This is a genomic window from Njordella calcicola, from assembly GCF_056494125.1.
Window position 1 is genome coordinate 1 of record NZ_CM151396.1, and the last position, 115,343, is coordinate 115,343.

Here is a 115,343-nt window from a genome sequence, read left to right on the forward strand (position 1 = left end):
GTGAACCCTGCAGACTTAGAACGAGTTAGTCGAATCGCGATCGAGTCGCCGCTGCTCACAAGCGGTAGCCGGGCGTTTGGATTTGGGTTCGAAAGATTGCTGCCTGACTATTATGCCGGCAGCGAAAACATCACGCTGGTCGACTTGTTCCGTAGCGAATTTCTCGATCAGCTTGTCGACTGCTCTCCGATTTTCCTGTATGGACCTCACGGTGTCGGTAAGTCCGCTCTGGCTTATTCTCTGCAAATGCGATGGGAGCAACGAAAGTCGCTGCACAAGGGAGTCCAGGTCACCGCCAGTGATTTTGCTCGGCAATTGATCGGAGCGATCTCGGCCGACGATATGCCCCACTTTCGTAATCGCATCCGGTCGGCATCCAGTTTACTGGTCGATGCACTGGAAGGCATTATCAATAAACAGACAGCGCAAGATGAATTGGTTCATGTTATCGATGAGCTACATGAGAACCGCTGCCCTGTCTTCGTAACATCAGTTGAGCTTCCGCAAGCGCTCCGCGGACTGCGCAAAGCTCTCGCGTCACGACTGACTGGCGGTGTAACGATGCAAGTGAAGCCACCTTCCAAGCATGCGATTCGTCACGCCATGACGGAACTCTTCAAAGGGCGTTTACGAAAAGGGTTGACTCGGACGACTCTCGATCGATTCTTGGAACGTCTACCGAACCACCACTCCATGCTCTCGGTTCGCGGAATACTGCTAGATTACCTCAATGCGTCAACTCAAAATGATCCTAAGCTCCAAACGTTGGAACTATTGCAAGTACAAGCGGACTTGAATCCGAACGATGCTAGCGTGGAGGACACTCAATTGTTAGAGAAGATCATCCAGCAACGTGACCCAGCAGCCAACTTAAAGCCTCAGCACATCACCAAAGCGATCGCGAAACACTCGGGCTGTAGCTTGGCAGATATTCGCGGCGCAACACGAAAGAGCCAGATTGTTCGCGCCAGATCCTTGGCGATGTATCTTTGTCGAAGCTTATCGCAAATGCCGCTAGAAAAGATCGGGGACTACTTTGGCGGCAGAGATCACACGACCGTCATGCACGCGGTTAAGAAGATGGAGTCGCAACTCAAGTCCGATCTGTTGCTTATTCGATTGCAGAATGATGCTCTACGCGAGTTGAGCCAAGCGACAAAATCTTAGCTCTGGATTGTTCGCTAGGGCCGGCGTTTAACGGTTGCTTCTGATGGGAAAACAGCCGTCCTGCTATCGTTGACGGATCCGCTGCGAAAAGTCAGGCGCTTGCTCAAAAAGATTCGCTTGGGTATTGATGCGATACTGCATACGTACCACTTCAAAGTTTTGTCCTGGGACATCTAACAATCCAAGCTCGTACGCTAAACGATCCGACCTCCCTGGCAAAATTAATCGCCAGTCACGCGGAGGAATTCGGTCAGGGAAGACGTTGTTTACATGCTGAACGAGATTCGTCGTGCAATTGTTGTTCAGCGTGTGGTAAAACTCTGGCTGCCGAGCGATCGCATTGACCCGTTCCATGATGTCGATAAACAATCGCTGAAAGTCTTCTGGCGTGCCCCGTCCCGGATACAAGAAGCAATCAACATTTCGAATTCTAGTTCGTAATGGAATCAGGTCGCGTTCGTCTCCAATAACGTACATCAGCTCAAATCTTCGGCGCATACCAGCCGTTGTGGAATAGGCTTCATTCTTCTCGAGTCGAGCTTCCACCGATACAACAAAATGCCGTCCATCACGCAGGCCAAAAGACAACATCGTGTGAGCAAGGAAATCGGTCTTTTGGAAGGGCACGACGATGAAGTCTACGGATTGGATGTCTGTTAACGCAAAGTGGATGTCGTAGTATCTAACGTCATAGTCGCTCTGGCTGCGATAACGACTATCACGGACTTTGGCAATTTGAATCTGCCAACCTTCGTTGTGGATCACAGGTAGCACCGCGTACTCTGGACGCCATATCTTCTGATGGGAAGCTGGCGGGGCGACTTGCTGACTTACAACCTTGGAGGCCGAGACCAATTGTGTCTTAGCGTTTTGAACCGTTGAGATGAGCCGAGTGGGGCGTGGTTCGCTTGCGGCCCCGGTTCCAGAAACGCCCGGTTCCATGTGAATGGCCGCCGTATCGACTTGCTGGCGCTCGCGAGCGCAACCAAAACTGGTAACCACTAGAATCAATATTGAGAGTCTTACGAATTGCACGTCGCAATCGCCAATCGAAGAGGTCTAGTGGATGCAATAACTTTCAATGCCGCTCGAAGGTGAACTGTCTGGATCTGAACTCAAATCCAAGCTAGAGTTCGTCGCGGAGTTTAGTGAGATCTGCGTTGCATCGCAATGCAGGTTTACTTCAGGACTTTGCTGCCATTTCAATGAAATGTCGAACTGCCCGACCGCTGACTGTTGATTTGGCCAGCAACTCCTCGGCAACCATTCGGACAGCTTGCGCGGTCGCGTGGTCGCTAAGCAAATGTTCGGTTTTGTCCAGCAGACGCTGCTGCAACCTTTCGAGTTGCCGCTGGTTGCCAGCACGATCCAACAGCAATCGACGGACTGCTCTTAAATCTTGGGCTGCCCCAAGCTCGCACAAATGGCCGGTAAAATGCGACTGAGCTACCATACCTGCCAGTAGAATTAGGACCTCATCCTCTAGCCAATCTTGTGTCGGCTTATGACGCCGCTTGGTCATCTCGCATAATCCTAACCGCCTACCCCCAGTTGCTAGCTGGCCTGGATGGATGGTCACTTTCTGGACGGTTCGCCCCAGCAACATGGCCATGACGGCATGGCCTGCTTCGTGGTACGCTGTCGACACGACTTCCGGATCGACTGCTGCTTTCACATCTCCAGGTGCGTTTTCGTTGGTGGGATGGTTGTCTTGCATAGACTCTTGGATACCTGCTGTTCAGCAAGTATCTTAACGTGGTAGTAGCAGGTTGGCTATCACGAACTGCGCCACTTCATCCCCCAGTTTCAAGCCTTCGGTGTTATCAAAGCTATAGTGGATTCCACCATAGATGCGGCTCATGCCTGCTTCAGCGGCTGCCTCTGCAAAACTAGCAAAGCTACGCACTAAAAGAGTTTGGCCGCTTTCGGAATCGTATGGGAAACTATGGCCTGGGTCAATCGTGCTGGTGAAGGCGAACTGATCTCCCAGCAAGCTTGTTAGGACAGTGCTTGCAGCAGCGCTAAAGGAGCTGTGTCCGCTGACATATGCTGGATGGTTGGGGGTAACCAGCAGTGGGCTCCAGTCGTCTATCTCCACGGTCTGCGGATTGCCATCGAATGCTGCTTGACGGATAGCATCGATTGGTCGCCAGAAGTCGTAAAGATACTTCGCATCCCAGGCAACAATCGACGAATCTGCCATCGCGATATTCAAAAGCGCAAAGACGCGAGCACTCTCAATCAACGACAAATCGGAAACCGCAACTGCCGTTTGTGCAATCCGATTCCAATGCCCTGGAGGTGTAGCGGTTCCGGAAGCATCTGCCCAAAATTTTGCAAGGTTGGTCTGGTCTTGCGTTCGCTGTGCGCTATTCGAGGCCCCAAGTCGCATGACTTCATCGACCGCCAACGCATAAGCTTCACTGGTCAAATTGGGCGGTGCCACTAACCGAAAGTCTTCAACGCTATCGATCGCGAAAGGCACCACGTAAGACCATTGGGGAAGTGCGGGAGGTAGAAAACCAGGACCCGTTGGTCGCCACTGACCGACCTCGCTACCCGGGACATAACTGGAGTTCTGCTGAGAACCGTCATTGAGCCGAGCTAGCAACATAGCTTGGCCAACCTCGCGACCGAAATCAAAACTCGCTTGCCACACCGCGTCATCAGCGACTTCTAACTTGCTTTCAAGCAAGGCCGCATCCAGTTTGCTTAATTCGGCAGGAGCACCATAAATCGCAGTCGCCACAGTATAAGCCGCCGCCGCCGCCGCGGCTTGTGGGTTCGCGTTGCTGAGCGAAACAGGCAACTGGGACAGATACCCGTCATACTGCTCACTGAAAGCATTCAGGGCATCGAACATTGCGGTATGAATCATCGCTAGATTTTTTGCGACTACGGGTGGCGGCGATGTGAGCACCAACGGCTGGCCCGAGTTCTCGATGCTGGATCTCCAGTCCCGCACGATTTCCAACACAGTGGCATTCCAGTTTACGACAACGTCACTCCGCGTAACTTGGCTAGTCCAAAGGTTGCTTCGACCTCGAGCATCAATGGTTGTGACGGTAAGCTGAGATTGCCCCAGGGGCAACGCTATACTGGCGAACTCATAGGCTCCAACTTCATCCGCAATGATTTCGAGAACTATCTCACCATTGCGACGCAAGACGACTTGGCTCAATGGCAATGTGGTTCCTTCGATGGTGACCTGCTCGCGACTGACTACACCATTTCCATCGAGGTCCTCACGCAGCGCAGCGGAAACGCTTAATGGATCTGCATATTGACGCAAAACAGTGAGTACTCGTTCCAGGTCAAGGTTGTCCACAAGGCCGTCGTTGTTGACGTCCACTTTGGTGCCTGCCTGAGGCGATTTGAAGTCCAACGCTCGGACGCCATCGCGATTCAAATCATTAATGACAGAAAGCACATCCAAATGGTCGACAATTCCCGATTGATCGACATCGCAGTCCAAGTCGGCGTTGTGCCAAAGGCCAGCTAGAAGATTACGCGATTCAAGTGATTCGAATTTAAGCATTCGAGACGGTCATGGATGAACGTGGCTTGTGTTTCGACGTGGAGCAACAAGTACAACTCTATAAGGTGAACAGATGATGGCGTGGAGATTAGAAAATTACGCCGCCTATCGCAACCTCAACCTGACGACACGACAAAGCCGTCTTTTCAAGCCAGATCTATGCCAGTTCTGCATGCCCTTGGGGCGTCAAAAACATACTGCATGACGCTCGGCCAAGCTCAACCGATGAAGTTCTCAGGCCACGTAGAAACGGAAGAAATTCGAACAACGGCGCAGTTTGCGGGCTGCGGCATAGAGATTGCGATGTAGGGATTGCATAAGAGCAAAACGGGTTGGTTATGAATCCAATTGATCCCACGTGACAGAACGATCCTAAGAGGCAAAAGATGAGTAAACTACTAAGAGGAGCTGCCGCTGGCTTTGGAGCTTGGAAATTGGGCGGAGGCTGTTTTTCCACCATTCTTATCTTCTTGTTGCTGTGGTGGCTACTTGGCAACTTTGGAATTTTCCAATGACGAATCGTTGTCGTAGAAACCACATCTGTTCCGTTTCATATCGTCAAATAGTGCGGTTGGTGCACATTCGCTGAAGTTGCACTTGTCGGCCATTCGATGAAATCTTTCAACAGACTTCTGTGCATCACACGAACGCGGCAAGGACGCACGCAATGATCGTTAAGGCCTTCATATTGCTCAACTTGATGCTTGCGTTCACGCTTAGTGCAGCGGCTCAGGAATTCAACCTTGAGGAACCCGCAAGGCTGGAGCCTGATGACTTTCCGTATCAGAGCATGCAGCCTGAAATGGCGCCTGCTGTTTCAACTATTCCTCGTCGCTCATTCAAGAACGGAACTCTGTCGATCTTCGATGAATTCACCGCCTTGATAGCGATGGATGGTTCCAAGCAACCGCAAGACTTTGGAGTCAATGCGAATGCTGGCCTCCAAGCTTCTGTGAACTGGGGGATTCCGCTGCTAGCTGATCGCGGTTTAGGCATGCAGATTGGCACGAACTACACAGCGACCACCAATGCCGTTCGTGTTTATGAGTTGTTGGGCGAGACCACGAAACGTGAGATGAGTTTTACAACCGTTGGGCTATTTCAACGATTGGATAATGGATTTGCTTGGGGAGGAGTTTATGATTTTCTGTACATGGATAGTTACGACCACTTCCATTTAGGCCAGTGGCGCGTCCGTAGCAGCTATCAGCTATCGGATACCGATGAGCTAGGTGCCACAGCGCATTTACGTTCTCGATCAGACTCAGGGGTATGGGGAGCAGCAACTCCCGTGACGCTGCGTTCGATCAATCAGGGCAGTCTCTATTGGCGTCGCTTCTGGAAAACAGGAGCGCAAACGACGGGCTGGTTCGGCGTAGCGGACCGTCATAGTGAAGACAATATCGTTACCGGACCAGCAACAGCCAAAGAGGACTCGTTTTTATTTGGTGCGGACGTTCTGATGCCACTGACCAGTTCGTTGGCGATCTATGGTGAAACCAACATGATCACCCCTTTTGATACAGGTACGGTGGATGCATTCTTGGGAGTGCAGTGGTATCCAGGCCGATGTGCTTCACAGGCAAGGCGTGGTAAGTTCAGTCCGCTCCTATCCACTGGCTCGCCGGTAAATTTCTCAACCGACCTAACGCAATAAACCGCGCATTCAGAGTAATCAGCAAGACCCTTACAGGCTGCTCAGTGAGCAAACGCAGTGTAGGCTAATTGCCCACTTGAAAATCAAGTTTGCTTTCGTTGTTCCATGTTGCTTGATGGGTGAATGGGTCGTAGGGTTTTTCCAGGTTTGCCCAAGTTGCTGCTTGTGCACATGTTAACGCTGCCGAACTGAATTGAGATTTGCAAGGTGGAAACTGCTTCTAGCGATCAAAGGCCCAATGAGTTATCGTTCGATGCTGGATGTACCGCCGTCCTAGGCAGTGCGCCGGAATTTGACGACAAGCTGTTGGCGACTCCTCGACTTGGCCAACTCTTGGGACGCTACCGAATCGAACAGTGGCTCGGTCGCGGCGGCATGGGAGATGTATATCGGGGTATCAACACGGACAATGACCAAGTAGTAGCCCTGAAGATTCTGCAAAATGGCGGGCAAGCATCGGTCCAAGCCATTGGCCGTTTCAGAAAAGAAGCTCGTATCCTGGCGAGCATTAGTAACGAGCACGTCACCCGTTTGTTTGAAGTAGGCGTATTCGAGCAGTTCCATTTTATCGCAATGGAATTTATTGATGGAGTAAATCTTAAAGACTGGATGAAGGGCCGTTTACCACTAGCTGAACGTGAATCGCTGGCGATCATCCGCGACGTTGCAGTGGCCTTGGTTGAAGCACACGATCAACGCATCATTCATCGCGATATCAAGCCAGAGAATGTCATGCTGGCTCATATCGCGCCAACGGCAGCGGATAGTGCAGCCGAAGCGAGGCCAGATCTTGGCTTTGTCGTCAAGTTAACAGACTTCGGTATCGCTCGGCAAATCGAGCAGTCACAGTCAATGGAAATGACTCGAGCCGGAACATTTCTGGGTACGCCGTCGTACATGTCGCCCGAGCAGTGTAAAGGGGGCGCAGAGATCGACGCTTCTACCGACGTTTACTCGTTAGGTGTCACGCTGTACGAGTTGCTGACAGGCTCGTTACCATTCATCGACACTGATTCGATGAAACTTGCGGCCATGCACTGCTTTGATGACGTGCCCGACATTCGCAAACGCAATAGCCAAATCAGCGAACCTACTGCACAGTTGGTTCATCGTATGTTGGCCAAAACCCCGAAGGAGAGATTTGGTCATGCACGCCAGCTTTTGGATGCCATCCACCGCATCTTAAATGGAAACGCCAGCGACTTCGATTCACATCCAATGCTACCGTCATCCTCGTCGGACGAACGGAAGGTTTGGCAGCGCGTATTGGAGTGGGAATTGACGAGCCGACCTAGCGAACTGTGGCCGCTTGTGACCAATACCGAGCGATTAAACCGTGCCGCGGGGCTTCCTTCCGTTTCTTATAGCTTAAAGAAAGATCCGATCAGAGGCGTGCGGCGCTTTGGTTCGTTCAAGTTAGCGGGCCTAAAGATTCAGTGGGAAGAACATCCCTTCGAATGGGTTGAAGGCTCGCGGATGGGAGTGCTCCGCGAGTTTACCAGCGGGCCGTTCGAATGGTTTATGAACACTGTGGAACTAGTTCCCTTGCCCAGTGGCGGAACTCGGCTCATTCATACCATTCGGATTCAACCCAAGGGGATGCTGGGACGCATTGTGGCTGCGATGGAAGCGGGCTGGAAAGCCAGCAAGGCTCTGGATCGAATATATCGCAGGATCGATAAATCAATTCAGGCCAAGCGAATCGATCAACAGACTGATGACGCGTTTGAGCCCAATGCATCGATCAGTCGCGCTCGGCGTGGACGTGTGGAGCAAAGAGCGGACGCCATGATCGCAATCGGAGCTAACTTCGATGCGACACAGCGACTCTCGATTTACCTTGCCGAAGCACCGGCCCAAGAAGTCTCAAAGATACGTCCTTTCGCGTTGGCCGATCAACTTGCGATCCCCCGCGATACGATGCTGGATACGTGCCTAGTCGCGGCCTATTGCGGTTTGCTGAAACTTACTTGGGAAATCCTGTGTCCAACATGTCGAGTCAGCGCGGCGTCAGTACTTAAGCTTTCCGATATCCAGCAACACACGCAGTGCGAGGCCTGCGATGCAGCGTTTCAATCGAATGTGGAGAACGCAATCGAATTGGTCTTTCAAGCTCACCCTGAAATACGCGATCTAGAAGATGGGAAGTATTGTATCGGCGGTCCCTGGCATGCGCCGCACGTGGTGACGCAGGTTCGTATTGCCCCTTCAGAACAGATGGAGATACCGATTACGTTGAGCCAGGGAGACTACTTTCTGCGTATCACCGGAGCTCCCAATCCAATGCCGCTGCGGGTGCGTCCCGAGGGTTTGCGAAGTCGCGTTCAGTTCGAAGTGAAAGATTCCGCTATGTCCGCAGAGTCTGGTGCGGTGCGTGAAGGATTGATTACTTTGTCGCTGCGAAACGAATTAGCCGTTCCCAAGACCATTCGAGTCGAACGCACTGTCGAGCGTCAGCAGGTCGTGACGGCAGCTAAGGTCACGCTTCTGGATCGATTTCGAAAATTGTTTCCAGAGCAATCATTCTCGGAAGATGTCCCCGTATTTAGCGAAGATGTTTCTTTCGTGGTGACCCAGGTCAACAACATCGATGTTGTCTACCAGAGGCTCGGCGACCAAGCGGCCTACGAACTTGTCCAAAGAACGCTTCGCGCCCAACAGGACACTATCTTGGCGCATGGTGGATCAATGGTAAAGTCGACGGACCAAGGTATGATCTGCACCTTTAAGGATTGTGTCGGTGCTACGCTGGCGGCACTTGCACTTCAGCGATCCAATAACAGTCCCGAGTTGAGCGAGCTTCGGATCGGCGTCTGTGTGCATCGCGGCAAAGTGCTGATTGCTCAGCAGAATGGAAAACTGGATTACTTCGGTAACTCCATTCGAATCGCGATGGGAATATCAAAGCAAGCAGAATCGTCGGTTTGCCTCACTGAGGCGATCTACGCGGATGTTGTTGTGCGCGAAGTTCTTAATGAGACCTGTTACCATGTCTCGGCGAATCGCATTATCATTTCTGACGCAGCCCTAAGCATCTACAGATTATCTCTGTAGTCTCCGGCGGCATACAGATTCCGCGGTTGCCTAAGTCTGCTTTTGGTGAACTGGCAAGCTACCAGAATGAAAAAGGGATCGAAGCCAAATGCATGACCTCGATCCCTTACAGCCGTTTTTGAGGAGACGGTACCGTAAAGCGTAATCAAGATCTTTTGCGACGTAAGTCGATATTTATTTTTTTGCGGCATGCCACAAATCGGCGAATTCTGGATTGGCACCTCCTGAGAATGCCCACAGTGCTAAGGCGCCCCTAAGTGCCAGTAAGATGAAGCGTAAAGGCGCTTCGATCCGCATTCGGCCAACTCATTGGACTGCGCTAGGGAAAGCGACCACATCGCGCTCGTTGCAGACGTCGGTCAAATGATTTTCGTGGACTTCCGACGGTCACGAAAATATTTCAGTTTCCTAAGCATTTGCGGGTACCATCGGAAATTTCTCGGGTTACACGGTGGTAGAAGTATGTGCCTCGTTACAGGAAGTAAATGCGTTGATCGTCCGAGTTTTACATAAAGAAAAACATGTTGCAGACCTTTTGATGGAGAGATACCCCAACACGCTCAAACTGATCAGCGTGGTACCTCAGGCCGAGTTGGAAGATCTCGATGCGGTCGTGTTTAAGGTCGTCGGTTCGATTACGAAACTCTATAACTCGTACGCTCCACGCCGGAAGAAGTTGGATGTCTGCGACGAGACCCGGGTCGAGATAACTTGGTAGATTCCTTCGGTGACCATCATCTTGGGGTATCCCAACTAGCCAAACGCTAGGACTCGCTAGATTTAAGCATGCGGAAAACCGCTGGTGCGATTGAAAACCATTGCTTTTAACTGGATTGTCAAGCAGTCTAGTCGATGTAACGATGGAGCGACCGCCCCAATTTGTTCCAGCATGAAATCTGACACTTGGCATGAACCGATTTGAAAAGCAACCAGTCGTGGCACTTTATGTCGCGATCGCCTTGTGCTTGTTTATTGTATTTGTCGCTGACGTGATAACTCCATTAGGCTATGCCGAGTGGGTTCTCTATATGTTGCCAGTGGCAATCACGATTTTCGCATGGCAACCCAGTCTGCCATTGTTGGTCGGAACCTGCGCCTCGCTGCTCTTGGTTTTAGGCTTTTTCGCCAGTCCACCCAAGATGGATGTGGAAGTTGTGTTGACCAATCGCTCTCTAGGCTTGGTGACCATTTGGCTCGTGAGTGGTTTATGCTTTCAATCGATTCGCATTAAGCTCAAGGTGAGCAAGCAAGAATGGCTGCAAACGGGGCAAGCTCGTGTAAACGAACGCATGGTCGGTGAATTGCGATTGGATCAACTTTGCGACGGCGTATTGCAAGTCTTGTCCAGCTACGTCAACGCACAAGCAGGCGCTATTTTCGTGGAGGACGGAGTGGACTATCGTCGCCTGGCTTCGTACGCTGTTCCCACCGCACAGTCTTGCCCCGAGAGAGTTCAAGTCGGGCAAGGTTTGCTCGGGCAGGCCATTAAAGAGTCGCGGACTTTTGCCGTTCACGCAGTCCCTCCTGGTTATCTTTCGGTAGGATCTGCGATAGGTTCTTCTTTGCCACGCAGCTTGTTGATCAGCCCCATCACGGTCGACGAGAAGGTGAATGGAGTCATTGAACTAGGATTTCTGCACGAAGCAACCGAGTCGGATGCGGAGTTGTTGCGATTAGTGGCACCCTCGATCGGGACTGCCATCAAATCTGCAAAGTATCGGGCTCGTTTGCAAGAACTCCTTGAAGAGACTCAGCGGCAAAGTGAAGAGTTGCAGTCGCAAGCGGAAGAACTTCGTGTCTCGAATGAAGAGCTCGAGGAGCAAAGCCGCGCGCTGCGAGAATCTCAGTTACGACTTGAACTTCAACAAACCGAGCTCGAGCAGACCAACGTTCAGCTTGAAGAGCAATCGCAAGTGCTGGAAGCACAGAAAGACGACCTGGCTCGTGCAAAAAACGTTCTGGAGGCGCATGCTGAGCAGTTAAAGCTGGCAAGCCAATACAAGTCCGAGTTTCTGGCAAACATGTCGCATGAGCTTCGCACCCCTCTGAACTCGTCGCTGATCCTTTCCAAGCTTCTCGCTGATAATCGTGAAGGCAATTTAACCGAAGAGCAAGTCAAGTTTGCATCGACCATTCACAGCTCTGGCAATGACTTGCTGACTTTAATCAACGATATTCTCGATCTTGCCAAAATTGAGTCTGGAAAGTTAGATATCCAGGTCGCCCGAGTTCAGATCAGCTCGTTATTGGAGAACCTGAAAGCAACCTTCGAACCTATCGCTCACAGCAAATCGCTTCAATTTCAAATCCAAGCTACTCCTGATTTGCCGACAGCCATACGAACAGACCATCAACGCCTGGAGCAGATTTTACGAAACCTGCTTTCCAATGCGATCAAGTTTACGTCGCAGGGCAGCGTCGCATTGAATCTTTCGGTGGATGCTGATGATCGGATCGTATTTGCTGTCAGCGATACTGGCATTGGCATTTCAGACTCGCAGCAAGAAGTCATCTTTGAGGCTTTTAGGCAAGCCGACGGGACCACCAATCGCAAGTATGGTGGAACTGGGCTAGGCTTATCGATCTCAAGACAATTAGCCGACCTATTGGGGGGTGATATATTTGTCGAGAGCCAAATTGGTGCAGGGAGTACATTTACCCTTCGCTTACCAGTGGATTTGGCCCCCCCCGCGGCTGTACAGCCGCAAGTCGTGGATGGGCAAGGACCAGTCAAGCTCCAAGGATTTACTCCAGCACCACGTCCACAATCAGTAGAGCATATGCACTTGACGACAGAACGCTGGCAGAAATCAATGTTACCACCTTCTGCACCCGGTCTGGTGGACGACGACCGCGACCATTTGGATGGCAGTTCACGCACCATATTGATCGTTGAAGATGACGAAACATTCGCCAGCATTTTGCGAGATCTTGGCCATGAAATTGGATTTCAATGCCTGATAGGTACCACTGCAGATGAAGGTCTGAATCTTGCGGCACGATATAAACCCGGAGCGATCGTCCTGGACGTTGGTCTGCCAGACCAATCCGGTTTGTCGGTGCTCGATCGATTGAAACGCGACGTGCGAACGCGACATATTCCGATTCATGTTATTTCAGCAAGCGACTATGCAGAAACCGCTTTGGCTTTAGGAGCTGTCGGGTATATGCTCAAGCCAGTCAAACGCGAACAATTGGTGGAAGCATTCGAAGGCCTGCAACAACGCTTAGCTCAACAAGTACGACGCGTGCTTATTGTCGAAGATGATGCGACGCAATTGGAAAGCATGCAGCATCTATTGGGCTCTTCTGGAGTCGAAACGATTGGTGCTCAATCGGCTGCCCAATGTTTGGAGGAGCTCAGTTCGCATACTTTCGATTGCATGGTATTGGATTTGAATCTACCTGACGCCTCCGGTTTTGCATTGTTGGAAAAACTCAGCCAAGAGGATCGATTTGCGTTTCCACCGGTAATTGTTTATACCGGTCGAGACCTATCTGCAAAGGAAGAAGAGCAACTGCGTCAGTACTCCAGTTCGATCATCATCAAGGGAGCCAAGTCGCCCGAACGATTGTTAGATGAAGTCACTCTTTTTCTCCATCAAGTTGTCTCGGACTTGCCTTCTGATAAGCAAGAGATGCTCAAACTGGCTCAGAGTCGAGATATGCTGCTGGAAGGTAAACGTGTATTAATCGTCGAGGATGATGTACGAAACGTTTTTGCGATTTCGAGCATTTTGGAACCATGTGGAATCCATGTCGAAATCGCGAGAAATGGGGTAGAAGCCCTGCAATCCCTTGAGAAATCTCAGGAGTCTGATGCAGCGAACGTAGATCTGGTGCTCATGGATTTAATGATGCCCGAAATGGACGGTCTAACCGCAATTCGAGAGATCCGCAAACGCCCGCAATGGAAGCGGTTGCCAATCATTGCGCTCACGGCAAAAGCGATGGCCAGTGACCAGCAGCAATGCATCGACGCGGGTGCAAATGATTATATGGCCAAGCCGCTCAATGTAGATAAACTCCTGTCACTTGTCCGCGTGTGGATGCCGCGGTAACATTCGGCAAAAAGCAACTCTATGACCAAGACGGATGACATTGAATTACGGTTGTTATTGGAAGCGATCTTTCATCAGTTCCATTACGACTTTCGCGGCTACGCAATGGCTTCCGTCAAGCGTAGATTGCTGCAGGCAAGAGAACACTTTCAATGTCGCAGTTATTCAGCTTTGCAGGACAAAGTCCTTCACGAGCCATCGGTTTTCCCCGAGTTGTTGTCCTACTTGACGGTTCAGGTCAGCGAGCTATTTCGAGATCCCTCATACTTTAAAGCGCTCCGCGAGTATGTGGTGCCCCATCTCAAGACCTATCCTTCCCTCAAAGTCTGGGTTGCCGGTTGCAGCACAGGAGAAGAAGTGTACTCTCTGGTGATCTTGTTCCGCGAAGAGGGCCTCGAAGAACGTACCATGTTTTATGCTACCGATATCAATGCCGAAGCCATCGCGAAAGCGGAAGCTGGTGTCTACGAATTAGAGCGGCTTGCTTTATTCACCGAGAACCACCGACTGTCGGGCAGTGCCGCTTCCCTATCAGATTATTATACGGCGGCTTATGGCCGAGCGATCTTTGACCGCTCGCTGCGACGTCGCATTGTATTTTCCGATCATAGCTTGGCGACCGATACCGTGTTTGCTGAGCTGCAATTGGTCTCCTGCCGCAATGTCCTCATTTACTTTGATCGGCCATTACAGGACCGCGCCATTGGTTTATTTAAAGATTCGTTATCACGGAAATCATTTTTAGGAATTGGGGCGAAAGAGTCGTTGCGATTCTCAAGGTATGCAGAGGAGTTTGAAGATTTTCTGCCCAAGCAACGTATCTACCAAAAACGAGGTGAGCGATGACGTTTGAGAACACCAGTAGCAAAGTATTCACTTGCCCTGAGACTCATTCTGTCGATGCGGTTGTCATCGGAGCCTCTGCTGGCGCGGTGGAAGCACTTTCCACGATCTTGCCGGCTGCAAACGTCGACTTTCCAATACCGATAATAACGGTTGTCCACATTCCGCCGCGCAACGACAACACTTTATGCGAGCTTTTGTCGCAGAAATGTTCCATCGCAGTCCATGAAGCGATAGACAAAGAAGTGCTACAATCAGGCACGGTATACATCGCTCCGCCCGATTATCACTTGCTGGTTGAATCCGACGGTCGGCTTTCATTGTCCAGCGAAGAAGAGGTTCAATTTTCAAGACCCTCGATCGACGTACTGTTTGAATCAGCCGCAGAGGCATTCGGCGAGCGACTGGTTGGAATTGTTTTAACCGGTGCCAACAGCGATGGGGCCGCTGGATTGCAAGCGATTAGCCGAGCGGGTGGGATATGCGTAGTTCAAAATCCAGCACAGGCCTACGCCGCGACGATGCCAGCTTCAGCCCTGGCCTTATGTCCCGACGCTATTACATTAGATTTACAGGGAATCGGCGGTTTTCTTCGCTCACTTCGATCGAACCGTGGAGTACAACCGTAGGACTGTTTGGAAAATGAGTTTCGTCATGCCGCTCCTACCACTTCTGCAATTCAATTACATGAACACAGCCAATTTTCCCACCCAAGCGCATGCCGTCTGAATCAGCTAAATTCTTGTTGGTCGATGACCTGCAGGAAAACATCTTGGCCCTGAAAGCCATCTTACAACAAGATGGTATTGAGCTATTTAGCGCTCACACCGGGCCAGATGCACTGGAATTGTTGCTTGCTCATGAATTCGCACTGGCCATTCTTGACGTGCAGATGCCGGGCATGGATGGATTTGAATTAGCAGAACTGATGCGGGGTACGGAACGCACACGGCATGTGCCTATCATCTTTGTGACGGCGGCCGACCACGACTCTCGTCGGCGTTTTCGCGGCTATGAATCAGGAGCAGTGGATTTCCTCTTTAAACCCGTCGAAGCTCCTGTCTTGCGTAGTAAAGCGGATGTCTTTCTGAACCTCTATCGACAAAAGCAACAAATCCAAGCGCAGCGTGACGCACTGCGATCCCGTGAACGTCAACTCCAAAGCCTGTCAGATAATTCACCCAATATTATCACCCGTTTCGACCGCTCATTGCGGCATGTGTTTGTAAGTGCGGCGATTGAGAAGTACACCGGATTGGCTCCCTCTACTTTTGTAGGCAAGTCGAATCGTGAGCTGGGCATGGATGAAGGGCTTTGCGATTATTGGGAAGATGCGATTTCAAGTGTCTTTGACCGCGGTCAGAGTACGACCATCGCATTCGATTATCCATCCCCCAGCGGCGTGCTGCGGTTTGAATCACAGTTAGTTGCCGAACGCCAATCCTCAGGCGAGATCGAACATGTTTTGGTTGTGACCCGTGATATTACCAAAGAGTGGAAGGCAACCAGCGAGCTAAGCCGAGCGAAAGAAGCTGCAGAGGCCGCTAATAAGGCCAAAGATTCTTTTTTGGCAATGATGAGTCATGAACTGCGCACGCCAATGACCGCAATCCTTGGTTACACCGATTTGGTTTTGCAAAAAGTGGTCCAGCCGGATCTTGTTCGTTATCTACAAACTGTCCGTCAGAATGGCGACTACTTGCTTGAGATCATCAACGACATCTTGGATCTCTCGAAGATTGAGGCAGCTAAGCTTGACATTGACCGCGAAAGTTTTTCCGCCATCAATCTTATCGAGGATGTGATTCGTATTATGGAAGTGCGCGCATCAGAGAAAGGTCTACAACTCCGACTCAGTTACGAAGGACCAATTCCCGAGTCGATCGAATCAGATCCAAAGCGATTAAAGCAAATACTCATTAACCTTGTAGGCAACGCAATAAAGTTCACCGATGTTGGGCATGTTCATCTAGCCGTGCAGTACAACCAGTTGAATGAATTGAAGTTTGAGGTGGTCGACACGGGAATTGGTATCTCCAAAGACCACATGCAACATCTATTCCAACCATTCACTCAAGGCGATGCTACGGTCAGTCGACGATTTGGTGGAACTGGCCTCGGATTGGCAATCAGCCTGCGTCTAGCAACCTTACTGGGTGGGACGATTGCTGCCAGCAGTGAGTTGGGAAATGGCAGCACGTTTAGCTTAACGATTCCGGCAGGCAACTGCACAGAACCGATTCGCGTAGAGCCAACGATACCTAATGATGAACAATCGGATTCGACAATGGCATCAAGCAAACGACTCCGATGCCACGTATTGGTTGTCGACGATCGACGCGATATACGCTTTCTAAGCCGACACTTACTCACCAATGCTGGTGCCACTGTTGCTGAGGCTGAGGATGGCCAACTCGCAATCGACCATGTGACGAAGTGTCTCGGCACGAACGCTTGTCCTGACCTGATCTTGCTGGATATGCAAATGCCTGTGCTGGACGGTTACTCAACTGCGGCCAAGCTGCGGACGATGGGCTATGATCGGCCCATCATTGCGTTAACCGGGAACGCGATGCAAGAAGATCGGCAAAAGTGTATGGCCAGCGGTTGCTCTGACTACTTGAGCAAGCCGATCGATGCGAAGAGGTTAGGCTTCGCTAAACAATAAGTGTCCGGATTAGGGTTGATTCCGATGATTAAAATTTGCGATGATTTCGGGTATGCCGGATGCACAAGTCATAACATGGATCGCACAGAAGTATACCGCAATTGAAGCGGATTTGGATGAACGCGCCCGTCGTCGATGGGCAGCCGCAGAAGCGCGATCCTTGGGTTGGGGAGGAATCTCTGCTGTTGCTGCGGCAACGGGGGTTTCGGAACGCACTATTCGTCGCGGCATTCTCGAACTCGATGATCCCAACGCAGCATCCTCCAACAGACAAAGACAACCGGGGGCCGGTCGTAAATCTCGGGAGGTTGAACAGCCGAAACTTAAAAAGGCTTTGGATCGACTCGTTTCATCCGGCACTCGCGGCGATCCGATGTCCCCTCTTCGGTGGACATGCAAAAGCACCAAGTCCCTTGCCGTTGAATTGCAGCGGCAAGGATTTCAGGTCAGCAGTGTGAAGGTAGGCCAACTGCTCAAGGCGGCTGGCTACAGCCTTCAGGCGAATCGTAAGACCATCGAAGGCAATCAACACCCAGATCGAAATGCGCAGTTTGAATTCATCTCAAAGCGAATAGTCCTACTTCAGAAGAAGCATCAGCCAACCATTTCGGTTGACACGAAAAAGAAAGAAGTCTTGGGAAACCTGAAAAACGCAGGGAAAACGTACCGACGCCGAAAAGATCCGATCAAAGTCGAGACGCACGACTTTCCCGATAAGGAATTGGGCAAGGCAGTCCCGTATGGCGTGTATGATATTGGGCGAAATGAAGCAGGCGTGACGATTGGTATTAGCAGCGATACAGCCGAGTTTGCCGTATCGGCAATCAGTAGATGGTGGAAACGGCTGGGTTCCAAAAGCTACCCGAAAGCCATGCGGGTACTAATCACAGCCGATAGTGGCGGGAGTAATAGCCCGCGCACACGACTTTGGCGAACCGAGTTACAAAAATTGGCCAATGCTACTGGGCTGATCATCGAAGTTTGCCACTATCCTCCCGGCACAAGCAAGTGGAACAAAATTGAACACAAACTGTTTTGCCACATAACCCGCAATTGGCAGGGAGTTCCTCTTGAAACTCTAGAGGTTGTTGTAAGCCTCATTGGCAACACACGTACGACCACCGGCCTAGAGGTGCATGCATGGATAGATGGAAAGACCTACGAGAAAGCTCGAAAGGTTACCGACGAGGAGCTCGCAGAAGTTATAATTCATCGGAATAAATTCCATGGAGAATGGAATTACGAAATACACCCGGCAAAATAAATAATTACGGACAGTAATTGTTTAGCAAGGCCTTAGTGGAACTTGTAAGCCAACTGACCAAGGACGCTTCTTCTTACTGCGATGTCGATCTCTGAGAATTCGCGCAGGCTGAAACTTGGCGGTACTCATGCTGCGAATAGGTTACTTCTTGACAAGGCCAGCAGTTCTACTGGTGAAGCACAAGCATATTAGACTTTCCACTGTTCAATAAACTTCCACAGTTTGAGCTTGCAAAAATGCTTTCTATCAGGCGGCTGAAGAAAGCTCTTCAAAAGATGTTTTATTACAGTCCGATTCACTCAATAAATGCCGTCGATTCGTGCTTCGCGTCGGCTATCACCCTCCTTTCCTGACGCTTCACTTCTACGCTTTGGCACAGATTTTGTTGAGGCATTATCTTCGATCTTAGCAGCAAGGCGGGTCAAGAAGTTTGCTTACTCGACCACTTGCATCCTCTCCGTTTTTTGAAGGAATGAACATATGCGTAAAGCGGCATTCATCGTTGCCATAGCATCCGGAATCTTTGCCAGTAGCTTTTTAGAAAACTCGGCTGACGCTGGCCACCGCCATCATAAACGCCGAGCCGCGAACAACGCTTGCTGCGGTTGCGGCGGTTATACAGCGAATACAGGTGTCTATAATCAGAACTACAACCGCAATTATGGTGCAGGCTACTACGGCAGCCCTGGTTATGGAAACACCGGCTATGGTTTCTCCAGCGGTGCTCGCGGCGGTCTCGGCTATCCAGGTGCCTACATGGGTCCCGGTGGCTTTGGACCTGGCGGATACGGCTATGGTCCTCGAAACAACGTCGGCGGTGCGGTCGGCATAGGCCTGGGCGGCTTCCGCTAATAGGACCTGCACCGACGACGTTAGAAAGTAAGAATATCTATCGTCAGATTCATCAAAATCTTCTGTAGCCAGGGGCTTGCAGTGTCACCATTGCAAGCTTGGCTGTGCATCGCGCACGCAATCTGACGGGGAAGCATATCTGCGCACTTGTCCATCTTGAGGCGGCCACCCGCTTGGTATTGACGATCAAGCGATCAAGCTTTGCGGCCGGCTCATAGGTAGGGCGAAGCAAGCCGAGCGACCCCATCTCTCAGCCGCAACCACATCGCACGTTGCTGCAGTTCGCTCAGACTGAATGGACGTGACCGCTCCATTTTTTCATGAGCAATCTCGCTTAACTGCAAGTTCAACTCATGGCCATAACATTCAACGTTAAACTCAAAATTTAATCTTAAGCTGCGCGCGTCCCAATTCGTAGAACCGATCAACGCCCACTCCCCGTCGACTTGGAACAGCTTTGTATGGTCGAAAGGGGGCGGAGTGGCGAAGACTTTGCAACCACGCTCAAGCAATTGAGGCAGTAATGCCAACGAAGCCCATTGCACTAAATGGATGTTGTTCACCTCTGGGATCAATATGCAGACGCTGACTCCTCGTAAAGCTGCGACATTCAAGGCCGATAAGATGGCTTCATCTGGTAAGAAATAGGGAGTGATGATCATGATCGACTTTTGAGCCATCCCGATCCCGCCAAGAATCGTCATCCTCAGTTTTTCGAAGTCTTCATCGGGGCCGTCGGCAATACCGCGGCACCAGGTATTCCCGGCCGGGACAGGCAATGGAAACCAATGATCGCCCGACAACACCTCGCTGGCCGCGAAACACCAGTCCATCGCAAAGACCTCCTGCAGATGGAGGGCAATGGGCCCTTCAAACTCAAAATGCAAATCTTGGACAGGATGCGGCGGGTTCCAATCCAAGCGGAAGTCCTGACGGATATTCATACCGCCGGTAAAGCCGACACGGCCATCGACTACCATCGATTTGCGGTGATTGCGAAGATTGCTGTAGAACGTCGATGACGGGCCTATGGTTGGTAAGAAGGCATGGCAATTGAGGCCCTCGCGGCGCATTAGGCTTATCGCGGATCGCCACGAGTACTTGGCCCCCACACCATCGATCAGCACTCTCACTTCTACGCCCCGAGCCTGGGCTCTTTTTAACGCATCGATAAACTCGCATCCAACTCGATCGGGAGCAAAGATGTAGGATTGGAGCGAGATGGAATACCGAGCTGCTTCGATGGCATTTAGCATTCTAGGAAATGCCACTTCACCGCCGATAAGTGGTACTACGTGGTTGCCAGGTAGCAGCGGTGCGCCGGTCAGTTCGCCAACCAGTTCATGCATTTGGCCAAAATGCGGAAACTGAAGTTTCGCGGCGTCGAGCAGTTCCTGCGATTGCTGCGGAACTCGCGGACGCATTCGACTGAGGACTTCCTCCAGTTCTTTCTGCAAGCGACTGCCCCGACGCAGCAACCGATTGACTCCGAATATCCAATAGAGCACTGAACCGGAAATAGGGGCCAGCCAAATCAAGGCCACCCAGCCAATTGCGGCTCGCGAGTCACGTTTGGTGAGGACGGCATGGGCGGAAACGCAAAGGGCTACTAGTCTTTCGATAGTTGCTAATGCAAGAGACCAGTATGTCATGCGGTCAGGGTCCATCATTATGTTCAAAGGCTACTTCGGACCATGGAAGGTGATCTGTTACCAACGGAACCAAGAAAATTTCGCGAAATGCAAAAAGTGCTTGGTCTGATAGGGATTTCTCGATTTTCCGATTAGAATATGTTGATTCGCCAGTTACATGCAATTGGGGGAACGGCAAATTAGCGATTCGTTGAGGCTCCCTGCCAAACCGATTAGTCTCAGAATCGTGTCCGTTCGAGAATTTGCGTCAGTTTAGACCATCCCGCAAGTTTACCTCATAGCAATCTGACGTTTCCCCGCCCACGTATTGCCTACCCACCTCCCCCCTCCAATGACATCTCTTATATCGTCTGAGCAATCTACCGCATTGCCTTGGCTGACTGTTCCCAGATTCGTCCTCGCGTTGCTCGTTGCGTTGTCGCTGAGTGCTGCTGGTTTTGTTTTGACAAAACGAGAGCAATCGTCGTTACCGACGGGGCTGCTCACATACGCAGTAAAGCCCTCCAAATTGCAGGTCAGCGTGACGGCTGATGGGACGCTGGAAAGCTCCGATAACATTGAAATCAAGTGTAATGTGAAAGGAGGTAGTACGGTGCTGTGGGTGATCGAAACTGGCACCCAAGTTAAGTCGGGAGATATTTTGGTCGAGTTGGATCGCTCGAACATCGAAGACAAAGTGCTGCAGCAAAAGATTGCTTACGAAGTCGCGGTGGCTTCCAAGCTGATCGCCGAAAGCAACGTTGCGGTGGCGCGCACGAGCATCGAAGAATACTTGGAAGGTACATTCAAAGAGCAGCGCGAGACGATCGAAAAAGAGATCTTTGACGCCGAACAAGCAGTTAAGTCGGCAGAACTATCGTACCAGTCAGCCACGCGACTAGCGGCCAAGGGGACCTTCAAAAGTATCCAACTGGATGGCGAGCAATTTTCGCTTGACTCAGCCAGAAAAAATCTACAACTAGCGAAAACAAAATTGCGAGCGCTGGAACTGTACACAAAGCAAAAGACCCTTCAAGAGCTCGAAAGTACGCTGAAAGCAAACGAAGCACAGTTGGCTGCCGATGAAGCTTCTTTGGAGCTTGAGACGCAAAGGCTAGAGCGTGTGAAGACTCAGCTCGATAATTGTACGATTCGATCGACGGGGCAAGGGCTTGTGATCTTTCCTTCAGCAGCGGCCTGGAAAGATACGCCAGATATTGAAGAAGGTGCGGTCGTTCGCGAACAACAAACGCTATTGATGATTCCTGACCTGAGCAAGATGCAAGTTAAAGTGGGAATTCATGAGTCCAAAGTGGAGCGATTGAAAGTCGGCATGCCAGCCAAAATTCAAGTGCAAGGTACTGTGTTGCAAGGGGAAGTCCAATCCATTGCAGAAGTGACCAAGCCAGCCGGCTGGTGGACCGGCAACATGGTCAAGTACGACACGATTATAAAGCTCAACCAATATCCAGGTTTGAAGCCTGGGATGAGCGCTATTGCCGAAATTGTGCTGGCAGAATATCGCGACGTACTTACCGTCCCTGTGGCGAGCATTGTCGAAGCAAATCGGCGATCTTATTGCTGGGTGCTTGAGAAAGACCGCGTCACACGCAGATTAGTTGAACCAGGCGACACGAACGAAGAGTTTACGATTATCAAAGCGGGAATCGTGGCAGGAGATTTGGTCGTCCTAAACCCCTTGGGGCAAATCGAAGAAGCTCAGCGCATGGTTGCTTCGAACTCAGTCGATTCAAATAAAGACGGCGAGTATGAAACAGAACCGGTGAAGAAGATAGAACTTGTCGATTCCGAAAGGCTAACTTCCAACAGAGATATGGATACCAAGTAATCGTGCAGGCGATCATCCAGACACTCAAGCTGGGCGTGAAGAGCCTCATGCTTCAAAAGATGCGATCCGCGCTGGCCGCGCTTGGGATCTTTATTGGTACGACAACCGTCATTTGGTTGGTCGCAATGGGCGAAGGCGTTAGCTACCAAGCTCAACAGCAAATTATGGAGTTGGGGGCAACGAACATTATACTTCGCAGCATTGAGCCTTCTTCCGAGGATTCCAATGAGCGAGTCAACGCATATGGACTATCAAGAGCCGATTTCCAACGCATTTTATCGAACGTACCAACGATTGAACGCGCCGTTCCTATCCGAGAATTGAAGCGGCAGTTGATGGTTGGTGGACGGAGTACCGATGCGATTTTGATCGGTTGCGCAAGCGAACACAAAGATCTTAATCGGCTTGAGATGCTGCGTGGGAGATGGTTTACGCAGCAGGATACAAACGAAAATGTCATCGTTTTGGCCGACGGTACGGCACGACGATTGTTTCCTTCGGAGAATCCAATTGGAAAGCAAGTGCGTGTCGAAAGCGACGTCTATACAGTCATCGGACAGACGCGCCAAAGAGATGCGTCGGCAGCCATCGGTGGCAGCTTGGATGCTCGCGAATACTCCATGGACGCCTACATTCCCCTAACCACGTTTCGAACCCGCGTGGGTGACTTGATTATGATTCGCACAGGAGAAGGCTTTAACTTCAAAGGTGAAATTGTCGAGCTGACGCAAATCACCTTGACCGTGCGTGACGTGGCAGATGTTGACGCAACAGCCTCGGTTGTTCGAACTCTACTAGAGAAATTTCACAAGAAAGAAGACTTCGCGATCATTGTTCCCAAAGAACTGTTACGACAGGCGGAGCGGACGAAAGCGATGTTCAATTCTCTGTTGGTCATTATTGCCGGCATCTCGTTGTTCGTCGGGGGAATTGGCATTATGAACATCATGCTGGCAACCGTCACGGAGCGAACTCGCGAAATAGGCATTCGTAGGGCATTAGGAGCCAAGCGGCGCGACATCATTGGTCAGTTTTTGGCGGAAACTTTGGTCCTCACCGGTGGTGGAGGATTGTTAGGTGTTGGCTGTGGCTTGTTATGCGGCCCCATCTTCTCTGTGTTTCGAAGTTCGGTTACTTATGCGTGGCCTGATCTATTGCCGCCCATCGTCCAGACACTCGAGCCACGAGTCGCACTTTGGTCCATCGGGTTATCGGTCTTCATTTCGATTGGTGTCGGGCTTTTATTCGGCTTATATCCTGCTCGACGCGCTGCCATGATGAACCCAATCGAGGCCCTTAGGCACGAATGATTGCAAGCGTAGCTGATAAAGATAGTCCAAGGAATAGAAGGGAGACGCCGTTCAACCGCGTTGGGCATCGCCCCGCGTTGGTTCTGTTTTGTGTTATGGAAGCGATTCGATGGGCACGCGGGTATACAGAGACGCGCTTATTGCCGGAACTGCGCAAAGCCAATCGGCAACGAACTGGCGTGTTTGCTAACGATAGCGACTTCAAGCAACCCTTTTCCGGCGCGAACATGGCTTTCCTTGTTACCGGCCTACCCACTGGGGTGAAGTAGAACGCGTATGTCTGTCGGCTGACGGTTAAACGAAGCTAATACTCGATCTTATCCGTTTTCGCAGCCCACATTTCGAACGCAGCCAGCGCTTCGTCTCGCAACAAGAGTTTCGTTGGAATGCTACGCTGGTTGATGGGTTTCGCAATCTCTTCATAGATAAAATGATCATCAAACCCAATAGCAGCGGCGTCTGCGTGGGTGCAGCCGTAAAAGACTTTGGCTGGCCGAGCCCAATAGATCGCGCCTAGGCACATGGGGCACGGTTCGCAAGACGTGTAGATGGTGCAGTCGGTTAACTGGAACGTGTTCAGCTTTTTGCAAGCGTTACGTATGGCGGTAATTTCTGCATGGCCGGTGGGATCGTTGCTGCTGGTGACGCAGTTCCAGCCTTCGCCAACGATTTGGCCGTCTTTTACCACTACAGCGCCGAACGGACCACCTTGATTGGCACCGACGCCGCGTTTGGCTAATTCAATAGCATGTCGCATGAATTCTTCATCAAGACTACTCAACATAGTTGCCATTCATGGTTAAAGATCACTTCACTGGGTGACAGGCCAGCTTGTTCTACTTCCGCATGCTAGCCAAAACAATTGCGCCTCTGCAACGTATGGTAAGAGGCCAGAGCGAGTAAGCCAACGGAAAACCACTTTGAAAATGCAGTTTTCGGCGCAAATTTGGATTGAGGATTTTGTCAATCGAGCAATTTTTCGACTCGCTTCGGAGTTGTGGAATTGCTACGTTAGAACCGTCCGCTGGGCCGCGACCAAAATCCCGTTCTCACCAACCTACCAAGGGTCACTATCTTGAAGTCGATTGAGAGTTTGCCGAAGGATTCGTCGTCGGGTCGTTCTTTTGTCCGGCGGTGGTTGCGTCGGCTTTCAATCCTGGGTCTGATGAGCTTGTGTTTGGCCGTTTCACTATTCTTGTATGCGCGAGGTCGAGTGACCGCCTTTACCTCCGACGCGCCGCGGGCTTTACCCAAGGTCTATGTGTCCCAGGATCGTATGGCTGCTTTAGAAAAGCGGCTTGGGAAAATCACAGGTCGAGTGGAAACGGGCGCTTCGGTTCAGAGCGAATTCCTGGTAACTCCAGAAGAGATCAATGCGTTGATCCACAAGGATACGAAACTGCGCGACAAGATCTTCATCAAGATCGTCGACGGTGCGTTGAAGGCGGATGTGAGTTTTCCTGCGGATGTTCTGCCCGGTGGAGCAGGGCGTTATTTCAACGCGGAAGTGACTCTGAGCGCGGCGGTGGCCAGTGGTCGACTGCAATTGTTTGTGACCGATGCGATTGTGGATGGTCAAGCGGTTCCTGAAATGTGGATGAAGCTGGTGCGTGATCGAAATTTTGCCACGCCGCTCTACAACGATTCGGAAATCTCTCAAATTCTCGCTAACGTAGACGGAGTTGCAGTAGAAGGCGAGGGCGTCCGTTTCCAATTGCGAGGTAGCGCCAACGATAAACAGATCGCCCTGCAAGCGCGGCGGGCCGATCCCCGACTGCAAATCCACTAGCGGCTTGTACCACGGGAGACCAAGTCCGGTTATGATGAGAGGCATTGGCTGGGCGTTTGACCGTGCCAACTTGTCCTGGATTCTGTTGGAGTTTTTCCGATGTCCGCTGCGCTCAATATGTTTGCCCCCAAGATTTCGCTACGATCGGCTGAACAGTTTTGTAGCCGTTTTGCGACCGCATTGAAAGCTGGTATCGACCCACTGAAGCTTCTGGATTCCGAAGCCAGGATGGCCTCGCGGCGACATCAAGAGGCTGCCGCAGCGGTGCGCGAGCGTTTGATTGCAGGCGACACGTTGGCCGAAGCGATGCAGTATCGTTCCGACTACTTCCCACGCTTGCTAACTCAAATGGTAGAAGCCGGCGAGCAAGCGGGCGGATTGGATCGTACGTTCGCTTATATGAGCCGCTATTACCGCGACCTGCGCGAGACTCGCGGCAGCTTCATCAAGCAGATTACTTGGCCAGCGATTCAGTGCTTGATTGCGGTCATGGTGATCAGTCTCATGATCTGGTTGATGGGGATACTGTTTCCTGACAACAGTACTTGGGATCCGTTAGGCTTCGGATTAAAGGGCGTCTCTGGTGTTTTGACTTTTTGGGGATACTTGGCGATTGTTGCTTTGGTGATTGGCGTTGTGGTGCGAGCGGTTTGGAAGAACTGGTTTGGACTTCATAAAGTATTGATGCCGATCGCCGTCAACATACCAATCATCGGTCCAGTCTTGAAGTATCTTGCTTTATCGCGGTTGACGACCGTGCTTTCTTTGCTGCTCAATGCTGGGGTCGATGCGGTCCGCGCGGTCCAGATGGCATTCACTAGTACGGGCAATGATTACTATATCAGTCATTCGTCCTTGGCGATTGATCATGTTAAGAAGAATCAATCGTTAGCGGAAAGTTTTGCGGCGTCGCGGGTTATGCCACGTGACTTTATCGACGCATTGGATGTGGGCGAGTTGAGTGGCAGCGAGACCGAGTCGCTTGACGCGCTGGCTCGTGAGTACGATCAGCGAGCGAAATCTGCGCTGACGGCATTAAGCGTTGCGGCATCGGTAACGATCTGGGCATTCATTGCGGGCGTGATCATTTTCTTGATCATTCGCATGTTCATGTACTATGTGAACTACTTGCAGAACATTGCTAACGGAAATTTCTGAACTGCTCGTGGTGGATCTATTGGAAAGCTCGCCCGATGAGTTGCCAGACCAAGGTCGCCATACGTTCGTGCCCTGCTTGAGATAGGTGCACAATGTCCAGGCTGGCGTCTTTGCCGGCTAGCACCCAGAGAAAGGATCGCTTGGGAATCAAGGCGACGCCATGTTTGGCTGCGATCTGGCGCTGGATGCGACCATACTCATGTCCAAACGGTGGCAGCGGCAATTCAAACATGATCACTTGGCGATCGTCTTGAGCCAATCGTTCCAAAAGCAAGTCTAGATTCTTCTCAAAAGTTCGATGGGGTGTTTCGCCCAGGATATCGTTGCCTCCAATCTCAACGATTGCGATCGGAGCGTTGGTCGTTTGGTTTGCAAAGATCGCCACCGCGTTGGCGGTGATCGCACCCGCGCGAGACAAATCGGTTATCGCGACCTGATGCTGCCGAGCCAAGATGTTGGGCCAAGTCTCTGTGGTCTCTTGGCTGCCAATGCCAGCGGTAACCGAGTCGCCGATGATGATGACTTCTCGCGATGCCATTGGCTGGATTCTGGGTGGGAACTGATAAGGCAAATCGAGCAAGCCAGCGAGCGACCAGAGAGTTAATGCGCCATAAACCAGCCCGCCGGAAAATGCTTTCCGTCCCCATTCGAAAAGGATGGCGAAGGACAGCAAGCTGGCAACGCCGTAAATCCAGTAGGGAATCGGCGTGGCAGAAAAAGCTACAGCGATCAGGCCCACGGCAAAAGCGAACTTGCCCAAACGAAGCAAAATGGAGCTAGTTGTCAGTGCAGAACAAGCGGCCAGCATTAGCAAGAAAACGCCAGCGAAAAAAGCATGACCGGCTAGAACGTGATAGACGACCCAGTTCATAAACGATTTAAGCGAGCGATGAGAAGGCCACGGAACTGAGCATACAATTTTCGTGAGAAGTATCCATCATTCTAGTCAAACCGCAGGCCGACTGTTACGATCGACTTCAGAATTGCACTTTCGGGACAAGCCATCGCTAGGAAAACGACAGTTGTCCGCAATTTTTCACCGGTGGAATCCGCAAAATCGCTACAGTCGCTGATCGAAGGGAGGGTTTGTGCAGATCCGAAAAGCGATCATCATTGGCGAGAAACAAGTTTCGATTAAATTGATGCATAGAAGTTCAAGACAGTTTTCCTCTATGCTTATCGATTCCAATGCGAGTTCTTGTCACCGGTTCTAGTGGTCTCATCGGTTCTGCCGCTGTTCGTTACTACGACGCACAAGGCGTAGACGTTGTTGGGATCGATAATGATATGCGTAAGACCTTTTTCGGTCCGCAGGGCAGCACGCGCTGGAATCTCGAGCGATTGTTGGCCGATACCAAACATTTCACGCATCAAGAGATCGACATTCGCAATCGAACTCAAATCGACGATTTGTTTTCCAAGAGCAAGTTCGATCGCATTATTCACTGTGCTGCTCAGCCTTCGCACGATAAGGCTAAAGATATTCCGCTATTGGACTTTGACGTCAACGCGGGCGGGACGATGAACCTGCTGGAAGCAACGCGGCAATACAGCCCGGACGCAGTCTTTTGCCATATGAGTACTAACAAAGTGTACGGTGATGCACCTAACGAAGTACCGCTGGTCGAACTGGATACGCGGTGGGAATATGCCCGCATTGAGGATTATCATGGCATTGACGAGAACTGCCGCATTGATCAAACCACGCATTCACTGTTCGGAGCATCGAAGACGGCGGCCGACGTAATCGCTCAAGAGTATGGGCGATATTTTGGAATGAAAGTCGGCGTGTTCCGCGGCGGTTGTTTGACCGGTGCCAGCCACAGCGGTGTCGAGTTGCATGGCTTTTTATCGTACCTAGTACACGTGGCTGTTTACGAAAAGCCTTACACCATCTTTGGATATAAGGGCAAGCAAGTTCGCGACCAGATTGAGAACAACGATGTGATCGCTGCGTTCGAAGCTTTTGCAGCGAACCCACGTCCCGGTGAAGTTTATAACATTGGTGGCGGTCGAGCGAATTCTGCTTCGGTCCTTGAGTGCATTGACTTGATTGAGAAGCTAAGTCCCTATCGCGTGAATTACACATTGTCAGATCAAAATCGCGTTGGCGATCACATCTGTTACATCAGCGATCTACGCAAACTGCAATCGCACTTTCCAGAGTGGAAGATTTCAATGCCGCTGGAGGATATCTTGCAAGCGATGATCGATATGGAAGTCTGGAAGAAGAAGCAGAGCGCTACCCAAAGCGTGTCATAGCCAGATTGCTGAAAGCGGCCTGACATCAGCCGTCGGGATCTTCAAGTAAATTCTGCAACCGCTCGCGCAGTTCGGGCGAGAATCTAGCGAGCCATGTTGCGTCAATCAATCCAATGGAAATCATGTCGCGAATGTGAACACGATCCTTGTCTCGATAAGACGTTAGCTTCATGGTGATGAGCTTCTCAAGGGGCAGAGTGCGAGCCTCGTCCATCAATTCATACTGATCGATCGTGGGGACTGGTTCGGAATATTCTTCGCGGACCTTCTTGCCAGCGAACACGACGTGAACCGCATCGCGAGCTTTCGCCTCAGGGCCGTCTAGGAACATCGACACGCCTGCAGCACGTCGGAAAATGAAGCCGAGGTCTTTTAGAACGTCGATCGCACGGTCCAAATCGGACTCATTTAGAATAATATCGACATCCTGAGTGTTTCTGACGACCGACTCGTCGACTTGTGCCACCCAATGCTGCACGGCATTACCGCCAATCACTGCGTACGGTATGTCGGCCGCATTGAGAGCACGCGTGACGCGGCGCAAACGGTCCTTGACTTTTTCCACAGCTCTTTCAATCCTGTCCCAGAGTTCATCACCGGAATACTTCACTTTGATCATTTCGTAGCTCCTGTCGTCAATTGTACCATTCGTAGATTTACGAGGCGACACAACATTTGCTTCTTTCGGGTGTTAAAATTTAGTTCTGTCCATTCGGAAATTTCACCCTGGAGTAAATCATGAGAGTGTTAGTGGCTGGGTTTATTGTTCTGAGCTTGTTCGCAACTGTATCGGCTCAGGAGGCAAATGAAGGAAAAGCAGATGAAGTGGCTGCCGCTACTTCGACAACCGCGGATTCCTCGGGAAAGTGGGTTTGGACGCAGGATATGCGGGGCAATGAAGTTCAGTTTGAATTGGTCTTGGCAAAAAAAGGCAGCGTACTGACAGGAACTTTTCAATCGATATTCCCGAACCCGCCCGCTGAATTCCCGGCTGAAATGGCTAAGCCGATCGAGATTGAAGACGGCAAAATCGAAGGTGACAAGTTGACCTTCCAAGTCGTCCGGGATTTCAACGGAAACGAATTTGTAAGTCACTTTGAAGGCATGTTAAAAGGCGATCAAATCGTAGGCGTTCGCAAAGTGAACTTTGGCGGTCAAGATCGCGAGTCGGAATGGGTTGCCAAGCGCACAGGATTGGTCGCAAAAGACGTCGTGGGCGATTGGCTGCTTAAGATCGATACGCCAAACGGTGAAATCGAAGAGCGTCTAAGCATTGAGGAAAAGGACGGCCAACTGCAAGGTGTTTTTCACAGCAGTTTCTTCGGCGACAGCCCGCTGAAGAATGTCAAATTGGATGGCGATAAACTTTTATTTGGTGTCGAGTTTTCTAATAACGAATTCTCGATGGATATCGCTTACACAACCGTCCCTAAAGGCGATTCGATTACGGGCAAGGCTAGCTTCGAAGTCAATGGGCAAGATATGAACATTGATGTCCAGGGCAAGAAAGTCGAAGCCAAGTAAGGCTTGCCGCAGGTCAGCGAATCAACCGGACCGTGTGAACGGTCTGGTGTTCGGTTAGCGGCTTTCATAAAAGGTAAGTTTGACGCCCCCGCTGCCCATGCCGGGGTTGGAGCTTAGAAATCGCCCGGTATTCAGCCAAGCGTATTTGCCGTCAACTTTGGCCTCGAAGGTCGGTACCAATTTTCCAAAGGCACCTGCGTTTCGAACCAAGATCACTTCTCCATCTTCTGCTTGCCATAAATATCGGGCATCAATCACAGCGGGTGGAGATAGTTGTTGATAGTCCGCTCCTCCAAACAAGACCTTGCCATTAATCTTGCCGTGAAGCTCTCCGCCTGTGATAGGAATCGTATTTCGCATGCCGGACTTCGATCTTCCAACCATTTGGCTAGGCCCCAAAGTTACGTTTTCGGTGATCACCTCTTCACCGAAGACTTCATGGCTATCCGCGACGCGGTAGTCCCAGCTTTGGCTAGGGATATCATGCGGCTTTTCGATCTGTAACGAGGCGGTTGTTGCAAGCTCTTTGTCTGGTGACGGAGCTTGGTAAACTTTCAATCGAAGCACGCTTGCGGAATTATCGATCTCTCGGCGTCCAAGAAAGGTGCCATCGTGAAGCCAGATGTGCTCACTATCGTTGGGGGCTTCGAAGTGAAATACAACTCGTATGTCTTGGCTGGAGGGACCTACACCGGCGGTTCGCAAGAAGATGTTGTTCCCATCTTGAGTTCGAAGGTTCCATAATTGCTCTATTTCGACCACGCCGTTTGCAAGGTCAAGCTGCAAATCAAGCCCTCCGCGAATGACCGTTCCGCTGATCTTATTGCCAGTGAAATCTCCTGCATCCGTAACGATGACCTTGCGGTGGCCGAACTGTGTTTGACCGAGGTCATACATGTCAAGAGTTTTTATTTCGAACTGCATAACCAGCTCGCCAACCTCTGGCTGACGAATCCCTTCTGGCAAGCCACAGTTCCAGGAGGCGTGAGGGACAACAACCGTGGCGTGATTCGATGCTGTTTGTGGCTCTTGCGATCGCAAGGGCGAGTTAGCCGCAGCGCAGCCGATGAGAACATAGCTAGCCGCGAGCAGTCGGAATGATTTGAGTGATGGCATCGTGGTGTTTCTGAGAAACGAAAGTGTTCGATAGGAATAAGTTCGGAAAGTGATTTCGTGAGTCGCTACGCCAGTAATTGGGTCAGCGACGGTCGGTTATTTAAATCTTGAATTGCGAAGCCAGCAAGTCGCTTGTAATGGTCCGCAATATCCTGCAGCTCTTGCTGAGTGACGACTTCATCGAGCGTATGGAAACCGTTTGGAGCTCGGTCTTCAACCAACTGCATCACCGATTCAGGGCCGTTTTGGCGATTGGCCAGCACAATCTTTGCGGTCGCTGGCAACCGTATACTTTCATATTGCAGTAGGCCTTGTCGTAAATCATTTCGGTGTCGACTCAAGCAGCCAGTTAGCACTCTCGCGTCCAAAATCGCTTGCGAAGCGCCATTGGAACCAATGGGATACATCGGATGAGCCGCATCTCCCAAAAGAGTCATGGCTCCAAAGGTCCACCGGTCAAGCGGATCGCGATCGATCATAGGATAAGTCCATATCGCGCTAGCTGATCGGATCATGGCTGGAGCGTCCAGCCATTCGAATTGAAAGGACTCGAATGCAGGCAAGAAGTCATCTAAGTTGCCTTGGCGGTTCCAATCTTCGCGGACCGTTAACTCCGTTTCATCAAAGCGAAGTTCAGCAATGAAGTTGGTCAACTGTCGTCCCGTGAGTGGATCGATCGGTTGGATGGGATAGGCTACAAATTTGGTGGATTCATGCCCAGCCATAATCATGGTAGCTCCATCTAGCATCGGCTCGCACTCGGCAACGCCTCGCCACATCACGGCCCCATTCCATCGCGGCAGACCTTCGCTGGGGTAAAGTTTTTTTCTCGCTACCGAATGGATTCCATCGCATGCCACAAGCACGCTGCCATCGATCTCTGTGAACGTTGAAGGGTCTGAACGCGATTGGAAGCTGGCGCGAACTCCGTTGTCCAAATCATGAAAGTCGACCAACTGCATTCCCAAATGCAATCGATCACTACCGACGCGCTGGAGAAATGCATCCAACAAGATTTGTTGTAATGCGCCGCGGTGGAGCGAGATTTGCGGCCACTTGTATCCCGCAGCCAAGCCGCGAGGTTCGGACCAGATTCTCTCGCCGCGTTTGGTGAAGTAAGCGAGTTGGCGGCAAGCGACTCCGGCCACGTTCAGCTTGTCTTTCAACCCCAACTCGTCCAGCTCTCGAAAGGCATGCGGCAGCAAATTAATGCCGACTCCCAAGGGCAATATCTGTGGCACGGCTTCCAGTACTTGGACGGAAAATCCGGCCTCATGCAGGCTGAGCGCTGTCGTGAGTCCACCCATTCCTGCGCCAACAATCAACACATCGTCATTCATCGACAGCTCGCTAGTTTAGAACCATACTTATATTCACCCAAGAGATTTATGGAGCTGTACTTTCGTACGACTCTGCAGAAGCAGGTGGCCCCCCAATGTAGCGTGGGTAGTTTGGATAGGAGCACAACGGGAGACTGCGGCCAGCGCTGCTAACGATCAGCGTTTTGGCTGGAGCTTGACCTTGTTCTACCCAAGCTTCGATCAGTCCCCGTTTGTCGAATTGATTGGGAATCGTGGTTGGCTCAATCGCTTCACCCGCGCCGGTGGTATTGTGACTCTTGCCACTCAGCCCATGTCCTGCTTGGGGAATCACGAACAGTCGAGCGAACTGATCGACCTTGTCTTGCCCCATGGTATCGATAATCGATTGATAGTAGTCCAATTGCGCTCCTGGCGAAGCGAGGGTGTCATTGGTGCCGATCGTTACAATCATCTTGCCACCTCGCTGATAGAATGCGGACAGATCTGGATTGGTCGAATCGAGCCATTGGGAAATCTCAATGCGACGATCGTTCCATAGACCGCCTTCTTGATATTCCAAAGAGTTAGCGTTGAGATCTTTCATAAGAAAGCCGGTGACACCCAAAATGCCCAGATGCGAGAACAGCGGAGCATTATCAGGGGCTCCTTCTTGGCCACGGAATCGAGCGTCTGCAATCAGTCCCATTCCGGATGGGTCTGTGTTAGGAACCCACATGCCAAACGATTGAACGCCATGGGCAAGCGGCGTCGCGAACTTGTAGCGCGAATAAACGAACTTGAGAGTTTCAATCTGGCCATCGGTGAGTTTGGCGGATGTGGAGCTGTCGGCAGGATCAGGGTCGTTGCCATCGGGACCGCGCAAGGATTCCCATGGATTTCGATTGGGGTCCCCTTGAGACATATCGAACAAGGCTCTTGCAGCCATGTAGTTATTGATGATGCCATCTTCTAGTCCATCCAGCCCATCACATTGACGCAGGAACTCAGCACGAATCGCGTTTGTTTTGTTGCGCGTAACCCAATTGGCAAGCGATTTCTCTTGTATACGGATGAGGCACGGAGCTAACATGAGAGTAGAAAAGTTCACGATCGGAACATCCGCAGTAATACCGTCGTAATCGGCGGGATAACGCTGCGCCACTGTCAGTGCTTCTCGCCCGCCTTGTGAGCCTCCAAAGTAGTAGTTGTGTTTAGGTCGCTCGCCGTACACGCGTTCCATGATGACCATGGCAGCATCATGCGTCTTCTTCATTTGCATGTAAGCTAGGTTGAGTACCGCTTCCTCTTGCAATGCCCAGGCATTGGGATTGGCAGCAGGTCGACCGGCATTCCCTGCTCCTGGTGGTCCAAAACCGCCGGGGCGAGGTCCGCCAGGTCCGCGGGGACCGCCTAGTCCGCCGGGAAAACCAAAGCCCTGATGTCCAGAATCACTGCCGTAAGTGGCGTAACCATTGGCCAGTTCGCGTCCGACGAGGTTGGGAATCGTTCCGTTCATGCCTCCGCCGCCCAGTTGTGCACCGCGGCCCGCCCACCGGGCAGGCAGTGCAACTCGAAAGTTGATCGGTGGACTATCGGCATCTACGGGCAGGATCTCGCCATCTATTAAGGCATAGCCGCCATTGGCATCGTCCTGCCACTTTGGAGGCTTCAGGTTTACGGCTCCGACGGGCTCGCCGATCAGTTCAGTTGGTATCGAGGTGCCCACTTTTTCCACCGTTAGGCTGTCGGCGGTAAGCGCTGGGGGCGAGGTCGTTTGGGAGTCTTGCGCGGCAGCCAAGGTCGCTTGGCAAACCAAAACTGCTGCGATGCTCAGGCGTCCGATTGCTGTGCCAATAGGATTTCGATCAGGTCCCGAATGAAGAACATAGTTGATTTTCATAGGATAAATCTTGAAAAGTATGAGAGTTGCGAAAGACGAGAAAATCGCGTCGGATATTGTAGCAAGGAATATTACGAAGTTATTGCTGCTGGCAATACATTTCACGCAAGTTGGTGTTTAATGTGAGATTACCTTGTTTTGTGGCCTTGGGTCACTACTTCCTCTTCTCGTTCAATGGGACGCGCGATGGCAAAAACACATCTTATATTCTCTTTGTTCTTGATCTTGGTCGGCCAAACATTACGGGCTCAGGAGGTCGTGCCGGTTGACGATTGGAAACCAGCCTCAACCAATCAAGATGGGAAAGAATATCCGCAAGTAAACTCGGAAGGGCGAGTAAAGTTTCGGGTAGTTGCTCCAGAGGCTACCAGCGTCTCTTGCAGCTTTCGAGATAGCAGCGTGTTCGTGAAAGACGAGCAGGGCGTTTGGACAGGATTCACCCGCCCCCTAGACGAAGGGTTCCATTACTACACGCTTAAAATTGACGGCGCTGAAGTGCCCGATCCCAACAGCAAGTATTACTTTGGTGCGATGCGTTGGGGCAGCGGAGTCGAGGTCCCGGCCAAGGACAAAGACTTCTATGCTGTCAAGAATGTGCCACACGGGCAGCTTCGCGAAGTGCTCTTTTTCTCACCGAGCACGGACACGAATCGTCGAGCCTTCGTCTACACTCCACCTGGCTACGATGCCGATCAAGCGGTCCGTTATCCAGTATTGTACTTGCAGCACGGTTGGGGCGAAAACGAATACGGCTGGGGGGCTCAAGGCCACGCTGGCCTGATCATGGATAACCTGATCGCAGAAGGTAAAACGAAACCGTTTATCATTGTGATGACTTATGGCATGACGAACGACGTTCGGATGGGCGGCATGGCGAACTTTGATATTACACACTTCGAGAAAGTGCTGGTTGATGAGTTGATTCCTTACGTCGATTCCAACTTCCGAACTTTAGCCGATCAGCCCAACCGAGCGATGGCAGGGCTGTCTATGGGAAGCATGGAAACAAAGGCTATCACGTTGAAGCACCTTGATAAATTTTCGCACATCGGTCTCTTCAGTGGAGCCACGATTACCAAGGAAGATGTCGAAAAGACGGAAGGTTTCAAAGAGAAAGTCAAGCTGGTCTTCGTTAGCTATGGAAGCAAAGAAGTTGGTGGCGGAGGCTCGCCTCGCCGCGGCGGAGACCCTGGCGCAACGACGAAGGCCTTGCAAGACATTGGCGTCAATAGCCACTACTACTTGTCGCCGGAGACAGCACACGAGTGGCAAACATGGCGACGAAGCTTGCGCGAATTCGCCCCACTGTTGTTTGCTCCGGAAGACAAGCTGAGCGGTGTATGGAAAGTCGACTTCGATACCCGTTTAGGAATCCAGAATTACACCTTCACTTTCCATCGCCAGGGAGCTGATCTGAGCGGTAACGCGGAAGCAATCTTGGACGGGAATACTCGCCAAGTCGAATTGAAAGATCTCAAGCATGATGGGGACGAGATTTCGTTCTGGGAGTTATTGAGCATCGGAGATCGAGAGATTCGTATCGACTATACAGGCAAAATCGAAAACGATTCGATTGCCATCACACGCAAAGTTGGAGAAATTGCCAGCGAGGAGGCAGTCGCCAAGCGTGTTGAAGCGCCGAAAGCCGCGGCAAGCGAAAGCACACGCACGACGACTTCGAAAGCATCTACGGTGGCTCTATCCAAGCCCGCTCAGCCAGATCCTAACTTTCATATTTATCTTTGTTTTGGCCAGTCAAACATGGACAGCGGCGGTCGCATGAACGACGAGGACCGCAATGTTGATGAGCGAATCTTTGTCCTGGCCGATTTCGATAACTCGGATCGCGGTTGGGAGCGAAATCACTTTTACCATGCCGTGCCACCTTTGGCTGCACGTGGTCGGGGAATTTGTATGGTCGACGCGTTTGGTAAGTCGCTGGCCAAAGGACAGCCGTCCAATGTGCGAGTAGGTCTCGTGAAGGTTGCCGTTCCTGGTTGCAAGATTGAACTATTTCAGAAGGATGCGTATCAATCTTACATTGCTAACGAACGCGATTGGATGAAGAACATTGTGAAGGGATACGGCGACAATCCCTATCAATACTTGGTCGATATGGCGAAAGAAGCTCAAGCGTACGGAGTTGTTAAAGGCATCCTGTTGCACCAAGGCGAATCAAACGCTGGTGACAATCAGTGGCCCAGCAAAGTAAAGTCCGTGTACGACAATCTTATGGCCGATTTGAACTTGAACTCGCAAGAAGTTCCGTTGTTGGTCGGTGAGTTAGTCCACGCCGACCAGCAAGGGCAATGCGCGGCGTTCAACGAGATTATAGCTCAATTGCCCAAGACGATTCCCAACGCACATGTGATCTCGTCATCAGGTTGTCCCACCAACGACAAACTCCACTTCACTCCCGAAGGCTCGAGGGAATTCGGCAAGCGATATGGCGAAACAATGCTTTCGCTGCTTGCGAAGGATGCTTCCTCAACTAGGTAACGAAGTAGGCTTAGGCTAACTTCATCATCAAGCAGAATGCTGATACGTAGCTGTGGCCGGCTTAGTCGATGCAATTGTTTTTTCGGCGACCGATTCGCCGACTGCCTTAAAATGACACTTCACCGGAACTTGCTCATGAAACTCACCCTATCCGTGGCTGTATTTGCGTTGGCTTTGTTTGCTGCCCAGCTATCTTGGTCGCAACAAGCCAATGTCAATCTTGATTGGAATCCGCAATTCAATGCCGAGAATCTAACACCCTTTAGCGCGCCATTGAATTCGCCGCAAGTGCACGAGGATGGCACGGTGACTTTTCGCGTCAAAGCCCCTGAAGCCAAGAAGGTCGAACTCAACGGCGCTATCTTGGCTGCTTTCGGCAAGGATTGGGGGCAAACCATGCCATTTGAAAAAGGGGAAAACGGTGTCTGGAGTTTGACGATTGGCCCGGTACGACCTGACATGTACGCTTACATGATTCGCATCGACGGGGTGCAAGTGACCGATCCCTCCAATACCATTGCATCGTTTACAGGCATGCCGCCTTACTCACAACTGGTTGTCCACGGTCAAGAGCCCGCGTTCTACGATGCAAAGAACGTTCCGCATGGAGCTGTCACGCGACATCTTTATCATTCCGAGGTAACCCAAGGCGAACGCGATATCTACGTTTATACGCCTCCGGGATATGATCCCGCAAAGACATATCCAGTACTTTATCTGGTCGGCGGAAGCGGCGAGCTACCGCATAACTGGATTCACGATGGACGAGCGAACTTGATACTAGACAACCTGCTGGCTGAGGGTCGCGCGCAGCCGATGATCATCGCAATCCCCAATAACCAAGTAATCCATCGTAATCATCCGCAGCATTCGGAGTTAACGTTTGATTTGTTCGAAAAAGAGTTACGTCAGCATGTAATACCGCTAGTCGATGCGAACTACGCGACACAACCGAATCCTAGCGGTCGCGCGCTTGCGGGGCTTTCAATGGGAGGCAGACATACGATGATTGTCGGATTGAACTCGCTGGATCTATTTGCTTCGTTCGGTATTCTGAGCGCGGGTGACATGAAGGCCGAGGAAGTGCTTGCCAAATTTCTAAATACGCCGGATGTGAACGACAAAATTGACTATCTGTTTGTTGGCCAAGGTAAGCTCGAAGCGGAAGGTCGCTTCAATGCTCGAGTTCAAGGGCTGGTTGATGCGCTAAAAGCACACAATATCGAGCATGAGTATTACGTCGGCGGCCATACCGCTCACGACTGGAGCACTTGGCGCTACCTGCTGCACGATCGATTTTTGACCAACTTGTGGCGCAAGAAGTAATTGCTCGAAGGCAACTACCGTTTTAAACCTTGATTGGAACAGGCTGATTTTACTGAAGAAGGTTACGCAATGACTTTGATACGTTGGATAGGTTCAATCTGCCTTGCCATCAGCACTACCGGTGGAATGGGCGTTTTGGCGCAAGAAGTACCAAAGACCTTAACCGATCAATATGAAATCGGACCCGATTCCAAGCCCCAAGATTCGGTTCCGAAAGGCACGGTCTCCAAGGCGTCGATCACAAGTGCTATCTACGACGGACGAGTGTTTAACTACCAGATCTATGTTCCATCCCAATACGACGGAAGCATGGATGCTTGCGTCATGGTCTTTCAGGATGGAAATAATTGGGTTCGTGAACCGGGAGCGTGGCATCTTCCCGTCGTTTTCGACAACTTGATTGCCAAAGGTGAGATGCCGGTCACAATCGGAATTTTCATCGATTCAAGTTCGCAGCGCACGCGAGCCGACGAGTACGACACGCTATCTGATCGATACGCTCGATTTGTCATCGAAGAGGTATTGCCGGAAGTTCAGAAGACGTACAAACTCACCAGCGATCCGAATCGTCGCGCAATAGCTGGATTTTCCTCAGGTGCAATCTGCGCTTTTACCGTTGCTTGGGAACGTCCTGATCAGTTCCGAAAAGTGATCAGTTGTTTTGGGAGCTACACTTCGATTGGCTATCGTCCAGCCACGGACTCGACTCCGATGCGCATGGGTGGGGACATGTATCCGACGCTGATTCGCCGTAATCCGATCAAACCGATGAAGATCTTTTTTCAGGATGGCTCGAACGATTTGGATAATCAATTCGGGAACTGGTTCTTAGAAAACCAGCGAATGGTTTCCGCGATGCAGTGGGCCAACGCAAATGCAAGAAATCGTTCGCAAGCACAATACGAACTCAAATATGAGTGGGGCGACGGAGGCCACACGGCAAAACACGGCGGTGCAATTCTTCCCGATATGTTGCGTTGGCTATGGTCCGACGTGCTCGAAGATAAATAAGCTTCCTATAGTCGCGAAGCAGTTGCTGATCCGAGCCTCTGGGTTGTCCGTCGCAATTTGTTGCGGATGAGGACGGTGGTGCCGATTGTGCTATCTGGGTAAATCGTGATTGCGATATTTCGTCTTTAAATGTTGTACGCCACATGAACATGGATATATGTTTCTCTGCCCGTTGTTTTCAAATCGGTAGAACTCATTATGTCCACGACGTTAGATCCGCGAACCAATCAAAGCACATTTCACAGCGTGGGTTTTCCACGTTCCGTGAAACAAGGTGCCGTAGATAGCAACTCTAGCGTTTTCAAACTTGCTCCAGCGCCTGCTGTTTCGCACCAAACTCCGACTGCGCTGTCGAAGTCGCCTAAAGGGCGATTCTTCATCAGTTGCATTCTCCTAACGTTGATCTTTTCCATCGTGTGGATGGTCTGGACAGAGTTCTTGCAGTACAGCGCTTATGGAACGATTAGCGGTACCGTTGTTTCCGCTTCAACCTCGCATCCGTCGCGTGTCGCCGAGACCTGCGTCCAGGTGGGAGAGATTGTCGAAGCTGGGCAATTACTTGCAACGCTAGATATCCCGAGCTTGCGACTGGAACGCAGTCGCTGCCAACGCGAATTGGAAATTGCAGTGGCTGGTCTTCAAATGCGACGGGCCGAAGTGCAATCTCGCGTTCGCGAAATCGAATTGCAAGATCAATCGCGACGTCTAGATTACTACCGCCTGCTAGGCGAATTTCATATGAAGAAGGCGGAACTAATCAGCTTGGAAGCGACCTACCAATTGAACGCTCCGCTTAACCAGAAGAATGTTATTTCCGACATCGAACTGCTTGAATCGAAAACGAAATTTGAAGGGCTCAAGTCTCAACTCTATGATTTGGAGTTTGCCCTTGTAAAACTCAAGCCTGTCGATGTAGAAAAGGATTCAACGCTTCACGAAGCACTAGTCATAGCCGAGTCCGTTCATGTTGATTCGCTCAAGAGGCAACTCAGCGAGATGGACGAGATGTTGACCGATTCTGAGGTCCGAGCCTCAACTCGATCTCGTGTGCTGCGACAACATGCATATCGAGGCGAACATCTTCAACCTGGCGACTCGATCTTCGATTTGGTACCGATTGAATCGGTGGAAGTTCTGTTGTATGTGCCTCAAATCGCCTCTCGCGACTATCCGCTGGGGCAAAGAGTCATTGTGAGTATTCCAGCACTTCATACCACTTCGCATTTCCTCGTTACAGGCGTATCGCCTGAGATATCCGCGCCACCAAACACTCTTCAAAATCGCTATCGAGCCAATCGCGGTGTAGCCGGCGTGCGCCTGCTGCCTGCTAGCAAGCAGCAGCAGCGAGACCGAGATGAGCTGAGCCGTTGGATCGGAGCAGAAGTGAGTGCCCCAAGAATAACCTTGGTGCCATCTTTGTTCTCGATGGCCAGCGGAGGGAGTGAGTAATGCGACTACTTTACATAGACCCCGATTTACAAGCTGCACGAAAGTTGCACGGCGAGTTGCTGGACTATCGAGCAACCAACTGGAGTTTAACTCATTGTGCCGACATAACGACGGCAGTAGAGCAATTGGGTTACGACGCTTATCAAGTGATTCTTTACCGCACAGGCGAAAAGATCGATGATATCGTTCGTGAACTAGACAAACTAACCTCCGACTCTGCAAGTCCACCTATTGTGGGGCTTACCGAAGAATTAACTTCAAACGAACGCTTGAAACTGGTCGCATCAGGCTGCGAGGATTGCTTGGACCGGAGTTCCACCGACGGTGTCTCCGTCATGCGATCTCTGCGGATGGCTGAACTGCGTCGCGGCAGATTCAACAAGGACATTGATGCTAGTTCTGCAAGAGTGTCGCGTTTGTTCGAACTGTTTGAAACTCTTGATGTTGAGTTGAGCCAAGCTGCAGCGTCAACCACGGTTGCTCCATCGTCGCAGCTTCGATTGGGCATTCTATCCTTTGGCGATTCACTAACGCAGAAACTGCTGTCTGAAAATGGCGGAGTCCGATTAGAATGCGTTCAAGACGTGAAATCGTTTATCGAGCGGATCAGCTTGGATGAAGAGGTTCCCAACGCGGCGAACTGGGATGTGTTGATTGTTGAGTCATCGGTCTTTGAGACAATTTCTGATCGCGATCGGCTTAAGTTGGAAGCACAACTGCATAGCTGGCCATCGATTGTGCTCACGATTGAAAAGTCGGATTATGCGGCGCTGACGTATCTTCAACGCGGCTACACCGATTGCCTGATTGCCGAGCAGGTCGATCAAGATTCGCTCTGGCTCACAATTCGAAAAGCGGTCGCTCGTTATGTCCGCTGCATTCAACGCGTAATCAAATCACCTGTAAGTACGGAAGTCATAGATCGTCGCTCAAAAGTTCGCAGCGGCGCGGACCGAAGGCGGCATACACGTTTCTACTTTGAACAACCCGTTGTCGCTATTCCGATATTGCCCAATGGAGCGCCTGATTTGGCCGGTCGATGCGAGGCAAACTCAATTGACCTTAGCTTGAGCGGAATGGGGGTACGACTTCCAAACAATAACCAACTGCCGCAGCGAAATTGGATACTGGGCGTCGATCAGGGCCATACGGTAGCCTACATTCATGCATTCCTGCGTCGAGTGAAGTATAGCAACCAAGAATTGCACGCGGGGCTGGTCTTCCAAAGCGAAGCCGAGGATTTTCTAAGCCATCAAACGCTGACGCCTTCTTTGCAAACCGATACGATGCGCTTTGATACCAAGGTCAGCAACGAAGCGTTGGAGAAATGGGTCGCGTTGGGCGTGCTGTCAAAACAACTCTCGCGACGTGTACGGGTTTGCCCAGAATGCCATGCCTCATGTACTGTTGCCAAAGGCTGCAAAGAGTGTGGTTCGTTCAATATCGAGTACCACGATTTGATTCATCATTATGCTTGTGCGCATGTTAATTTCGAACATGAGTTCAAGACATGCCATGGCATTGAATGCCCCAAGTGTTTAGCGAAAGACATCGTGGCGGGAGCTGACTTCGAAGTCATCCGATCGCAATACGAATGCAAAGATTGTCAATATGTGGGTGATGCAACGGCGGACGTTGGGTGCTGTCTGAAATGCGATTTGCATTTCCCGATTCAATTAGCAGACGAAATCGAGGTGTATGGATATGATGCTGAGCGATTGGATGTACTGGCTCTCATCGATTCCTCCCGATGAGCTGCTCCTGCTGTTGGGTGTTGCCTTTGTTTCGGATGGGATTCGCTACTTCTTGCTGCCAATATTGATGTGGCTGTACGATGCTGCTCGCCACGCATTGGGGTTCGATCCGTGTTCTAGTGAAGCTAAATCTGGTCCCAGATATACGCCTTCGGTTTCGCTGATCATTGCGGGCTTGAACGAAGGAGACAGTCTAGAGAAAACGCTGAAGCTTGTTTGGGACAGTTATCCATTGCTCCAAGTCATTGTGGTCGACGATGGATCTTCGGACAACATGACAGAAGTGGCAAGAGCATTCGCGGATCAACACGACAACGTTTCGGTGATATCCAGAAGACGCGGCGGCAAGTCGTCTGCGATGAATGCGGGCCTAGTTCTAGCGACAGGTGAAGTCACAGTCATCCTGGATGCGGACTCGGAGCTTTCTAAAGATGCGATTTGGCGGATTGTTCAACCGCTGGCTGATCCGAAAGTCGGAGCGGTTTCAGGTAACGTCCGAGTCCGCAACGGGAGCTGCAATTTGCTGACGAGGCTTCAGTCTTACGAGTATCTTCGTTCGATATTCCTTGGGCGAATGGTAAGTTCACGTTTGGGGATCCTAGGTATAGTTTCCGGCGCATTTGGAGCCTTTCGAACTTCGATGCTGAAGAAGATGGGCGGTTGGGATGTCGGGCCAGGCGAAGATGAGGATTTGGTCTTACGCATCCGCAAGATGGGTTACCGCGTTGAGTTTGAACCTTATGCGGAATGTCTTACGGAGTCGCCAACATCGGTGAAGGTGCTGACCAAGCAGCGGCGGCGATGGGAATGGGCGGTCGTGACCTTTGAGTCTCGCAAGCACATTGACATGGCGCAACCTTGGAACAAGCACTTCCGCTGGAGTAACATGACGTTGTTCCTTGAGCGTTGGTTTTTCAATTTATTTCTACCGATCTGTTTCTGGGTTTATTTGGCATCGTGGATCTACTTGGTTGGGATTGAGCAAGCCTTTAAAGTTTCGGTGATGTTCTATCTACTGTACATCCTAGGTGACTTCCTGCTCTACTTGATCATACTGTACTACTCGCCGAATCGTCGTTCTGATGGTAGGTCGATACTGGTGCTTCCATTGATGCCTTTGTATCAACTGTATCAACGCGGCGTTACTACGATTGCGATTTTCGAAGAGATGTTCAGTCGTCGTTCGTATCGTGATGGATTCGTACCAGTGCATGTGCGGAATGCTACGTGGCATTGGTAGCAGCGTTGCGAGTTGCGTCGCGAAGCTGAGCTTGATGCCCAGTCTTCGTAAGGGGATGGGTGCGCGAGAGCAAACGTGACGCGCGAGCATGTCCGATCGGGGCTTGTTCCCGTCGGACACAGCTTTGGCGTTCTAGAAAAACCAAACACAACTTCTGCGAGCCTCCCTGAGCTCGCTCGTGGGTGAATGAGTTTTGAAGTTAACCCCTCCCGGGCGCCAAAACATCCCTTTCCTCGTGCTCGCCAACTGCGGCAGCGAGCACATGGAAAGGGCGACTCTTGGATTGTGTCGTTCTAACTGGCCAAACTTTCGGCTCGTATCAGGCAAGCTGACACGGGGCAGCAGCAATTATCGTCAATGTGTCGTAGGCGACGGACTATGGTTTTCGTACGACAGCAAAGCCCGCGGGGCTGGCACACGCCATTCGTGTTGGCCCTCCGAGCCAGAAGGGACCAACTGCACTCGCGCACCGTGGCCGAACCGGCCACGGCAGCAATTGTGCCAAGCCTTCGGCTCGAAGATGCAAATTGACAGCGTCGGTGATGTTTTTTCAAATTCGAACATCACTATTCCGACTCCCGCCGGACTCTCCGCCGCTCGCTGATGTTTCACTCACTCGTGTCTATCTCTTGCGCTGCTTGAACGTCTGCCCAGCTGAAAGCAAACCAACCCTGATACTAAGCTCACTCCGAATACGATAACTGTATAGCCATAGGGATACCAGCTTCCATTTAATTCATCAAAGATTACCTTGCGAGCTTCATCTAATTTTGTCGGATCGCTCAATAAATTCCGATCCTCAAGCCCGACTGCCAGACCGTAGCAGCGGAGCGAAAAAGCAGTGTCTGAAAAGCGTGAAAAATAAACTGTCGCGGCAGAGACAAGCACGCAAAAGGTAAACGGTAATAGAAATTTTCCCATAAGGACGTAGGACAGTGTGCGCTGTTTCTGGTGATTTGCGAGTAAAAGCAGCAAATATAGAAAGGGAGTGATTGTATCTAAGTAGAGCGTTTCTCAGTCATCAACTTTAGAAATCTCGACGACGGGATTGGATCTCGTTCAAAATCGATTTGAGTGGATCACTGGCACCGCTAGAACCGGTGGCCGGTTTAAGTTTGCTGGGCAAGGGGCGAACGCCGCCAGGGTTGCGTGCTCGCTGAGCGGTTTGCATCAAGTCGATCCTGGCTGCCTGAGGTAACTGGTTGCCGGGCGGCACTTGGAAGAAACCGATACTTTTGGGTTGGTAGTTGATGTCTTCAATCGGATTAGGGCTTGTTCCTGTCCGGTCAATCGCGATTGACTGCAAGAAAATCTCATAGACCGAAATGTCGTATAACGGTACTGGCGGAATCTGGTAAGTTCGTTGTTGCTGGTCCCATATTCCATCTGGTGAAGATAGTTCAAAAGTCTCCACTATCGTCGCGCCGGCATCGCGTTGTAGTTCAATCATGGCAGCACCTCGACCAGCGATCTCAATCTCTTGAGCCGCGGTGGGATTCTGGATCTCGGCGACCAAAGCGATGGCTCGATCTGGAGAGTTGTTGACAAGTGTGACTTGCGCAGGTGGCAATGGGGCGTTAGCGATTACTTGCTGCGTGGTGTTCCGATAGATCGGTGGCAGTGCGAGAGCTGGTGGACGATCAAACCACCATTGCTGAGTTGGCATGAAGGCGATTGGTTGTAGAGAAATCGAGTTGTCGTACAGCGTTGCGCAGTAGCCGGGATACTGCAAGCTTTCGAGCAAGAAGTTGGTTGGATAGCCAGGGAATCGCTGCAGTCTCCATAATTGAGCTAAGGATGAATTACCTGGAAGGCACTGCAACGGTTGCATAGCACCGATCGCTTGCAATGCGTAAAACTGATCGTCGATATACCAATCGATGCGTGCTAGTGAATTGTTTAGAGGAGTGATAACCCAGTGCCCTTGTGCTTGATTGTATAAGCTCCGATCAAGCCAACTGAATCCGGAGGCGGGGCCGCGCTGCATTCGAGGGTCAACCAGCAACGACTGTGAGGCATTGTGGTGGACGCCGATGTAGCACGGCATTGGTGGGCGTTGAGATGCGACCGGCGCTGGAGCGCGTGATGACTGGTTCCCAGGTCGCACAATATTCGGCTGGCCGTTAGGATTGCGAACGATCTGAGCTTCTAGCTCTGATAACAACATGGGGAACAGCCCGCAGGCAATTCCAAAGAATAGACGCATGAGTGGTTGAAAGGATCGCTGCATGATAAGTTTGATCGTTGAATAAACTGGACCGGTAGTCTGTCAAGGATTCCTTTGTTATTGTAAGAGTTGTCGAAACGAGAAGTGGATTGTTTTCACAAAAGGAACAATTTCGATGAATTTAGGAGCAGAACAACGGCTGTTGAATGCTTGGGGGGAACATCAAAAAGGTCGGCTCAGCGCAGCTTTCACTGAGTACCGCTCTGTCTTAGAAGCTCATCCCGAGAATGCAAACGGCTGGTGTTATTTGGGGATCGCGCTGCATGATCAGAAACAGTATGCCAAGGCAGTGCAAGCCTATCAACGCGCGATCGAGCTGAGGCCGGATTTTCCGATCGCTTGGAACAATATGGGCAACTCGTTGCGATATGTGTTGGAATTTGAGAAAGCGGAAGCAGCGTTTGCCAAGGCGCTTGAGCAGCAACCACGTTATGCGAATGCGTACAAGAATCGAGCTGCGATGCGTGCCACTCGAGGCGATGTGGAGTTGGCCTGCCAGGACTATGAGCAAGCTTTGGCGCTTCAGCCTAACGATGCCGAGCTGCATCGCAACGTTGGTGTCTTGAAGCTGATGTTGGGGCAATTCGACGAAGGCTGGTTAGAGTATCGCTGGCGTTGGCAATGTAAAGAAGCGTCCATTATCAACACGACCAAGCCAAAATGGGACGGCGGCTCGCTGGAAGGAAAGACGCTGTTCCTATACTTCGAACAAGGCTTGGGAGATACCGTCCAGTTTATTCGTTACGCTTCCGTCATCAAGGAACGCACAAAAGTGGCACGCGTGGTAGTTCAAGCTCAAGCGGCTCTTGCGCCACTGCTACGTAAAACGTCAGGCATCGATGGCTGGTACGACGAATTTGATCCGATCAGCGAGCCATTTGACATGCACTGCTCATTGATCGACTGTGCGGACTTACTTGAGACGGACTTGAGCAACATACCTGGGAAGGTGCCCTATGTCCAACCAGCAGCTTATCTGGTTGATTATTGGGCTAGCTACTTCAAAGCATTGCCCAGTGATCAATCGCGAATAGGCATTGCTTGGCAGGGGAATCGCGATCATCAAGCCGATCATTTTCGTTCCATGAAGTTATCGCAGTATAGGCCGTTTCTAGGGCTGCCCGGTGTTCAGTTTTTCAGCTTGCAGCAGGGGTATGGCAGTGAGCAGGTTGAAGCCGAGGGGGGGCAAAGTAAGATCCATGTATTCCCGTTAGGGACCGACCAATCGAGCGGAGCTTTCATGGATACCGCCGCCATTATAAGTCAGCTTGATTTGGTGATCACGACCGATACGTCCATCGCGCATCTGGCTGGCGCGTTGGGTAAGCCGACCTGGGTGCTACTGAGCAAGATGCCTGATTGGCGTTGGTTGCTGGATCGCACCGATTCGCCGTGGTATCCGACGATGCAGTTGTTTCGCCAAGAGGTGGCAGGCGATTGGTCCATTGTCGCAGAACGAGTGGCCCAAGCACTCGCAAATTTTCCATCGCGTAGCGTTGTTAGCTGAGCTTGCCGTTCAAGTTATCGCTGCGTTGGTGCGTTTGGTTGGATAGTGGCCACATGCGGGCTTTGTTCAGGACTGATTGCTAAAGCTAGCCAGCCTTCGCGCGAGACGATCTGCGAAACAGCTAGGCCTTGCAAGCGTTGGTCATCTGCGACTTGCGTCTTGATCAATGGCAGTCTTGCGTGAGCGGCGAAGATGCGTCCAAAGATCGCTCGCAGTGGCAGGCGGTCTCGCATGCCCAAACGGTCTCCGTCAACACTGATGGCACCGGTTCGCACCAAGTCAGCAGCCAACCCATTGGCTTCCAAGCCGTACGTTACGCGAATTATAAAATTGCTCAAGTCGATGCGGCCTGGCTCTCTCAGTTTGGAAATCCGCAAGGCCAGCAAGATTTGGTCGTCAGCAAACTCGACGCAGATCGGATTCTGTGCTTCGAACTGGAGGACCACATTTTCAGGTAGGTCTGGGCGGTTCTCAATTAAACCCAGATTTAACCGTTGAGCAAGGTAGCCCATCAGTTCCGGGACTTTCCATTCTTTGGATCCGAGTTTCAATTGGCTGAACGTATTGTTGATCGCGGACTGATGGATCTGCAAACTAAGCATCGAATCGCTAGGCGCTTGGGGACGTGGGGTGCAGGCGGCCAAGGAGTCAAACGAAGCGAGTCGGTAGCGAGCGATAAGTCGTTTGTCGGTGGTTTGTAAATCGACCACATCTGAATCGATGCCGATAAACTGCAGGGGCTGAACAATCTTTTGTTGCAGTTGGGATTGGGCTGTCTGCAGTTGTTTATTGAGTTGGCTATCGAATTCTTGGTTCGTTTCATGCTTCACAATGTTCTGCGAGATGCGACGAGCGATCGGGCGTTGTTCACGCAGTTGTTGGTCGACGAAAAAGTGGACCAAGTCGCTAACGATGGGCAAGCTGTCGAAATCTGTTTCGACACCGCGTACCTTATCGGTCGAAGTCACGCTGGCAGGCGAGGCGTTGCTAACTTGTAACTGTTCCGCTGTGATCGTGATATCACGACTGGACGCAACATTCATTTGAGTCGCACTGTGTACTACGGCTGGCCATTTCTGGCTGACTGTCTTGCTCGCGATGTCGGCATTTAGATTTAATTGTACTTGCCAGGCGTGAGCATTCGGGACCAATCCAACGCTTAGCCGCGACTGCACAACGCTGCCACCCGTAGTCTTTGCGCCCAAGATATTCTGATTGACCGGGCGCGCGGTGCTGGGTGACTCTGGAATGAAGCGGTTGATCAAATCCGCTGAGACGGCAAAACGGATATTCGCGTTCCGATAGTAGGTGCTTATCGCATCACCTAGTGCCAGTTGGCTTGCGTTGTCCGAGTAGCGTAGGGATTGAAGCGTCGATACGATGGTCGCTGAGCAGCGATGCAGTGGGTCATTTTCGAGCGTTTCGAAATCCGAAAGCAGCTTTCGATAATCAATCGGCTTGATTGCCAGCGGTTGGACATATTCGGCCAGAGAGCGTACGCCCTTGCTGTCCAGCACTGCACGTTGTTGCGTAGTCACGCCGCGCCAGTTGATGCGGTCCAAAAATTGACGCACAACCAAGATGTCGAAGTTATCAAAGTTATCGGAAGCCGCGATTTGCTCGAAATGCCGAACCAGCAAATACTCATTCCAGCCTTCGACGTCCCCTGTTCCGGCCAGTTCACTGCTGAGGCTCTGAAGACGTGTCGCAAGCTCGCTTCGCGAAAAATTCGGTGCAGTTGTTTGTTCTGAAATACTGTTGGCTTGCAAGCAACCATAGACGCCTTGCCAGAGTTGCGCACGCCGCTTGATGCTGTACGCAGTGCGAGCTGTAGCTTCGCAGAACTGCAGTTCGGTACCTTGGGCTGATAGGGCCAGCATCTGGTCTGCGATGGAGTTCAAAGTCGAAATTGCGTCGAGGGTTTCAGGCCGGCAGTCACCCAGATTGGTCAGCAGTCGCAAACGCTCGTCAGCTTGTTTGGACAACTGCGATACCGATTGGAAGTTGAGCGCACTGTTGGCGGAAGCCAAAGTGACGTCAGAGTTCTGAGGGCTGTGATGCACGAATCGCGCAGCCGATTGTTGCTGGTGAATGGCAAGGTCGTTGAGTTGTTGGAGCTGTTTCAGCAGTTTTTGCGAAGTCGGCCAGACCGATTCCAAATGAGTTCGGAATGTGGGGCCGGTCTTCAAAAGCTCCGATGCAGAGTTCGAAGATGCGACGTCGCTGGTGGCCGAGGTAGATCGAAAGCTTGAGTTTTGGTTCTGGAACCACGGGGTATTGGCGGTGCGGCTGCGAAGGCCCGCTAGCCATTCTTCTTCGGAAACGCTCGAGGAGGGGCTTGCAAGCGCAACGCGAGCAATGGGGGCAACCGTCGGCGTGAGCGATGCGGTTGCTGTCCGAGAGCGGTATTCAAGCCAAGTCGACTCTGGGGGCGTAATCTCCGCAGCATAAATCTCTGGGACGGGATTGGTACGCTCCTCACCGAACTGTCGGTCGGCTCCCGCTTTGGAGATAGTGTAAGTGCGTCCAGACCAAGAGTCTGCCGTGGAGGCCGAGTAGCTTGGCAGAGTCCTTAGCGTCCAAGCAAAACCGGATAAGATCAGGGCGATGAAAGCTACCCAGATCCATCCTTTTGCACGATTTTTCCCGCGTTGCATCCTGCGTTACCTTTGGCGGGCTCGAAAAATCCAAGCCGTGGTTTGTATCTTGAGTCAAGTACGAATCGTAGACGAGAGCGAGGGCGGAGCGCATCGCAACGGGGCGTGCTAGACAGCTAGCGTCGCGCCGGTAGAGACACACTCACCTCGTTGTATTCGACTAAAGCGGACCAGAGGCTGAACCAAGCGGACGAAAATGGTAATGCATCGACAATTTTGGGCCCGTCTACTTGGTTGAATCGCTATATCTTCGCTTAGTTGCCTAGGTTTCAGTTGGGCGGGCGTTGTGGGTTTGCCTGAGACAACCGTCTTCACGGAAATAGTTTCGGGCGAAAGAGGAAAAACTTGTGCAAAAGCCGTTTGATTGGCTAAACTCGAGTGTACAAAGATTGTAAGTGCCAATCCGAAAGTGGGCGGTCCCTCGGCGGCTAGGCAGAAATATTGAGGAAATCGACAGGCTTCTGAAGGGGCCGGCTCCCATTCGGCTAGGCTTTAGCAATGTCGATAAGCTATTACTGAGTGCTTCAGCATCCACTTTAAAGAGTCTACCATGAACTTTCGCATTGCCTGTACCTGCGGTAAACAACTGGATGTTAGTTCTGCCAATGCTGGAAAGAAGGGGCGGTGTCCCGCGTGCAAAGCGCAGTTTGTGATTCCGGTTCCGCCGGGTGCGGTTCTTCAGGTCAAGCCGTTGGCTCAAGTGTCGCAGTCAGGAAGTGTGCAAGCCAAACAGCCGGTTGCTCCACATGTTGCGCCTGTCGGTCGTAGGGGGCTGGATGCAGCGTGGACCGATGTTAGTTCCGCCGCTAACAGTTCGACGTATGTTACCCCGGTCAGTTACGCTGGGCGTAGTGGATCTTCAAACAAAACCGCGATTGTCGTTTCAATAGCGGTTGCTTGTTCGTTGCTGTTTATGGGGGTAGCGGGTGCGATTGTTTACAAGGTTGCTTCCGGATTGGTAGCAGAAATGGAAAAAGCTGTCGTCGAGAGCCATGTTGATCCAGCTTCCCCGCCCATGGAGACGGACGTTCTGATTGCAAGCGAAGCGAAGAATACGCGTAGCGCCGTGGATGAAATACTAGCTCAAGGTGCCGATGCCTCACAAAATGGCAGTGGCTACTCTAGCTATTATGGCGCTGGTTATAGCGATGAGGGAAGCTCGGGAGCTGCTACAGCAGCGATGTACGAAAATCAAACTTATGGCGAAGATTATTCGCGCGAAAACAGCATTGCCGATACCATCGATCCAATTTCGCAAGCCAAGCTGAATGCGCCTTATGGAGGTCAAGAGTATAGTGATAGCAACAATGCGGCGCCACTTACTCGCGACAACGCTGGTTACGACGGTGGCGTTCAGCAATCAACGCCTATTACCCCAGTGGGCGGTTATGGCGGCTACAATGGTGGATCTCAGAACGCCGCGCCAGTCACTGGCGGCTACGGTGGATATCGTGGTGGCGGCCAATAGCATCTGAGTTGAGGGTCTCTTTCAAGAAGTTGGATTGTGACATCACAAATCATGCTGCTGGAACGCAGTGGTGTTGGTGCGGAAGTCTGGGACATCCGCGCATTATCTAGCACGCTGGCCGCGGAATATGACGCAGCGGCTCTTCAGCGGACGCTGTTGCGCAGCGGCTCGCAACAAGTGGAACTGGGCGAATTGTTCGAAGTGATCGGTGATCCGAACGCGGAACAGGTAACCATTAAAACCGATCGTCTGCTGCTGACGGCACTTGGCTACGGTTTGCGAGCTCGTCAACTGACATTGGTTGGACGTGGCGGTGATCAGATTGGTCAATGCATGCGGGGCGGAAAGCTCACAGTAGAAGGCGACGTAGGGGACGGTGCTGGAGCAGGTATGCGGGGCGGTCGACTGATGATCTTAGGCCATGCTGGTGATTATTTGGGTGCGATTTCTGCTCAATCAGGTAGAGGAATGCAGGGGGGCGATATCTTTGTTGCTGGCAGTGTGGGGGATCACGTCGGCCAGCGGCTTCGTCGAGGCACCATTTACATCGCAGGTAATACCGGGGGGGGCGGAGCATCGCAGATGATTGCTGGAACGATCGTGGTCATGGGCACCATCGGCGAACATTGGGCGGACTGTATGAAACGCGGTTCGATCATCTTGGGACAGCCTGCTGGTAATCAGTGGGGCTCGTACTTGTCGGAAGCGTATGAGTTTGAGCTAAGTTTTTTACCGATCCTCTGGAAGTACGTGCGTGAGCAAGTCGAAGGCCGTATTTCAGCCGTTCCGGTGACACGATGGGCTAAGCGTCAGGTTGGCGACCTTGCGTGCCATGGAAAGGGCGAGGTTCTGACTTTATCTAGGGCCAGCTAACCTCGTGCAGTTGGAAAACCGGAAGGTTTAAGCGTCATATTGTCTCGCAAAGGAAATTGGATCGCGGGAAAAGCTTGTTTACTATTGCCAAGATTGGCCCTCCCTGTTCAAACTGGTGGTCTTCGGCATTGCGGAGCGCGACCCTGGAGTCGTCGTTGCGGCCGAAATCAAAAAGGGAATTGGTTTTCGCACGGAGCACCTCGGGAATGTCGCGGAGTTTAGTTTTGGAAGCACGACGTATCGTCGATGAGCATAAAATAGCGTTTGTCATCGAATTGATTTCCAAATCTCTCAAGAACGTTCGCCCTCAGCAGTTGTTGCTAGCGCGCCATTGTCGTATTCAAAACGATCCTTTGCTGCTGGAAACGGCAGACAGCATCAACTTGCACTTCGAGTATTGCAGCCAGGATCTGGCGATTACCAACGGGCGAGCTGACGTTGGCGAAGTAATTCTGGCGCTTCCAAAGAAGACGCTCTTTTCGCTTGGGACTGCGACTGCAGGAGCAATGGTGGCCAGTACCGCTGCAGGCATTCATACTCAGTGCGACTGTGACAACAAAGCGCCGTGTTTGCACGTTGTCGCGGCGCTGGAGGACTTGCGCAAGAAGTTGACGCTGCGATCGCATGTTGAGGCGGCTGAGTGGTTCAATCAGCGTAGCAGCGATGGCAGTGATTTAGGCCGCTCCTTGTATGAATCGCTGCAAAGCCATTGGTCGGACGTTTTGCAGACCGATGTGGAAGAAGACACTGAACTGCGTTTGCAGTGGCGTTTGTCGGGCTTTTTTCCCGACACCAAGGCTCGTTACAGCACCAAATCCTTGCCCAGTGTGAGTTGCTTTTTGCAAAGCGAGCGCAAACGAGGCGGCTGGACCAAGGGGCGTGAATTAAAATCCATTCTTGACTCCGCACCCGCGACGGCTTTCAAGCATCCGAATGACCGGGTGATCGCAATGTTGGTCGAGACATTGCAGCGAAGCTATGGCGAAGATTATGCTCGATTGTTGCGTGAAGTCCTATGGCTGCTGCCTGGCCATCCGGGCGTTGCAACGGAATCGATCGGCGAATGTGAACCGGCCAATGTGGTGATCGAAGATCTGACGTTGAGCATGGAAGAAGACGGCGAAATGTATCGACCTCGTTTCCGTATTGCAGATGTCGACCTCGATTATGCAAGTGATCGCATCACGCTATATGAATTAGGGCGTGGAAGACATTTAGTTGTGTTGCCAGACCGTTCGCGGCGAACGCTGATAGCCAGTGAAATTGACCCCGGTATTTATTCGTTGATGTCGTCGATGGCGATGACCCGCTCGCGGTTCGCGCGCTTTGATCATGAGACGGCGGAACGATTTTCAGACCTTGTTGCTGCGCAATCGAAGCAACGTGGTTTGAAGATGGAGTTGCCTCAATCGTTAGCGGGTCCTGAACGTTTGCTCGAGCCCAAGATCGAATTGCATTTGGTTCCGCGACAACCGGCTGGGCTGGTAGTGATGTTGAGGACCGCTTGTGAGGCTGTCGATGAAGCGCCGGTGCCAGGTATTGAGCCTGAGCGATTGCGGGTGGCCACTGCGGCTGGTCGTTTCCAGCTCCTGCGAAATCTGTCCGAAGAATCGCGATTGGCTGATGAATGGATTGAGATGTTGGGTTTGCAGGCGATGTTTTACGAGGGCCCGTATACTTGGATTGCTGACAGCGATGATGCTGCATTAGAGCTCTTAGCTCGCATCCAGGAGTTGGGCGAAGCGGCATTGCAAGTTTGTTGGCCCAAGTCACAGCAAATGCGTTTGGTCGGTGAACTTGTGCCCAAGAAGTTGCAGGTCAAGCTGAGTTCGCAGCGCGATTGGTTCGGGCTGGAAGGTATCGCGGAAGTCGAAGGCATCCAAGTCCCGCTGGCGGAGTTGTTGGCAGCTTTGCGTCAAGGGCGCAAATTTATTCCGCTGGGTAACAATCAATTTGCGGCCATTTCGGATCAGTTCCGACAACGCCTGCGAGCGATCGCGGACGTTTCGCAAAACGATATGGGGCCGATCAAGATTGGTCGGGCGGCGGTGCCTATTGTCTCTGAGGCTTTAGGTGACGATATCGATTTGGTGACCGACTTGCAGTGGGACGAAGCTCTGCGTCGCATGGCGGAAGCTCAATCCTTGAATCCAGAACTTCCGTCCGATCTCAACGCGACCTTGCGTGATTATCAAACGGCAGGCTTCCAGTGGCTGAGCCGATTGTCGCACTGGCAAATGGGTGGGGTGCTAGCGGACGATATGGGTTTAGGGAAAACCGTCCAAGCCCTTGGTGTGTTGTTGGATCGTGGCAAGGCTGGGCCTGCATTGATTGTTGCGCCGACGAGTGTAGGGGGTAACTGGGTGCGAGAAGCTGAGCGTTTTGCACCTCGACTGAAGCCTCATCTGTACCGTGAACATGATCGCCAGCAGTTGATTGAAAGTGCTGGGCCGGACGATCTGGTGATCGTCAGTTATCAATTGTTGCAAAGAGACGTGGAATACTTCGCATCGCGGAAGTGGCATACGTTGGTTTTGGATGAAGCGCAATTCATTAAGAACTACCAGACAAAAACGTCACAGGCGGTGCGACGCATTGAAACCGACTGGCAGGTGGCTTTGTCCGGTACGCCGCTGGAAAATCATCTGGGTGAGTTGTGGTCATTGATGCGGGTGATTTGTCCCGGTTTGTTGGGCTCGTGGGAACGCTTCCGAAAGCAGTTTGCAGAGCCGATCGAACGCGATCGTGACCGCGAACGGTTGGAAGGTTTGGGACGGTTGGTTCGACCATTCATTTTACGTCGTACCAAACGCGAAGTGTTGCAAGAGTTGCCACCAAGAACCGAGATCGTGCAGTACGCGGAGCTCAGCGAAAACGAACGCAAGAAGTACGATGCGGCGCGGATGGCGGCACTCAGCGATTTGACATCGACGGTGCAAGGCGACAATGATCAGCAGAAGCGAATGCGTGTCCTGGCTTGGCTTACCAAGTTGCGTCAGCTCGCCTGTCATCCACGGTTGGTCGATACGCGCTGGACAGGCACATCGGCCAAATTGGATATGTTGATGGAGATCGTCAGCGAGTTGCGAGAGGGAGAGCATCGCGCTTTGGTGTTCAGTCAATTCGTGCAGCATCTCACGCTCGTAAGGCAGGCGTTGGACAAAGCCAACATCACTTATCAGTATTTGGATGGTGCCACGCCAGCGGGCAAACGTCAGCAGGCGATTGATGCTTTTCAAGCAGGTGAAGGCGAGTTGTTCTTGATCTCGCTGAAGGCGGGTGGTACCGGTTTAAATTTGACTGCGGCCGACTATGTGATTCACATGGATCCATGGTGGAACCCTGCGGTGGAAGACCAGGCGACGGACCGTGCCCACCGCATTGGGCAAGAGCGGAGCGTAACGGTTTATCGGTTAGTGGCAAAGGATACGATTGAAGAGCAGATTTTGGCACTGCATGAAGAGAAACGCGAGTTAATCTCTGGCGTGCTTGATGGAGCGGATCGGGCAGGTAAGATGAGCAGTGAAGATTTGATCAACCTTATTCGAGTTGGTCTGCTGTCCTAACTGCTTTGCTCTGGGCCGGTTTGCCTGAATGAAACGTCCACATGTCGCTTATCTAGCCAGCCCGGTCACGATTCCGGGCGCCATTCACCGTCGTGATGATGCGTACGAACATGATTTGACGGTTGGTCATTTAGGCTTGGGCATGCACTACATTGGGCGCACGCTGGAGTCCGTTTCATGGGACGATCCAACGGTGGATTGGTCCCGATACGAAGCCGCCGTTGTTGGTACCACTTGGGATTATACGCGTCGGTTAGATGAATTTCTCGATACGTTGGCGGTGATCTCCACCCAGACCTTGTTGCTCAATTCGCTTGCCACGATCAGGTGGAATACCCGCAAGAGTTACCTACAAGATTTGCAGGCGGCGGGCTGTGAAACAATACCAACGTTGTGGTACGAAAGCGTTGAAGTGGATGCATGTCGGACTGCGTTTGGGCAATTCCATTGCGACACGATTGTGATCAAGCCTCAAGTCGGAGCAGGCGCGTGGCGACAATCGAAACTTCATTGCAATGACCACTGGCCCGATGCCGATCAGTTGCCGATTGGGCCTGCAATGGTGCAACCATTTCAATCCAGTATTACCACCGAAGGCGAGATGTCGTTTCTGTTTTTTGGAAACGATTTTTCGCACGCAGTTATCAAAAAGCCAGCGAAGAAGGATTACCGCATACAGTCGACTTATGGTGGTTACGATGTTCCACACAATCCAGATGCTTGCGATGTTTGGGCAGCACAACAGGTGTTAAACTTTGTGCCTGAACCGCTGTTGTACGCAAGAGTAGATATGGTGCGTGGCGATGATGGGCGTTTGCGATTGATTGAATTGGAAGCGATCGAACCTTACTTGTATCCACTATATGCACCGCACATGGGCCATCTCTTTGCGAAGGCGTATCTCAAACTTAGGACGTAGAGGCTGAATCGATCGTGGAAAACGTCCATCTTGTTTGTCCCATAGCATCTGCCATCGATCGTTTGGCGCAGCAGATTCGCGTTGTCGGATCGGAAAGCGTCGCGGTACTAGCGGCCGCAGGACGTGTGACCAGCGAAGACTTATTGGCGGATCGTGATAGTCCAGCGTGTGATGTTTCGGCCATGGACGGTTTCGCCTTTGCCATGAACGATTTTCGGCCAAGCCGCCGACTGCCTGTGGGGGGACAATCGGCTGCTGGTCAGCCAGCGGAGCCAATTCCAAGAGGGCAAGCAGTCAAGATTTTTACCGGTGCACCAGTGCCTTCGGGGGCAGATACAGTAATTGAGAAAGAGTTGGCTCAGGAAGACGCAGAAGGCGTTTCTTTTCAGATCGAGCCCAGCGGATTGCGAATCGGACGGAACGTTCGAAAACAAGCCGAAAATGTCCGTTGTGGTGCAACGGTATTAAAGAAGGGAACTTTGGTCACGCCTCACGCAATGGCGTCGCTGGCAAGCTTTGCTGCTGCTCAAGTCTCGGTGCGCAAGCACGTGCGGGTCAGCATTCTGAATACCGGCAATGAATTGATCCCACCAGGGCAAATGGTCCAGCCTTGGCAAATCCGCGATAGCAATGGTCCGTTTCTAGAGTCGTACCTTCAGCGATTGAATTATGTGAAATTGATTCGACGGCAATCGGTTTTTGATGACCGCCGACTTTTGCGGGATGCGATCCATCAATCGCTCAATGACAGTGACGTCGTGTTGATGACCGGTGGCGTTTCTGCGGGTGACTATGATTTTGTTCCCGCAGTGCTAAAAGATTTAGGCGTCGAAACAATCTTTCACCGGTTGCCGCAAAAGCCGGGCAAACCGGTCTTTGGCGGTGTTGGTCCCAATCAACAGTTGGTCTGTGGCTTGCCTGGCAACCCAGTAAGCGTGGCTGTTACCGCGCGACGTATTGCTTGGCCGCTATTGCAATATGCGGCAGGATTTGATCGTCGTTGTTTAGATGGTACGCCAGTCCAGGTTACCGTGGGGGGGGCGTTTCCCGGAAGCCCGCTAGTTTTATTTCAATTAGCCCAACGAGCAGATAGTGGTGAAATTTTAGTCGAATCGAATAAAGGGTCCGGAGATTTGGTCTCGTTGGGAGTGAGCGACGGCTTTATTGAGCAGAATCCTTTTGTCCCTATGCCATCCAATCGCAGATTATTCTATGCTTGGCACAACTAGCGATTCTCGAGTTCTGCTTCTACTGTTGAAGGGTTTCCATGGCATCCGATTTCAAGATCTTCTTCCGGCAGTTTCGCGAGAACTTTGAGTCGACTGGTGCCGTCGCTCCTAGCAGTCGTTTTCTTGGCAGAGCTTTGGCGAGGTTTGTGGGGCAAGAGAACCGGCCGTTGCGAATTTTGGAAGTTGGCCCAGGTACGGGAGCAGTAACCACTGAGATTCTCCAGCGATTAAGGCCGGATGATCGCTTGGAGTTAGTTGAGTTGAATGCGCAGTTCGTGGAGGTGTTGAAAGACAAGTTTCAATCACAAGCGAACTTTCAGCGGCATCAGGGGCAAGTAGAAGTGATTCAAGATCGCGTAGAAACGTTAGTCGATCGTGAGCCTTATGACTTAATCATCTCGGGACTTCCGTTAAATAATTTCGACCCGGTAGTCATTGAGTCGATTTTGTCAACGTTTGAAAAGCTGCTCAAGGCTGGCGGAACACTTAGTTTCTTCGAGTATATGTTCTTCCGCGGTTTACGCAGTATCAGGCCAGGACGGATGCAAGATGTTTCGGCAATCCTGACTCCATGGCTACAGCAGCATGAGTTCCGCCGCGACTGGATCTGGGCCAACATGCCCCCAGCATGGGCGCATCATGTTCGATTTGAATGATCGTATTGCTTAGCGTTGAAAGATTGGAAGATAGCCGAGGTCTAGTTGCAGCATAATCAAATTGCAGGCCGTGATGTAGACCGCGTTGATCTGCCCATCCCATGAGCCATCAGTGCGTTGCTCCTGTGCGATGCGGTCGTACAGTTTGCGACGGAACGGCAGCCACTGCTCGTCGCCTTCGCGATAGACAACTTGGCTGTAATACATATAGGTATAGTGCCAGTGTCCGAAGGCTTCTGCGTTGGAACTAATATCGTAGAGAGTTTTCTTGCAGTAGCTTTGCATCTCGGGCACGTGCTCGCTGTCGTAATCACCCGCATTGTAAAGCGCTGCCAGCGAAGCGGCGGTAATGGCCGGCCGCGATGTTCCCATTTGGTTACTGGAGTAGCTAATGCCGCCGTCGTCGTTTTGGCAGCGATACATATACTCCTTGGCCGAGCGAATGATCTCCGCTGGTACTGCTAGCCCCGCGTTGCGACATCCCCGCAAGCCTTGCACCTGAGTGATGGTGGTGCTGCCCTCGTCGTAGTCGCTTCCGTCCGCAGCGCTCACATAACCCCAACCGCCAGAAGATGTCTGCGCGTTGCCGCAAAACTGGATCGCTTTGTTTAAGGCAACCACCAATTCTTCGCGACGATCGGCATAACCTTCTTCACCTAGCACTTGCGATAAAAACAACATTGCGAAACCATGCCCGTAGGTGTAACGCACGTCGGAGGTGGGATCGCCGATCAATCCATTAGGGCGGCATTTGCTGAGCAGGAAGTCCGTCGTCCGCGAAATGTTCTTTGCGTAGGGGCCTTGTGTGGAAGTTGACCCCGAGCAGAGCATGGCTAAACCAGCCAATGCCGAAAGCGCGGTAGGGTAGGGCGGTGTATTCCACTGACCGCGAGTGGACTGGGTGCGGGCAAGGTACTCCAGTCCGCGTCGTGTCGTATTGTTCCACGCAGGATCTCGGTCGATCGATTGCTGCGCATATCCACAAGCGGCGGGTGGGCCGACGCTGTTCAGCCAAGCGGCGGTTCCTACGCAACCCAAGGAACTTCGCAGAAAGAGTCGTCGGTTTGGTCTGGTGTTTTGTGACATAACCATTATTAGACCGTTCTGGTCGAGTGGTGTGTAGTGGTTGGAATGCTTGGCGAAAAGGATCTTGAAAAAAGGTTTGTTTAAAAGCCAGATCGGAATAGCGCACATTCATTTTTCAGAATACGTTTCGGATAATCCGATAACGCAAGATACGTTCTTTTCGTTTCTATTGTCGTTAGTTTGTAGCGTTTTGGAAGTCTATGCCGGCTCAGACCCCAGTGAAAGACTCAGCCATGAAGAAAAACGCCAAGAAGCGTCGATGGAAGGTGAAGGTCGCTTCGCTCAGTCCGGACGTTCCTCTGACGTACGATTTGTATGATGATCTGGGGAAATTGCTGGTCCCGGCCGGTAAAAAAGTCTCTCAAGCAATCATCAACCATATGCTCGACCGTGGGCTCGCATGGTTGCTGATCGATTCCGATATCGATACAAGTGATCCGACCGTAGAGCGACAGACGCGACCGTACAATCCAAGTACGGTGGCTCTGCTAAATCGTTCATTTGAGGAATGTGAGCAGGCCTTCGAACAGAATCTTGTCAATCTCATGGCCGGCGGAATTGTCGATGTAGCATCGATCGAAGTCTTGTTGGACGTCTTTTCTGCCGAAGCAGAAAGGGACATCGCCCCAGTGCTTTCTACGATTTTTGAGGGCGGTAAGAAGCACCTAGATCTGCGGAAGCAAATCGTCCAGCGAGCAGTAAGGACCGCCGGGTTAGTCGTATCCCTGGGAGTGGCGATGCAACTGTCGCCTCTGGATTTACGCTCGCTGGGGTTCGCCGGCTTGCTCAGCGATGTAGCGTTGATGCAGCCTGAGCCCTTGATGGATATCGCATCGGCCGGGGGTCGGTTGAGCGCGGCGAGAAATTACTTGCAGCATCCAATTCGCAGTAGTGAGATGACTATTGGGCTGAAACGCGTCCCGCCCCTGGCGCGACTTCTGATCACGCAAGTTCACGAGCAACTCGACGGCGAAGGTTTTCCGCTCGGGATATCGTCAGGACGTATCCATCCTTTGGCCAGGCTATTGAGTGTCGTGGATGCGTACGTTTCGATGACAGAGCCGCTTGGCAGTCAGTTGGGCATCATACCGTCGGATGCGATGGCATGTTTGATCTTTCATGCCCGCGAAGGCCGCTTCTGCTATAGAGCAGTGCAGACATTGTTGCATTCAGCTTCGATGTATCCTGTTAGTTCGCATGTCTTGTTGGATAATGATATGAGGGCTAAAGTCGTGCGTGCTTGTCCGGGCGAACCAACCAAGCCAGCGATCATTCTAGATGGCGAGAAGGATGACATTGTCGATCTTCGATGCTGTCCGGTCCGGGTGGCTATGCCGGTCCAAGATAATCGCGATGCGAACATTGGACGACTCAAACTATCTAAGCTTAGCGAGCCTGTCTGGAACATGACCAGTCTCGACCATGTGGTGCTGTAGGCCGTCGGCCATCAGCCAGTGCAGCGCTGGCTGCGAATCCTTGCCGAAGCCCTTGGTGACAAATGTTAAGAGATGTTTAAGAATTGCAGTTGCGAGAACTGTGGCAAACCTTTCGGTCTGTTGTCGCAATCAACACTGGGCGAGAAGTAAGGCCTTCAAGCAAGCATTATATGCCTGCGCCACGATCGCTATAATCGCGAATTGTTAAGAAACGTTTAGTGTTAATGATTTCTTCATAATCGCCGACGCCAAGAGCCGTTTCTGTTGTTTGCAATGCCCATTACTCTACTGCCCAAATAAGCCGTTGGGATGTCGCGGACTTGCAAGTTCCATTGCAATGCAGCGCAAGTTGCGAACCTATGACGGTACGTCGGAAACAGATTTCGGTTTACGATCGATTCCGCCATTTTGGTGTCAATGAGTCGATTGCAAGTGGTAGGTTCTAATTGGGAGATGTGACAAGTATGTCGCGGTACAAGTTTCAGGGTCAGCGTGGTTTCACGTTGGTCGAATTGTTAGTGGTGATCATTATCATCGGAATTCTTGCAGGATTGTTGTTGCCTGCGGTGCAAAACGCTCGTGAATCTGCACGACGCATGCAATGTTCCAGCAACATGCGCCAGATGGGAATTGGGATTCTGGGCTACGAAAGCTCGTACCGCGTACTGCCAGCGGCTGGTGAAGGGATTGAGCCTACTTTATTTGCGGCTTATCTCAATTCACCCAGTGCAGCGACGGACATTTTCACGCCTGCGGGTAAGTTTGTGAATGGTCGAGGGCAACTCGACCAATCGGTCAGTCCATTCATCTCGATTCTGCCATACATCGAGCAGAACGCAATTTACAACCAATATAACTTTGCTTACGAGTATATGGATCGCCGGGCTAGTCTGAATCCCGCGACCAATACATTCAACGAAGAGTTTGGTAATGTTGGAGCGGCTCGCACTCAGATTCCAATCTACAATTGCCCATCCAACCCCGTCAATAATATTGACGATCCACAAGGTTATGGACGCTTGGATTACTTCGCAACGTGCTATACCGATATCAGCCCAGGTCCGACCGTTCGTCCTACTTATGGACCTGCAGGGACGAGAGACAAGCGGTCGTCGATGGACGGTGCATTGAGCTTGTATGCCTCTGGTGTTGCATCCATCATTGACGGTACCTCGAATACAATTGCGTTTATCGAGGACGCTGGCAAGACCCACGTCACTCAAGGTTGGAATACTGCTTCGAAGCGTCGGAGCCCAACTTGTATCGCCGGCTTTGGCTTTGGTTGTGCGACGGGAGACGGTGGTTCGGCTTCGGATGTGACTTACTATACCGTGCATCGTTGGGCAGATTCAGACGCTGCTGGTTCGGGAGTATCCGGCCCTCCATACACTGGCGGTGCGAAGCCTAATGGTTATATCAATCAGAACAAGAACCCGTTGGGTGGTCCGAACACGGGCAGCACAACGGTCTTCAACGAAACCAATTGCCCCTGGTTCCGAAATAACTGCGGGCCTAACGACGAGCCATTTGCATTCCACGCTGGTGGTGTCAATCTGACGCTGGTCGATGGCAGCACGCACTTTTTATCGGAGTCCATTGATGGTGTGACTCTTCGATACATGGTCACTCGGGCAGAGCAACTGCAGCCCAAGAAGAGCCCGCTTCAATAATCGCGTTTTGCATAAAGCGGTGTCACACACAAGAGACGCTTGGCAAGTTTTCAACGACTGCCAAGCGTTTTTTATTGGTGTTGAAGCTGTGCACCAGTGCTCAAGTAAAGTGAGCATTTATCAAGCGCGGCATGGCCTCTCGTTGGAACCGTAGCGAGGTCAAAAGATGAGGTGCGGTAACAGCTCATAAAAAAAGGTCCGGGCAATGCACCGGACCTTTTGGATAGGGTTAGACGAATTCTTTAATCTAAATTAGGAATCTGCCAACGGTTTTTTCTTTTCGGTGATGACGGGCGATTGCGGAGCCTTCTCGGCATTCAATTCAATGTAGCTTTTCCATTCATCAGGCACGTTGTCTTCGTGAAAGATCGCTTCGACGGGGCACTCGGGCACGCAAGCTTCGCAGTCGATGCACTCTTCAGGATGAATATAAAGCATGTTCTCGCCTTCGTAGAAGCATTCTACTGGGCAAACCACAACACAATCGGTGTAACGGCAACCAACACAGGGCTGAGTAACTATGTGAGCCATGTAGTAAACCTTTCTAGACTCCAAAACCTGACAACTTCGCGGAACCAACTCTGGTTTCGTCGCGAAACGAAGCCTGGCTAAAAAAATTCGACGCGGAATCTACCGCGAAGCTCGGAAAACGCCAAAAACCGGCGAAAACGCCGCAATGCTTAGCAACTATCCACATGCTGGTATCGTAGGTAGCCTAGAATTGCGTGTCAAGTTGCTGGGAACTGCTTGCGATAGTGTTTTCGGCTACCTAAGATTGGTATGTTGCACTTTAACTCTACTTGGCTAGCAAATCGTGGTACTTCTAAATGTCGACCGAGAACTTCTGGAGCGTTGCCTTCAGAGGTCGCCTGAAGCCTGGGAAGCGATGGTTGATCGCTTTTCCGGACTGGTGGCGCACGTCGTCGACCAAACGGCGTTGAATCGTTCGCTGGCCTTGGACCATGCCTCCCGCGACGATTTGATTGCGGAGGTTTTCTTGGTCTTGGTCGAGAATAATTTCGCTGTTCTGCGACGATTTCGCGGAAACAGTTCCTTGGCGACCTATCTGGCCGTAGTGGCGCGTCGAATTGTCGTTCGTTCACTGCGAAAGAATCGCCTATTGAAGGGTCAAACCATTTCTACCACGACCAAAGATCCTGCAGTATTTGCGGCCGCTGTGTCAGATCCGACGCAGTTGGATAATCGCCAAGAGTTGGAAGCCGCCCTAGCTCTGCTGACCAGCGAAGAGGCGACCGCAGTGCGGATGTTTCATTTGGAAGGCAGGACCTACCGCGAGATTAGTTCCCAGATCGGGATGGCCGAAAATAGCATCGGCCCATTTCTGACTCGAGCTCGGGAGAAGCTGCGAAAGAAGGCCGAGTCGTAGTCAGATCCTATGGATTGCAATTGCTGAAAAGTACGATTCTTTATGCTCAGAAGGCGATACAAAGATGAAGGTCCTGGCAGCTTGTCTTGGTTTCGCGGTTGTAGCTTCTGCAGGTTTCGCCCAGGCCCAGCCCGGTTCACACATCCCTTCAAGCGCGCCGCTGAATATTGTCTTGCTGATCGCCGATGATCTTGGGTATGGCGAAATGTGGCGGCAAGATCAGTCCCGGATTGCTACTCCCCATCTCGATCGTTTGGCAATCAGCGGGACTCGTTACACCCAGGCTTATGTAACGGCACCAAACTGCAGCCCCTCTCGCGCTGGAGTATTCACCGGGATTACGCCAACGCGATTTGGGTATGAATTCAATCCCATTGGTGCTCGCAACGATGACCCTCACACAGGTTTGCCGCCACAGCAGGTGACGATTGCCGAATTCCTCAAGGGGTACGGTTATACGTCAGGTCTGATTGGAAAATGGCATTTGGGAGGGGCCGCGGACTTTCATCCCCTAAGGCACGGCTTTGATGAGTTCTACGGTTTCTTGCATGAAGGCCACTTCTATCAACGGTCACCTTGGCCGGAGCTTGTTTCAATGCTGCGCAGATCCAAGCTACCCGGATCCAACACGGGGCTATTTTGGGCAAATGAGTCTGTAGCCTACTCTACGCACACAGGCCGCGACGAACCGGCCTATGATGCGAATAACCCGATCTTGCGAAATAGTCAACCTATCAATGATGCCGATTATCTCACGGATTCCTTTGCGAAGGAGGCCGAGGAGTTCATTGAGCGTTATCAAGCGGGCTCCTTCTTTTTGACGGTGGCATTTAATGCTGTTCACAGTCCTTTGCAGGCCAAGAAATCAACCTTTGATGAAGCCGAAGATATTCCAGATTTGCAACGAAGAATCTTCGCTTCCATGCTGATCGATATGGACATAGCCGTCGGCAGAATCTTGTCCGCTTTGGAGCAACGAGGTTTGCGGGAGAATACCTTGGTGTTCTTTCTCAGCGACAATGGCGGACCTACTCGCGAGTTGACCTCTAGCAACTATCCATTGAAGGGAGAGAAGGGAAGTATGTATGAAGGTGGGCTGCGTGTCCCATTTGTTGCAAGCTGGCCTTCGAAATTACCAGCAGGCGAGGTAAGTGCGAAGGTTGTCAGTTCCTTGGATATTTTTGCGACGATTGCACAAGCTGTAGGTGGGAGTATTCCCGATGGTCTGGAAGGTCAGGATTTGCGTCAGTTGTCCACGGGCGATCAAACGTCAAAACATCGGGAGTTATTTTGGCGTCAAGGAACGCGAGCGGCGTTTCGATCGGGAGACTGGAAGATCGTTTGTAACCGCTTGGATGGAGAAAGGAATCGTGAGTGGGAGTTGTATGAGCTTGGGACCGACATGCAGGAGAGCCAAGACTTGTCGCAAAAAGAACCTGCGATCCTACAGGCTCTTGCGAATTCATGGGAACAATTCAATGCGCAAATGAGCGCGCCGCTGTTTGGGCCCTGAACATCCCAAGCCTATACCGCATCCACTTCTGGATGCACGTAGGGCTCGCGATACTTACGTCGCAGTAATTCGTTTGCCGCTTCGTCGTCTTTAATTTTACCTGCGGCTTGGTCCCAAGTCAGCGACCGTCCCAATTCCATCGACATGTTGGCCAGGATGCACGAAGCCGTGGAAATGTGTCCTTGCTCGATATCTGCCACTGGTCTGGAGCGATTCTGGATGGCTTGCAAGAAGTCTAGCATGTGTCCGCGGATGGCCGGTGCCACATGCTTTTCAAGATCTTTTTCGGTCTGGTCTTCTGGGTATTGCTCCAGTTCGAAAGTGACGTCTTTGTGAATGGGCGTGCCGCCATTGCGTGGGATAAAGTCATAGCTGTTAACGCTGAGCTTCAATGTTCCCTTTTCTCCATACAGAGTTGCACCCCAAGGGTATTTGGGATCAGGAGCGTCTCCCCAAGAGCGATGTTGCCAGATGACGTCCAGTTCAGGAAAAGCAAAGGTCGCCGATTGAGTGTCTGAAATGTTGGCAATGGATTCTTTGTCAACATAGATACCGCCGGTGCTGCTGACCGTAGACGGCCAACCGAGGTCGAGCATCCAGCGCACGGTATCCAGCATATGGATGCACATGTCACCGACGATACCATTACCGTACTCCATGAACGCTCGCCATGATCTTGGGTGCATCGTTTTGTTAAAGGGTCGCATGGGCGCAGGGCCGGTCCAGGCATCGAAATCTAGATAGTCTGGCGGCGTGGAGTTGGGTGGATTACCTTTGGCCCGCATGTGGTAGTAGCAGTAGATTTCGGCCATCGCGACCTTGCCCAATTTGCCTTCATCGACGATGTTCTTTTTGGCTTCGATCAGATGCGGCGTGCTGCGACGTTGGGTGCCAACTTGTACGACGCGGTCGTATTTTCGAGCGGCTGCCAGCATGGCTTGGCCTTCCACAATGTCGACCGAGATTGGCTTTTGAACGTACACATCGACGCCGCTCTTGACCGCTTCGATCATCGGTAAGGCGTGCCAGTGGTCCGGCGTCCCGATCAAAACGATATCGAGGTCTTTCTCGGCCAGCAGTTGCTTGTAGTCCGAGTAGAGACGCGGGCGTTTCTTCGAGGCTTGACGCTCGGCGACGAGATCTGCAGCGCCGGAAAGCATTTGCGAATCGACATCACACAGAGAGACGACTTCCACCGGAGCGACTTGGATCAAACGCAGTAAGTCGGCCTTCCCATACCAGCCTGTTCCGATCAAGCCAACACGTTTGGCAGGCTGGTCGGCTAGAGCTGCAATGGTCTCTTTGTACTGGGCTGCGACCATTGCCGCGGCTCCGGTCGTCGCCAAGCTGTTTCGTAAGAAGATTCGACGGTCCATAATTTCCTCTGTTGAGTGAATAATTCGAGTAGTGCGAGTCGGTTTTGCGGTCTGCGTAAAGTTTGCCTTTGACTGCAGGGTTGAATCATAGTAAAGATTATAGCGACTACCTGTGAAGATGTTGGCCTGCGCGATCGACGTTTTCCAGCAGCCGCTGATTCGAGCAACCTTTTTGGGGCCATTTGGTCGATGATAACCAGAGTGTAATTTCTCGTAATGGCTGTGCTCCTTTCGTAATCCGGTACCTAGCTCCCAAGGAAGTTTCCAAAGCATGTGCGGCATCGTCGGCTACGTTGGCAACAAAGATTCGGTTTCCTTTCTCGTCGATGGGCTTCGGCGACTTGAGTATCGCGGCTACGACAGTGCGGGCGTGGCAACATGGAACCCCAACTCCGGGCTGCAAGTGTGCCGTTCGGTTGGCCGTATTGATAAGCTAGCGGAAGTCGTCGTCAATAAGAAGCAGGCCGGTCATATCGGGATCGGCCATACACGTTGGGCTACGCACGGTCCCGCAACCACAGAGAATGCTCACCCGCATCTGGGAGGCCGAGGTGCGGTGGCGATTGTGCACAACGGAGTGATTGAAAATTATGATACGCTAAAGCAGATGTTGATTGCGAAAGGTTACGTCTTTCAGTCAGCCACGGACACCGAAGTCATCGCTCATTTGATTGCCGATGCGCTGCGAAGCTTGGATGCGGACAGTGAACAGGAGGATCGCAGCAACGCGGAAAAGCTAGCTGCTTCCGAAGGCTCCAATGCAAAATATGTCGAAGCGGTTCGCAGTGTGTTACCGATGCTGCGCGGGACCTATGGATTGGTGGTTCTGTTCCGCGACAAACCGGATTTATTGGTGGCCGCTCGCTGTGGGTCACCTTTGGTGTTGGGCGTAGGGCGTGGAGAGCAGTTTATTGCCAGTGATACTTCACCCCTGGTTGGGCACACCGATCGAATTATCTATTTGGCCGATCATCAGTTGGCTGTATTGACATCGGATTCCATTCAAGTTGTGCACCGCGATCAAGGTCGCGTGCGTCCCGATGTCCGTGTCTTGGAGAGCACCGATCAGAATGTAACCACCGATGGCTTTCCGCATTACATGTTGAAAGAGATCTATGAGCAGCCAAATGCGATTCGCAATGCGATGCGAGGCCGATTGGATCGTGAAAGTGCGACGGCGAAATTCGGCGGATTGAACTTGACGCCTATTCAATTGCGCAGTGTTGATCGCATCATTCTGACCGCTTGTGGTACCAGTTGGCATTCGGCGCTCGTTGGAGAGTATTTGATTGAGACCTTCGCGAGGTTGCCTGTAGAAGTCGAATATGCCAGCGAGTTGCGTTATCGCAATCCACCCATTGACCGCGATACGCTGATCTTTGGTATCACGCAAAGTGGCGAGACCGCTGACACGCTGGCCGCATTGAGGGAGATGAAACGCAAAGGCCATCATACGCTAGCGATTTGTAACGTGATCGGCAGTAGTATCGCGCAGGAAGCAGACGGCGGTATCTATCTGCATGCCGGGCCGGAGATTGGCGTAGCATCGACCAAGGCCTTTACCAGTCAATTAACCGTGCTGTCGATGCTCGCATTGTACTTCGGTCGTTTGCGGCACATCAGTTTCGAAGCTGGCCTGCGGATCATCGAACAGCTTGAAAACTTGCCGAATCTTGTCGAGGCTGCTTTGACCTGTGATGCTCAGGTTCGAAAGATCGCGGAGAAGTATAAAGATGCATCGACATTTCTATATCTTGGCCGTAACTACAATTTCCCGACCGCGTTGGAAGGGTCGCTTAAGCTGAAAGAAATCAGTTACATTCACGCTGAAGGTTATCCTTCTGCAGAGATGAAGCATGGCCCTATCGCTTTGGTCGATGAAAATACGCCTTGCGTGTTTCTGGTATCGCAGAGCCAAGTGTACGATAAAGTGATGAGCAACCTGCAGGAGGTGAAAGCACGCGGGGGACCTGTGATTGCGGTGGTAGATACCATCGACGAACAATTGGCGAAATTGGCCGATGATGTGATTGAAATCCCCAGTTGCGAGGATTTTCTTCAACCTATTGTCAGTAGTATTCCACTACAATTGTTGGCGTATCACATCGCGATCCTGCGGGGATGCGACGTCGACAAACCACGAAATCTGGCAAAAAGCGTAACTGTTGAATAATGAGTACGGACCCCAATCTATCGAAGCTTGATCTATCCTACAGCGCACGCAAAGCGCTGACGGTCCATATCGGCGAAGCGGCCGGGCAAGAGATTGCTGACTTGCTGGTGAAGATGGCTAATCAAATCGAGGAATTGAAACGTACCAAGGTCAGCGTCACACCAGTGATTCCGCAGCCCAAAGCCGAACGCTCTCCTTTAGCGGCACTGGATAATGAAGTATTCTGAACCGGCTCTGAATGTCCAGCCTCGCGAAGAACTGGTCGAACAAGCTTATCTGTTTGGGATCTTGATCGAGCGGCTCGGGAAAGACATCTCGCTGCAAGATCTCTTATTGCAAGTGAAGCATGAATTGCTCGCGACAACCAACCTTCCAAGGGCTATCGATTTCTTATTAGGTGAGTTGAAGCACACTGGCCAAATGGCGTTGGGTATGCAACGCATTCAGCATTACTTCACCAGCTTTCAATCGTTCGTGGTGGCTGAATCAGAGAAGGATCGCGGTCGATTCGACTTTGTGATGGCGCTGCGTATCTTGCATAAAGAGGCGGAGTATCGCGCAGCTAACCTTAGCCCGCAAGGTGCATTCTTCTACCAGTTCGAAAGCTTAAGCCGCAATCGGTTGCCTTATGACGCAGGTCTGAAGGCCATGGCAGATGACCCCATCTATACTCCGCAATGGAAAGAGTGGATTTTGATCGTTCGTCGACAGTTAGGCTTGGTTGATTTGGCGGATTTAATCTATGGACGCAGCGAAGATTTTGTCGCTTATCGTAAACGACGTTTAGGACCTGATGCACCCATGGATTTCGCGGTGCTCTTCGGTGAAAAAGAAGGCAAGATTGCTTTTGCGAATCGTCGCAAGGATATTCTGTATTTGTTTGCGGCCATGCAACGTCACTTAGGGTATCCGCCAGTGCCGCGTCCGGTGCTCAACGCGGGAGATAAAGATTCGATCCCTCAGATGCAACGGCGTATCGAACGGCTGGAATCTCGGATCAAGCTGCTGGAAGAAGAAAATCGGCAGGGGATCGATATCACTAAGTTCTACTCGGGCAAAGTCCCTGACGGTTTCGAAGGCTAGTTGGACAGCACCAGCTAGGCTCTGCGAGCGAAATCGCAGCGGTTGGACCCGTTCCATTCGCTGCTTGTTGGTCGCACTCATTCTTACGCTACAGGCTCGCTTGGCTTGTGCCCGCATAATCGTTGCAATCGGTCATGCCAGACCTTGAATTCAAAACCGGTAATTTTCGTCAGAATTCAGGCTCTTCGGGTGTCCCGAATCGCGTTCGATTTTGCGCAAGTAGATTAGCAGCCCGAGCGTCTGGAGTAGGAATATCACACCACACCACTCCAGTCGCTCGATGGCGCTGCACGGAAGTCACGTTTGGGTGCTTGTTGTTAGTTCCTGCGTGGTGAAGGCAAAAAGGAGTGCCGATTTACTAACCTCGACCGGGATCTGCGCAGCATGTTTTTCCATAAGACGAAGAATAACGAAATCAACGACCAAGCGAACTTGGATTTGCACCTGGAACAACTCGAGCAGCGTCAGATGCTCTCGGCCGTTGAAATATTTGCCGCCGGAGAAACGAACCAAGAGACTTTGCAACTGAAAATCGATGACGTTGTCGTGCAAACGTGGAACAATGTCGGTGGGGACGCACGCGCTGGAATCTTCCAAAAGTTGACCTATGCGACCGATAGTCAGATCGATGCGAGCCGCATCAAAATCGAATTTGTTAACGATCTTTATGAACCTGAAAATGGGATCGATAGGAACTTGCGGATCGACAAAATTGTCGTTGATGGAGTCACCTACCAAGCGGAAGATGCGACCGTCTTTTCCACAGGGACTTGGAAGCCTGAAGATGGTATCGCGCCCGGTTTTCGCCAAAGCGAATACTTGCATACCAATGGCTTCTTGCAGTTCGCCAAGCAAGGGGCAGAGCAGGCCGGTACGTTGATCGAAGTCGAATTCCGTGGCACCACTGGCGAAGAGGAATTCTATGTCGAGGTTGCCGGTGAAGAGATTGCTCGTTGGAAAGCTACCACGGAGTTTCAAGTCTATTCCATCCGCGCTGAACAGAACAACGTAACACCAGATCAAATTCGAATCGTGTTCGTAAATGACTTGTACGATCCGCAAAACGGCATCGACCGGAATTTGATCATTGACCGAATCATTGTCGACGGCAAAGTCATCGAGACCGAAAGTGACACGGTCTTTTCAACAGGCACTTGGAAAGCAGAAGATGGAATCCAACCAGGTTTCCGCAGCAGTGAGTATCTTCACACAAATGGCTATTTCCAGTTCGGGACGAAGGATACACCAGTCGCTGGCGGTTTGGCTAACGTGGTTGCACGCACGGCCTTTGGAACCCCAAATAGCATTACTCAGGTAAGCAATCCAGACGTGACTGCGTTTGTCCGTGTCACAACCCCAAGCTATCCTGGCGATGGGTCGGGAACGCAGTGGAACACTCCAGAGCCCTCGTCCAGTCCACAGACCCCTCCCAACGCGCCCATGAACATCGGCACCGCCGTGCAGCCGATCAAGATTACCGACAACATCTTTGGGCCTGATTCAGACATCAATCGTCCAAACTCTGGCGGGCTGAATGAATTTTCGCAGTTCTTCGCTCAGTTTGTCGCCCACGATATGGCACAAAGTTTGACCGGAGACGGTGTACCACTCTTCTATGATGGCCAGCAGATTCCAATGACTAGGACGCCATCGGTCATTCAAAATGGAGTTCGACAACCATTGTCCTCCGAGACCGTGACGCTAGATTTAGGCATGGTTTACGGACGTGATGCCATCGCGACCGAAGCGTTGCGCGAAATAGCGTTGGTGAACGGACAACGTATTGCCGGAGCCAAATTGATCGCTGGCGGTGCGGGAGACGTGTTGCCTACTTTTGCCGAAGTCCAGCAGCAGATTGGCGTTACGCCGCTAGCTTTTCCGGAAGAGATTTTGGCTAATCATGTCGCCACCGGGGACGAGCGAGCCAATCAGACCTTGTCTTTGCTAGTGCACCATACCATTTGGCATCGAAACCATAATTGGCATGTTGACCAGCTTCGAGGTCAGAATCCGCAGTGGAGCGAAGAGCAACTTTATCAAGCCGCCCGAGCGTTGAATGAAGCCGAATACCAAAATGTGATTTATAGCGAGTATCTGCCGAAGCTACTCGGGGAAGGTAAACTCGCGGAATACTCAGGCTTCAAAGCAGACGTCGATAACTCGATCATCAATGAGTGGACCACCGTCGCCTTTCGATTTGGTCATGATCAAGCGTCCGATGGACAGATCACGATCTCTGCCGATGGAGACGTGCACTTCTTCCCACTAACCGAGGCCTCGCGGCTTGGCAACCTCGGACAGAGCTTTCGAACCAACGATTCACTGGGAGATTGGACGCGAGGCCAGCTTGCTCAATTTAGCCAGGAAATCGATGGGCGAGTTGTCTCCACTTTACGAAACAATCTGTTTGCTGTGCCCAATCCCGGTGGCGGGGAGCAGTTCCTAAGGTTCAACTTGCCTTTGCTGGATATTCACCGCGGACGCGATCATGGGGTTAGCGACTACAATCAACTGCGAGCAGGGCTGGGCCTGTCGACCTACAGCAGTCTGGATGAATTCGCGGCTGCAAATGGGCTGGATCAAGAACGCTTAACCCAATTGAAGTCCGTATACTCGGACATCTCGCAAATGGATTCGATCGTCGGTGGGCTTCTAAAAGCGAAAGTACCTGGATCTCAGCTAGGTGAGACGTTCACGATCTTGAACGTGATGCAGTTTGAAGCAACTCGCGATGGCGATGAATTCTTCTACTTGAATCGTTTTAAAGATTCTCCGGAATTGATTCAGCAAATCAAGAGCACGTCGATGAGCGTTATATTGAACCGCATTGGCATCATTGATCATCAACAGGATAACGCGTTTCAAGGACAGCCACGCATCGATGGTACCAGTGGAAATGATACTCTCTATGGTACCGCTATGAACGACTTGATGTTCGGCAATGACGGAAACGACTGGATTGCAGGTGGCGAGGGCAATGACATCATCATCGGTGGCAATGGAAACGATTGGTTGTATGGTCAAGGCCAGAATGATGTTTTGGATGGTGGAGCTGGGAACGATTTCTTGTTTGGTGGCTGGGGTGACGACCGCTTGATTGGTGGCCCTGGCTACGATGTTATAACGGGTGGCCCTGGCAACGATACCTTTGTGTTCCGCAAGGGGTCCGATACCGACGTGATCACTGATTTCTCGCCTGGAGACAAGATCGATGTCAGCAGCTTCGCATTCAAGAGCTTTGCTGAATTTGAATCTTACGTTACCTACAAGTGGACCTCAGCGTACTTCACCGTTGGTAACGATGAGTTGATTGTGAAGTTCGTGCATAAGCTTAATCCATGGGATGTGATCATCTAAGGTGGATTAGGTTTGCAACGCGAGCATGCAAAGAATGATCGCAGTTGGCTAGGTTCGTATGACGCAGTGGGCTAACCACTTCGTCATGAGTGAAAGGCAGCTTAATCAAGCGCCGTATGGAGTTCGTTTTGGAAGCGTGACCAAAACCCTCGATCTCGCGTAAGAGTTTCTGGTTGCAAGGAAGCACCGAAGTAATCTAGGTAGTCGATCCATGTTTGAGCAAGTTCGGAGTAGGAGAAATCAGCCTTAGCCATCGGGTTGACCCATTCCGCGTCACCTGGATTGGTGGAGCGAACGAAGTTACCGTCTTGATCGAAATGCAGATTTGCCAGGGCAATGTGACTCACGGCTTGGAACGAGTAGTGCAGTCGATCTTCCTGTGGCACGCTGGCGAGTGTAGCGTTCCATGCGTCACGCACGTTGCGCGGGGTCTGACTGCTTGGGAAACGTAACATAGCTCCTTTACCAACGAAAGAAATGCCATCGTTATCGAGGTCCACGTGCGCAGGAGGTGGAATCAGCAGGTTCAAGGCACCTTCGTCGGAAATCTGGTTGATATCGATCGGGGCGGCCAATCTTTGAACGCGTTGGATCGTGCGTAAAGAATCTGCTGAAAGAGCATTCAAGTAGCTCTTAGGATTCGCATACGCGCCTTGGCGATAAGCATCTGAGAGGATTTGACGATAGCTTTCATGCAGATCGTTGGCCGAATGGCTACTGCCGTCCAGAGCTTGAGTTGTATGTACTTGGGTGTCCGAATAGGTTTGTTGTCCAAACAATCCGAACCAGCGGTCCCAGCTTTCCAGAGCAAACGTTTCTGTATCGGAGTCGACGGGTCTTGGTGCCGCCGCGGCATAGCCTTGCTTGCCCATTTCCGCAAGTACGGCAGAGAATGCATCCCGCACTTGCTCATTGGCTTGTGTGCGGGTTGCAAACGAGGCGGAGTCATGAGTGGTCGACCGAAGCGAGATTGCTTGCATGGGTGTACACGAAAAGGCGTCATGTATTTTCTTATCAACGATTTTTTGGATATATATCGGCGTATGCAAATCCCTGCATAACGGAAAGTCCGCAATCCTGCGAGGAGACTCGCATCGGAAAGGAAATGTATACGGCCAAGCCTTAACATAAGTGTCAACAAACCGTGGATTTTCACAGACGAAATCCTCGACATTGTTCGATGTCCTTGTGCCCAACATCACCTGATGCGAAGGGCGGGTTTTCATCAGATTGACATGCTGCGTTGGTCACCCAGAATAACGATATACTGCTATACACCTTGAGCGAAACCGACTGGAAATCCAATGATCGTGCGAAATGTTAATCAGGGTTGGCAGATCGTATTCCATGCTGCCCACGCACTTCTAGCCCAGGATCTAGCAGCGCAACTCGCTGTCGACGGTCTCCCCCTTTGGCAGCTGACCCAAGTTGCAATCGGAATTCATGACGACGGCAAAGTGCCCTTCTTGGAAGGCAAGCATGAGTACCTTACAGCAGCCAAAGCTCCATTGGATTTCACGCTGATGGAAATGAAGGACAAGGAGCGTGTGGTTGAAGCGCGCACCCAAATCTGGGAGGCAATGAAGAAGCACCGCTGGATTGGATTACTCGTCTCGTTTCATAACCATGTCTTATATCAGGACGAAGATGTAAGCGATCAGATGCGGCAACTGCTGGCTGAAGAAAGCCAACGACGCGCGCAGGTTCTACAGCAGCTTGATTGTACAGAAGAACAATTGCAGCGGTCTTACGACTGGATGCACTGGTGCGACCGATGTTCGCTGCTGCTCGCAGGCAACGACGTTCCCGCCATGCAGCGAAGAATTGAGATCATTACCAATTCCCAATCGCAACGATTCGATTTGTGCCAAGATCAACAAGGAATACTGCAGATCGATCCCTGGCCATTTCGGACTCAACACGTGGAATTCAAGATTGAAAAACGGCTGCTTACTCGGCTTGCTTTTCACGACGACGCGGATCTCGCAGCGGCTCTTCGCGACGCCCCTGTCGAAGACACTACTTTCATCTTCAAGGCGAGCAGCACTTCGCAAAATCTTCAGCAATCATAAAAATGGATGGGTGACAGAATGTCGCGTCCCGTTCAAGTCCTACTGCCTCGGCTGTTTTCAAAGTAGGCTCATTGTTGCTTACTTGTTCTGAGCTTCCATAGTGTGAAAGTTGATTCGCAAGCAACTGACGCAGTTTGTTGCACGGGCTGGTGCTTGAACAAAAAGAAAAAACCTTCATTACGCTATTTTACCTGTCCACAACTAGTAGAATCGTATCAAATCGTGGGCAGACGAAGGCATTCAAAATCACTCCAACCAGTGCTCGCACAATTTCAAATAAGTCTAATGAATCGAATATCCAAAAAACTTCGCTGTACGCTTATTGCACTCGTGACGAGCCCTTTGCTTCTCAATTGCGGATGCAATCAAGCCTCGCCGGTTAATCCAACCCCTGTCAGTCCATCCCCCGAAGAAACGGTGCCGCAGTTGGATCAGGTTACCGCTGGGCAAGCTAACGTGATTAGTGGGGAACTGGATTCCGTCGACTGGAATTCACTGGTGGATCAAGACATCACTGTCACGGGAGATTTGGTAGTAGTGGATACTTATGATTTGGCCCGGCGGGGTCAAATTAAGGTGGCTCGTCAGCGGCTTTACGTTCCTACTACTCAAGTCGACCTTAACGATGCAGACCCAAACGGGACAACGTTCGAAGGCGGCAGCAATGTTGCAAAAGTGGTTGCTGCACAAAAATGGAACGACAAAGCGACAATCACAATTGACGATGGATTGTCCGATCAAAACATTTTTCCTCCGACATTGTTTCCCGATCTTGGCACGACCCTGCCGACCGTCCGTGTTGGATCCGCTATCCACGGAGTTAACGGAAAAATAGTGGAAGAGAATGGCAAGCTGTTCCTTGTCCCGGGCAAACCTCTCCAGTGGACTCCCGCCCCCAGGCCGCCGCGACCTGATGTTGGCGCGGCAGACGTGACGGTTGCTAGCTTCAATGTGCTGAACTATTTCACTACCATTGATGATGGAAACAATAATGCTCGCGGAGCCGACTCTGAATCTGAGCTGCAGCGGCAAGAAGACAAGCTGGTTGCCGCCATCGTTGAGCTAGACGCCGATGTGATCGGTCTTATGGAGATTGAAAACAATTTAGATGCAGAAGAACGCTTACTAGCAGCACTTAATCAGAAAGTCGGCAAGGAAGTTTATGTAGGCTGTGGGCTTCCCGAAGGCTTCGACTCTGCGCCTGGTGGTCAAGATTCCATTCGCGTTGGAATTATCTATCGATCGGATCGCGTCACGACTTTGGGTCAGGTTGCGATGATACGCGACGATGCCTTCCTGATGGCTCGAACGCCAATTGTGCAAAGCTTCCAGTCCAACAACGCGGACAAACCATTTACCTTGATCGTAAACCACTTTAAATCCAAAGGCGGCTCAGATGATGCCGATGTTGCGAATAAGGACAAAGGGGACGGCCAAGGCGCCTTCAATGCTATTCGACGTTCTCAAGCACTAGCCATTTGCAATTACATTGATCAACAACAAAAGAATTTATCGGATTCGCGGATCCTCGTCATCGGTGACTTGAACGCCTACGCGCAGGAAGACCCAATCGATGCAATGCGAGCCAAAGGATTGGTCGATCTACAAGAGTTGGCAGGCGAACAAACCTCCGTTAACGGCGAGCCGTATTCATACGTTTACCGAGGGCAAAGCGGTAGCCTGGATCATGCGTTGGCGACGAAAGCGTTGGCTGCTGATGTCACTGGCGTTGCCGCTTGGCACATCAACGCCGACGAACCGCACTTCCTGGATTACAACCAGGAATATAACCCGCAACCGTTGTATCAAGCCAATCCGTTTCGCAGTTCGGACCACGATCCCGTTATCATTGGGATTAAAAACTAGAGCTTGGACAAATCCCAGGCCCTTTATTAGAAGGCCCTTTGTTATTAGCCCGCTGGGCCAGTACGATCGGTATCCTGCTCATGATGTGCGCAGGATTTTTTCGAGCTTTCGGCCTTTCGCTAGTTCGTCTACTAGTTTATCTAGATATCGAACTTTTTGGGTTAAAGGGTTTTCGATTTCTTCGACCCGAATGCCGCAAATGGTACCTGTGATTAAGTTCGCGTTGGGATGAAGCTGAGCTCCTTGAAAGAACTGTTCGAAAGTAGATGAGGCCTTGATGTGCTCAAGTAGTGATTCCTCGCTATGTCCAGTGAGCCACTGAATCACTTCATTGAGTTCCGACTGAGTGCGTCCTTTCCGCTCGATTTTTGCGAGGTAGAGTGGGTAGACTTTTGCAAACGACATTTTGGCAATGCGTTCATCCTGTTCAGGTATGCTTTTCATGGTTGCTGATAACTATCGAAAATCCAAGTGGAGGTTGCAGTGCGATCCTACTTGGTGAGCGTTTCAGTTTACTAGGAGTTTTGCTAATGTTTCGGCTAATGAAGTCAAAGCTTGGTCGTTGGGAAGCGTCAACTTGAGTTGCGGTCGGCCATCCGAATCACGCTCGACACAACGACTTAAGTTCTCAGAGATCTCCGCGACTTGCTGTTGAGGTGCTGCTTTGCCATTGTCCAGCAGTTGAGCGACTAAGTTTAATGCAGCTCCCAGTAACTCTCCACTGGCGGATGCTACTTTGTCTCGCTTCTCCGCAATCACTACAGTTTGTTCCTTTGTTTTTTGCAATGCTGATTCATCTACGATGGCCGTGGGTTTGTTGCCCAGCAGCTTTTCAAGCCGTCGCTTGAGCGCTTCCATGCCACTTTCCAGCATTACTTCCGTCAGGTCACAATCGACATCCAACGCGGCATCGGCAAGTTCTTGTTTACTAGCCAACGTGGAAAGCAATCGTTCTTCGATCGTGTTCTCGGTTACTAGCAAGAAGACCTGGACAGGATTCTTCTGCCCCATGCGATGGGCGCGGGCAATACGTTGTTCCAAGACGGCAGGATTCCAAGGCAGATCGACATTGATAACCGTATTGGCGCTCTGCAAATTCAATCCCGTCGCCCCCGCGTTACTCATGATGATGCAGCGACAACTCGGGTCATTCTGGAACCGCTCGACAATCTTTTGACGCTGCTTCTGAGGCACTTTGCCGTCCAGTCGCACAAAATCGAAGTTGTGCTTCTGCAAGATAGGCTCGATTAAGTTCAACATCGTGGTCCATTCACTGAACATGACCAGCTTTCTCCACGGCTCGTCGGCCATCTGCTCGATTAGTTCATCAAGTGTTTCAAGCTTGCTTGAGTAACTAGGTTCCTGTTTGTTGCACAGATAAGTGCTATCCGCAGCCATCCTCGCGGTTAAAAGATATTTCTGTAGCATCAGTAGATCCATCTCTGTCAGAAATTTCTTAGCGGCAATCTGCGCTGCAAGTGCTACGTTCGCTTCGGACATCGTATGCTGCTCGTCGGTTGGACGAATGCGAATGATCTCCGTTGTTCGTTCGGGCAACTGCAAGCGAACACTATCGCGAGTTCGCCTAAGCAATAGCGGCTTGAGTGTTTCTCGCAACTCGTCCAGCTTGCGATAGCCCTTAACCCGTCCGTCGCAATCGACCACACGATGTCGGTGAAAGAATCGATAAGCTGGACCGAGCGCTTGGCTGTTGACGAAGCTGACGACGGTGAAGAGTTCTTCCAGTCGGTTTTCCAGAGGTGTGCCTGACAGGACCAATGCAAATTGGCTCTTCAAGCTCTTGAATGTTCTCGAAGTTTTCGATTCCCAGTTCTTGATGCGTTGGCCTTCATCCAAAATGATGAGGTCCCAATGCGCGGCATCCACGAGTGCTTCATCGCGAATGACTTGTTCGTAATTTGCAATCGTAAAGAACGCATCGCTTTTGTATTGCATCGCTCGTTCGGCGGCGCTGCCAACGACGATTTGCGATGAGCGATTGGAGAATCGTTTGATCTCTAGATCCCATTGACGCTTCAGTGAAGCCGGACAAACGATCAATACGCGCTTGATATCCGCAATTCTTGCAAACAACTCAGACACCCCGATACCCTGAATGGTCTTGCCCAGGCCCATGTCATCGGCCAACACCGCACGACCAGCGCCAACGACAAACGCGATTCCATCCAATTGATAAGGGAGCAATTCGGCTTTCAATAACGAGGTGCGCAGCGGATGTTTTTTGGGATCTTTTCGGATCTCAGCGCTTTGCTCTTGCAAACGTTTTTGAAGCTCGCGTTGCTCGATAAACTCAGCGGCATCCGGATAGACATGAACGGAATGACCGGCGCGCTCTAGTTTTCGAACAATCTTCACCGCTTGATGTGTATCGGTGATGGTCTGGTCGATCAGTGGGCGACAAAGCTTGGCGACATCCGCTGGAAGCTCGGTCGGCAAATTCAATCGCAGGCCAATCGGATCGGCATAGTGAACACGCAATGAAAAATTGCGCCGCAGGTAGGGCGTTGAGAGTTGTTTCTTTGTAAAGCGTTTTGGCAGTTTGTCGACAACGGCCAGAATATGTTTACAAGTCCCAAGATGATTGATACGAAAGTCCGGGCAAGAGCAATAGGATTCTCCAGGTTGCAGACCTCGCAAAGATACGCGATAGGTCTTGCCCGACTCGAGGCTAGTCACGCTGTAATCAGACCAAGGTGTCGACGTAGAAGCTGGCTTGATGCGCATACGATCTTCTTTGGCTCGGATCTGACGTTCCGCTAGTGCTCGCAGCAGCAGTTCTTTTTCGGTTAAGTTCTCAATCGGTTCCTGGAGATCGGGCTCTTCGGACAAGCCCAACGCGAGCTTGTTTTCCAGCACGGCTCCCAAGACACTGGCGATGTGGATGCAGGTGGATTGGCAATGGGCGCAGTTGGTTTGCAGTCCTTGACTTCTTCCCGTTTTTTCGACGATGGTAACGACCGCCACACCATCGACGGCATCGCTTTCAGGTACTTTCGCGATCAACGTGTCGGTCAGAAGTTTCAATCGCGAATCAACTGTGAAGTCCAATCGCGAGGATTGCCGCAGCATCGCTTCGCCCTCAGTGCCCAGCAGGCGACAAGCGGCTTGATAGGTAAGCCTGCTTAAACGATCTCGCAGCGTCAATCGTTTCGTGACGCGGTTTGAGGATTTTTGGCCCGCTGGTTTTGCTTTATGGGATGTGGCCTTGGACTGTTTCGCGGACTGCGTGGGCATGTCGATTCCTTGCCTAGAAGCTGTAATAGGACGATCGGGCCGATTATACCGCAATCATTGCTTGGCAACGAGTGAGGCGAATATAGGGAGACATCAATGCATCCTGCCATGTTTACCAACAGGTGAGCAATCGACGTCCCCTTCGATTCGTTGGGAATTAGCGAGCGGATCTCCGGTCAGGAATGCATCATGGGGTCAGCAAAGCATCAGCCTCCATCGCTCCAAGGATTGACCAACGAAATACCTGTGTCTAGGAAATGCTTGAGGTTGCGAGTAACTAGAACGGCATGGCGGGCAGAGACTATCCCCGCTATCTGTACGTCGCGTATTTCGACAGGACGACCAAGGCTGTGTAGCACAGTTGCAATCTCGCCGGCTCGGTTAGCGGCCATGCGGTCAAAATCCAAGATACGATTCTCCAACTCCTCCACAATCATGGCTTCGAAAGCTTGTTGCAAGGATCGCTTCCGCTTGCCGTCGGGCAATGAATGAAGGCCGAAACTGATTTCAAAGATGCTGATGCTGCTGGTCCAAATAGAATCATTCGCCTGAGAGTTTAACCACTCGACCACGCGAGGATCTGGCTGAACCTTCATCAGTTCCGAGATTACGTTCGTATCGAGCACAAACATTATTCAAACTTCGTGGGCAAGACTTGGCGACCACGAAGTTCTTGAATTGGATCCTTCAAGCCAATTTTAGCAAAGCGTTTCGCGATCCTGGTCCCGATGTTGTTAGGCGTTGACGTATGCGACAGAGCGGCCTTCCGCAGCGTTTCGCGTACGAACTCTTCAAGGCTCTGACCCTGACTTTGAGCCATTTCTCGCAGCTTCAAATGAATGTCATCTTCCAGGTTTCGAACAATAAATTGGGCCATCGTCAGGTCTCCTTCTGATATCAAGATATCATTTCCATCTGCTGCGAGTCAAGCGTTTTTCGCTCGTCGGGAGCGAAAACGAAGTTTTTGCAAAGCATCGAAACCGAGTGATCGGGGAAAGACAAAGTTGACCCAAGGCTTCTTTAAGCCAGACCAATTTGAGCTAGGATACCCACCGCTAGGGGGGGGCGATCGCGACGTGTCTGGCTGTTTATTGGTCCAACGAATATAGGGAGACATCGAATAAAGCCCACCATATTTGCCGTCATAGCAAAATTCGTCGTCTCTTTTGATTCGTTGGAAGTTCAAGAGGCAATTCGCCGAAATGGATGCCAAGTAAGTCCGCTAACGGAACGAAGCTAGATCCTAAGGGTTAAACCGTCATGCAGAATTTAGCCTAAACTTTTCTGCTACTATTTCGGCTGTTCCATGCGTGCATGCCTCCAGCGGCAACTCATCCGGAACACCATTTCTTCAATCCTTTCTGACTTATGGCGGAGTTGAAACCAATGAGAATGAAATACCTGGCTCTGGTTTGCGTAGTCGCTCATCTTCATTTCACAAGCATTTCATTGGCGGATGACGCGGTGTCCGGACCAACCAATGAAACAATCACGCGGACTATCGAAGACGGTGGGACCGGACGCTACAAAGCGATCGTCGTCAGCGACAGCAGCTTGGCAACCCACGCCATTTATCGCCCAGCGGACTTGAGCAGCTTTGGCGATGCCGCCAAGCTGCCGATACTTGCTTGGGGCAATGGTGCCTGTGCGAACTCCTCTCAGGAGCATCAAAACTTTCTATCGGAGATCGCTTCGCGGGGTTATCTTGTGGTTGCCATTGGTCCACTGCAAGCAGAGTCTCAAGGGGGCCGTGGTGGACGAGGCGGCGGTACAAAGTCTTCTTTACTGACTGACGCAATTGATTGGGCTGTTGCACAAAACGCAAACGAGCAAAGCATTTACTTTGGCAAAATAGACACGTCCAAGATTGCTGTTGCAGGTATGTCGTGTGGCGGTTTACAAGCGCTAGAAGTGTCGTCAGATCCACGAGTATCAACGACCATGGTTTGTAACAGCGGCGTCATTGGCGGAGGTGGGCCAAGCCGACCTCGCGGCCCAGCAGCTCCCGCCGAAAATAACGCGAATGAACAAGCCGATGCACAAACAACCAGTGGAGAGAAGGATGATACGACAGCACCGCCTGCACCGCCTGCTCGTCGTCCAGGCGGGATGCCCGGTATGCCTGCTGTCACCAAAGAGTTGCTCACCAAGCTTCACGCGCCGATTCTGTACTTGCTAGGAGGAGAATCGGACATCGCTTATCAGAACGGCATGGACGATTTTCGACGGATTGAAAAGTTACCAGCGTTTGTGGCGAATATGGATGTCGGACATGGCGGCACGTACGGACGGCCTCATGGCGGCGAGTACGCAACGGTAGCAGCAGCTTGGCTGGACTGGCAACTGAAAGGCGATCAAGAAGCCGCCAAGATGTTCGTTGGAGAGGACTTTGCTTTGTCGAAAGCAGAGAACTGGAAAGTTGAAAAGAAGAACATTCCTTAGAGTTAATCTTTCGTCTGCTTCGGATCCGTTGATCCGTGTGGCCGTTATTTTGTCCAGCGAATTGAGGGAGACCACGAATAAAGCCGCAACAGGAACATTCGTCGGTCTCTTTTGATTCGTTGGAATTCTAGGTGCGGCTGATTAATCGATGCTGTTTGGAATTGTCCTGGCAGCAAGTCTCCGCAGTTGGTCTTGGGCACTCTTGAGTCTTCGAGTGTGGCTGTTGATTTGTCCAACGAATTTAAGGAGACCACGGATAAAGTCTTCTGTGTTTCCTGCGTCTAAAAGTTCGTCGTCTCCTTGAGTTCGCAAAAACTGGGAGAAAATCTGTGAAGCCACTTGCCTCTGTTTTTTTTTTTTTTGATAAAATCGCCTTGTAATGCGGCTCCTACATCCTCCTCTCTCGTGCGAGGGCCAAATGGTCTTTTTGCAGCCTGGTTTCGCTTTGCTCATGGCCTTTCTTTGGCTAGTGTTGTTTCCAGATGGTGTAGTCGGTCAGGAAGCAGTTGCTGATGCTCCCGTCTCGCGACGAACGATTAAAGGGCAAGTCGTGTTGCGAAGTACATCGGCCCGTTTCGCCAATAGCAGTGAGTTGTATTTGGGCGATCTGAAGGTGGGTGAGACTTGTAATGTGGAGTTGGCCATACTCAACGATACGGGTGCCGATCTGGTTTTTGAGCGCATTATGCCGTCGTGTGATTGCATGGACGTGAAGCTTCCGCAAGGTCTCGTGGCGAATGGGCAGACTGTTCACGGCGCGATTCTATTGCAAGTAAAAAGCGTTTTCTACGGTGTGGACTACAAGCAGTCATTCAAAATTCTTTCCCAGGGCGGTCAAGAATCTTTTGTTGTGGTTGGAGGGCGTTTGACGGGATTGGCGAGCTTCAAATCGCCATCTTTTCACCACAACGTGCCGGTGGGTGAGTCGGAGGCTAGCTTTCAGGTGCCGCTGTCGGTTAGCAGCGATATGAAGCTTTCTGACTTAAAGGTGACTGCCAGCAATGAATTGGAGGTCGGCGATTATGCATTCGAGCAGACCAAGCAAGGGCCGGTCGTGCGCTGCACAACGTATCTTGGCAAGCTGGATAGTGTTTCTGGGGAGTTGTTGTTGACGTCTAAGTCAAATCCGAATCTTCGGTCTGCGATTTTGGTGGTGGTGGCGAGGGAAACGCCCGTGAAATTAGTGCCAGAAGTAGTAGTTGTCACCCAGAAGAAGCCCGACTTGTGGGAGGGTAGTGTGCTGGTCAACTTTCGCGAGTATTTGAGGAAGGCGGATGAAGGTCAACGCGACATCGTGCCATCAGTTGTTTGCCATCAAGTTCCTGCGGGCGGCTATAAGGTCGTTTGCGAAGTGCAGGAATTAGCGCAGGGAATTTGCCGAGTGAATTTTTCAGCGGACTTCCGGCGTCCTCAGATTGGCGGCGATGTTGAGGTTAAGAATCTTGACGTTCAGCTTTCGGATCAATTGCAGTGGAAGATATGTTTGGGATCAGATTGTTTTGAGTTTACCAGGCGTTTAGGTTTTTAAGTTTTTAGGTCTCTGGAGGTTTGTCGCGATGAAGATTGTACTATCTCTAATGTTGGTGTGTTTGTCGTGTGTTGCATTCGGTCAGCAACATGTGCCGCCTGCGCCGGGAAATTGTTGGATTGTAAAGACGGACGCATGTACTAATTTCGCGCCAGCTACGTGCAGTACTAACCCGTCCGGGTATGGTCCCAATGCTGGGTACGATGGGATAAGCTGCTCGGAAAAATGGACAGGGGATCTTTGTGGTTGGGATGAAAACTTCACGTCATCTGCAACTCGGAGCGATCCTGTGCAGATTCCGCCGACTGGTCATGGCTTCGACGGTATTCATCAAAATACTACAAGCGTTAACTGTGGTACGTTCAGACTTTGTGAATGTTGGAGAGGACTTGGGCTCTACCCGCCAAGTAGTTGTTACATGCCTGACGATGCGCCTGTATTCACGTGGTCCTTTCCATCGCATGGGGTGCAGGGCTATGATTGCTATGGTCCGCAGTCGGGCTACGGAAATCCCTACGGCGGCTACTAATCCCACTTTGTCGGCGTTCGAAGTCCGAAGGAATGAGGAGCTTTCACATGTTAAAGCCGTTACTATCGTTATTTGTATTGTTATTATGTGTTTGTCCGTGCGGTGCACAGGCCGATCCGGAATTGATGAGCGCACTCGAAACATCGAAACTCAATGCGCTTGCCAACGAGCGATTTGAAGTGGTTGTCAGGTTAAATTGGCTTCGAATACCAACCGGAGCCAACCTGAATCGGACGCTGCCAGAAATGGTAAGGACAACGCGTATTTATGTTGACAAGAAAAGCAACGTCTGTGTGTACGCATCGTACAAAGAATTTTTAGGGCTTCCTGAAAACAGTAGGCCTTCTAGCGGCAGCGGGTTGGTTGATACGGCAAAGATTTGTATGTTTGAAGTTGGAAACAGTTGGGGCTTTGACGCGCTTACCAAATCGGAACTACGTCTGAAAGAGAGTGCCAATGTCGAAGGTTTTCTGATTAATCAAGGAGTGCCATTAGTCGAAGCGCTCGAATTTGTTGGAGACGTTAGTGTGCCCCGTCCGGAGCAACCACTTGAGCAACTTCTGGATTTCATAATCGAAACTCAGAAACTAGCTACTACTTCCAACTCACCGGATGGGCTATTGATTTCGCGGTTTGAAGCGGAGTCGTCACGTAATCATTCAGAAAGCTGGATCGATCGAAAGATCTCACATTCCATTCGTCGGAAAATCTATTCCACCGTCCAAGGGGTTCGCGAGATACACTCCGACGGCCACTATGACTATAAGGAAGTAAACGGAATTGTCGTTCCCACTAAAGCGCAATACACGATATTCAAATATCCATATACCGAAGGCCCCAACACTCCCAAGATCGAAACGGATATCGTAGTCACTGTCGAATTTGATTGGAGGCAAGTCAATCCAAAAGTACTATTGGTCCCTGAGGATAAGTATCTCAAAAAGGTAAGCGAGAGCTTGGCTACCCTGAAAAGTTTCTGTGAGGGGCGTGATAAAGATGAATAGTCGTCTTTTCTAGTCTGCGAACTGTGATGGTTTGAGAATTTGAGCATGGCACTGGAGCAGATTTCATTGGCCGACATGTAGTGCGGTGTCTGTCGATCGTGAAGCATCAGAAGAAGAACTCAATATAAGGCGTATCGAAGGTGTTCAGAGGGCTGCTCTCGTTACTCGTGCTGCAAATGTGTGTATGTCCATGTCATGCGCAGGCCGACCCGGAATTGCTAAGCATACTGGAAACGTCGAAACTCAATGCACTTGCCAACGAGCGCTTTGAAGTTGTCATGAAGCTTAGTTGGCTGCAAGTACCGACAGATACGAATATGATTCGGTCGATTCCCGAAGTAAACGGGGCGTTTCATATTTACGTTGACAAACGAAATAACGTCTGCGTGTACGGCAAGTACAAAGAATTTTTGGGTCTTCCTGAAAACAAAGAAGTCTCTAGTGGCAGCGGGTTGGTTGATACAGCAAAGATTTGTAAGTTTAGCGGTCGGACCAGTTGGGGCTTTGACTGTCTTACCAAATCGGAACTAAGTCTGAAAGAGAGTGCCGACGTCGAAGGTTTTCTTATCGAGCAGGGATTGCCGCTAGTGGAAGCGGTCGAGTTTGTTGGTGATCTGAGGGTGGGGCGGCCATCACAACCGCTTGATCAACTCTTGGATTTCACGATCGAAACTCAAAAACTAGCCACTACTTCCAACTCGCCAGACGGACTATTGGTTTCGCGATTTGAACCTGAGTCGAAACGTTACCATTCTGAAAGCTGGATCGATCGAAAGATATCGCATTCCATTCGTCGGAAAATCTATTCGAACAGCCAAGGACGCCGTGAGGAATATTCGGATAGCCAGTATCAGTACAAAGAAAAAAATGGAATCATAGTTCCAGTTAAAATACAGAACACGCTTTTCAAGTTTCCTCATCAACCCATGCCCAATGACGTGCGAATCGAGACCGATGTTTTCATCACTGTTGACCTTGATTGGAGACAAGTCAATCCGAAAGTACTATTGGTCCCCGATGACAAGTATCTCAAAAAGGTAAGCGAGAGCTTGGCTACCCTAAAGAACTTCTGCGAGGGGCGTAATAAGGATGAATGAAGGATGCCTTTTCGCTCGCATTGCATTGAACGGCTTGCTCCTGCTCCTTGGTTCTGCCTGCTTGATTTTTGGGGACGAACCATGTGCGATCACAAAGAAAGTTGTAGTCATTTCATCAGATCCTCAGAACGCGGAGGACTTGAAGTTGCTCTTGGAGAAGGAAAATTTCAGTGTAGTGAACACGGGGCTTTCCAACTTCCGCTACGATCCTACGCTAGCGACAGATCTTGTGGTTCTTGATATTTCTCCTGCAAACGTTTCGCAGATCGACGTTGAGGTACTACTAGGTATTCGCGATGAATGGCGCATTCCCACATTGCTGCTCGGAAGTGCGGGGCTTCGAGTCGCTCGCGATTGGGAAGTACTTGGAGGGATTGGTTGTACTTGTCTCAACAGCGCTCTAGTAGAATGGGATCAGAAACACCAAGTATTTGCGGGGTTGAAAGCGGGTACGATTCCTGATGCTGTTCGAGTGTTTGATCCCTCATTCCACAAAACACTTGCCGACTGCTTGCATATTTCGTCAGGCGACACACGACATGCAGTAAACGGTCAAGGGTGGTGTTCTTATGCAGCTTGCTATGACTATTATCCAGAAGTTGAAGTAATTAGCGGTGGCGCAAATCCAAAGACAAATCGCTCGGCGGCTATTTGGCGACAAGGGAATCTGATGCATTTTGGTTTTCAGGAACGCGTCAAAGAGCTGAACAGCTTTGGAAGAGACGTGCTTGTTGCAAGTGCTCACTATATTGTTCAATTTCGAGAAGATTTACCAATTGCCAAGACGCCGTCAGTATTTAATGGACCGATCTGCCACAGTCGCACAATAATGGCAGGACTTCTTTATGACTCAATCGAGGATTCTGCGACGCTGAAAGCCTTTCTTGACGAGGGAGATGTTCAAGTTTTGGAACAAATGCTGCAAAAAACTGAACGCCAGCAATGGATAGAAGAAAACTACAGGTATTTCCGACCATTGCCGGGTGGGCTGGTCACGGTGGACAAGCCGCTTCGAGAACTAAATCTCGAGTTTTCGAATATCGCTACAGTTAGAAGGTTGGTTGATATGCTTGGCGAGGATCACAGAAAGCGGAACCTGGCCTTTGAATTGCTTTCTCGTTATGTGCCTTGCGGCCCCACAGCATCATCTGAAGCACCGACATGGCGAGTCTGGTTACTGGAGAATGAGAAATATATATTTGCATCGGACAACGGGGACTATTGTTGGTATATGGATGATCTTGCAAAGAAAAGATCGGTGCCCACAGCATCGCTTCGCGGTTGGGACCGAAGGGACCAAGTGGTAATGATTCAAGAATGACATCGTTGAGGGTGTTACTGGATGAACTCTATTCAGAAGTCATCTCGAATTGGATTTTTCCTAACGGCCCAAAGTCGACTTGATAAGTCGATGGCTGCGCTACGTAGACTTGCCCCAAGGCGCCTGAAAGAATAACGCTGCCGGCAGGGATGGTGTAACCTCGCTCGACCGCTTGATTCAATAACGATTGCAAGTCTTCCCACAAATCTAGCTCGATGCTCGCAGCGCTCAAGTTGCCAACAGGCTGCCCGTCTCTTTGGACGGTAATGGTCAATTCCTGAGCGTTAAACTCCGCGGGCTTGATCGGATCGCCCATCAGAAAACGACTAGCGCCGATATTCAATGCGACGGTTTCCGCTAGCGTTGGCTCCTGTCCTAAACGTTGTGTATATCGCTTAGGCATCTCAATAACAGGCACCAAATGTTTCACTGCCGATTTCGCATGCTCTACTGTCGGGATCTCGTACGCGATATCGACGTCAATCACAAAGCCAACTTCGGTCTCTAAAATCGTCTCAGCGTCTGTATCGATGGCGATGCGCTGCGGTTGTTTGGTCGTCAGCTTGCCAGATTCAAACAATACGCCAACTAAGGGATGGGTGATGCCCAGTTCCAGTTGGTTTGACTTGTAAACCGCGCCGCCCTTGAAACCAACCAAGCGGTCGCTTTGCATTTGACGCTGGACCGCGCGGCGTTGAATGGCAAAGCAATCTTTCAACGAAGGCTTTTGCTGCATACTGGCCACCGTCGGAATCGAGGCATCGTTTTGTAAAGCTTGATGCAAAGCTCGTTCATAATCGCGGACCCAAGCTGCGTCGAGGTAGCCGTTCGCTTCTGACCAGTTCAAAAAGGCGGCTCGCCAGTTATCCAAAGTCTGTCCCGATCTTCGCGCGCCAAAACCATGGGCTCCGTTTTGATAAACGTGCAGTTCCGTCGATGCACCGGCCTTACGCAGTGCAACCGCCATCGCCAGGCTATTTAACGAATCGTCAGCGAAAGCATGCGCGACAAAAAACGGTGGGCTATTTCTGTTTAACTTGGAAGCAATCGCTGGCTTCACTTCACCGCTGCGGTTGACCAAACCACCCGCATAAACCAAGGCGGCAAACGTCGGTCGACAGGATGCTTCATCGTGTTGATCGATGGCTGCGTATTGACGATCGTCATCATGAGTGGCTAGCCAAGCGCAAATTTCCGCACCGGCTGAAAATCCAATGCAGCCGATGCAGTCAGCGTCCAGTTGCCACTCGGCAGCTCGCGAACGAATCAAGCTGAGCGATCGTTGCGCGTCTTGCAAGCCAATACTAGCGGGAGCTGGTACGCGGTATTTCAAGACAAACGCGGTGAAGCCTTGCTCGGTCAGCCACTGGGCAACTTCAAACCCTTCATGTTCAATCGCCAAGCGTTGCAATCCACCGCCCGGACAGACCAAGACGGCCGCTCCGTTGCGTTTCTCCGGCGGAGGCAGGAACACCGATAACGTTGGGACGCTGACATTGGTCAGTTGGTAGAAGGGGCGAGGTCGATTTTCCAGTATCTGTTCAGGCCCGGAAACTCGGATCGCGGTCGGCGGTTTATCTGGCCAAACATTTAACACCGAGTCAGGCTCGTTTGCCTGCATGGTTGTTTGGCTTCCGAGTAAGAGCATAAAGATAATGCTTATAACGCAAGCGAGATGCAACGGTTTGTGGGTGGGAGCAAAGTTGAGCATGAGGTCTCGATGATTCAGAAGATAATACTAAGCACACTCAGTGTGCCGTAACAAAGGTAGTAGGCACACTCGGTGTGCCGTAAAACCATTCCTGCGGACGGCACGGCGGAGCGTGCCTGCCACCTTGTCTATACGTTGTTCAAAGGTCCGGAGGAATCGCCAAAACGAGCCAGGTCTTTGACCCCCATCTTATCAGCAATCGACAGGTAAAGGTTGGTTATTGGCACCGAACCGTGATTCACAAATCGACCTGGCGTCAGCAGCCCACCGCCATTGCCGGCGCACAGTACCGGAAGGTCACGGTGCGTGTGGCGATTGCCGTCGGCATTCCCGCTGCCATAGACAATGATCGAATTGTGCAGCAGCGAATTGCCATCGACATCCTCGATCGAATCCAAACGCTGCAGCAGTTTGGCAAACTGTTTCGAATACCAATAGTCAATCTCTGCAACCTTTTCGATCCGGTCTTCTTTGTTTTGGTGATGCGTCAAATCGTGATGGCCTTCCGAGATACCGATGAAGTCAAACGATCGATTATCGCCATCATGGCCAAGGAGTAGGCTAGTCACTCGAGTTGAATCCGTTTGGAAAGCCAGGGCCATCAGCTCGCACATCAAATTGACATGCTCTTCGTGGGAAGTTGGGATACCAAGGGGCGTTTCAATTTGTGGTTCTTGAGGGTCACCAAAACGTTCAGCTTTCTCAATGCGTTTTTCAAGTTCCCGGACGCCGGTCAAATATTCATCCAGCTTCAATTGGTCAGAGCCCTGCAAACGTTTCTGCATCGCTCGAGCATCGTCCATGACAAAATCTAGCACGCTACGTTGTTCGATGCGGCGTTGCTTCAAGCTGGCAACTCTTTCACCGGGCTTGCCGGAACCAAAGAGTCGTTCGAAGACCAAGCGAGGGTTGTTCTCGGTGGCCATCGGTGTCGTTTCGGATTGCCACGAGATATTGTATTGATAAGCGCACGAATAACCTGAGTCGCAGTTGCTCGCTTGACGTTGCGGATCGGAGGCAAGTTCCAGCGAGGGGAAACGCGTCAAGTGCCCAATGTTCTGCGCAATCACTTGATCGATCGAAACTCCCGCGCGAATGTCGGTTGCACTTTTGTTCAAACGCACGCCGGTCAGGAAGGTACCATTGCCGCGAGCATGGTCACCACCGCCGTCGGGTCCGCCTTCAGCAGACACGTTGTCTAGGCCTTTTAAAATCTGAAACCTGTCACGCAGTTCCGCAAGTGGTTCCAGAGTTCGGCTGAGCCGATTTTCCGTCGCACTTTCATCGGGCCAAAAGTATTTTGGAATCGCGCCATTTGGGAAGAAAAGAAATGCGGTTCGCAGCGGAGCGCCTGTAGCCGTCGTGGCCAAACCGAATTCGCCGCTGGCGGCGTACGCGTAACCGGATCGCAGCGATTCAAACGCGGGCAGAGCTACACAAGCTCCGATGCCTCGCAAGAAACCTCGACGGGAAAATGGTTTGTGCATGGTCAGTTACCTTTACGTGGAAATCTTAAGGGGATTCTTTGCGGGAAATCAATTGGTCAAAGGCAGGTTTGGAACTCACGAAAAGTGAGATCGGTTCGCTCTGCTGTGTTGGTAATCGTTCACGGCTCGATTAGCCGCAGGGCGATAGCCCCGGTTTTTGTAGCCTCTCACCTGACAACCGCGGCTATCGCCCAGCGGCTCATTAACGCGTGTTTCTGTGGCTTTTATGATCGAGGTGTGAACGGCTAATTGCTTTGCGAACATCAAGGGTGGCTGGCGACGGAGTGGGGGTTCGTTTTTGGAGGCTGAGTCCGCTGGAACGCGTTGGAATTGATCACGCCGCTGATCAGCTTGGACGCTTGGCCACCGCTGCTTTCCAGCTCCGTCACGATATTATCGATGGTTTGTACGTCTTCATATTCTACGGCACGACCCAGCGCATAGGTTAACACCTTTTCGGTAATACAACGATAAAAATCGAGTCGGCGGCTGCTAGCAAGGATTTCTTTCAGTTCGCGAACGTCAGCAAAACTCTCTCCGGTCACTAGCGTACCCGCAGCATCGATGGTTTGCCCTAATTCCGCTTTGCGAAAACGCCCCATCGCGTTGAAATTCTCGAACGCGAGTCCCAGCGGGTCCATACGATTATGGCACGAGCTGCACACCGGATTCTCGCGGTGCATGGCCAACGATTCTCGCAAGCTGAGCTTTGGCGTCTCGCCTGGTCGGCCTTCCACACCTTCATCCAGCGCGGGCACATCGGGTGGCGGAGCTCCGGTGGGTGTCCCTAAGATATTTTCAAGAATGTAAAGTCCTCGCTTCACCGGCGACGTCCGATCGGGATTGGACGTGACGCTGAGGAAAGTTCCCGTAGTCAGTATCCCTCCACGCACGCTATCGGCGGGCAAGTCGACTTTGCGCATCTCTGCGCCGGTGACGCCGTCGATCTGATAGTGGGCGGCAAGTGTCTCGTTTAGGAAAGTGTATTTGCCATTGATCAGATCCAGTACGCTTTGATCGTTGCTTACGATATGTTGCAGCAGTAGTTCGGCTTCATACTTCATTGCGCGTCGGATATCGTCCGTCAAGTCGACGCGAGGAACGCTTCCAGACTGAGAGCGGAACTCGGCTTGGACAACTTCAAATTCTTTGTTCTCTTCCTCAGACCGCTGGTCCCCTTTGCGGAACAGCTCAAAGAAACGTTGGCGCAAGGTGTCGGATACAGGAGTCGATGTTTGTTCGCGTCGCAGAACGGCACGAGCGCTGATCGGAATGGTTTCGATCGCTCGAGCTTGCAACCATTGACCGACAAAGTTTTCGTAGAACGCTTTGGCTTTGGAATCGGACAGCATTCGGGAAACTTGCACATCCAGGTTGGCTCGCAGTTGCCCTTCATCGGCTAATCGAGTCAACTCCGCATCAGGCATCGATGACCAAAGGAAGTAGGACAATCGCGAGGCTAGTGAATGTTCATCGATGAAAGGAAACGGAGTTTGCTGAGCGTCCTTTTCAGCGAACTCTTCGCGGAAGAGAAACTTGGGTGAAGCGAGAATGGCCGTCATCGCACTAGCGACACTTTCTTCAAACGGCTTTCCGACCTCCTGCAATGAAGTAGACAATTCGACTAAACGATCCAGTGTGTCTGCGTCGACAGGGCGGCGGAATGCGCGGCTTGCAAAGCTTTGAAGCAGCTCTCGTGCATAGACCTGTCGCGCCGCTGCCGATTGCGGCACGTCTCTTGGAAAGAACTTGTCATAGTTGTCCGGTTTGACAAAGAACTCTGGAGCGCTGGGACCTTCCAAAGTGATGGTCGAGATTTGAAAGCGTAAGTTGCGAATTTGAGGCTCTTGCGAAAGTGGTTTGACGGTAATCACAAACTCGTGCTGGCCCGCTTCCCATGTTTGATTGAATCGGAAGTTGTACTTCTTCCCGCCTTGGCGAACGAGTTCTTGTTGCAGCAGCGTCTGCCCATCCACGGCGAAAGTCATTTCGCACTTGTTTAGATCAAATTGATTATCGACATAGGTCTCGAAGGCCCGCATGTCCAATTCCACGACGTATTGGCCAGGCAGTTCGACAGCGAACGTATGCCGCGCGACATTCGCTTGATAGTAGGAAAGTTCCAGCGGACCATATTCATCACGTAGACCGCCACCACGTGGGCTGGTGCGGTTGGCTCTGTTGCTGCCTCGGCGAGCGGGCGCTGCTTCGTTGTTGGTATTATCGGCGGCCTCTGCAGTCGCATCATTGCTCTCTTCAACGACTGGGTCTAGCTGAAAGCGTCCTCCAGGGATAGCTTGGCGACGAACGACCGCCGCTTGCGTGGGTACGGCTCGCCGCACGATGTCGTTGGCCGCGTCGACGTATTTCTCGAAGAGCAGCGGTGAGATCGACAACACATCGCCAATGTTATCAAAACCGTGCCCCGTATCGTCTGCTGGGAAATTGGTAGCAGTATCGTAATCAATGCCAATCAAATCGCGGATCGTGTTGCGATACTCGACCCTGTTCAGTCGACGGACAGTCACTTTTCCTGGTGATGGATTATTAGCATCGATCCCAAAGGCGTCGAACTTAATCCAATCGATCGTCGACGCGATCTCTTCGGCTGAAGGTTGAGCTTCGTCTCGTGGCGGCATCAAGTCTGCTTGCAACTGCTTTAATACTCGGTGCCACTGTTGGTTGCGCAGATGTCCATTGGGTTCTTGCAATAGTGCGTCGAACGAAAAACTACCTTCGGCAGAACCGTCGGCGTGACAAGCGAAACAGTTCTCCGCAAACATCGGCTTGATTTTCTCGCGAAACTTCTCGCCCAGTTCGATCGTTGGTTGTGGTTCGGAAGCGGCTACGGCAGGCGACTCGATTTCGTCGCAGTATGCGGTAGCAGCCAGCGCAATCGACGTTGCCGACAAAGCTACAAAAGAACGAAGGGATTGGGGCAAGTTGAAATAAGTCATGCTGTCTTTTATGGAAGGCAAATCAAAGCGTAGGTGGTTCGGTTCTATACGCCGCGTAGCGAACTATAGTTGGCTCACATGCAAGGCTAGTCAAGCAAATAAAGGCGTTGGGGCAGCAGGTTGATCGGCTCTACTGGGTTGTGGCTGGTCGATTTTGTGGTGACCGCCGCTGGTTGGCTCGCTGCATCCGCGTTTTTTGTTCAGCCAATTCTTTTTCGTATGTTTCGCGGCCGCTGGTATCCAAAATGAAATTGTCCGTGAGCCAATCGCCCAATCGATCCGGCCAAGTAGAGATGGTGGCTAATTTTGAACGATTGCCCATGTTAAAGCCGTGCCCTCCGCGGGCATAAATATGGACTTCCATCGGCACCCCTGCAGCGCGCAGCTTGGGCATCAAATCAAAAATGGTGCGTGCGGCTCCCATGTCGTCGTTGGCGACCATCATCCAAGTGGGCGGCGTGTTTTCCGGAAGCGTTTCGGGAATTCCTAACGGTCCAGGGTAAACATAGATTTGAAAGTTAGGCAGGCTGCTGGCTTGTGAAACTGGGTCGGTAGCCTCAGGCTGCGCGGCGTCCGGAGAGTAACTGACTAGGGAGACCACTTCGCCACCGGCAGAAAATCCCATGATGCCAATGCGGCCAGGATCCAGGGACCAGTCTTTTGCGTGACTGCGGACCAATTGGATCGCACGTTGGCCGTCTTGTTTTGCGTGCTGGTCGATTTGATAGGGCGATGCCTCCTCGCGTCCTAATCGATACTTCAAGACAAAGGCCGTAACCCCCAAGCGATTGAAGTACTCGGCAGCTTCGACGCCTTCTGCTTTGAATACCAATTCGCGGTGGCCGCCTCCAGGACAGATCACAACGGCTGCTCCATTGGCATTCTCAGGGAAATAGGCCGTGATGGACGGATTGTGGATGTTCTTGACCCAGTAGCTTTCCGCCCGCTCGAGTTCTTGTTTGCGGTCTTCAAAACCAGGCGCACCGTCTGCCCACAGCGGGATAGTTTTGCCATTGCGAGGTGCGGTTTCGTCCGCAAGAGTTGACTTTTCCGGTAGTGCCACAATGGCCGATGAACAAAGAAGTATCGTTGGGAGAAAACGCCACAATTTCATCGGGTGGGTCCTTGAGAGAGGTCGGCAGGTCAGAACCAATTCATAACCCCGTTTAGGCTAGTCGGTTTCGGGCATTTCGTCAAAGCTGCGGACCAACGAATCGCTTTTCCGACAAGAGAAGGTCACTTGTTCAGCAAGCCTTCGCGCGGAATCTGTAGCGGCAGGTGAACCCTTTGCCCGATTGAGGGTCTTTCTGATTATGAAATCGACGATCGCCAAATCGAAACCACGCACTTTTGTCGCAGCTCTGGTAGCTCCCGAAGATATCGGCCAAGGCGACTGGATCGCGCTGCTCAGCACCACCCAAGAGTATCCCGCTTGGCTGTATGATTCCTGCAGCGTGCCATACGACCAGGTGGTTCAAATTGTGCAGCGTGATTCCAGCGGAACACCACTTAAAGTCAAGGCAATCTGCTTGCCCTACTTGCTAACCGAACCGATCGAGGGCGGCAGCAAAGTGGTCGATGTGCGGTGCAACACTGTCGTACGTATGACCAAGAAGTATGCCAAAGCATTCAAGCGGTTGCTGAACAAGAAAAAACCAGAACCCCTGGGCTGCTTAAAGCTTTGATTTCTACTTGTTAGTGAGTAGAAGCGTTTGTGGCGGTTACGGTTTCGACCCAATGTTTCGCTTCGATATCGCACAAGTCCTTCAATTGATGTCGGCAAGATATTCCACAGGCCACGATCGTCTTACCGGACTGCTGAGCGGTTCGGGCGGCCGGAAACAAACGCTGCTCACCGATCTTCTTCGACAAATCATAATGCTCGTATCCAAACGAGCCCGCCATGCCACAGCATCCTGAATCGACTTCCGTGCAACGGGTGTCTGTGCTTGCCTGATACAACTGGTGAATCGCTTTGGTGCCAAACATCGCCTTTTGGTGGCAATGGCCATGCAGCAAAATATCCTTGAACTTACTCTCCAGCGCAACGCCTTGTTCTGCCAAGAACACGTCAATCATGCGTACACACTTCGAAACGCGACCTGCCATAGCGGTATCGTCGATCAAATCGGCAACATCATCTACCAAAGCCGACGCGCATGATGGTTCGAGGCACAAGATGGGGATGTTCTGGGCCGCGAATTGATCCAGCTTGCGAAAGGTTTCTGCCCCATACAGTTTCGCTTCACGGACCAAGCCTTTGGACAGCCGAGTTCGCTGGCAGCAGCCCGCTTTGGCCAGAATCACTGTAAAGCCCGCGTCTTCCAGCAACTGGATCGCGGCATATCCTATGTGAGGCTCGAAATAGTTCGCATAGGTATCGTCGAATAGCACGACTTGTCCTCGGTCCCGTCGGCCAGCAGCGATAGGATTGTCCTTTAACGTTTGCTCCAAAGTTGTCGCTGCGAATGGTGGCAACGGCCGACGACGATCGATGCCCGTAAGCTTCTCCAGCACCCGTCGTCCTCCGGGGATGATCGACGCGAAATTCACCATCTTGGCCGCTCGACCCGCTAATCGTTTCGCCGCGTCCGGCATTCGGCCGATAATCTTTGCACCCAACGGCGTCCCTTTCTGGTCGTGTCGCAACTGCAAAACTTCGCTTTTTAGTTTGGCCATATCGACCGCGTTAGGGCATTCGGTCTTGCAGGCTTTACAGGCCAAACACAGCGACATGCAATCGTCAACTTCATCAGATGCTAACGCCTCGATGGGGTCTTTGCCAAGTTGCCCCGACATTGCCAATCGCAACGCATTGGCGCGGCCCCTCGTAGAGTGATGTTCGTCACGAGTCGCCATATAGGAAGGGCACATAGTCCCAGAGCCCAGTTTGCGGCAAGCGCCCACGCCATTGCACTGTTCGACGGCCAACTGCAATCCGCCTTGGTCTGCATAATGGAACAATGCTTTGGATTCCGCTTGGGCTGCATTGAGTTGATAATGAGGCGTTTGGTACCGCAAGTTCTCGGTCATACGTTGCGTGTTGACGATCTTGCGAGGGTTCATCAAACCAACTGGATCAAACAAGTGCTTGATGTCACAAAACGCTTGATACAAGGGTTGGCCGAACATGTCCGGCAGGAATTGTCCTCGCAATTGACCATCGCCGTGCTCTCCCGACCAAGAACCGCCGTACTCCATGGTCCATTGGAACGCTTGAGTTGCAACGCGTTCCATCTTTTGGATATCGCTGGGGTCATGCACGTTGATGGCCGGGACAACATGCACCACGCCGACCGACGCGTGCGCGTAGATACTGGTTCGTGTGATGCCTTCGCTTAGGCATAGCTGCTCGACCTTCTCGATGTATTCCGCCAAGTAAGGGATGGGGATGCAGGCGTCTTCGATAAAGTCGCGGCCTTTGGTTGGGCCTTTGACGTTGGAGATCAATCCCAAGCCCAGCTTACGAGTCTCCCACACATCGCGAATGTCTTTGGGGTCGGAGAATACTGGCCAAGCGATCCCGAGCCCTTCGTTCTGCATCGCAGCAGCAAATGCATCGGCTCGCTCGGTCGCTTCCGCTGGACTAGCACCCATAAATTCCACCACCTGTAACGCTTGAGGATCACCCAATATGAAATGCGACATCTCACGCGTGGCTGGATTGATACGGGCTTCATCCATAAACGTGATGTCCAGCAGTTCAACTGTAGAAGGATCTGCTTCCAAGATTCGGGCCACAGCGCGCAGGGCACCAAGCAAGCTATCGAAATGGACCACACATAGCGCCGTCGATTGAGGGTTGGGTGTCAATCGAATCTTCGCATCCAACAAGATGCCAAGCGTACCTTCAGAACCAACAATAAGATTAGAGAGATTCCAAACGCGGTGACCTTGATTGTGCTCGCGACGCGGACCGATCGACCCTGTATAACCTGCACCGTCTACAAATTCGTCCAAATTGTATCCGGAGACACGGCGAAGCACTTTCGGATAACGTCGCAAAATTTCGTCGTGATTCGCTTGGATGATGGGTTCAAGCTGGCGGAGCAGTTCCGCTTCACGTTGCAAGCCAGCTTCTTGATGGGACTGTGCTTGCCAGAAGTCTGCCTGGCGAGGTTGGAAATTGCAGATTGTTCCATCGCTCAGCAGAACGCGACACTCCAGCACATGATCGATCGATTTTCCATAGACAATACTGCGAGTGCCACACGTGTTGTTGCCAACCATGCCGCCAATCGTTGCTCGAGAACCCGTCGCCGGATCCGGCGCAAAATGCAACTTATGCTTGGCAAGTTGTTGGTTCAGCACATCACGGACAGCCCCCGATTGAACGCGAGCCCATTTTTGGTCGACATTCAGTTCAAGGATTTGGTTATGGTACTTGGAGACATCGATGATCATTCCCGAACCATATGTTTGGCCCGACAGTGAAGTTCCACCCCCGCGCGCAGTTACAGGCAGTCGGTATTCTCGGGCAATTGCAACGGCCGCGACGATGTCAGCTTCATCACGCGGAACGATGACGCAGCGAGGCATGACTTGATACAACGAAGCATCGGTGGCATAAACTCCGCGTTTCACTGCATCAAAGAAGACATCTCCGCGAATGCTTTGGCGGCAGCGGCGCTCGAGGGCGTCGTTGGCGGAGGTCGAATTGAAGGTATGGGTGGGAAATGTAGGCGAGTTCACAACAGATTTCGAGTTAATGAATGGCATTTCTTTCAGTATGCTAGAAATTGTAACCTAGACAACGACATTTGGGATGTTGCAATGTCGCAGGCCGTTTGCCACACCTAACGAAAGCCTCCCCCAGATTCCTACTAACGAAGCTAGCTTTATGGCCAAGCAAATTGCTTATACGCATCAACTTGAATTTGGTCGCTGGTTAATGGCGTGTCAATTTGACGTGTTGTTGAATGCGGGCCTGCCAGACCATGGACCAGAAGCGGCCTTGCACGCCCTGGATATCGCAGAGCATCTCGAGGGCCTTTTGAGCGTATATAAGCCCGAAAGCGAATTCAGCCGCATTAATCGTTCCCCCGTTGCAACTCCCGTTCCAGTATCCGCCGCAACGGCTGAACTGATCGCGATCGGCGAGGAACTGCGGTTGCAAACCGACGGGGCTTTTAATCTAGCGGCCGCTTCATTGAGCGAACTATGGGGGTTCTCGCGCAGGCAAGGTCAAATGCCAGAACCGCATTTGGTCCAAGCTGCCGTCGAGGCACTTAAGAAGCAAGCGTTCCAACTCAGTGAAGCTCCAGTCACGGTCGTTCGGCAACGTGAGGATGTGCGGATCAATAGCGGTGGGATTGGCAAAGGATATGCGCTAGATCAAATGGCTGCGGTCTTGAAAAGTCGCGATGTGCATGACTTCTTGGTGCATGGGGGACACAGCAGTATTTTGGTATCTGGCAACCGCTTAGACATCGACTCGCAGGAAGGCTGGCGCATCGCCGTGCGTCACCCGGATCATCAACAATGCATTCTTGGCGAACTGCGATTACGCAACACAGGCTTAGGTACCAGCGGGCCAGCGAACCAGTTCTTTTACTTCAACGGTGTCCGCTATGGGCATATCATTGATCCACGTACCGGTTGGCCGGTATCAGGGATGCTTTCTATCACGGTCTTGCATCCCAGCGCAGCCAGAGCCGACGCGCTAGCCACCGCGCTGTTTGTCATGGGAGTGGAAAAAGCACGGAAGTACTGCGAACAGTTCAGCGATACGGGTTTCTTGGCGATCTTGCCAACCGCTAAGCAAGGTCAAGTTGAAATCGTTACTTGCAACATTCCAGCTAGCGTTTGGCTTCCACATAACTAGCTTGCCCAGTCATTCGAAAATGATGCGACCGGCTGCCGGTTTTGTGCTTGCCGCTGTCCCATGTGCTGTTGGGCAACGACGAGCTTTCACGGCGATGTAGGGGGGAATGAACGCGCAGCGATGGCCGAAACTGCCTGGCGATTGATGGATATCGGCATATTGTGGTTCGATGATGTCTTCAATGACAAACCCAGATCGACAGATGCCTCCTAGCAAGACTTGCAAGCTATGTGCATGCTCGATCGTACCTGCTTCACGAAAGCGAGTTTGCAAGTCGATCGGATTCTGGATCGAACTGCTAGTCGGTCGCTGGATGACGTAGCCTTGCGAATCAGGTTGCAACGAAGCCTGCAAGTTCGTCGGCTGTTTGTGAAAAGAGATATAAGTTCCATCAGGTTTGAGCACTCGAGCCGCTTCGGCAAAAGCGAATCGCGGTTCGCTCAAATAGGTTGTGCTGACAGGTTGCATAATCAAGTCAAACTCGGCGTCGGCCAGCATCGACATATTGCACATATCGCATTGGATGATACGAATAGAAAATCCATGCTGGTCCGCAAGTTGTCGGTCGTGCTTTAACATCGCTGGGCTTAGATCCACGACGGTCACGTTAGCGCCTAAGGCTGCGAATAAAGCGGAAAAGCGGCCTCCTCCGGCTGCTAAACACAAGACGTGTTGGTTTTTTGGATCACCCAGCCAGCCCACGGGATCGAGAATCTTGCGTGCATTGGCAAGTTCGTCGGCTGTAACAGGTTTGGTCAGAACATGAGCCACTGCAACCAGCCGATCCCACCCCTGGCGATTGTGCGTGGCAACTTTGTCGCTACTGGTGGTCATACTCTTCCGAAATGCGCTCGCCTTCTTTATTCAAGCCATACGTTTCCAGCTTGCGGTACAGTGTCGCTCGCGAGATGCCCAGCAGATCCGCAGCATCAGGAATCTTGCCATCGGCTCGCTTGAGGGCTTCAGGGATAAGCCGTCGTTCCCAATCTTCGATTCGCAGCGTGTCGAGCTGATCGGCCAGCGGTTCATGCAGGGCAAGATCATTCGTTCCAATCTCATCCCCCACAGCCAGAACGACTGCGGAATCCATCACGTTTCTCAACTGGCGAACGTTCCCCGGCCATCGATACTGCAGCAATTTTCTGCGAGCTGAATCTGACAGCCGAAGGGTAGGGCGGCCATGCTCATTGCGGAAGTGCTCAAAGAAGTATTCGATCAATTGCTCTATGTCGCTACCACGTTCACGCAGTGGGGGGATGTTCAATTCGAAGGTGCTCAGTCGATAGTAGAGGTCTTCGCGGAATCGCTTGTCACGCACAAAATCTCGTAGATCGCGATTGGTCGCAACCAACACGCGGACATTGGTGCGGACTTCTTTGACGCCCCCGACCGGCAAGAACGGGTGGCCTTCCAAAATGCGAAGCAGTTTTGCTTGACCACCTAAGTTTAATTCGCCGACTTCATCCAAGAACAAGGTTCCACCATCGGCTTGTTTAAAGAGGCCAGCGTGGTCCTTATCGGCACCGGTGAACGAGCCTCTTACGTGGCCAAACAGTTGGCTTTCCATTAACTCGGAAGGAATCGCCGCACAATTGACGCTGAGCATCGGAGCCGAAGCGCGGTTGCCAGCACGATGGACTGCACGAGCCACAAGCTCTTTACCAACACCGCTTTCACCGCGGATCAAAACGGTTCCGTTCGCTTTGGCAATGCGTAGGATACGTTCTTTTAAGCTCTTCATCGCGTTGCCATCGCCGATGAGTTCGTCGAAGTCCGCGTGCTTTTGCTTCAAGCGGTTGCTGGCGACATGCAGCGACTGCGTTCTGCGATTGCGCAAGATGGTTGCGCTGAGAATGTTGGCCGCTGAAATGGCAAAGTCAAAGTGGTGTGTTTGGAACTGCTCTGTTTCACGGTACAAGTGGATCGCGCCGTAGGGTTGCTTCTCTTCCAACATCGGAATACAGATCGCATCGGAAAACTTGCGCAAAGCGCCGTCATCGTTGCTTTTGCGCAACTCGTGCTTAGTCCAAATCGCAGTCGCTTGTTTCACAACTAAATCGGTCAGCCGCTGGCTCAATTTTAATCGTTGAGCACCATCGGCAGGATCAATGTAGAATGGCTTCAGATCGCCGACATCGTCGGTCGACAGGAAGCCAACGACGGTCGCTTTGGTAAAGCCACGCAGGATAGCCAAACCCTTGCCGATGGTGGCTTCCAGGTTGTCGGTCGACAAGCACATGTATGAGAGTTGATACAGTTCGTAAAGCTCTTCAAAGCGTTTGCGATCTTTCAAAGCGGCGAGTGCAGAACGCCCTGTTTTGACGCTCTCTTCTTGGTCGATCATCGAATGAGCGAGATTGATGGTCTCAATCGTCAGATCGTCGGCTTGCCGCGTTTCCTGTTGGTTGAATTGCATCTCCGTGTTGCCGATGCGAATCTTACAGCCGTCGTACAGGGTTGCGACATCGACTTTCGAACCGTTGACCAGTGTGCCGTTTCGAGAGCCAGCATCGGTTAAGATCCATTGGCCGTCTTGAAAAGCAATCGAGGCGTGAATCCGTGAGGACAAAGGGTCGCTAATGGCAACTTGGCAGCCTAACCCGCGACCAATCTTGATATCCGCAGCGGCATCAAGAACGTAGCGACGATCTAAATCAATTCCGTGGGTGACAATTAAGAAAGAGGGCATACGAGACTAACGGAGGTCAAAAGGCGTAACGAGAACACGCTCTAAGCTTAACTCATTTTGAGACAATCGCCCAGTTTAATGCCTGCGGTAATCCGTGTTTGCGGAAAGAAAAAAACGTCGCGAATTGGAGCTCGTTTGGGAAACTCCATCGCATTCGACTCATTAAGGCCTCCGGAATTCACCGCTCTGGGCGGAAGTTCACGGTGCAATTGCCGTCGCAAAATGACACGTTTGCACCAAGTCTCGCAATCGGCGATTGTTCCAGGCAAATCCGGTAGATGGTAAAACCGTTAGAAACTTCGACCAGATTTGGCTGATCCGAAACAGGCAACTTGAGTTTCCCATCGGTTCGAATTAGGTTTGTAGGGAAATCGTGTTTCAATACTGTTACAGGGACTTCGGCACATGGCGCTATTATGGGAAATCTTCTGGATCGCATTGATTGCGTTAAGCATCATCGCCACTCTAGTCATTGCGGTGCTTGAGAATTCGCGTAGAAAGTCCGCGTACAACAGTCGCACGGCCGTCGCCCAACCGCCACAGGATGAAGCTGCGGTGGCTTCGATGGATAATCTAGATGATTTCGGCAGCATGCCAGCCGAACCGGACTTCGATTTCCCGAAGTCCTAAGCCCGCTCGCTCCAAGCTAGTTGAATTCAAAGTCGGTGAGCTTGGAAGCATCTAATGTCAAAACTCCGAAGGCAAGTCGGAGTGCTTGGTGCTACTGCGGCGGCGATAGTGCTGGAGGACGGTTGCTCTGAATGACCGATGGTTGGTCCGGCTCGGTTGCGATTGGTTCATCGCCAGTAGAACCACTAGGTGCTGAAGCAGAAGTTGGTTCTTGTACCGTAGGCGCTGGCCCAGTCGGCTCTTGAGTTGCCGATAATGGGTTTGCTAGAGTCGTGGTCTTGGGGATTACAGGATTAGCGGGAGCGATGGGCTGACCATCCTTCACACCAATCGGTAGCGGAACGTGATCGTTTTCCAGAAGCGCCGGTTGATCCATCGCGGATTCCCATCGCGGAGCGTCCAATAGTAGTTGTTGGAAATAATCATTGTTGCGAACATCAGCTCGATTCGCATCGCGCACGGCTCGGAATCGCATGAAATCGAACAAGACAAAATCCTCGTTCAGCTCCGAATCGGTGGCCGAAAGATAGCGATTAACGGCCTTGATCAGATCGTCGGCGATGTTCTCCAACATCATTTCTGGGTACCGATGGAATACCGCACGCCAATTCAACCAAGCCTTCTCATACAGGTCGGTGGCAGCGCGTAAGTCGGCGGTGGCGATGTACTGGTCCGCTTTATAGACTTGGCTGCGGGCTGCAAGTGTCACCGGCGATTGTTCTGCCTGCGAGCGAAGTTCCCAGTAACGGTAGTTGCACATATCGCGATAAGCTTCGGTGTGCTGGATGGATTCTTCGATCGCGCGAATCGATGATACAAGGCTGATCACATTGCTGCGTTCTGCTTCAGGAACAAACCTCGCGATGTCGAATCGATTCGAGAAGAAACGCCCGAGGGTATACTTTTTGAATTGAAGCTGCTCAAGGGTTAGTTGAGTTTCCGGTGTATCCAAAACAAATTTCTCGTCGTCGGTCATGGAATCGCGAAGACTTGTCAGCAAGTCTTGCTTGGCTGTTACCGTTTGCTCGTCAAATTTTTCCACTAAGGTTGCTAGGTTTTGGTTCAATCGATCCAAAGATCGAAGTTGAACGGAGTCGCCCCAACTGGTCAGGATATCGCGATTGCCGAATTCACGCCAAGCTTCATTGGCGCGACTCCAGGCGAATCGCGAGCGGTCATCAAGGATGCCTTCGTCCTGAATCGCTTCGCTGTAGTACATCTGCGACCAAGGTGCTTCGGCATAGAAATGTACTTCGTTCTTGTTGATGATCGCACCGGAAGCAACCAAATCGTACGCTTTCAAATACCACAGTCGACCGGTCAGCCAGTTGTCAGGCTTACGGTCTGCTCCTAGCGCTTCGCTGCGTAGATTCGAGAGGCCTTCGGAGATCAACTGCTCGTGGAATTCGTTGTCTTCACGATAAAGTTGCCGGAACTGGGTCTTCTCGTCCGACCTTCCAAGCTTGTGGTTGGTGTACCAGCCCAGGTGCCACTGCAAGATGGGTTGGCGTTCGTTGTACTTGGTACCGCGGATCAAATAATCGATCCCTTTCTTTACCCAGGCGTATCGCTGTCGGTAGTCATCGAATTCATGCGAAACGTTGTAGGAGAGATTGTGCGCTTGGCTTTCCCAGACCTTAACAAAGTGAGGTTGTAACAAAGCGATCTGATTCAGCGTCGCAGAGAAGCGGTCGAAGTATTTCTCTTCTTTGTAATATTCTGCTTTTTGCCACAGCCAAGCCGAAGCGATACCTCGCATGCCTAATGTCGCCAATCGCATGCTCTCGCTGGCCGGATCAATTTGGCCAATGTCGGCTTGTCCGATGTCATAACGATGCCGCAGTTGGGCTAGTTCGCCGCCGCCTGTGATTTGCCCGTCTCGTTTCACCGAGGGCTGGCCGAGCAAATAAAGCGGAATCAGCAGGACCGCAATCGCGCCGATGTAAAACAGTTTACGTACAAATTGCTTATTGTTCATGCCGCAATCTCCCGTGTCTTCAGGAAGAAGTATCCGACAATGAATGCCGTAGTAAAATATCCAAACGCAATGACCAGGTGTCTGAGCAGCAAGCCGTCGAACAGGTCAATTCCGTACGCCACAAAGTCCGAAGTTCCAAGGTTGTTGAAATTGGGAACCGCTCCGGTCAACAATCTCACACTGTTCATCATCCCTTGGTCGATCCGCTGGATGGCCACTTCCAATGCAGAGTTACCTAAGTCCAAATCGTGCATACTGCCCTTCTGGGTAACCATACGTATGGCGGCCTCGATGGGTCCACCTCCGCTGTACTCTGGTTTTTCAAAATACAACTCGATAGCGCCACCGAAGAAACCTAGCATCAATGCAGCCATCGTAGCCACAATCGCCACGGGACCAGACAGGAATGTGCTGAACATGACGCCGAAGCTGACGATGATCATCATTTGTAACCAGATGCTTACATAGCCTTTCGCGAAATTGTAGGCGAAAGAGCGGTCACCAGCCCGCAGCAGCATGTCCGCCTGGGCCATGCCAAGGTACTGGCCGGTGTCTTCGCAGCGGATGATGACTTCCAAACGGCCGTCTTTGGCCAAATCATCGTACAGGTCGATCTCTTGTGCGACGCCATTTACATAGCCATTCATCTTGCGAGGTATTTCGTACTCATCGACTTCGAACTCTTTGACTTCGAAGGGTTGCCGTTCGCTTTCCACCGTTGCATTTTCATCTGCGCTGCGAAAGATCATGGTGCCTTTCACCGGAGTGACAATATCGCCTTTGACTGTTCGAAAGGCAGATAACGTCATTTCCAGTCGCAGCGAATCGCCAAAGCGTGATTCGGTCACGTTTTCAAAAGTCCAAATCGCACTCATCAGCGTCGCGCCAGCAATGTACTTTTGGTATTCCGAAATGTAGCCGACGTTCAAGCCCACGTCTTTCAGTCCGCGTTGGCCGTCTCTGTCGGTGAAGTTCAGCGAACCGTAGACGGGGACTTTCGCAGGCCAACGAGGTGCTCCAATTTCGTACTTCACTTCACCATTTTCATCCACCGCCGTGATCTCGTGATAATGGCCTTTGACTTCAAACGTGCGGCTAGCTCCGGCCTGTATACCGTGGCTATGGCTTAGATCCGCCGTCGTTTCTCCATCGACCGTGGCCGTTGCGACGCGTTCTACTTCATGCGTATGACGCAAACCTCTCCAGACGAAGACGTAGCTCAAGAGTCCCAAGACCAGCAGGATGACGGTTCCGATCATGCCGAAACCTAGTATTCGACCGAGCACGATTTCCGTGGCTCGCACCGGTTTGGTAGTGATCGTGTAAATCGTTTTGTTCTTGATATCGGTGGGCAAACTGAACGTGCTTAGATACAGCCCTAGCAGCAAAACCAAGTAATTGGTGGCTGTCAGAACGAATGAAATATACAGACGCACGGGCACATCGCTGGAAGGGTCCAAATACCAGCCAGCGAACATCAGGCCAACAATGAAAATGGCAACCACCGCTAGAACTTTTCGTCGAATAGCTTCTTTAAAAGCTAGTTTTCCGATGGCAAAAGTTCGCCGCCACGTCGTGTTCGGCAAATCATGCCAAACCAAGTCGCGGATATTCTTGGCAATTACGTAAAAGCCTTCACCGGGGCCATAGCGTACCATCGCGACCAAATAGCTGATCACAAACCCCAAAACGATCATTACTAACGCCAACAAAAAGCCATCTAGCAGCCCGTTGTTGGTGAAAAACCATTCCGTGAAACTCCAAAACTGTTCCGGTTCAAGTCGCATAGCTTAGTCGATCGATATTTACAAACACATTGCGTGGTGAGAGGGCGAAAGGGGCATTACGTCACGATGGCTTAACTGGTGGAGCATTCTTCGCGTCGCTTTCGCGAACAATGTCCAAGAATAATTCTTCCATCGTCGTGGTCGGGTTGCCCATCGACATCATTTCGCCATTATCGCGAGCGATGATGTTGGCGATTTCTTGTTTCGCCTGCTCCGAAAGCCCACGAGCTTGGATTTCTGTAACATCTTGGACTTTGAGCAAACTATCGACTCGCCCCAACTCCTTGAGGTCGCCTTGATGCAAAATCGCGATTCGGTCGCAAACGTCCTGCACGTCCGCCAGTTGGTGGGAACACATTAAGATGGTCTTACCTGCATCCCGCAGTTTCAAAATCAAGTCCTTCATTTCGCGGCTACCGATCGGATCCAATCCAGTGGTCGGTTCGTCCAAGACCAGCAAATCAGGCTCGTTAATCAGCGACTGAGCCAACCCGATTCGACGCGTCATCCCTTTGGAGTATTCGCGAAGCTGGCGACGGCGAGCTCGTTGCAAACCAACCAACTTGATCAATTTTTCTGTTCGTTCGCGTCGAACTTCCGGTGGCATGTCAAACAAACGTCCGTAGAAGTCAAGCGTTTCCTCGGCGTTCAGGAACTTGTAAAGATACGACTCTTCTGGGAGATACCCGATTCGCTCGTTTTTTGAAACGTCGGTTGCTTCCTTGCCAAACACAAAAGCTCGCCCGGCTGTCGGAAATAGTAGCCCAAGTACCAATTTGATCGTGGTCGATTTTCCGGAACCATTGGGGCCCAGCAGCCCAAAGATCTCGCCCTTACGGACTTCAATATCCAGATTCTTGAGCGCGTGGACCTTCTTGCGACCCCAGAAGTCACGATAAATCTTGCTCAAGCCACGAGTTTCAATAACGATGTCAGATTCCGCTTCGCTGGCTGCCCTGGCGATAGCGGACTTCTGTTGGTTTGGTTCTACAGCGGAATCAACCGACATTCGAACAGCTCCTGAAAACGATCTGAAAGTGATACGGCACTAGGAAACTTGCACGCCTTGTTCCCCAAAAACCCCTGGATGCAATCTAACCCGTCGGAGCGTTACGACGTCCTGAAGTGACTGGTTCAGCGGCTCAAATTGAGAAAAAGTAGGTCAAACCGTAGCGCCTAAACTTTTCTCAATCAAAGACAGCTTATTCGAAGCCCCTGCGATCTGCCAGTCCATGGTGGATGGCAGGACCACAAAATTCACAGAAGATGGGAGGCCTTTAAGGGCGCAGCTTTTGCAAAGGACGCAGCTCTTACGACGCCTAGTACGATCAGAGATGACGTTGATGCTTATGTTGAGCCACACAACTTTAAGCGTCGATGCCCGCTTCAATCTGAACGTTGGGTTTCTCGGCTTCTTGCGTCTCTTGCAGTTCCCGCCAAGGCTTGTTTTCCTGGTAGCTCTTGAGTTCTTCTTCCAACTGATCAACCTGGTCGCTTTCGCTGCTCTTGCCTGCTTCGACCGCTTTGCTGGACCACTCGCGAGCCTTCTCAAAATCGCCTTTTTCAGCATAGGCAGCCGCCAACGTACTCAAAATATGCGGCTGCTTGTATTCGGTGAGTTCGCATGCTTCCAAAGCCAACTCCAAAGACCGGTCCGCATTTCGAATTTCGTCTTTAGGGCTGGTGGACAGCACCCAAGATAAATTGTTCAGCAACCCTGAACGCGAATCTTTTTCCGTGTCGGGGATGCTCGCGAGCGAAGCTTCATAGTCCTCAATGGCTTTGCGCTGCTCACCCAAGCTTAGATACGCGTCTCCGCGAATCCGAAGCGCTCGCCAGTCAGTCGGATTGCTTTTCAAGATCTGATCGCAACTCTTGATCGCCAAACTCGGCCGATCATCGGCTTGATAGAGCTGAGCTAGTTGACGCAAAAATTCGGGGTTGTCAGGAGCTTTACGAACCAACAACTGGATATCGGCAATCGCTTCGTCATAGCGTTCCTGCGAAGAAGCAATGGTTGCCCGCAGTTGCAGGCCGAAAATATTGCCCGGTTGCAAGGTCAAGGCTTCTTCGACGTCGGCATAAGCTTCATCTAGATTGGGGTCCTTGGCCAAAAGCCGGGATTGAGCTCGCAATAGATAGCTTGCAACATCTTGAGGAGACAGCTCAATGGCCGCTGAAAGGTCCGCGATCGCGCCTTCAATGTCGTCCTTAATCATCTTGGCTCGGCCGCGTAAGCGAAGCAGGGCGACGGAGTCCGAGAGTTTGGCAATCTTCTGATCCAAAATTGCCAAAGCTTCGTCTGGCTGACCGATCTGCAACAGCAGGTCGATCGCCGCTTCAATCGCGACTTCGTTATCGGTGTCGGTGGCCAAGAAACCTTTGATGGTCTCCAAGGCACCTTCCTTGTCTTCTTTTGCTAATTGCAGTTCGACGCGAGCTTGCCAAGCGTTGCTATTGGAGGGATCGATCTCCGCCGCCTTGGTAACATCCTTCAACTGAGCTTCTGGATCGGTCTGCATCACCGCTCGATTCAAATACAACTCCGACTGCTTCATCGGATCATCGGCGGTCAGCTCAATGGCTTTCGTGATCGATTCCACAGCTTGATCACGGCGATTGTTGATAAAGTGCAGCGTGGCCATCAGTTCATGCGCACTGGCAATCGTGGGGTCGTATTCTAAAGCGACCTTCAAATTGGTTTCAATCTCCGACTGAACACGCTGCATCGCGCGAGGACCAAGCCGCGATTGCGCCGCCTGCTTTTTAATGACTTCGGCTTTTTGATAGGCTGTAGCACCAATCAGTTGCTTGGCAAAGGACTGATTGCCTTCGTCCAGTCCCTTTTCAATCGCCGATTTGGCTAAATCGATTACCTTTTGCAACGAGTCCAAATCGTTGGCGTCCAGTTTAGCTTCGATAGCTTTATCAAGATCTTCTTGTCCGGCGACGCCCGCGGAGGACTGCGAGTCTGCCGTATCGGTCGCTGGCGGAGCGGAACTCTCTTGGGCAAGGGCAGGGGGCAACAAGCTCACGGCAGATCCCAGAAATGCAGATACAGCCGCAGTTCGTAGTGCTCTTGCCAGGGCCGCTTGGGCGGTGCAGCGGGCGGATTGGTCGATTTTCATCATGGCGGGTCAACTGTGCTTTGGAAGTGCATGAATCGCGTATCAACTCTATAGTATCGATTTGCACGCCCCGCGACCACGCCCAAAGAGACCAATTTTTAGCCTGTGCAACTCCCGTTCGCACTAGTTTTGCCCCCTATGGGATGAAAACACTAGATCTAATCATGTGGGGATCTGCTCCCAAGCGTCCTGTCCAAAAGCTAACTGCACCCAAGATCCTTCGGACGTCATGCGGTAGAAGCCGCCTTCATCCAGTGCAACCAAGTGTAGCCAGCCATTACAGACGAGGTTCTCGACATGAGCATGCTCCTGGATGATTCCGCTGATGGCCGACCGAGGCGCTGCAATCACGACTTGCAATCGCAGCGGTTCGTGTTGATACGACTTTCCATCATGCAAGGATTGCCATGGTAGACCGGTCATCAGATCGCCCCCGTTGCCGGACAAAACTCCGAACTTACCGACAACATTGTGAACTGTCTTGGTCCCACTTCCAAAATGTGGATGGTCTACTGTTGAAGCGTAATACTGCAAGTTAATCCAATTGGTGACAACCATCGGCGCGGTCATGATTAACTCCAGCGTCTTGAAGCCTTCGTCGCGTTGCCAATCGTAACTGTGCATGAACGAACGCCCCTCAAGATTCAGTGATTTGGTCAGCTCGCGTGGCGCCACGATAAAAGCCGCATTGCCTGCCAGTCCCCATTCGGGCCGAACTTCGGACCAATCCAAGCTTCGGCGATGCGGATCGTCTTCATCTGTTGTCGCCAGCGTCGGCAGTCGTTCCATTCTGTTTTGAACGGTTGCCAACTTGGTGGTCTTGCTTAGCTCAGCGAAACTCCCAAGTAACGCGACAGGCAGACTTGCGATGTCAAAATACTGAATTTCATCGGTGGTCGTATTGTGAAGCGCGCCCAGGAACCACGTGTCGGCAGGGATGACTATGCCTTGATCTGAAAGTCCGCAGCGCACCGCTGGCAAATTCAACAGCTTGGCCGCAAACCTAGCGTTGGATTCACCGGTATGCCCTCCGCATGCACCACAATCCAGCCCGGCTTGTAAAGGATTGTTCTCGGTTTCACTGCCATGACCACATAAGACCACGATCTGCGCAAACTTATCCGTTAAGCCTAAGTTGCGCAGGATCGACGCCGCCAGTTCCACTTTGCGTTTCTCGTCTATTCCTTGTTCTAACAGCCCATCAAACGTTGGGCCTAGCAGGGAGGCCAAGTCACCACCAATTCCATCAAACCGACTTGCCTGATACGAATTTGGCAACAAGCCTAAATTACGTTGCAGGAGTTTCGCAGCGTAGATCAGACCGCTGGTCTCCACGAACGAGAAACAGGTGCTTGCCGAGGCTTGCAGTGATTTCCAAAGTGAACGGATTGTTCGAATCTTGGTGCGCTGCTCAGTGGCTTGCTGGACTGATTGAGTCGTCGCGTCGGGCGATTGCAGGTGGCAACAGAACCCTTCCTGGACTTTGAACTGCGGTTGCAACAACACGGGCACTTGGCTGGTCCCTTGCGTGTGCCCCAGCGGCAAGTACTCCATCGACAATCCGAAGAACCCTGCAAAGCCAAACGTCTCAACTTGCTCGTCCAGTTGTTCGATATTTCGGCGGATACGCTCCGAGCGAACATCGATGCAAAAAACCAACTGAGCTAGCTTGCGGCACTTTGGCGGCACCCCAGAACTCGACAACCTGTCTAGCGTTTGCCGCTTTTCGTCAATTGAGTACAACAACCGATCTCGGTAAGCGATCTCGCTGGCTCGCAACAGGATGTAACATAACGCCGCTTCTTGATCCGGCTTGGACACAATAGAGAAGCTTGCGCTGCGTGCGCTAAGCGCCACCATATAACTGCTCCACTCGATCGAGAAGTGATGCGCCTTGGCTAAGGCGACTTCATAAGCTAGTCGAATCGCCAGCAACCCTACGAAGTCATTCCGCGAGCGACTGCCACGCGCGGGTTGCTCCGTTTGATATCGCGTCCAGGCGAACCAACCAGGTAATGAGTATATGATTGAAAGTAGCAAGGGTTCACGCACGCCCATTGGAACGGACAATTGGTCCAGCAAATACGCAACTGCATGTTCTTCCGAATGTGGTAAATCTTTGATCAGCTTTCGCAATCCCTTAATTCCGACCCATTCCAATCGACGATCAAAGACTGCCGCAGATCGCCAAGCTTGATAAAGCGATTGATCTTTCCAAGGATTCTGCCAAATCGCTTGACCCTGGTCGTATTGCATCGCGCAATACTTGCCAACCTCATCTGCGATCAATGACGACCAATGAGTCTGACCGACCAAGTCCATCGATTCACTAATCGTATGGACGACTCGCTGTGAAGTTGGTTGAGCTGTGTCTCCATCTTCTGCTTTGGTGGTCTTCGTTTCCTGAAGCCGCTTAACAATCTCAGCGCTATCCCACATGGAGAACAAAGCCGACGAATTGCTTGCCGTCGCAACCTCTTGTCTCAATTCTTGGATTGCAGATTCAATGGCTTGCTGCGGCAGTAAGCCTTCTTCGAATTGCGATTGGTAATAGGAGAATGGCATAAGCAAGCTACAGTCGGAAACCGCCTGCAATAGCCGATGCGTGCTGGTAAACTTACGTCCGGCAAAGCCGAAGTATGGGTTTACCGCAACGTAGTCTTGCAGAGGCCAAACCGGCACTACAAGGTTCTGGATTCTCGCCAGCAGGTCACGCAATTCTTCATCTGCGTTATAGTGAAAGCTTTCCCTACGCGACGAGGCTCGCGGGCTCTCTTGCCCAAGCGAACTTGCGCAGGGTGGTTGGCTTGGATGCTCGGTGCCAAACGCGTTGCTGGTTTCGTGCGCAAACTCTTCGGCTGTCGACATAATAGTTGTTCCAGGAAAATGGTAAGGAAGTTATCTCTTGAGATTTGGACTGGTTGTTGATGATTGATGTATTGAAATAATCAAAATTGGACGTATCCCTTGGGGGCACTAGCAAGGGCGACCGGCGGCAGCCAAGCTCTACTGCGACATCGCACGGCCGATACGTCGCATCAACGCTTCGACATAAAAGCCATTGGCGACATGGATATACAAGGCCGCCTTCCACCGAGCGAACTTCCAAGCGGGGGCCCTGCGATCAATCACTAGCAGTAGTCCAAAGGTTGCCAGCACGATCGACGTTAACCATAAGCTTTGGCGATCGATCCGGACGCTGGGGAGACTGCTAGCGACCAATCGATCGACCGCAAAGAACAGCGTTAAATACAAACAACAAAGTCCCGCCGCCCAAAGGCTTCCCTGCACGGTGAATCGAAAGTCATTGGATTGGCTGAACCGCCAAATCCAGAGACTGAAAGCAGCTAATAAAATTGGAAGCAACACCAGGCCGCCAACTTCTTGCGACGGGCCAATCCCTAAGCTGTTGGCATACACCCACACAATCGCCAGCAGCGTCAAACAGCCCGCTGCAGGGGTAAGAAAGGCTCGCCACCCCAATATTGCTTTTGGACTGAGCAACCGCGTCGGCTGCCCAACGCTCTCAGCAATCACGTTGCCGCTGTTGAGAAACGCATGCGCCTTGTACAACGAATGAGCTAAGATATGCAGCATTGCGGCGGAGAAAGCTCCTAATCCACACTGCAACA

81 protein-coding genes (1 of these 81 running past the window's edge) are annotated in these 115,343 nt (G+C 51.5%); 48 read left to right on the top strand and 33 right to left on the bottom strand.

Annotated elements, in window-relative coordinates:
• A complete protein-coding gene (locus SH302x_RS00005) occupies positions 1-1,167 on the top strand; it encodes a helix-turn-helix domain-containing protein (protein WP_479366408.1) in 1,167 nt (388 codons plus the stop codon).
• A gap of 63 nt (positions 1,168-1,230) precedes the next feature.
• Here the strand turns inward: SH302x_RS00005 and SH302x_RS00010 are convergent, their stop codons facing one another.
• The 3 genes from SH302x_RS00010 to SH302x_RS00020 form a co-directional block, all read right to left on the bottom strand.
• On the bottom strand, positions 1,231-2,202 hold the full coding sequence (locus tag SH302x_RS00010) for an Lnb N-terminal periplasmic domain-containing protein (RefSeq protein WP_479366410.1): 972 nt from the start codon (positions 2,200-2,202) through the stop codon (positions 1,231-1,233).
• Between the two features lie 148 nt (positions 2,203-2,350).
• Positions 2,351-2,884 carry a M50 family metallopeptidase gene (locus SH302x_RS00015; RefSeq protein ID WP_479366412.1) on the bottom strand — a complete coding sequence of 178 codons (534 nt, stop codon included), beginning with the start codon at positions 2,882-2,884 and terminating at the stop codon, positions 2,351-2,353.
• Positions 2,885-2,917: 33 nt separating this feature from the next.
• Positions 2,918-4,705, bottom strand: coding sequence for a phosphatase PAP2 family protein (locus tag SH302x_RS00020; RefSeq protein WP_479366414.1), 1,788 nt, complete (start codon positions 4,703-4,705; stop codon positions 2,918-2,920).
• Positions 4,706-5,091: 386 nt separating this feature from the next.
• Between SH302x_RS00020 and SH302x_RS00025 the strand changes: the two genes are divergently transcribed.
• The 10 genes from SH302x_RS00025 (at position 5,092) to SH302x_RS00070 (ending at position 19,104) form a co-directional block, all read left to right on the top strand.
• A complete protein-coding gene (locus SH302x_RS00025) occupies positions 5,092-5,220 on the top strand; it encodes a hypothetical protein (RefSeq protein WP_479366416.1) in 129 nt (42 codons plus the stop codon).
• Between the two features lie 152 nt (positions 5,221-5,372).
• On the top strand, positions 5,373-6,362 hold the full coding sequence (locus tag SH302x_RS00030) for a DUF6666 family protein (protein ID WP_479366418.1): 990 nt from the start codon (positions 5,373-5,375) through the stop codon (positions 6,360-6,362).
• Between the two features lie 207 nt (positions 6,363-6,569).
• Positions 6,570-9,416, top strand: coding sequence for a protein kinase domain-containing protein (locus tag SH302x_RS00035; RefSeq protein WP_479366419.1), 2,847 nt, complete (start codon positions 6,570-6,572; stop codon positions 9,414-9,416).
• Between the two features lie 490 nt (positions 9,417-9,906).
• Complete coding sequence (locus SH302x_RS00040) at positions 9,907-10,134, top strand: hypothetical protein (RefSeq protein ID WP_479366420.1); 228 nt, start codon at positions 9,907-9,909, stop codon at positions 10,132-10,134.
• A 190-nt stretch (positions 10,135-10,324) separates the two neighbouring features.
• Positions 10,325-13,477: a response regulator gene (locus SH302x_RS00045; RefSeq protein ID WP_479366421.1), complete on the top strand. Its 3,153-nt coding sequence runs from the start codon at positions 10,325-10,327 to the stop codon at positions 13,475-13,477.
• A 21-nt stretch (positions 13,478-13,498) separates the two neighbouring features.
• On the top strand, positions 13,499-14,323 hold the full coding sequence (locus SH302x_RS00050) for a CheR family methyltransferase (RefSeq protein WP_479366422.1): 825 nt from the start codon (positions 13,499-13,501) through the stop codon (positions 14,321-14,323).
• On the top strand, positions 14,320-14,949 hold the full coding sequence (locus SH302x_RS00055) for a chemotaxis protein CheB (protein WP_479366423.1): 630 nt from the start codon (positions 14,320-14,322) through the stop codon (positions 14,947-14,949). The genes SH302x_RS00050 and SH302x_RS00055 overlap by 4 nt, the downstream gene beginning before the upstream one ends.
• Positions 14,950-15,038: 89 nt before the next feature.
• Positions 15,039-16,988, top strand: coding sequence for a hybrid sensor histidine kinase/response regulator (locus tag SH302x_RS00060; protein ID WP_479366424.1), 1,950 nt, complete (start codon positions 15,039-15,041; stop codon positions 16,986-16,988).
• 52 nt (positions 16,989-17,040) lie between these two features.
• A complete protein-coding gene (locus tag SH302x_RS00065) occupies positions 17,041-18,252 on the top strand; it encodes an ISAzo13 family transposase (RefSeq protein WP_479369234.1) in 1,212 nt (403 codons plus the stop codon).
• Between the two features lie 480 nt (positions 18,253-18,732).
• Positions 18,733-19,104, top strand: a complete 372-nt coding sequence (locus SH302x_RS00070) for a hypothetical protein (protein ID WP_479366425.1) — start codon at positions 18,733-18,735, stop codon at positions 19,102-19,104.
• A gap of 212 nt (positions 19,105-19,316) precedes the next feature.
• On the opposite strand, the gene cls is transcribed toward SH302x_RS00070, so the two are convergent.
• Positions 19,317-20,774, bottom strand: a complete 1,458-nt coding sequence (gene cls, locus SH302x_RS00075) for a cardiolipin synthase (RefSeq protein ID WP_479366426.1) — start codon at positions 20,772-20,774, stop codon at positions 19,317-19,319.
• A gap of 313 nt (positions 20,775-21,087) precedes the next feature.
• Here cls and SH302x_RS00080 point away from each other — a divergent pair, with 313 nt between their 5' ends.
• Positions 21,088-22,584, top strand: coding sequence for an efflux RND transporter periplasmic adaptor subunit (locus SH302x_RS00080; RefSeq protein ID WP_479366427.1), 1,497 nt, complete (start codon positions 21,088-21,090; stop codon positions 22,582-22,584).
• A gap of 2 nt (positions 22,585-22,586) precedes the next feature.
• Positions 22,587-23,894 (top strand): ABC transporter permease, encoded by a 1,308-nt coding sequence (locus tag SH302x_RS00085; RefSeq protein ID WP_479366429.1) that lies wholly within the window; start codon positions 22,587-22,589, stop codon positions 23,892-23,894.
• 304 nt (positions 23,895-24,198) lie between these two features.
• Here SH302x_RS00085 and SH302x_RS00090 read toward each other — a convergent pair whose 3' ends face one another.
• A complete protein-coding gene (locus tag SH302x_RS00090) occupies positions 24,199-24,678 on the bottom strand; it encodes a nucleoside deaminase (RefSeq protein ID WP_479366430.1) in 480 nt (159 codons plus the stop codon).
• 291 nt (positions 24,679-24,969) lie between these two features.
• On the opposite strand from SH302x_RS00090, the gene SH302x_RS00095 reads away from it, so the two are divergent.
• Together SH302x_RS00095 and SH302x_RS00100 are read left to right on the top strand one after the other, a co-directional pair.
• The gene (locus SH302x_RS00095; RefSeq protein ID WP_479366432.1) at positions 24,970-25,683 is read left to right on the top strand and encodes a hypothetical protein; all 714 of its coding nucleotides are present in this window, start codon (positions 24,970-24,972) and stop codon (positions 25,681-25,683) included.
• Between the two features lie 99 nt (positions 25,684-25,782).
• The gene (locus SH302x_RS00100) at positions 25,783-26,841 is read left to right on the top strand and encodes a type II secretion system F family protein (protein ID WP_479366434.1); all 1,059 of its coding nucleotides are present in this window, start codon (positions 25,783-25,785) and stop codon (positions 26,839-26,841) included.
• A gap of 16 nt (positions 26,842-26,857) precedes the next feature.
• Here the strand turns inward: SH302x_RS00100 and SH302x_RS00105 are convergent, their stop codons facing one another.
• Positions 26,858-27,712 carry an SGNH/GDSL hydrolase family protein gene (locus SH302x_RS00105; RefSeq protein ID WP_479366435.1) on the bottom strand — a complete coding sequence of 285 codons (855 nt, stop codon included), beginning with the start codon at positions 27,710-27,712 and terminating at the stop codon, positions 26,858-26,860.
• 317 nt (positions 27,713-28,029) lie between these two features.
• On the opposite strand from SH302x_RS00105, the gene SH302x_RS00110 reads away from it, so the two are divergent.
• Positions 28,030-29,103 (top strand): NAD-dependent epimerase/dehydratase family protein, encoded by a 1,074-nt coding sequence (locus SH302x_RS00110; protein WP_479366437.1) that lies wholly within the window; start codon positions 28,030-28,032, stop codon positions 29,101-29,103.
• A gap of 25 nt (positions 29,104-29,128) precedes the next feature.
• Here SH302x_RS00110 and SH302x_RS00115 read toward each other — a convergent pair whose 3' ends face one another.
• The gene (locus tag SH302x_RS00115; protein ID WP_479366438.1) at positions 29,129-29,722 is read right to left on the bottom strand and encodes a DUF6036 family nucleotidyltransferase; all 594 of its coding nucleotides are present in this window, start codon (positions 29,720-29,722) and stop codon (positions 29,129-29,131) included.
• A 119-nt stretch (positions 29,723-29,841) separates the two neighbouring features.
• On the opposite strand from SH302x_RS00115, the gene SH302x_RS00120 reads away from it, so the two are divergent.
• Positions 29,842-30,627, top strand: a complete 786-nt coding sequence (locus tag SH302x_RS00120; RefSeq protein ID WP_479366440.1) for a hypothetical protein — start codon at positions 29,842-29,844, stop codon at positions 30,625-30,627.
• Between the two features lie 54 nt (positions 30,628-30,681).
• Here SH302x_RS00120 and SH302x_RS00125 read toward each other — a convergent pair whose 3' ends face one another.
• The 3 genes from SH302x_RS00125 to SH302x_RS00135 form a co-directional block, all read right to left on the bottom strand.
• Entirely contained in the window at positions 30,682-31,743 is a 1,062-nt protein-coding gene (locus SH302x_RS00125) for a DUF3237 domain-containing protein (RefSeq protein ID WP_479366441.1), read from the bottom strand.
• 65 nt (positions 31,744-31,808) lie between these two features.
• The gene (locus tag SH302x_RS00130; RefSeq protein ID WP_479366443.1) at positions 31,809-33,083 is read right to left on the bottom strand and encodes a flavin-dependent oxidoreductase; all 1,275 of its coding nucleotides are present in this window, start codon (positions 33,081-33,083) and stop codon (positions 31,809-31,811) included.
• Between the two features lie 46 nt (positions 33,084-33,129).
• The gene (locus tag SH302x_RS00135) at positions 33,130-34,944 is read right to left on the bottom strand and encodes a tannase/feruloyl esterase family alpha/beta hydrolase (RefSeq protein WP_479366444.1); all 1,815 of its coding nucleotides are present in this window, start codon (positions 34,942-34,944) and stop codon (positions 33,130-33,132) included.
• 186 nt (positions 34,945-35,130) lie between these two features.
• Here SH302x_RS00135 and SH302x_RS00140 point away from each other — a divergent pair, with 186 nt between their 5' ends.
• From SH302x_RS00140 to SH302x_RS00165, 6 genes are all read left to right on the top strand, one after another.
• Complete coding sequence (locus tag SH302x_RS00140; RefSeq protein WP_479366445.1) at positions 35,131-37,443, top strand: sialate O-acetylesterase; 2,313 nt, start codon at positions 35,131-35,133, stop codon at positions 37,441-37,443.
• A 135-nt stretch (positions 37,444-37,578) separates the two neighbouring features.
• Positions 37,579-38,769 (top strand): esterase, encoded by a 1,191-nt coding sequence (locus SH302x_RS00145; RefSeq protein WP_479366447.1) that lies wholly within the window; start codon positions 37,579-37,581, stop codon positions 38,767-38,769.
• A gap of 69 nt (positions 38,770-38,838) precedes the next feature.
• Positions 38,839-39,780 (top strand): alpha/beta hydrolase, encoded by a 942-nt coding sequence (locus SH302x_RS00150; protein WP_479366448.1) that lies wholly within the window; start codon positions 38,839-38,841, stop codon positions 39,778-39,780.
• Between the two features lie 198 nt (positions 39,781-39,978).
• On the top strand, positions 39,979-41,229 hold the full coding sequence (locus SH302x_RS00155; RefSeq protein ID WP_479366450.1) for an HlyD family secretion protein: 1,251 nt from the start codon (positions 39,979-39,981) through the stop codon (positions 41,227-41,229).
• On the top strand, positions 41,229-42,983 hold the full coding sequence (locus SH302x_RS00160) for a TackOD1 domain-containing metal-binding protein (protein ID WP_479366452.1): 1,755 nt from the start codon (positions 41,229-41,231) through the stop codon (positions 42,981-42,983). Before SH302x_RS00155 ends, SH302x_RS00160 begins: the two co-directional genes overlap by 1 nt.
• On the top strand, positions 42,928-44,223 hold the full coding sequence (locus tag SH302x_RS00165) for a glycosyltransferase family 2 protein (protein WP_479366454.1): 1,296 nt from the start codon (positions 42,928-42,930) through the stop codon (positions 44,221-44,223). Before SH302x_RS00160 ends, SH302x_RS00165 begins: the two co-directional genes overlap by 56 nt.
• Positions 44,224-45,250: 1,027 nt before the next feature.
• On the opposite strand, the gene SH302x_RS00170 is transcribed toward SH302x_RS00165, so the two are convergent.
• Positions 45,251-46,453, bottom strand: a complete 1,203-nt coding sequence (locus SH302x_RS00170; protein WP_479366455.1) for a hypothetical protein — start codon at positions 46,451-46,453, stop codon at positions 45,251-45,253.
• A 112-nt stretch (positions 46,454-46,565) separates the two neighbouring features.
• Between SH302x_RS00170 and SH302x_RS00175 the strand changes: the two genes are divergently transcribed.
• Complete coding sequence (locus SH302x_RS00175) at positions 46,566-47,957, top strand: tetratricopeptide repeat protein (RefSeq protein ID WP_479366456.1); 1,392 nt, start codon at positions 46,566-46,568, stop codon at positions 47,955-47,957.
• Positions 47,958-47,971: 14 nt separating this feature from the next.
• Here SH302x_RS00175 and SH302x_RS00180 read toward each other — a convergent pair whose 3' ends face one another.
• Positions 47,972-50,614, bottom strand: a complete 2,643-nt coding sequence (locus SH302x_RS00180; RefSeq protein ID WP_479366457.1) for a hypothetical protein — start codon at positions 50,612-50,614, stop codon at positions 47,972-47,974.
• A 550-nt stretch (positions 50,615-51,164) separates the two neighbouring features.
• Here SH302x_RS00180 and SH302x_RS00185 point away from each other — a divergent pair.
• The 6 genes from SH302x_RS00185 to SH302x_RS00210 all read left to right on the top strand — a co-directional run bounded on the left by SH302x_RS00185 (position 51,165) and on the right by SH302x_RS00210 (position 59,325).
• The gene (locus tag SH302x_RS00185; protein ID WP_479366458.1) at positions 51,165-52,082 is read left to right on the top strand and encodes a hypothetical protein; all 918 of its coding nucleotides are present in this window, start codon (positions 51,165-51,167) and stop codon (positions 52,080-52,082) included.
• Positions 52,083-52,118: 36 nt separating this feature from the next.
• A complete protein-coding gene (locus tag SH302x_RS00190; RefSeq protein ID WP_479366460.1) occupies positions 52,119-52,955 on the top strand; it encodes a formylmethanofuran dehydrogenase subunit C in 837 nt (278 codons plus the stop codon).
• Positions 52,956-53,161: 206 nt separating this feature from the next.
• Complete coding sequence (locus SH302x_RS00195; protein WP_479366462.1) at positions 53,162-56,521, top strand: DEAD/DEAH box helicase; 3,360 nt, start codon at positions 53,162-53,164, stop codon at positions 56,519-56,521.
• Between the two features lie 28 nt (positions 56,522-56,549).
• On the top strand, positions 56,550-57,440 hold the full coding sequence (locus SH302x_RS00200) for an ATP-grasp domain-containing protein (protein ID WP_479366464.1): 891 nt from the start codon (positions 56,550-56,552) through the stop codon (positions 57,438-57,440).
• 14 nt (positions 57,441-57,454) lie between these two features.
• Complete coding sequence (locus SH302x_RS00205; RefSeq protein ID WP_479366466.1) at positions 57,455-58,669, top strand: molybdopterin molybdotransferase MoeA; 1,215 nt, start codon at positions 57,455-57,457, stop codon at positions 58,667-58,669.
• 38 nt (positions 58,670-58,707) lie between these two features.
• Positions 58,708-59,325, top strand: coding sequence for a class I SAM-dependent methyltransferase (locus tag SH302x_RS00210; RefSeq protein ID WP_479366468.1), 618 nt, complete (start codon positions 58,708-58,710; stop codon positions 59,323-59,325).
• Between the two features lie 9 nt (positions 59,326-59,334).
• Here SH302x_RS00210 and SH302x_RS00215 read toward each other — a convergent pair whose 3' ends face one another.
• Positions 59,335-60,411, bottom strand: coding sequence for a prenyltransferase/squalene oxidase repeat-containing protein (locus SH302x_RS00215; protein ID WP_479366469.1), 1,077 nt, complete (start codon positions 60,409-60,411; stop codon positions 59,335-59,337).
• A gap of 233 nt (positions 60,412-60,644) precedes the next feature.
• Between SH302x_RS00215 and SH302x_RS00220 the strand changes: the two genes are divergently transcribed.
• Together SH302x_RS00220 and SH302x_RS00225 are read left to right on the top strand one after the other, a co-directional pair.
• The gene (locus SH302x_RS00220) at positions 60,645-61,847 is read left to right on the top strand and encodes an HD-GYP domain-containing protein (RefSeq protein WP_479366471.1); all 1,203 of its coding nucleotides are present in this window, start codon (positions 60,645-60,647) and stop codon (positions 61,845-61,847) included.
• 464 nt (positions 61,848-62,311) lie between these two features.
• A complete protein-coding gene (locus SH302x_RS00225) occupies positions 62,312-63,517 on the top strand; it encodes a DUF1559 domain-containing protein (RefSeq protein ID WP_479366472.1) in 1,206 nt (401 codons plus the stop codon).
• A gap of 252 nt (positions 63,518-63,769) precedes the next feature.
• On the opposite strand, the gene SH302x_RS00230 is transcribed toward SH302x_RS00225, so the two are convergent.
• A complete protein-coding gene (locus SH302x_RS00230) occupies positions 63,770-64,048 on the bottom strand; it encodes a ferredoxin family protein (RefSeq protein ID WP_479366474.1) in 279 nt (92 codons plus the stop codon).
• Between the two features lie 283 nt (positions 64,049-64,331).
• On the opposite strand from SH302x_RS00230, the gene SH302x_RS00235 reads away from it, so the two are divergent.
• Both SH302x_RS00235 and SH302x_RS00240 read left to right on the top strand, forming a co-directional pair.
• The gene (locus SH302x_RS00235; RefSeq protein ID WP_479366475.1) at positions 64,332-64,904 is read left to right on the top strand and encodes an RNA polymerase sigma factor; all 573 of its coding nucleotides are present in this window, start codon (positions 64,332-64,334) and stop codon (positions 64,902-64,904) included.
• A 64-nt stretch (positions 64,905-64,968) separates the two neighbouring features.
• Positions 64,969-66,417 carry a sulfatase-like hydrolase/transferase gene (locus SH302x_RS00240; protein ID WP_479366476.1) on the top strand — a complete coding sequence of 483 codons (1,449 nt, stop codon included), beginning with the start codon at positions 64,969-64,971 and terminating at the stop codon, positions 66,415-66,417.
• Between the two features lie 11 nt (positions 66,418-66,428).
• Here the strand turns inward: SH302x_RS00240 and SH302x_RS00245 are convergent, their stop codons facing one another.
• Positions 66,429-68,066 (bottom strand): Gfo/Idh/MocA family protein, encoded by a 1,638-nt coding sequence (locus SH302x_RS00245; RefSeq protein ID WP_479366477.1) that lies wholly within the window; start codon positions 68,064-68,066, stop codon positions 66,429-66,431.
• On the opposite strand from SH302x_RS00245, the gene glmS reads away from it, so the two are divergent.
• From glmS to SH302x_RS00265, 4 genes are all read left to right on the top strand, one after another.
• Complete coding sequence (gene glmS / locus SH302x_RS00250) at positions 68,065-69,966, top strand: glutamine--fructose-6-phosphate transaminase (isomerizing) (protein WP_479366479.1); 1,902 nt, start codon at positions 68,065-68,067, stop codon at positions 69,964-69,966. The genes SH302x_RS00245 and glmS overlap by 2 nt on opposite strands.
• Complete coding sequence (locus SH302x_RS00255) at positions 69,966-70,193, top strand: hypothetical protein (RefSeq protein WP_479366481.1); 228 nt, start codon at positions 69,966-69,968, stop codon at positions 70,191-70,193. The genes glmS and SH302x_RS00255 overlap by 1 nt, the downstream gene beginning before the upstream one ends.
• Complete coding sequence (locus SH302x_RS00260) at positions 70,180-71,049, top strand: hypothetical protein (protein ID WP_479366482.1); 870 nt, start codon at positions 70,180-70,182, stop codon at positions 71,047-71,049. The genes SH302x_RS00255 and SH302x_RS00260 overlap by 14 nt, the downstream gene beginning before the upstream one ends.
• A gap of 384 nt (positions 71,050-71,433) precedes the next feature.
• Positions 71,434-74,406, top strand: coding sequence for a peroxidase family protein (locus SH302x_RS00265; protein ID WP_479366484.1), 2,973 nt, complete (start codon positions 71,434-71,436; stop codon positions 74,404-74,406).
• A 101-nt stretch (positions 74,407-74,507) separates the two neighbouring features.
• Here the strand turns inward: SH302x_RS00265 and SH302x_RS00270 are convergent, their stop codons facing one another.
• Positions 74,508-75,386 carry a hypothetical protein gene (locus SH302x_RS00270; protein WP_479366486.1) on the bottom strand — a complete coding sequence of 293 codons (879 nt, stop codon included), beginning with the start codon at positions 75,384-75,386 and terminating at the stop codon, positions 74,508-74,510.
• A gap of 330 nt (positions 75,387-75,716) precedes the next feature.
• On the opposite strand from SH302x_RS00270, the gene SH302x_RS00275 reads away from it, so the two are divergent.
• Positions 75,717-76,478: a DUF3891 family protein gene (locus SH302x_RS00275; RefSeq protein WP_479366488.1), complete on the top strand. Its 762-nt coding sequence runs from the start codon at positions 75,717-75,719 to the stop codon at positions 76,476-76,478.
• 285 nt (positions 76,479-76,763) lie between these two features.
• On the top strand, positions 76,764-78,344 hold the full coding sequence (locus SH302x_RS00280; RefSeq protein ID WP_479366490.1) for an ExeM/NucH family extracellular endonuclease: 1,581 nt from the start codon (positions 76,764-76,766) through the stop codon (positions 78,342-78,344).
• A 78-nt stretch (positions 78,345-78,422) separates the two neighbouring features.
• On the opposite strand, the gene SH302x_RS00285 is transcribed toward SH302x_RS00280, so the two are convergent.
• The 4 genes from SH302x_RS00285 to SH302x_RS00300 form a co-directional block, all read right to left on the bottom strand.
• Positions 78,423-78,788 carry a DUF2200 domain-containing protein gene (locus SH302x_RS00285; RefSeq protein ID WP_479366491.1) on the bottom strand — a complete coding sequence of 122 codons (366 nt, stop codon included), beginning with the start codon at positions 78,786-78,788 and terminating at the stop codon, positions 78,423-78,425.
• Between the two features lie 63 nt (positions 78,789-78,851).
• On the bottom strand, positions 78,852-81,599 hold the full coding sequence (locus tag SH302x_RS00290; protein ID WP_479366492.1) for a DEAD/DEAH box helicase: 2,748 nt from the start codon (positions 81,597-81,599) through the stop codon (positions 78,852-78,854).
• A 206-nt stretch (positions 81,600-81,805) separates the two neighbouring features.
• Positions 81,806-82,231, bottom strand: a complete 426-nt coding sequence (locus tag SH302x_RS00295) for a type II toxin-antitoxin system VapC family toxin (protein WP_479366493.1) — start codon at positions 82,229-82,231, stop codon at positions 81,806-81,808.
• The gene (locus tag SH302x_RS00300) at positions 82,231-82,476 is read right to left on the bottom strand and encodes a FitA-like ribbon-helix-helix domain-containing protein (RefSeq protein ID WP_479366494.1); all 246 of its coding nucleotides are present in this window, start codon (positions 82,474-82,476) and stop codon (positions 82,231-82,233) included. The genes SH302x_RS00295 and SH302x_RS00300 overlap by 1 nt, the downstream gene beginning before the upstream one ends.
• Before the next feature lie 509 nt (positions 82,477-82,985).
• Between SH302x_RS00300 and SH302x_RS00305 the strand changes: the two genes are divergently transcribed.
• From SH302x_RS00305 to SH302x_RS00325, 5 genes are all read left to right on the top strand, one after another.
• The gene (locus tag SH302x_RS00305; RefSeq protein ID WP_479366495.1) at positions 82,986-84,041 is read left to right on the top strand and encodes a poly(ethylene terephthalate) hydrolase family protein; all 1,056 of its coding nucleotides are present in this window, start codon (positions 82,986-82,988) and stop codon (positions 84,039-84,041) included.
• Positions 84,042-84,459: 418 nt separating this feature from the next.
• On the top strand, positions 84,460-85,569 hold the full coding sequence (locus SH302x_RS00310; protein WP_479366496.1) for a hypothetical protein: 1,110 nt from the start codon (positions 84,460-84,462) through the stop codon (positions 85,567-85,569).
• A gap of 576 nt (positions 85,570-86,145) precedes the next feature.
• Positions 86,146-87,102, top strand: coding sequence for a hypothetical protein (locus SH302x_RS00315; RefSeq protein ID WP_479366498.1), 957 nt, complete (start codon positions 86,146-86,148; stop codon positions 87,100-87,102).
• A 278-nt stretch (positions 87,103-87,380) separates the two neighbouring features.
• Positions 87,381-88,199, top strand: coding sequence for a hypothetical protein (locus SH302x_RS00320; protein ID WP_479366500.1), 819 nt, complete (start codon positions 87,381-87,383; stop codon positions 88,197-88,199).
• Positions 88,192-89,520 (top strand): hypothetical protein, encoded by a 1,329-nt coding sequence (locus tag SH302x_RS00325; RefSeq protein WP_479366503.1) that lies wholly within the window; start codon positions 88,192-88,194, stop codon positions 89,518-89,520. The genes SH302x_RS00320 and SH302x_RS00325 overlap by 8 nt, the downstream gene beginning before the upstream one ends.
• A 28-nt stretch (positions 89,521-89,548) precedes the next feature.
• On the opposite strand, the gene SH302x_RS00330 is transcribed toward SH302x_RS00325, so the two are convergent.
• The 4 genes from SH302x_RS00330 to SH302x_RS00345 all read right to left on the bottom strand — a co-directional run bounded on the left by SH302x_RS00330 (position 89,549) and on the right by SH302x_RS00345 (position 96,789).
• Complete coding sequence (locus SH302x_RS00330; RefSeq protein ID WP_479366505.1) at positions 89,549-91,168, bottom strand: prolyl oligopeptidase family serine peptidase; 1,620 nt, start codon at positions 91,166-91,168, stop codon at positions 89,549-89,551.
• A 191-nt stretch (positions 91,169-91,359) separates the two neighbouring features.
• The gene (locus SH302x_RS00335; RefSeq protein WP_479366506.1) at positions 91,360-92,718 is read right to left on the bottom strand and encodes a DUF1552 domain-containing protein; all 1,359 of its coding nucleotides are present in this window, start codon (positions 92,716-92,718) and stop codon (positions 91,360-91,362) included.
• Between the two features lie 263 nt (positions 92,719-92,981).
• Positions 92,982-95,675, bottom strand: a complete 2,694-nt coding sequence (locus tag SH302x_RS00340) for a DUF1592 domain-containing protein (RefSeq protein ID WP_479366507.1) — start codon at positions 95,673-95,675, stop codon at positions 92,982-92,984.
• 130 nt (positions 95,676-95,805) lie between these two features.
• On the bottom strand, positions 95,806-96,789 hold the full coding sequence (locus SH302x_RS00345) for an alpha/beta hydrolase (protein ID WP_479366509.1): 984 nt from the start codon (positions 96,787-96,789) through the stop codon (positions 95,806-95,808).
• Between the two features lie 199 nt (positions 96,790-96,988).
• On the opposite strand from SH302x_RS00345, the gene SH302x_RS00350 reads away from it, so the two are divergent.
• Entirely contained in the window at positions 96,989-97,360 is a 372-nt protein-coding gene (locus tag SH302x_RS00350; protein WP_479366510.1) for a hypothetical protein, read from the top strand.
• Positions 97,361-97,370: 10 nt separating this feature from the next.
• Here SH302x_RS00350 and SH302x_RS00355 read toward each other — a convergent pair whose 3' ends face one another.
• Positions 97,371-100,367, bottom strand: coding sequence for an FAD-binding and (Fe-S)-binding domain-containing protein (locus SH302x_RS00355; RefSeq protein ID WP_479366512.1), 2,997 nt, complete (start codon positions 100,365-100,367; stop codon positions 97,371-97,373).
• A 148-nt stretch (positions 100,368-100,515) separates the two neighbouring features.
• Here SH302x_RS00355 and SH302x_RS00360 point away from each other — a divergent pair, with 148 nt between their 5' ends.
• On the top strand, positions 100,516-101,499 hold the full coding sequence (locus SH302x_RS00360) for an FAD:protein FMN transferase (RefSeq protein ID WP_479366513.1): 984 nt from the start codon (positions 100,516-100,518) through the stop codon (positions 101,497-101,499).
• A gap of 9 nt (positions 101,500-101,508) precedes the next feature.
• Here SH302x_RS00360 and SH302x_RS00365 read toward each other — a convergent pair whose 3' ends face one another.
• Together SH302x_RS00365 and SH302x_RS00370 are read right to left on the bottom strand one after the other, a co-directional pair.
• A complete protein-coding gene (locus tag SH302x_RS00365) occupies positions 101,509-102,333 on the bottom strand; it encodes a class I SAM-dependent methyltransferase (RefSeq protein WP_479366515.1) in 825 nt (274 codons plus the stop codon).
• Positions 102,320-104,188, bottom strand: a complete 1,869-nt coding sequence (locus SH302x_RS00370; RefSeq protein ID WP_479366516.1) for a sigma 54-interacting transcriptional regulator — start codon at positions 104,186-104,188, stop codon at positions 102,320-102,322. The genes SH302x_RS00365 and SH302x_RS00370 overlap by 14 nt, the downstream gene beginning before the upstream one ends.
• Positions 104,189-104,593: 405 nt before the next feature.
• Between SH302x_RS00370 and SH302x_RS00375 the strand changes: the two genes are divergently transcribed.
• On the top strand, positions 104,594-104,818 hold the full coding sequence (locus SH302x_RS00375; RefSeq protein WP_479366517.1) for a hypothetical protein: 225 nt from the start codon (positions 104,594-104,596) through the stop codon (positions 104,816-104,818).
• Between the two features lie 91 nt (positions 104,819-104,909).
• Here the strand turns inward: SH302x_RS00375 and SH302x_RS00380 are convergent, their stop codons facing one another.
• The 6 genes from SH302x_RS00380 to SH302x_RS00405 all read right to left on the bottom strand — a co-directional run.
• Complete coding sequence (locus tag SH302x_RS00380; RefSeq protein ID WP_479366519.1) at positions 104,910-106,796, bottom strand: NADH-quinone oxidoreductase subunit E; 1,887 nt, start codon at positions 106,794-106,796, stop codon at positions 104,910-104,912.
• Positions 106,793-108,583 (bottom strand): ABC transporter permease, encoded by a 1,791-nt coding sequence (locus SH302x_RS00385; protein WP_479366521.1) that lies wholly within the window; start codon positions 108,581-108,583, stop codon positions 106,793-106,795. The genes SH302x_RS00380 and SH302x_RS00385 overlap by 4 nt, the downstream gene beginning before the upstream one ends.
• 61 nt (positions 108,584-108,644) lie before the next feature.
• Positions 108,645-109,592, bottom strand: a complete 948-nt coding sequence (locus SH302x_RS00390; protein ID WP_479366522.1) for an ABC transporter ATP-binding protein — start codon at positions 109,590-109,592, stop codon at positions 108,645-108,647.
• A gap of 358 nt (positions 109,593-109,950) precedes the next feature.
• Positions 109,951-111,714, bottom strand: coding sequence for a tetratricopeptide repeat protein (locus SH302x_RS00395; RefSeq protein ID WP_479366524.1), 1,764 nt, complete (start codon positions 111,712-111,714; stop codon positions 109,951-109,953).
• A gap of 159 nt (positions 111,715-111,873) precedes the next feature.
• Positions 111,874-114,579, bottom strand: coding sequence for a YbcC family protein (locus tag SH302x_RS00400; RefSeq protein WP_479366525.1), 2,706 nt, complete (start codon positions 114,577-114,579; stop codon positions 111,874-111,876).
• A 138-nt stretch (positions 114,580-114,717) separates the two neighbouring features.
• Positions 114,718-115,343, bottom strand: the final stretch of a protein-coding gene (locus SH302x_RS00405) for a proton-conducting transporter transmembrane domain-containing protein (RefSeq protein ID WP_479366527.1). 937 nt of this gene lie beyond the right edge of the window; only the last 626 of its 1,563 coding nucleotides appear in the window; the start codon falls outside the window, past its right edge — the gene reads right to left on this strand; the stop codon is at positions 114,718-114,720.

Bases quoted from the DNA above. Each gene is read 5' to 3' on its own strand.
- SH302x_RS00015 (WP_479366412.1), bottom strand. From the start codon at position 2,884: ATGCAAGACAACCATCCCACCAACGAAAACGCACCTGGAGATGTGAAA.
- SH302x_RS00020 (WP_479366414.1), bottom strand. From the start codon at position 4,705: ATGCTTAAATTCGAATCACTTGAATCGCGTAATCTTCTAGCTGGCCTT.
- SH302x_RS00025 (WP_479366416.1), top strand. From the start codon at position 5,092: ATGAGTAAACTACTAAGAGGAGCTGCCGCTGGCTTTGGAGCTTGGAAA.
- SH302x_RS00030 (WP_479366418.1), top strand. From the start codon at position 5,373: ATGATCGTTAAGGCCTTCATATTGCTCAACTTGATGCTTGCGTTCACG.
- SH302x_RS00045 (WP_479366421.1), top strand. From the start codon at position 10,325: ATGAACCGATTTGAAAAGCAACCAGTCGTGGCACTTTATGTCGCGATC.
- SH302x_RS00050 (WP_479366422.1), top strand. From the start codon at position 13,499: ATGACCAAGACGGATGACATTGAATTACGGTTGTTATTGGAAGCGATC.
- SH302x_RS00055 (WP_479366423.1), top strand. From the start codon at position 14,320: ATGACGTTTGAGAACACCAGTAGCAAAGTATTCACTTGCCCTGAGACT.
- SH302x_RS00060 (WP_479366424.1), top strand. From the start codon at position 15,039: ATGCCGTCTGAATCAGCTAAATTCTTGTTGGTCGATGACCTGCAGGAA.
- SH302x_RS00065 (WP_479369234.1), top strand. From the start codon at position 17,041: ATGCCGGATGCACAAGTCATAACATGGATCGCACAGAAGTATACCGCA.
- SH302x_RS00070 (WP_479366425.1), top strand. From the start codon at position 18,733: ATGCGTAAAGCGGCATTCATCGTTGCCATAGCATCCGGAATCTTTGCC.
- cls (WP_479366426.1), bottom strand. From the start codon at position 20,774: ATGATGGACCCTGACCGCATGACATACTGGTCTCTTGCATTAGCAACT.
- SH302x_RS00080 (WP_479366427.1), top strand. From the start codon at position 21,088: ATGACATCTCTTATATCGTCTGAGCAATCTACCGCATTGCCTTGGCTG.
- SH302x_RS00090 (WP_479366430.1), bottom strand. From the start codon at position 24,678: ATGTTGAGTAGTCTTGATGAAGAATTCATGCGACATGCTATTGAATTA.
- SH302x_RS00100 (WP_479366434.1), top strand. From the start codon at position 25,783: ATGTCCGCTGCGCTCAATATGTTTGCCCCCAAGATTTCGCTACGATCG.
- SH302x_RS00105 (WP_479366435.1), bottom strand. From the start codon at position 27,712: ATGAACTGGGTCGTCTATCACGTTCTAGCCGGTCATGCTTTTTTCGCT.
- SH302x_RS00110 (WP_479366437.1), top strand. From the start codon at position 28,030: ATGCGAGTTCTTGTCACCGGTTCTAGTGGTCTCATCGGTTCTGCCGCT.
- SH302x_RS00115 (WP_479366438.1), bottom strand. From the start codon at position 29,722: ATGATCAAAGTGAAGTATTCCGGTGATGAACTCTGGGACAGGATTGAA.
- SH302x_RS00120 (WP_479366440.1), top strand. From the start codon at position 29,842: ATGAGAGTGTTAGTGGCTGGGTTTATTGTTCTGAGCTTGTTCGCAACT.
- SH302x_RS00125 (WP_479366441.1), bottom strand. From the start codon at position 31,743: ATGCCATCACTCAAATCATTCCGACTGCTCGCGGCTAGCTATGTTCTC.
- SH302x_RS00130 (WP_479366443.1), bottom strand. From the start codon at position 33,083: ATGAATGACGATGTGTTGATTGTTGGCGCAGGAATGGGTGGACTCACG.
- SH302x_RS00135 (WP_479366444.1), bottom strand. From the start codon at position 34,944: ATGAAAATCAACTATGTTCTTCATTCGGGACCTGATCGAAATCCTATT.
- SH302x_RS00140 (WP_479366445.1), top strand. From the start codon at position 35,131: ATGGCAAAAACACATCTTATATTCTCTTTGTTCTTGATCTTGGTCGGC.
- SH302x_RS00145 (WP_479366447.1), top strand. From the start codon at position 37,579: ATGAAACTCACCCTATCCGTGGCTGTATTTGCGTTGGCTTTGTTTGCT.
- SH302x_RS00150 (WP_479366448.1), top strand. From the start codon at position 38,839: ATGACTTTGATACGTTGGATAGGTTCAATCTGCCTTGCCATCAGCACT.
- SH302x_RS00155 (WP_479366450.1), top strand. From the start codon at position 39,979: ATGTCCACGACGTTAGATCCGCGAACCAATCAAAGCACATTTCACAGC.
- SH302x_RS00160 (WP_479366452.1), top strand. From the start codon at position 41,229: ATGCGACTACTTTACATAGACCCCGATTTACAAGCTGCACGAAAGTTG.
- SH302x_RS00165 (WP_479366454.1), top strand. From the start codon at position 42,928: ATGGATATGATGCTGAGCGATTGGATGTACTGGCTCTCATCGATTCCT.
- SH302x_RS00170 (WP_479366455.1), bottom strand. From the start codon at position 46,453: ATGCAGCGATCCTTTCAACCACTCATGCGTCTATTCTTTGGAATTGCC.
- SH302x_RS00175 (WP_479366456.1), top strand. From the start codon at position 46,566: ATGAATTTAGGAGCAGAACAACGGCTGTTGAATGCTTGGGGGGAACAT.
- SH302x_RS00180 (WP_479366457.1), bottom strand. From the start codon at position 50,614: ATGCAACGCGGGAAAAATCGTGCAAAAGGATGGATCTGGGTAGCTTTC.
- SH302x_RS00185 (WP_479366458.1), top strand. From the start codon at position 51,165: ATGAACTTTCGCATTGCCTGTACCTGCGGTAAACAACTGGATGTTAGT.
- SH302x_RS00195 (WP_479366462.1), top strand. From the start codon at position 53,162: ATGTCGCGGAGTTTAGTTTTGGAAGCACGACGTATCGTCGATGAGCAT.
- SH302x_RS00200 (WP_479366464.1), top strand. From the start codon at position 56,550: ATGAAACGTCCACATGTCGCTTATCTAGCCAGCCCGGTCACGATTCCG.
- SH302x_RS00210 (WP_479366468.1), top strand. From the start codon at position 58,708: ATGGCATCCGATTTCAAGATCTTCTTCCGGCAGTTTCGCGAGAACTTT.
- SH302x_RS00215 (WP_479366469.1), bottom strand. From the start codon at position 60,411: ATGTCACAAAACACCAGACCAAACCGACGACTCTTTCTGCGAAGTTCC.
- SH302x_RS00220 (WP_479366471.1), top strand. From the start codon at position 60,645: ATGAAGAAAAACGCCAAGAAGCGTCGATGGAAGGTGAAGGTCGCTTCG.
- SH302x_RS00225 (WP_479366472.1), top strand. From the start codon at position 62,312: ATGTCGCGGTACAAGTTTCAGGGTCAGCGTGGTTTCACGTTGGTCGAA.
- SH302x_RS00230 (WP_479366474.1), bottom strand. From the start codon at position 64,048: ATGGCTCACATAGTTACTCAGCCCTGTGTTGGTTGCCGTTACACCGAT.
- SH302x_RS00240 (WP_479366476.1), top strand. From the start codon at position 64,969: ATGAAGGTCCTGGCAGCTTGTCTTGGTTTCGCGGTTGTAGCTTCTGCA.
- glmS (WP_479366479.1), top strand. From the start codon at position 68,065: ATGTGCGGCATCGTCGGCTACGTTGGCAACAAAGATTCGGTTTCCTTT.
- SH302x_RS00245 (WP_479366477.1), bottom strand. From the start codon at position 68,066: ATGCTTTGGAAACTTCCTTGGGAGCTAGGTACCGGATTACGAAAGGAG.
- SH302x_RS00255 (WP_479366481.1), top strand. From the start codon at position 69,966: ATGAGTACGGACCCCAATCTATCGAAGCTTGATCTATCCTACAGCGCA.
- SH302x_RS00260 (WP_479366482.1), top strand. From the start codon at position 70,180: ATGAAGTATTCTGAACCGGCTCTGAATGTCCAGCCTCGCGAAGAACTG.
- SH302x_RS00265 (WP_479366484.1), top strand. From the start codon at position 71,434: ATGTTTTTCCATAAGACGAAGAATAACGAAATCAACGACCAAGCGAAC.
- SH302x_RS00270 (WP_479366486.1), bottom strand. From the start codon at position 75,386: ATGCAAGCAATCTCGCTTCGGTCGACCACTCATGACTCCGCCTCGTTT.
- SH302x_RS00280 (WP_479366490.1), top strand. From the start codon at position 76,764: ATGAATCGAATATCCAAAAAACTTCGCTGTACGCTTATTGCACTCGTG.
- SH302x_RS00285 (WP_479366491.1), bottom strand. From the start codon at position 78,788: ATGAAAAGCATACCTGAACAGGATGAACGCATTGCCAAAATGTCGTTT.
- SH302x_RS00290 (WP_479366492.1), bottom strand. From the start codon at position 81,599: ATGCCCACGCAGTCCGCGAAACAGTCCAAGGCCACATCCCATAAAGCA.
- SH302x_RS00295 (WP_479366493.1), bottom strand. From the start codon at position 82,231: ATGTTTGTGCTCGATACGAACGTAATCTCGGAACTGATGAAGGTTCAG.
- SH302x_RS00300 (WP_479366494.1), bottom strand. From the start codon at position 82,476: ATGGCCCAATTTATTGTTCGAAACCTGGAAGATGACATTCATTTGAAG.
- SH302x_RS00305 (WP_479366495.1), top strand. From the start codon at position 82,986: ATGAGAATGAAATACCTGGCTCTGGTTTGCGTAGTCGCTCATCTTCAT.
- SH302x_RS00310 (WP_479366496.1), top strand. From the start codon at position 84,460: ATGGTCTTTTTGCAGCCTGGTTTCGCTTTGCTCATGGCCTTTCTTTGG.
- SH302x_RS00315 (WP_479366498.1), top strand. From the start codon at position 86,146: ATGTTAAAGCCGTTACTATCGTTATTTGTATTGTTATTATGTGTTTGT.
- SH302x_RS00320 (WP_479366500.1), top strand. From the start codon at position 87,381: ATGAAGCTTAGTTGGCTGCAAGTACCGACAGATACGAATATGATTCGG.
- SH302x_RS00325 (WP_479366503.1), top strand. From the start codon at position 88,192: ATGAATGAAGGATGCCTTTTCGCTCGCATTGCATTGAACGGCTTGCTC.
- SH302x_RS00330 (WP_479366505.1), bottom strand. From the start codon at position 91,168: ATGCTCTTACTCGGAAGCCAAACAACCATGCAGGCAAACGAGCCTGAC.
- SH302x_RS00335 (WP_479366506.1), bottom strand. From the start codon at position 92,718: ATGCACAAACCATTTTCCCGTCGAGGTTTCTTGCGAGGCATCGGAGCT.
- SH302x_RS00340 (WP_479366507.1), bottom strand. From the start codon at position 95,675: ATGACTTATTTCAACTTGCCCCAATCCCTTCGTTCTTTTGTAGCTTTG.
- SH302x_RS00345 (WP_479366509.1), bottom strand. From the start codon at position 96,789: ATGAAATTGTGGCGTTTTCTCCCAACGATACTTCTTTGTTCATCGGCC.
- SH302x_RS00350 (WP_479366510.1), top strand. From the start codon at position 96,989: ATGAAATCGACGATCGCCAAATCGAAACCACGCACTTTTGTCGCAGCT.
- SH302x_RS00360 (WP_479366513.1), top strand. From the start codon at position 100,516: ATGGCCAAGCAAATTGCTTATACGCATCAACTTGAATTTGGTCGCTGG.
- SH302x_RS00365 (WP_479366515.1), bottom strand. From the start codon at position 102,333: ATGACCACCAGTAGCGACAAAGTTGCCACGCACAATCGCCAGGGGTGG.
- SH302x_RS00370 (WP_479366516.1), bottom strand. From the start codon at position 104,188: ATGCCCTCTTTCTTAATTGTCACCCACGGAATTGATTTAGATCGTCGC.
- SH302x_RS00375 (WP_479366517.1), top strand. From the start codon at position 104,594: ATGGCGCTATTATGGGAAATCTTCTGGATCGCATTGATTGCGTTAAGC.
- SH302x_RS00380 (WP_479366519.1), bottom strand. From the start codon at position 106,796: ATGAACAATAAGCAATTTGTACGTAAACTGTTTTACATCGGCGCGATT.
- SH302x_RS00385 (WP_479366521.1), bottom strand. From the start codon at position 108,583: ATGCGACTTGAACCGGAACAGTTTTGGAGTTTCACGGAATGGTTTTTC.
- SH302x_RS00390 (WP_479366522.1), bottom strand. From the start codon at position 109,592: ATGTCGGTTGATTCCGCTGTAGAACCAAACCAACAGAAGTCCGCTATC.
- SH302x_RS00395 (WP_479366524.1), bottom strand. From the start codon at position 111,714: ATGATGAAAATCGACCAATCCGCCCGCTGCACCGCCCAAGCGGCCCTG.
- SH302x_RS00400 (WP_479366525.1), bottom strand. From the start codon at position 114,579: ATGTCGACAGCCGAAGAGTTTGCGCACGAAACCAGCAACGCGTTTGGC.